At 63.8% G+C, this 114,987-nt stretch carries 97 protein-coding genes and 1 pseudogene (2 of these 98 only partly in view); 39 read left to right on the top strand and 59 right to left on the bottom strand.

Translation table 11 applies throughout. The annotated features are described in order from the left end of the window. The 6 genes from aroE to mpl all read right to left on the bottom strand — a co-directional run. Positions 1 to 667, bottom strand: the 5' portion of a protein-coding gene (gene aroE, locus IGS58_RS02630; protein ID WP_230522186.1) for a shikimate dehydrogenase. Its footprint begins 161 nt before the window's first position; only the first 667 of its 828 coding nucleotides appear in the window; its start codon is at positions 665 to 667; its stop codon lies off the left edge, out of view. 11 nt (positions 668 to 678) lie between these two features. Then, positions 679 to 1,536 (bottom strand): energy transducer TonB family protein, encoded by an 858-nt coding sequence (locus IGS58_RS02625; protein WP_034780245.1) that lies wholly within the window; start codon positions 1,534 to 1,536, stop codon positions 679 to 681. Positions 1,537 to 1,675: 139 nt separating this feature from the next. Next, on the bottom strand, positions 1,676 to 3,763 hold the full coding sequence (locus IGS58_RS02620) for a ribonuclease catalytic domain-containing protein (protein ID WP_230520601.1): 2,088 nt from the start codon (positions 3,761 to 3,763) through the stop codon (positions 1,676 to 1,678). Positions 3,764 to 3,765: 2 nt separating this feature from the next. Further along, the gene (locus IGS58_RS02615; RefSeq protein WP_070281552.1) at positions 3,766 to 4,380 is read right to left on the bottom strand and encodes a chorismate--pyruvate lyase family protein; all 615 of its coding nucleotides are present in this window, start codon (positions 4,378 to 4,380) and stop codon (positions 3,766 to 3,768) included. Next, positions 4,377 to 4,961, bottom strand: a complete 585-nt coding sequence (locus tag IGS58_RS02610; protein ID WP_099389029.1) for a YqiA/YcfP family alpha/beta fold hydrolase — start codon at positions 4,959 to 4,961, stop codon at positions 4,377 to 4,379. The genes IGS58_RS02615 and IGS58_RS02610 overlap by 4 nt, the downstream gene beginning before the upstream one ends. Then, complete coding sequence (mpl, locus tag IGS58_RS02605; protein WP_268989810.1) at positions 4,958 to 6,334, bottom strand: UDP-N-acetylmuramate:L-alanyl-gamma-D-glutamyl-meso-diaminopimelate ligase; 1,377 nt, start codon at positions 6,332 to 6,334, stop codon at positions 4,958 to 4,960. The genes IGS58_RS02610 and mpl overlap by 4 nt, the downstream gene beginning before the upstream one ends. Before the next feature lie 115 nt (positions 6,335 to 6,449). On the opposite strand from mpl, the gene IGS58_RS02600 reads away from it, so the two are divergent. The 8 genes from IGS58_RS02600 to IGS58_RS02565 all read left to right on the top strand — a co-directional run bounded on the left by IGS58_RS02600 (position 6,450) and on the right by IGS58_RS02565 (position 13,411). Then, positions 6,450 to 7,088, top strand: a complete 639-nt coding sequence (locus IGS58_RS02600) for a hypothetical protein (RefSeq protein WP_034780250.1) — start codon at positions 6,450 to 6,452, stop codon at positions 7,086 to 7,088. Positions 7,089 to 7,107: 19 nt separating this feature from the next. After that, positions 7,108 to 7,674, top strand: a complete 567-nt coding sequence (locus IGS58_RS02595; protein WP_034780251.1) for a TlpA family protein disulfide reductase — start codon at positions 7,108 to 7,110, stop codon at positions 7,672 to 7,674. A gap of 82 nt (positions 7,675 to 7,756) precedes the next feature. After that, positions 7,757 to 8,194, top strand: coding sequence for a type II 3-dehydroquinate dehydratase (aroQ, locus tag IGS58_RS02590; protein ID WP_034746628.1), 438 nt, complete (start codon positions 7,757 to 7,759; stop codon positions 8,192 to 8,194). Positions 8,195 to 8,285: 91 nt separating this feature from the next. Then, positions 8,286 to 8,747, top strand: coding sequence for an acetyl-CoA carboxylase biotin carboxyl carrier protein (gene accB / locus IGS58_RS02585; protein ID WP_034780252.1), 462 nt, complete (start codon positions 8,286 to 8,288; stop codon positions 8,745 to 8,747). Between the two features lie 101 nt (positions 8,748 to 8,848). Next, positions 8,849 to 10,264 (top strand): acetyl-CoA carboxylase biotin carboxylase subunit, encoded by a 1,416-nt coding sequence (accC, locus tag IGS58_RS02580; protein WP_034746622.1) that lies wholly within the window; start codon positions 8,849 to 8,851, stop codon positions 10,262 to 10,264. Then, the gene (prmA, locus tag IGS58_RS02575) at positions 10,261 to 11,205 is read left to right on the top strand and encodes a 50S ribosomal protein L11 methyltransferase (RefSeq protein ID WP_034780253.1); all 945 of its coding nucleotides are present in this window, start codon (positions 10,261 to 10,263) and stop codon (positions 11,203 to 11,205) included. Before accC ends, prmA begins: the two co-directional genes overlap by 4 nt. Before the next feature lie 8 nt (positions 11,206 to 11,213). Beyond that, complete coding sequence (locus IGS58_RS02570; RefSeq protein WP_230520599.1) at positions 11,214 to 12,461, top strand: DUF3426 domain-containing protein; 1,248 nt, start codon at positions 11,214 to 11,216, stop codon at positions 12,459 to 12,461. Positions 12,462 to 12,472: 11 nt separating this feature from the next. Continuing rightward, on the top strand, positions 12,473 to 13,411 hold the full coding sequence (locus IGS58_RS02565) for a carbohydrate kinase family protein (RefSeq protein WP_070255959.1): 939 nt from the start codon (positions 12,473 to 12,475) through the stop codon (positions 13,409 to 13,411). Positions 13,412 to 13,460: 49 nt separating this feature from the next. Here the strand turns inward: IGS58_RS02565 and IGS58_RS02560 are convergent, their stop codons facing one another. After that, positions 13,461 to 13,994, bottom strand: a complete 534-nt coding sequence (locus IGS58_RS02560) for a YggT family protein (protein WP_034780256.1) — start codon at positions 13,992 to 13,994, stop codon at positions 13,461 to 13,463. 253 nt (positions 13,995 to 14,247) lie between these two features. Between IGS58_RS02560 and IGS58_RS02555 the strand changes: the two genes are divergently transcribed. Continuing rightward, positions 14,248 to 15,243: a hypothetical protein gene (locus tag IGS58_RS02555; protein WP_230520598.1), complete on the top strand. Its 996-nt coding sequence runs from the start codon at positions 14,248 to 14,250 to the stop codon at positions 15,241 to 15,243. A gap of 900 nt (positions 15,244 to 16,143) precedes the next feature. Here the strand turns inward: IGS58_RS02555 and IGS58_RS02550 are convergent. After that, positions 16,144 to 17,064 carry a LysR family transcriptional regulator gene (locus IGS58_RS02550; protein WP_034780258.1) on the bottom strand — a complete coding sequence of 307 codons (921 nt, stop codon included), beginning with the start codon at positions 17,062 to 17,064 and terminating at the stop codon, positions 16,144 to 16,146. Between the two features lie 121 nt (positions 17,065 to 17,185). Here IGS58_RS02550 and IGS58_RS02545 point away from each other — a divergent pair, with 121 nt between their 5' ends. Then, positions 17,186 to 17,515 (top strand): nuclear transport factor 2 family protein, encoded by a 330-nt coding sequence (locus IGS58_RS02545; protein ID WP_230520597.1) that lies wholly within the window; start codon positions 17,186 to 17,188, stop codon positions 17,513 to 17,515. Further along, entirely contained in the window at positions 17,512 to 18,288 is a 777-nt protein-coding gene (locus tag IGS58_RS02540; RefSeq protein ID WP_176385589.1) for an SDR family oxidoreductase, read from the top strand. Before IGS58_RS02545 ends, IGS58_RS02540 begins: the two co-directional genes overlap by 4 nt. An 85-nt stretch (positions 18,289 to 18,373) precedes the next feature. Here IGS58_RS02540 and IGS58_RS02535 read toward each other — a convergent pair whose 3' ends face one another. The 15 genes from IGS58_RS02535 to IGS58_RS02465 form a co-directional block, all read right to left on the bottom strand. Further along, positions 18,374 to 19,525: a ribonucleotide-diphosphate reductase subunit beta gene (locus IGS58_RS02535; protein WP_034780261.1), complete on the bottom strand. Its 1,152-nt coding sequence runs from the start codon at positions 19,523 to 19,525 to the stop codon at positions 18,374 to 18,376. 118 nt (positions 19,526 to 19,643) lie between these two features. Next, the gene (locus tag IGS58_RS02530) at positions 19,644 to 22,607 is read right to left on the bottom strand and encodes a ribonucleoside-diphosphate reductase subunit alpha (RefSeq protein ID WP_230520596.1); all 2,964 of its coding nucleotides are present in this window, start codon (positions 22,605 to 22,607) and stop codon (positions 19,644 to 19,646) included. A gap of 391 nt (positions 22,608 to 22,998) precedes the next feature. After that, the gene (gene ampD / locus IGS58_RS02525; RefSeq protein ID WP_034780263.1) at positions 22,999 to 23,610 is read right to left on the bottom strand and encodes a 1,6-anhydro-N-acetylmuramyl-L-alanine amidase AmpD; all 612 of its coding nucleotides are present in this window, start codon (positions 23,608 to 23,610) and stop codon (positions 22,999 to 23,001) included. After that, positions 23,588 to 24,652, bottom strand: a complete 1,065-nt coding sequence (locus IGS58_RS02520; protein ID WP_230520595.1) for a sigma 54-interacting transcriptional regulator — start codon at positions 24,650 to 24,652, stop codon at positions 23,588 to 23,590. The genes ampD and IGS58_RS02520 overlap by 23 nt, the downstream gene beginning before the upstream one ends. 111 nt (positions 24,653 to 24,763) lie before the next feature. Further along, the gene (locus IGS58_RS02515) at positions 24,764 to 25,024 is read right to left on the bottom strand and encodes a PP0621 family protein (RefSeq protein ID WP_034780264.1); all 261 of its coding nucleotides are present in this window, start codon (positions 25,022 to 25,024) and stop codon (positions 24,764 to 24,766) included. Further along, positions 25,021 to 25,824: a cytochrome C assembly family protein gene (locus IGS58_RS02510; protein ID WP_034780265.1), complete on the bottom strand. Its 804-nt coding sequence runs from the start codon at positions 25,822 to 25,824 to the stop codon at positions 25,021 to 25,023. The genes IGS58_RS02515 and IGS58_RS02510 overlap by 4 nt, the downstream gene beginning before the upstream one ends. Positions 25,825 to 26,053: 229 nt before the next feature. Beyond that, positions 26,054 to 27,037 carry an ABC transporter substrate-binding protein gene (locus IGS58_RS02505; protein ID WP_099389040.1) on the bottom strand — a complete coding sequence of 328 codons (984 nt, stop codon included), beginning with the start codon at positions 27,035 to 27,037 and terminating at the stop codon, positions 26,054 to 26,056. A 148-nt stretch (positions 27,038 to 27,185) separates the two neighbouring features. After that, the gene (locus tag IGS58_RS02500; RefSeq protein WP_052139996.1) at positions 27,186 to 29,180 is read right to left on the bottom strand and encodes a MacB family efflux pump subunit; all 1,995 of its coding nucleotides are present in this window, start codon (positions 29,178 to 29,180) and stop codon (positions 27,186 to 27,188) included. Positions 29,181 to 29,185: 5 nt separating this feature from the next. Beyond that, positions 29,186 to 30,373 (bottom strand): efflux RND transporter periplasmic adaptor subunit, encoded by a 1,188-nt coding sequence (locus tag IGS58_RS02495; RefSeq protein WP_070255985.1) that lies wholly within the window; start codon positions 30,371 to 30,373, stop codon positions 29,186 to 29,188. A gap of 91 nt (positions 30,374 to 30,464) precedes the next feature. Next, positions 30,465 to 30,806 (bottom strand): DUF3325 domain-containing protein, encoded by a 342-nt coding sequence (locus tag IGS58_RS02490; RefSeq protein WP_034780266.1) that lies wholly within the window; start codon positions 30,804 to 30,806, stop codon positions 30,465 to 30,467. Continuing rightward, entirely contained in the window at positions 30,803 to 32,506 is a 1,704-nt protein-coding gene (locus tag IGS58_RS02485) for a PepSY-associated TM helix domain-containing protein (RefSeq protein WP_230520594.1), read from the bottom strand. The genes IGS58_RS02490 and IGS58_RS02485 overlap by 4 nt, the downstream gene beginning before the upstream one ends. After that, positions 32,503 to 32,784, bottom strand: coding sequence for a hypothetical protein (locus tag IGS58_RS02480; RefSeq protein ID WP_080753264.1), 282 nt, complete (start codon positions 32,782 to 32,784; stop codon positions 32,503 to 32,505). Before IGS58_RS02480 ends, IGS58_RS02485 begins: the two co-directional genes overlap by 4 nt. A gap of 116 nt (positions 32,785 to 32,900) precedes the next feature. Then, entirely contained in the window at positions 32,901 to 35,099 is a 2,199-nt protein-coding gene (locus tag IGS58_RS02475) for a TonB-dependent siderophore receptor (RefSeq protein WP_230520593.1), read from the bottom strand. A gap of 112 nt (positions 35,100 to 35,211) precedes the next feature. After that, the gene (locus tag IGS58_RS02470; RefSeq protein ID WP_442908350.1) at positions 35,212 to 36,204 is read right to left on the bottom strand and encodes a FecR domain-containing protein; all 993 of its coding nucleotides are present in this window, start codon (positions 36,202 to 36,204) and stop codon (positions 35,212 to 35,214) included. Further along, entirely contained in the window at positions 36,201 to 36,710 is a 510-nt protein-coding gene (locus IGS58_RS02465; protein WP_230520591.1) for a sigma-70 family RNA polymerase sigma factor, read from the bottom strand. Before IGS58_RS02465 ends, IGS58_RS02470 begins: the two co-directional genes overlap by 4 nt. 239 nt (positions 36,711 to 36,949) lie before the next feature. Here IGS58_RS02465 and ffh point away from each other — a divergent pair, with 239 nt between their 5' ends. Continuing rightward, on the top strand, positions 36,950 to 38,317 hold the full coding sequence (ffh, locus tag IGS58_RS02460; RefSeq protein ID WP_034780269.1) for a signal recognition particle protein: 1,368 nt from the start codon (positions 36,950 to 36,952) through the stop codon (positions 38,315 to 38,317). Positions 38,318 to 38,753: 436 nt separating this feature from the next. Continuing rightward, positions 38,754 to 39,149 carry an SWIB/MDM2 domain-containing protein gene (locus tag IGS58_RS02455; protein WP_071650146.1) on the top strand — a complete coding sequence of 132 codons (396 nt, stop codon included), beginning with the start codon at positions 38,754 to 38,756 and terminating at the stop codon, positions 39,147 to 39,149. A gap of 186 nt (positions 39,150 to 39,335) precedes the next feature. Here the strand turns inward: IGS58_RS02455 and IGS58_RS02450 are convergent, their stop codons facing one another. Continuing rightward, positions 39,336 to 39,962, bottom strand: a complete 627-nt coding sequence (locus tag IGS58_RS02450) for a lytic transglycosylase domain-containing protein (protein ID WP_070281573.1) — start codon at positions 39,960 to 39,962, stop codon at positions 39,336 to 39,338. Further along, positions 39,959 to 41,698 (bottom strand): proline--tRNA ligase, encoded by a 1,740-nt coding sequence (locus IGS58_RS02445; protein ID WP_070256003.1) that lies wholly within the window; start codon positions 41,696 to 41,698, stop codon positions 39,959 to 39,961. The genes IGS58_RS02450 and IGS58_RS02445 overlap by 4 nt, the downstream gene beginning before the upstream one ends. Positions 41,699 to 41,902: 204 nt before the next feature. Between IGS58_RS02445 and IGS58_RS02440 the strand changes: the two genes are divergently transcribed. Beyond that, on the top strand, positions 41,903 to 42,535 hold the full coding sequence (locus IGS58_RS02440) for an RNA pyrophosphohydrolase (RefSeq protein WP_034780273.1): 633 nt from the start codon (positions 41,903 to 41,905) through the stop codon (positions 42,533 to 42,535). Positions 42,536 to 42,637: 102 nt separating this feature from the next. Here the strand turns inward: IGS58_RS02440 and mqo are convergent, their stop codons facing one another. Next, complete coding sequence (mqo, locus tag IGS58_RS02435) at positions 42,638 to 44,236, bottom strand: malate dehydrogenase (quinone) (RefSeq protein ID WP_230520590.1); 1,599 nt, start codon at positions 44,234 to 44,236, stop codon at positions 42,638 to 42,640. Positions 44,237 to 44,368: 132 nt separating this feature from the next. Here mqo and IGS58_RS02430 point away from each other — a divergent pair, with 132 nt between their 5' ends. From IGS58_RS02430 to IGS58_RS02420, 3 genes are all read left to right on the top strand, one after another. Continuing rightward, positions 44,369 to 44,566, top strand: a complete 198-nt coding sequence (locus IGS58_RS02430; protein ID WP_139144129.1) for a hypothetical protein — start codon at positions 44,369 to 44,371, stop codon at positions 44,564 to 44,566. A gap of 139 nt (positions 44,567 to 44,705) precedes the next feature. Continuing rightward, entirely contained in the window at positions 44,706 to 45,173 is a 468-nt protein-coding gene (locus IGS58_RS02425) for a DUF1203 domain-containing protein (protein WP_034780275.1), read from the top strand. Between the two features lie 59 nt (positions 45,174 to 45,232). After that, positions 45,233 to 45,655, top strand: a complete 423-nt coding sequence (locus tag IGS58_RS02420) for a DUF1841 family protein (RefSeq protein WP_034780276.1) — start codon at positions 45,233 to 45,235, stop codon at positions 45,653 to 45,655. On the opposite strand, the gene IGS58_RS02415 is transcribed toward IGS58_RS02420, so the two are convergent. From IGS58_RS02415 to nirK, 3 genes are read right to left on the bottom strand one after another with little or no spacing between them, the layout of a single operon-like run. Next, complete coding sequence (locus tag IGS58_RS02415) at positions 45,652 to 47,931, bottom strand: nitric-oxide reductase large subunit (RefSeq protein WP_230520589.1); 2,280 nt, start codon at positions 47,929 to 47,931, stop codon at positions 45,652 to 45,654. The genes IGS58_RS02420 and IGS58_RS02415 overlap by 4 nt on opposite strands. 14 nt (positions 47,932 to 47,945) lie before the next feature. Then, positions 47,946 to 48,623 carry an iron-sulfur cluster repair protein YtfE gene (gene ytfE, locus IGS58_RS02410; RefSeq protein WP_230520588.1) on the bottom strand — a complete coding sequence of 226 codons (678 nt, stop codon included), beginning with the start codon at positions 48,621 to 48,623 and terminating at the stop codon, positions 47,946 to 47,948. Positions 48,624 to 48,649: 26 nt separating this feature from the next. After that, positions 48,650 to 50,134, bottom strand: coding sequence for a copper-containing nitrite reductase (gene nirK, locus IGS58_RS02405; protein WP_230520587.1), 1,485 nt, complete (start codon positions 50,132 to 50,134; stop codon positions 48,650 to 48,652). Between the two features lie 150 nt (positions 50,135 to 50,284). Between nirK and norR the strand changes: the two genes are divergently transcribed. Continuing rightward, positions 50,285 to 51,841 (top strand): nitric oxide reductase transcriptional regulator NorR, encoded by a 1,557-nt coding sequence (norR, locus tag IGS58_RS02400; RefSeq protein ID WP_092607750.1) that lies wholly within the window; start codon positions 50,285 to 50,287, stop codon positions 51,839 to 51,841. Positions 51,842 to 51,995: 154 nt separating this feature from the next. Here norR and IGS58_RS02395 read toward each other — a convergent pair whose 3' ends face one another. Then, on the bottom strand, positions 51,996 to 52,337 hold the full coding sequence (locus tag IGS58_RS02395) for a c-type cytochrome (RefSeq protein ID WP_034780283.1): 342 nt from the start codon (positions 52,335 to 52,337) through the stop codon (positions 51,996 to 51,998). Between the two features lie 11 nt (positions 52,338 to 52,348). Beyond that, positions 52,349 to 52,678, bottom strand: a complete 330-nt coding sequence (locus IGS58_RS02390; protein ID WP_034746524.1) for a c-type cytochrome — start codon at positions 52,676 to 52,678, stop codon at positions 52,349 to 52,351. Between the two features lie 234 nt (positions 52,679 to 52,912). Here IGS58_RS02390 and IGS58_RS02385 point away from each other — a divergent pair, with 234 nt between their 5' ends. The 8 genes and pseudogenes from IGS58_RS02385 to IGS58_RS02350 all read left to right on the top strand — a co-directional run bounded on the left by IGS58_RS02385 (position 52,913) and on the right by IGS58_RS02350 (position 62,509). Further along, complete coding sequence (locus IGS58_RS02385; protein WP_230520586.1) at positions 52,913 to 53,782, top strand: AAA family ATPase; 870 nt, start codon at positions 52,913 to 52,915, stop codon at positions 53,780 to 53,782. A 9-nt stretch (positions 53,783 to 53,791) separates the two neighbouring features. Further along, positions 53,792 to 54,442, top strand: coding sequence for a GNAT family N-acetyltransferase (locus IGS58_RS02380; RefSeq protein ID WP_034780285.1), 651 nt, complete (start codon positions 53,792 to 53,794; stop codon positions 54,440 to 54,442). Then, positions 54,436 to 55,605 (top strand): vWA domain-containing protein, encoded by a 1,170-nt coding sequence (locus IGS58_RS02375; protein WP_070256030.1) that lies wholly within the window; start codon positions 54,436 to 54,438, stop codon positions 55,603 to 55,605. The genes IGS58_RS02380 and IGS58_RS02375 overlap by 7 nt, the downstream gene beginning before the upstream one ends. 311 nt (positions 55,606 to 55,916) lie before the next feature. Further along, on the top strand, positions 55,917 to 57,104 hold the full coding sequence (locus IGS58_RS02370) for a cation:proton antiporter (RefSeq protein WP_034780723.1): 1,188 nt from the start codon (positions 55,917 to 55,919) through the stop codon (positions 57,102 to 57,104). After that, positions 57,105 to 58,235, top strand: coding sequence for a YbdK family carboxylate-amine ligase (locus IGS58_RS02365; RefSeq protein ID WP_070256033.1), 1,131 nt, complete (start codon positions 57,105 to 57,107; stop codon positions 58,233 to 58,235). It abuts the gene before it with no gap. A 390-nt stretch (positions 58,236 to 58,625) separates the two neighbouring features. Then, positions 58,626 to 59,108 (top strand): annotated as a pseudogene (locus IGS58_RS02360) (sigma-70 family RNA polymerase sigma factor); the annotation flags it as partial. A gap of 54 nt (positions 59,109 to 59,162) precedes the next feature. After that, positions 59,163 to 59,942, top strand: coding sequence for a FecR family protein (locus IGS58_RS02355; RefSeq protein WP_329958003.1), 780 nt, complete (start codon positions 59,163 to 59,165; stop codon positions 59,940 to 59,942). Positions 59,943 to 60,037: 95 nt separating this feature from the next. Beyond that, on the top strand, positions 60,038 to 62,509 hold the full coding sequence (locus tag IGS58_RS02350; protein WP_230520585.1) for a TonB-dependent siderophore receptor: 2,472 nt from the start codon (positions 60,038 to 60,040) through the stop codon (positions 62,507 to 62,509). Here the strand turns inward: IGS58_RS02350 and IGS58_RS02345 are convergent, their stop codons facing one another. Together IGS58_RS02345 and IGS58_RS02340 are read right to left on the bottom strand one after the other, a co-directional pair. Further along, positions 62,510 to 63,589: an alginate lyase family protein gene (locus tag IGS58_RS02345; protein WP_230520584.1), complete on the bottom strand. Its 1,080-nt coding sequence runs from the start codon at positions 63,587 to 63,589 to the stop codon at positions 62,510 to 62,512. It abuts the gene before it with no gap. Beyond that, positions 63,586 to 64,593 (bottom strand): gamma-glutamyl-gamma-aminobutyrate hydrolase family protein, encoded by a 1,008-nt coding sequence (locus IGS58_RS02340; RefSeq protein ID WP_034780288.1) that lies wholly within the window; start codon positions 64,591 to 64,593, stop codon positions 63,586 to 63,588. The genes IGS58_RS02345 and IGS58_RS02340 overlap by 4 nt, the downstream gene beginning before the upstream one ends. Before the next feature lie 212 nt (positions 64,594 to 64,805). Between IGS58_RS02340 and IGS58_RS02335 the strand changes: the two genes are divergently transcribed. From IGS58_RS02335 to IGS58_RS02325, 3 genes are read left to right on the top strand one after another with little or no spacing between them, the layout of a single operon-like run. Next, entirely contained in the window at positions 64,806 to 65,114 is a 309-nt protein-coding gene (locus IGS58_RS02335) for a hypothetical protein (protein WP_230520583.1), read from the top strand. After that, positions 65,111 to 66,148 carry a 4-hydroxy-tetrahydrodipicolinate synthase gene (dapA, locus tag IGS58_RS02330; protein WP_230520582.1) on the top strand — a complete coding sequence of 346 codons (1,038 nt, stop codon included), beginning with the start codon at positions 65,111 to 65,113 and terminating at the stop codon, positions 66,146 to 66,148. The genes IGS58_RS02335 and dapA overlap by 4 nt, the downstream gene beginning before the upstream one ends. Continuing rightward, positions 66,126 to 66,668 (top strand): division plane positioning ATPase MipZ, encoded by a 543-nt coding sequence (locus tag IGS58_RS02325; protein WP_230520581.1) that lies wholly within the window; start codon positions 66,126 to 66,128, stop codon positions 66,666 to 66,668. Before dapA ends, IGS58_RS02325 begins: the two co-directional genes overlap by 23 nt. A gap of 55 nt (positions 66,669 to 66,723) precedes the next feature. Here IGS58_RS02325 and IGS58_RS02320 read toward each other — a convergent pair whose 3' ends face one another. The 7 genes from IGS58_RS02320 to kdpF all read right to left on the bottom strand — a co-directional run bounded on the left by IGS58_RS02320 (position 66,724) and on the right by kdpF (position 75,786). Then, positions 66,724 to 67,473 carry a TorF family putative porin gene (locus IGS58_RS02320; protein ID WP_070256138.1) on the bottom strand — a complete coding sequence of 250 codons (750 nt, stop codon included), beginning with the start codon at positions 67,471 to 67,473 and terminating at the stop codon, positions 66,724 to 66,726. A 145-nt stretch (positions 67,474 to 67,618) separates the two neighbouring features. Beyond that, positions 67,619 to 68,317, bottom strand: coding sequence for a two-component system response regulator KdpE (gene kdpE, locus IGS58_RS02315; RefSeq protein ID WP_034746496.1), 699 nt, complete (start codon positions 68,315 to 68,317; stop codon positions 67,619 to 67,621). After that, positions 68,314 to 71,055: a DUF4118 domain-containing protein gene (locus IGS58_RS02310; RefSeq protein WP_230520580.1), complete on the bottom strand. Its 2,742-nt coding sequence runs from the start codon at positions 71,053 to 71,055 to the stop codon at positions 68,314 to 68,316. The genes kdpE and IGS58_RS02310 overlap by 4 nt, the downstream gene beginning before the upstream one ends. Before the next feature lie 162 nt (positions 71,056 to 71,217). Next, positions 71,218 to 71,793 (bottom strand): potassium-transporting ATPase subunit KdpC, encoded by a 576-nt coding sequence (gene kdpC / locus IGS58_RS02305; RefSeq protein ID WP_230520579.1) that lies wholly within the window; start codon positions 71,791 to 71,793, stop codon positions 71,218 to 71,220. Between the two features lie 10 nt (positions 71,794 to 71,803). Beyond that, entirely contained in the window at positions 71,804 to 73,882 is a 2,079-nt protein-coding gene (kdpB, locus tag IGS58_RS02300) for a potassium-transporting ATPase subunit KdpB (RefSeq protein ID WP_230520578.1), read from the bottom strand. A 9-nt stretch (positions 73,883 to 73,891) separates the two neighbouring features. Continuing rightward, a complete protein-coding gene (gene kdpA / locus IGS58_RS02295; RefSeq protein ID WP_230520577.1) occupies positions 73,892 to 75,697 on the bottom strand; it encodes a potassium-transporting ATPase subunit KdpA in 1,806 nt (601 codons plus the stop codon). Next, positions 75,697 to 75,786 carry a K(+)-transporting ATPase subunit F gene (gene kdpF / locus IGS58_RS02290; RefSeq protein ID WP_034746483.1) on the bottom strand — a complete coding sequence of 30 codons (90 nt, stop codon included), beginning with the start codon at positions 75,784 to 75,786 and terminating at the stop codon, positions 75,697 to 75,699. The genes kdpA and kdpF overlap by 1 nt, the downstream gene beginning before the upstream one ends. Positions 75,787 to 76,248: 462 nt before the next feature. On the opposite strand from kdpF, the gene IGS58_RS02285 reads away from it, so the two are divergent. The 5 genes from IGS58_RS02285 to IGS58_RS02265 all read left to right on the top strand — a co-directional run bounded on the left by IGS58_RS02285 (position 76,249) and on the right by IGS58_RS02265 (position 84,556). Beyond that, the gene (locus IGS58_RS02285) at positions 76,249 to 78,246 is read left to right on the top strand and encodes a DNA topoisomerase IV subunit B (protein ID WP_034780309.1); all 1,998 of its coding nucleotides are present in this window, start codon (positions 76,249 to 76,251) and stop codon (positions 78,244 to 78,246) included. After that, on the top strand, positions 78,246 to 79,955 hold the full coding sequence (locus IGS58_RS02280) for a molecular chaperone HscC (RefSeq protein WP_329957965.1): 1,710 nt from the start codon (positions 78,246 to 78,248) through the stop codon (positions 79,953 to 79,955). The genes IGS58_RS02285 and IGS58_RS02280 overlap by 1 nt, the downstream gene beginning before the upstream one ends. Before the next feature lie 12 nt (positions 79,956 to 79,967). Continuing rightward, complete coding sequence (locus tag IGS58_RS02275) at positions 79,968 to 81,764, top strand: J domain-containing protein (protein WP_230520576.1); 1,797 nt, start codon at positions 79,968 to 79,970, stop codon at positions 81,762 to 81,764. A 48-nt stretch (positions 81,765 to 81,812) separates the two neighbouring features. Further along, positions 81,813 to 84,167: a DNA topoisomerase IV subunit A gene (gene parC, locus IGS58_RS02270; protein ID WP_034780316.1), complete on the top strand. Its 2,355-nt coding sequence runs from the start codon at positions 81,813 to 81,815 to the stop codon at positions 84,165 to 84,167. 200 nt (positions 84,168 to 84,367) lie between these two features. Further along, positions 84,368 to 84,556, top strand: a complete 189-nt coding sequence (locus tag IGS58_RS02265) for a helix-turn-helix domain-containing protein (protein ID WP_034780317.1) — start codon at positions 84,368 to 84,370, stop codon at positions 84,554 to 84,556. Here IGS58_RS02265 and IGS58_RS02260 read toward each other — a convergent pair. The 13 genes from IGS58_RS02260 to IGS58_RS02200 all read right to left on the bottom strand — a co-directional run bounded on the left by IGS58_RS02260 (position 84,547) and on the right by IGS58_RS02200 (position 102,318). Beyond that, positions 84,547 to 84,900, bottom strand: coding sequence for a hypothetical protein (locus tag IGS58_RS02260; RefSeq protein WP_230520575.1), 354 nt, complete (start codon positions 84,898 to 84,900; stop codon positions 84,547 to 84,549). The two genes, IGS58_RS02265 and IGS58_RS02260, sit on opposite strands and share 10 nt — an antisense overlap. 26 nt (positions 84,901 to 84,926) lie before the next feature. Then, positions 84,927 to 87,248, bottom strand: coding sequence for a M43 family zinc metalloprotease (locus IGS58_RS02255; RefSeq protein ID WP_230520574.1), 2,322 nt, complete (start codon positions 87,246 to 87,248; stop codon positions 84,927 to 84,929). Positions 87,249 to 87,412: 164 nt separating this feature from the next. Next, positions 87,413 to 87,889 carry a hypothetical protein gene (locus tag IGS58_RS02250; RefSeq protein WP_034780321.1) on the bottom strand — a complete coding sequence of 159 codons (477 nt, stop codon included), beginning with the start codon at positions 87,887 to 87,889 and terminating at the stop codon, positions 87,413 to 87,415. A 215-nt stretch (positions 87,890 to 88,104) separates the two neighbouring features. Beyond that, positions 88,105 to 89,322, bottom strand: coding sequence for an acetate/propionate family kinase (locus IGS58_RS02245; protein WP_230520573.1), 1,218 nt, complete (start codon positions 89,320 to 89,322; stop codon positions 88,105 to 88,107). After that, positions 89,319 to 90,734, bottom strand: coding sequence for a bifunctional enoyl-CoA hydratase/phosphate acetyltransferase (locus IGS58_RS02240; protein ID WP_230520572.1), 1,416 nt, complete (start codon positions 90,732 to 90,734; stop codon positions 89,319 to 89,321). Before IGS58_RS02240 ends, IGS58_RS02245 begins: the two co-directional genes overlap by 4 nt. A 9-nt stretch (positions 90,735 to 90,743) precedes the next feature. Beyond that, positions 90,744 to 93,008, bottom strand: a complete 2,265-nt coding sequence (locus IGS58_RS02235) for a DUF3141 domain-containing protein (protein WP_230520571.1) — start codon at positions 93,006 to 93,008, stop codon at positions 90,744 to 90,746. Between the two features lie 47 nt (positions 93,009 to 93,055). After that, on the bottom strand, positions 93,056 to 94,180 hold the full coding sequence (locus IGS58_RS02230; RefSeq protein ID WP_230520570.1) for an ABC transporter permease: 1,125 nt from the start codon (positions 94,178 to 94,180) through the stop codon (positions 93,056 to 93,058). Position 94,181: 1 nt separating this feature from the next. Beyond that, positions 94,182 to 96,926, bottom strand: coding sequence for a ribosome-associated ATPase/putative transporter RbbA (rbbA, locus tag IGS58_RS02225; RefSeq protein WP_151097076.1), 2,745 nt, complete (start codon positions 96,924 to 96,926; stop codon positions 94,182 to 94,184). A 2-nt stretch (positions 96,927 to 96,928) separates the two neighbouring features. Next, a complete protein-coding gene (locus IGS58_RS02220) occupies positions 96,929 to 98,002 on the bottom strand; it encodes an HlyD family secretion protein (protein ID WP_230520569.1) in 1,074 nt (357 codons plus the stop codon). Between the two features lie 18 nt (positions 98,003 to 98,020). After that, positions 98,021 to 99,469, bottom strand: a complete 1,449-nt coding sequence (locus IGS58_RS02215) for an efflux transporter outer membrane subunit (protein ID WP_230520568.1) — start codon at positions 99,467 to 99,469, stop codon at positions 98,021 to 98,023. A gap of 10 nt (positions 99,470 to 99,479) precedes the next feature. Beyond that, positions 99,480 to 100,265, bottom strand: coding sequence for an enoyl-ACP reductase FabI (gene fabI / locus IGS58_RS02210; protein ID WP_170846361.1), 786 nt, complete (start codon positions 100,263 to 100,265; stop codon positions 99,480 to 99,482). After that, on the bottom strand, positions 100,262 to 100,447 hold the full coding sequence (locus tag IGS58_RS02205) for a hypothetical protein (RefSeq protein ID WP_139144132.1): 186 nt from the start codon (positions 100,445 to 100,447) through the stop codon (positions 100,262 to 100,264). Before IGS58_RS02205 ends, fabI begins: the two co-directional genes overlap by 4 nt. 428 nt (positions 100,448 to 100,875) lie before the next feature. Continuing rightward, on the bottom strand, positions 100,876 to 102,318 hold the full coding sequence (locus tag IGS58_RS02200; RefSeq protein WP_230520567.1) for an IgA Peptidase M64: 1,443 nt from the start codon (positions 102,316 to 102,318) through the stop codon (positions 100,876 to 100,878). A 209-nt stretch (positions 102,319 to 102,527) separates the two neighbouring features. Between IGS58_RS02200 and IGS58_RS02195 the strand changes: the two genes are divergently transcribed. Next, entirely contained in the window at positions 102,528 to 103,130 is a 603-nt protein-coding gene (locus IGS58_RS02195; RefSeq protein WP_230520566.1) for a TetR/AcrR family transcriptional regulator, read from the top strand. 8 nt (positions 103,131 to 103,138) lie between these two features. Beyond that, entirely contained in the window at positions 103,139 to 104,323 is a 1,185-nt protein-coding gene (locus IGS58_RS02190) for a DUF418 domain-containing protein (protein ID WP_230520565.1), read from the top strand. 8 nt (positions 104,324 to 104,331) lie between these two features. Here the strand turns inward: IGS58_RS02190 and IGS58_RS02185 are convergent, their stop codons facing one another. From IGS58_RS02185 to IGS58_RS02175, 3 genes are all read right to left on the bottom strand, one after another. Continuing rightward, positions 104,332 to 105,585, bottom strand: a complete 1,254-nt coding sequence (locus IGS58_RS02185) for a cyanophycinase (protein ID WP_034780338.1) — start codon at positions 105,583 to 105,585, stop codon at positions 104,332 to 104,334. A gap of 177 nt (positions 105,586 to 105,762) precedes the next feature. Next, a complete protein-coding gene (locus IGS58_RS02180) occupies positions 105,763 to 108,555 on the bottom strand; it encodes a TonB-dependent receptor (RefSeq protein ID WP_230520564.1) in 2,793 nt (930 codons plus the stop codon). 31 nt (positions 108,556 to 108,586) lie between these two features. After that, positions 108,587 to 109,588: a MurR/RpiR family transcriptional regulator gene (locus IGS58_RS02175; RefSeq protein WP_230520563.1), complete on the bottom strand. Its 1,002-nt coding sequence runs from the start codon at positions 109,586 to 109,588 to the stop codon at positions 108,587 to 108,589. Between the two features lie 201 nt (positions 109,589 to 109,789). Between IGS58_RS02175 and IGS58_RS02170 the strand changes: the two genes are divergently transcribed. Both IGS58_RS02170 and IGS58_RS02165 read left to right on the top strand, forming a co-directional pair. Beyond that, the gene (locus IGS58_RS02170; RefSeq protein ID WP_070256141.1) at positions 109,790 to 110,926 is read left to right on the top strand and encodes a succinylglutamate desuccinylase/aspartoacylase family protein; all 1,137 of its coding nucleotides are present in this window, start codon (positions 109,790 to 109,792) and stop codon (positions 110,924 to 110,926) included. Positions 110,927 to 110,943: 17 nt separating this feature from the next. Beyond that, positions 110,944 to 112,332 (top strand): YfcC family protein, encoded by a 1,389-nt coding sequence (locus tag IGS58_RS02165; RefSeq protein ID WP_083299835.1) that lies wholly within the window; start codon positions 110,944 to 110,946, stop codon positions 112,330 to 112,332. Between the two features lie 36 nt (positions 112,333 to 112,368). Here the strand turns inward: IGS58_RS02165 and IGS58_RS02160 are convergent, their stop codons facing one another. The 3 genes from IGS58_RS02160 to IGS58_RS02150 all read right to left on the bottom strand — a co-directional run bounded on the left by IGS58_RS02160 (position 112,369) and on the right by IGS58_RS02150 (position 114,522). After that, positions 112,369 to 113,574: an alpha/beta hydrolase family protein gene (locus IGS58_RS02160; protein WP_167468698.1), complete on the bottom strand. Its 1,206-nt coding sequence runs from the start codon at positions 113,572 to 113,574 to the stop codon at positions 112,369 to 112,371. A gap of 155 nt (positions 113,575 to 113,729) precedes the next feature. Continuing rightward, entirely contained in the window at positions 113,730 to 114,155 is a 426-nt protein-coding gene (locus IGS58_RS02155; protein WP_070256102.1) for a GNAT family N-acetyltransferase, read from the bottom strand. Positions 114,156 to 114,315: 160 nt separating this feature from the next. Continuing rightward, entirely contained in the window at positions 114,316 to 114,522 is a 207-nt protein-coding gene (locus IGS58_RS02150; protein WP_070256105.1) for a hypothetical protein, read from the bottom strand. A gap of 265 nt (positions 114,523 to 114,787) precedes the next feature. Here IGS58_RS02150 and argH point away from each other — a divergent pair, with 265 nt between their 5' ends. Then, positions 114,788 to 114,987, top strand: partial view of an argininosuccinate lyase gene (argH, locus tag IGS58_RS02145; RefSeq protein WP_099389069.1) — the beginning only. 1,198 nt of this gene lie beyond the right edge of the window; 200 of the gene's 1,398 nt are visible here — the first part of the coding sequence; its start codon is at positions 114,788 to 114,790; its stop codon lies beyond the right edge, outside the window.

Genomic DNA, 114,987 nt, shown 5'->3' with positions numbered 1-114,987 from the left:
CACCATACATCATGTCCAGCGCCAGCGTGTGATCGCCGAAGATTCCCGGCGGCACGGGCGGCAAGTCGCCCGCCAGGCTGGCCGAGGTGGCATTGATGACGATATCAAAGACGCCATCGGGCTGCGTGTAGCCGCCGGCGCGCAACTGAGCGGGTTGATCCAGCGCATCGGCAAACTGCATCAGCAGCGCCTCGGCCGTGGCCACGGTGCGGTTGGCAATGAAGATTTCCTGCGGCCCCTGTTCCAGCAAGGGCAGCACGACGCCGCGCGCCGCGCCGCCCGCGCCCAGCAGCAGGATGCGCTTGCCGGAGACACTCACGCCCGCGTTGCGCACGATGTCCGCCACCAGGCCCGCGCCATCGGTATTGTCGCCAAGAATGGTATCGCCATCGAAACGCAGGGTATTGACGGCGCCGGCCGCTTGCGCGCGCGGCGTCAGCTCCGTGGCCAGCGCGCACGCGTCCAGTTTGAAGGGCACCGTCACATTCGCGCCCTTGCCGCCCTCGGCGGCAAACGTACGGGCCGCCAGGGCAAAGCCATCGAGCGGCGCCAGGCGGCGATCGTAGACGATGGGTTCGCCCGTCTGCAGGGCAAACGCGGCGTGGATCAGGGGGGACTTGCTGTGGGCGATGGGATTGCCGAAGACACAATATTGATCGGGATTCATTTCTTGCTTGTTCAATTGCTGCCGCCAGTCAGGTTAGCTTCCATTTTTTCTTCGCGCGTAAATTTGAAGCGGGTAATGACGACCCACAGGTCATCCTTATCACTTGACAACATGTTTGGTGGAAAACGGCCATACGGCGCCGCGCGGCGCACGATGGCCAGGGCCGCCGCATCGAGCGCGGGGTTGCCCGAGCTTTTCTCTACGCGGGCGCCGCCTTCCTTCTGGTAAATCGTGCCATCCTGGAAGATGGGGATGTAGACAACCAGTTCGCCATACATCTTGCGGCCATTCTTTTGCGGGAAATTCAGGGTGCCGATTTCCTCGATGCGCTTTTGCAAGGTCTTGTAATACATGGCGTAGCCGACTTCCTGCGTGCTGGGCGTAATGAAAGTCTTGCGCGGACGCTTGTTCTGGTCTTCCACGGTCTGGCTGATCTCGGCCGCCATGCGCGCGATGGCCTTGCTGCTTTCCATCAAGTCCGAACCGGATGCGAGCGGATTGGGCTTGTCTTTTTCCGTGACGGGCGCGGCGCTGTAGGGCGTCGGCCTGGCCGCCTGCGTCAGCAGCTCCTGCTGCTTCTGCTCGAGTTCGGCAATGCGCCGGGCGCTGGCCTTGACGCTGTCGCCCTCTTCCACCTGGCGCATGTCGGGCAAGGGCGACTTGGCGCGGCCCTTGTCGGCTTGTCCGCCACCGTCGAGATTGGCTTGCGCCAGGGCATCGGCCTTCAGCGGCTTGTTCGCATGCTTGGCGTTGACCAGGATCACTTCCAGGCCGGGATCGGTAGCCACAGCCCGCTGCGGGGCCGGGGCGACAAAATGCATCGCCAGCAAGGCGCCGTGCGCCAGCAGCGATACCGCCACGGCAATCATCAGGAAACGATTCTCTCGGAAAGACTTCACGCGCAACCCAATTCGCAACAAACACACCATAACAAGATGGCTGAATTCTACGTCAAAGGGCGGTGCCGGCAACAGTTTTCAGCACCGCCTTGATGGCCTGACGACGGCCTTACTTGACCTCGGGTTCGCTGACCACGTCTTCGCAGGCCAGTTCCGCCACTTCCGCATCGGCGTCGCTGACCTGGTTCGCCGCTTCCGGCGATGCCTCCGGTGCCACGTCGCCCTCGTCGGTGCCTTCGTCGCCCGATTCTTCTTCGTAATCCAGTTCGGCATCGGCCGCCGCATCCGGTACGGCGGCGATTTCCAGCAGGCGCGCTTCGATACTCAGGTCGACCTCATCCCAGCGCAGCAAGTCCAGTTTTACCTGGGCGCCGCGCGCCACCGATGGCATGCCCGGCAGCTTGATGACCAGCGGAATGTCGACCAGACGCAGGATCTCGTCTTTCAGCACGACGGCCTCGACCTGGCGCGCGTTTTCCTGGTGCAACCAGCGCAAGCACCAATAGCGTTCCATGTTCGACTGGAAATCGCCATACGCGGCATACGCAGCGTCGAAGGCCGAAACGATGGCGAACAGATTCGCATCGCGCGGCTTGAACGGGGCCACCAGCGGCGCCGTCACGCCATGCTCGGCGCAGGCGATGATTTGCCACTGGTTCACCAGGTCCGTATAGCGGCGCAACGGCGAGGTGCTCCACGCGTATTGATCGACGCCCAGGCCCTGGTGCGGCGCCGCATGGGTGACCATGCGCACCTGCATCTTTGCCGCCCAGCTATTGCCACTGCCACCGCCCTGGCTGCGATAGATGCCGGGCACGCCATGGTCGTGCAGCATCTTGCCCCAAGTACTGTTGGCAAAAATCATCAGTTCCGCGACGATCTTGTCGAGCGGCGCGCCACGCTTGCGGCGCGCCACGGTGACGATGTCGTTTTCCACATAGAAATTGAAATCGACGCGGTTATTCTGTTCCGGCTTCAAGCCGAACGCTTCGCGTTTCTTCATGCGGCCCTGTTCCAGCTGCTGCGCCCATTGCCACAGCACGGCAAAATCGGCCTTGTGCGGGTATTCGCCTTCGCCGCTGGCCAGGGTTTCCTCGTTGACCAGGTCATCCAGCTGGTTATGGCGCAAATTGCTGGCAATCGGCACCAGCTCGGCGCGCGTCTGCGTGCTGACCACGGCCCAGTCCGCTTTCGGGTCCAGCGTGGCGTACAGTGAAAGGGCCGGGCACGTCGTGCCTTCCGCGAGGGTGAACGCGTTGACGATTTCGTCCGGCAGCATGGTGATCTTGTCGCCCGGCATGTAGACGGTCGACATGCGCTGGCGCGCCATCTTGTCGACCACGTCTTCCGGGCGGATGCCCAGGCCCGGCGCGGCGATGTGGATACCGACTTTCACGGTGCCATCGGGCAGCGGCTGCACGGAGAAGGCATCGTCGATCTCGGTCGTGGTCACGTCGTCGATCGAGAAGGCGGCCACATCGGCCAGCGGCAGCTTGGCCGTCACGGACGGCACGGGCACGCTCGGGAAGCCGGCGCCTTTCGGGAAATTCTCGAAGAGGAATTTCGACAGGTGCAAATCTTTCGGCGAAGCAATACCGCCGACAGCCAGCATCAAACGCGGCGGCGTCGTGTGCAATTCCGTGCACGCCGCTTCCAGCGCCTTGTATTCGATGGTGTTCTTGTCCGGCTTGAACAGCAGCTGCAGCACCATGGGCTGCATCGAGGCAGGCAAGCGGTTCTGTTTCAGCTCTTCCACATAGGCGGCTTGCACCAGCGCCTGCTGCTTTTTCTTTTCGATACCGGCCAATGCCGCCTTCAGCGACGCTTCCGGCGCCGCCTTGTAGCGGCCACGGCCTTTCTTGTAGAAATACACGGGCGCCGAATGCAGGGCCAGGATCAGGCCGGCCGCTTCCGGCGGCAACGGTGCGTGGCCGAAATACTCGGCGCCCAGCTCCGCAAAGCCGAACTCGTCTTCACCCGCCACTTCCCACAGGAAATCGAGGTCAATCTCGGCAGCAACGGCCTTGGCTTGCTCCAGCAGCTCGGCAGGGGACGGCTTTTCATACTGCAGCAGCACATCCTTGACCTTGACCTTGGTACGCTTGCCGCTGGCCATTTCGACCTGGTACGCTTCACCCGCTTGCGACAGGACCGTGCCGACCTTGAAATCGCCGGATTCTTCAAAAAATAGATTCATTGTTATGCTTTGTTTATTAATGTGTCGGTTGCAACGGTGCGAGTGACGGACGTCAACTCCAGCACCGCCGGCAAAAATACTTCTGTTACCAGCAGCAATCCCTGGTGACGCTGGTACAGGCAGCGGCGGGCAAAAAACAGCGCCTGCTCGCCGGCGCGCTGCCCTTCCAATGCCAGCGCCGCCTGCGCCCGCTGCACCAGCGGGTGGCCGGCGCGCAAGCGGGCAAATTCCAGTTCGCCGCGCCGCACCATGCGGTCGCCAAACAAGGTCGTGCCCAGCGAGCGCTCGCCCAGCGCGGAAAACAAGGGCCAGTCCGTGGCCGTCGCCTGCATGGGCACGACGGTATGGCCAAACACGGCCGGTTTGTTATCACAACGCAACAGCACTTCGCGTTCCCATACCCGTCCCGCGCGGTGCAAACCAATGATGGCGGCCTCGTCCGTCAAACAGCGCGATGTTTTCTGATGCAAACATTGCACGCGAAACGCCTGGCTATGCGCTTTCAGCTTGGCCGTCAGCGACCCGCCGCCCGTGAGCCAATGGCGCAAGGCCGGCGGCGCATTGACGGCGTTCACATGCGCATGCCATTGCGCCTGCCGCAGCGACCCCGGCCTCACTTGGCCGCGTCCGCGTCGATGCCGCAAAAGGCCAGCACGGGCGCCAGATATGCGGCAAATTCGCTGATGCCATGGTCGCTGCCATCGATGACGCACTGCTGCGCCCCCTGATAATGCGCCACCATGTCGCGGTAGTCGAGTACTTCATCGCCCGTGGCGGCAATCAGGAAATAGCGTTGCGGCTCAGTAATTTTCTCTACGGCAAAGGTTCGCAGCTCGTCGATGTATTCACGCTTGAACTCGAATGGCTTGTCCGAATGGAACTCGGTCGTCACGCCCACATGCTGTTCCAGGTCGATCAGGGGCACGATGGCAGGGTTCAGCAGCACGGCGCGGCAACCGAGCTGCTCCGCCAGCCAGGTGGCGTAATAGCCGCCCAGCGAGGAGCCGATGATCGTCAGGTCGGCCGGCGCCACATCCTTGACCAGCGACAGGGCCAGTTCGATGGCCAGCTTGGGCGAGGCCGGCAATTGCGGACACAGCCATTCGGCCTCGCGGCCCAGCGCCTGCATCTGCGCGGCCAGCAGGCGCGACTTCATCGACAGGGGCGACGAGCGAAATCCATGCAGGTACAGAATCATCGGCCCAGCGCCTCCAGCAACTTCTGGTGCACGCCGCCAAAGCCGCCGTTGCTCATGACCACGATCTGGTCGCCGGGACGGGCGCTGGCGGCCACGGCGGCCACCAGGGTATCGATGTCTTCGTAGGCGCTGGCAAGCTTGCCCAGCGGCGCCAACGCGTCGCCCAGGCTCCAGCCCAGCGCGGCATGGCTGCCGAAACCGAAGACCAGGTCGGCATCCTTGAGGCTGCCCGGCAGCGCATCTTTCATGGCGCCCAGCTTCATGGTGTTCGAACGCGGTTCCAGCACGGCCAGGATACGGCCGCTGCTGCCTATCTTCTGGCGCAGCCCGCCCACGGTGGTGGCAATGGCCGTCGGGTGGTGCGCGAAATCGTCGTACACGGTAATGCCGTTGACCACGCCGCGCACTTCCATGCGGCGCTTGACGCTCTCGAAGCTGGCCAGCGAAGCGCAGGCCTGGGCAATCGGCACGCCCACGTGGCGCGCGGCGGCGATGGCCGCCAGCGCATTGCTGCGGTTGTGCTTGCCCGTGAGCGCCCACGCCACATGGCCTTCCTGCCGGCCATTGAAATACACGTCGAAGCTGCCATCGGCCTGCTCTTGCAGTTGCCAGTTGGCATCTTGACCAAAACTTTCCTTTTCACTCCAGCAACCGCGCGCCAGCACCCGCTGCAGCGACGCTTCGTCGCCGTTGAACACGAGGCGGCCAATGCCGGGCACGGTGCGCACCAGGTGATGGAATTGCGTCTCGATCGCGTGCAGATCGGGGAAGATGTCGGCGTGATCATATTCCAGGTTATTCATGACGGCCGTCTTCGCGTGGTAATGCACGAACTTGCTGCGCTTGTCGAAGAAGGCCGTGTCGTATTCATCGGCTTCGATGACGAAGAAGTCCGAGTCGGCGCTCTTGCCGTCGATTTTGCCGCTGAGGCGGGCGGAAATGCCAAAGTTCATCGGCACCCCGCCGATCAGGAAGCCCGGCGCGTAGCCCGCGTCTTCGAGTATCCAGGCCAGCATGGCCGAAGTTGTCGTCTTGCCATGCGTGCCCGCCACAGCCAGCACCCACTTGTTGCGCAAGATATGTTCACCGATCCACTGCGGGCCGGACACATACGGCAGGCTGCGGTTGAGGATTTCTTCCACCAGCGGGTTGCCGCGCGAAACCACATTGCCAATCACATACAAATCCGGGTTCAGCTTGGTTTGTTCCGGATCAAAGCCCTGGATCAGTTCGATTCCCTGCGATTCCAGCTGGGTGCTCATCGGCGGATACACGTTGGCATCGCAACCAGTGACTTTATGGCCGGCTTCCTTGGCCAGGACAGCCAGGCCGCCCATGAAGGTACCGCAAATGCCGAGAATATGAATATGCATGTGATCAGTGCGAAAGGTGCACGCTTAAGTAAGTAAGACGGTGAGATAAAAAACAGCAAGTGCAGGATTTTACCTGACGCCATGACTTTTTCCGCTTCGGAGTATCATCTCGCTCATGACAAACGATGCATTTGACGATAGCGCGCAGTTGCGCCTGGAAATCGCTGCCGCTGCCGCGCGCCTCGTGGCGCAGGATGGCGCCGACTATGGCAGCGCCAAGCGCAAGGCGGCGCGGCAAGTCCTCGGTGACGCGCCGAACCTGCCCAATATACTGCCTGACAACGACATGATCGAAGAACAGGTGCGGCAATACAATGCCCTGTTCCTGGCCGACAGCCAGCCGGCGCGATTGTTCCAGCTGCGCACGATCGCGCTGCAGGTGATGGAAGCGTTACAACAATTTCATCCCCTGCTCAGCGGCCCCGTGCTCAATGGCACGGCCGGCCCCCACGACGAGATCTATTTGCAGCTGTTTGCCGAGAGCGCCAAGGAAATCCACATCTTCCTGCTCAATAAAAATGTCGTACTCGACATGTCGGAAAGCCCGCATTTCAAGGGAGCGCGTTATGATGCGGTCGAGACAGCCAGTTTCTTGTGGAAAAACGAAGGCGTGCACGCGGCCCTGTATGAGCTCGACGATATGCGCGGCGCGCTGAAAGCCAAGGCGGACGGCAAGGTGCTGCGCACCGATATCGCCGGGCTGCGCAGCCTGCTGGCCGCCAGCCTCGCCGATGGCGTGCCGGCTGCCGACTAACATTGATATAGATAAAGTTATGACAAAAAAGAATTGGATCGCCTGTGCCATCGTGGCATTGATGTTTGGCGGCATGGGCGCTTACGTCGGTTTGAGCAAGGAAAAAGCGAAAGAAGCGGAGAAAGAAGCGGGTCCGCTGACGACCGCCATCGCGCCAGGCGCGACGGGTCCCGTCAACGAACTGTATGCGCTGTCCCTGCCGGATGCGGCGGGCGCCACGCAAGCGTTGTCGCAGTGGAAAGGCAAGAATTTGCTGGTCAATTTCTGGGCACCGTGGTGCCCGCCGTGCGTGGAAGAAATGCCGGAGTTATCCGAAGTGCAAGGCCACTACGGGGCGAAAAACCTGCAGGTGATCGGTATCGGCATCGATTCGGCCAGCAATATTGCCACTTTTGCCAGCAAGGTCAAGATCGCCTATCCCGTGTATGTGTCCGGCATGAGCGGCACCGACCTGTCGCGCCATTTTGGCAATGCCACGGGCGGTTTGCCCTTTACGGTGCTGATCGGCGCCGATGGCGAAGTCAAAAAGACCTATCTGGGCCGCTTGAAATTTGATCAGTTGCGCGCCGATCTGGATAAATTGTAAATTCGGAGCGTGCTTTTTTCTCTTGCCAATGCGTATCTTTGGCGGCAAAATGCGGAACTTTCGCTAAAACGGTCTTCCATACATGGCAAAAAACCTCCTTCTGCTCAACGGTCCCAACCTGAATTTGCTGGGAACGCGCGAGCCTGAGGTCTACGGCGCCAGCACCTTGGCCGATATCGAGCAGGCAGCAATGGCGCAAGCCATGGCGGCCGGTGCCGACCTGGTTTGCTTTCAAAGCAACCATGAAGGCGCGCTGATCGACCGCATCCATGCCGCGCGAGCGGAAGGGATCGATGCCATCGTCATCAATCCGGGCGGCCTGACCCATACCAGCGTTGCTTTGCGCGATGCGCTGGCCGGGGTCGCCATCCCGTTCGTGGAAGTCCATATCTCGAATATTTATCAACGCGAAACGTTTCGACATCACTCATTTCTCAGCGCGATCGCGCAGGGGACGATCTGCGGCCTGGGTATCGATGGATATCGGTTTGCCATCGACTTTGCGCTTAAAAAACGTTAATCTACGCGATCTGCACGCATTTAGCGCGGCGATAGGTTCTTGGACATCACCGCATCACTCATAAAACAAACTACATTCCTAGGGGTTTTACATGGATCTACGAAAACTCAAGACCTTGATCGACCTGGTCGCCGAATCGGATATCGCAGAGCTGGAAGTTACCGAAGGCGAAAGCAAGGTTCGCATCGTCAAATCGTCGGCCATGCCGCAAAACCAGATGGTCATGATGCAGCCGCAAGGCATGCAAGCCCAATACCAGCCAGCCGCGCCAGCCGCAGCACCAGCGGCGGCTGCCGTCGTGGTCGCCGCCGAGCCAACGGGCTATGTGGTCAAGTCGCCGATGGTCGGTACCTTCTACCGTTCCTCCGCTCCTGGCAGCGCCGCCTATGTTGAAGTGGGCTCGACCGTCAAGGAAGGTGATACCCTGTGCATCATCGAAGCGATGAAGCTCCTGAATGAAATCGACTCCGATAAAGCCGGTGTCGTGACCCAGATCCTGGTCGAAAACGGCCAACCGGTCGAATTCGGTCAACCCTTGTTTGTGATCGGCTAAAACCCAGTCCACACGGCCGGCAACGGCCGTTTGCAGTTTTAGCCCCTCACACTTGTTGTTTCGCCGGCTCGCCGGCTCTCACAGACATACGCGAACCTACCATGTTTGAAAAAATCCTGATTGCCAACCGTGGTGAAATTGCCCTCCGTATTCAGCGCGCCTGCCGCGAAATGGGCATTAAAACGGTTGTAGTCCACTCCGAAGCCGACAAGGACGCGAAATACGTCAAGCTGGCCGACGAATCCGTTTGTATCGGCCCGGCACAGTCGTCCCTGAGCTACCTGAACATGCCCGCCATCATCAGCGCTGCTGAAGTGACGGATGCGCAAGCGATTCACCCAGGCTATGGCTTCCTGTCGGAAAATGCCGACTTTGCCGAACGCGTCGAGAAATCGGGCTTCGTCTTCATCGGCCCCCGCTCCGAATCGATCCGTTTGATGGGCGACAAAGTGTCGGCCAAGCAAACCATGATCAAGGCTGGCGTACCGTGCGTCCCCGGCTCGGAAGGCGCGTTGCCGGACGATCCGAAAGCGATCGTGCAAATTGCCCGCAAGATCGGCTACCCGGTCATCATCAAGGCTGCCGGTGGCGGTGGCGGACGCGGCATGCGCGTGGTGCACACGGAAGCGGCCCTGATCAACGCCGTGGCGATGACCAAGACGGAAGCCGGCACGGCCTTCGGCAACCCTGAAGTGTATATGGAGAAGTACCTGGAAAATCCGCGCCACGTGGAAATCCAGATCCTCGCCGACGAACACAAGAACGCCGTCTGGCTGGGCGAGCGCGACTGCTCCATGCAGCGCCGCCACCAGAAAGTGATCGAAGAAGCACCAGCGCCGGGCATCCCGCGCAAACTGATCGAGAAAATCGGCGACCGTTGCGCCGAAGCTTGCCGCAAGATCGGCTACCGCGGCGCCGGCACGTTTGAATTCCTGTACGAAAACGGCGAGTTCTATTTCATTGAAATGAATACCCGCGTGCAAGTGGAACATCCGGTTACCGAGATGATCACCGGCATCGACATCGTGCAAGAACAGATCCGCATCGCGGCCGGCGAAAAACTGCGTTTCCGCCAGCGCGACGTCCTGCTGTCGGGCCACGCCATCGAGTGCCGCATCAACGCCGAAGATCCCTTCAAGTTCACGCCATCGCCAGGCAAGATCGTGTCGTGGCATGCGCCGGGCGGCCCTGGCATCCGCGTCGACTCGCATGCCTACGCCGGCTACTACGTGCCGCCGCACTACGACTCGATGATCGGCAAAGTGATCGCTTACGGCGCCACGCGCGAACAGGCAATCCGCCGCATGCAGATCGCCCTGTCCGAAATGGTGGTCGAAGGCATCAACACGAACATCGCCCTGCACCGCGAACTGATGATCGACGCGCGCTTTATCGAAGGCGGCACCAACATTCACTATCTGGAACAGAAACTGGCCGACATGCCGGACCTGGGCAAGAACCTGAATGGCGGCAGCCCCAGCATCGCCAAGAAGTCCGAAATCAAGGCGGGCGCATGAGCTGGACGGAAATCGTCATCGAAATCGCCCGTGACAACGCCGAGGCCATGTCCGACGCGTTGATGGAAGCGGGCGCCCTGTCGGTCTCGGTGGAAGACGCCGATGAAGGCACGGATGCCGAGCAGCCGCTGTTTGGCGAGCCGGGCATGGAACCGAAGGAAGCGGCGTGGGAACGCAGCCGCGTGGTGGCGCTGACGGACGTCGACGCCGACCAGGCCGCCATCGTGGCCGCTGCGGCCCAGGCGGTCGGCATGGCGGAAGTTCCCGCCTTTGCCATGCGCCCCGTGGAAGAGCAGGACTGGGTGCGCCTGACCCAGTCGCAATTCGCTCCGATTCACATCGGCAAGAATATCTGGGTCGTGCCCAGCTGGCACGAGGCACCGGATCCTGACGGCCTGATCCTGGAACTGGATCCGGGCCTGGCCTTCGGTACGGGCAGCCACCCGACCACGCGTTTGTGCATGGAATGGCTGGAAGCCAATCCGGCCCCTGGCAAGACCGTGCTCGACTACGGTTGCGGTTCCGGCATCCTGGCCATGGTGGCCAAGAAACTCGGTGCGCAAACGGTGGCCGGCGTCGACATCGACCCGCAAGCGATCGAATCGGCGCGCGACAATGCCGAACGCAACCAGTGCGAGATCGAATATTTCTTGCCAGACACGTTTGCCACTTCGGCACACGCCACGGCTAAGTTTGACATCGTCGTCGCCAACATCCTGTCGAGCCCATTGAAGCTGATGGCGCCGATGCTGTCGGGCCGTGTCGCCGATGGCGGCGCGCTGATCCTGTCCGGCGTGCTGGCACGCCAGGCGGAAGAAGTGGCCGCTGCCTACGCACCATTCATCCAGCTGGGTGTGTGGGCCGAGCAAGATGGCTGGGTGGCTCTGCATGGCCGCCTGGGCAGCACGCAAGCACCTGCGCCCCGCGCGGAAGGTGCATAAGCACAGCAATGGCCCTCGCCACCAAATGCCCCCATTGCAACACGATATTTCGGGTCGCTGCTGACCAATTGAAGTTACGTGGGGGCATCGTGCGCTGTGGCACGTGCAGGGAAGTGTTTGACGGCAATGCCGCGCTGATCGATCCAGCCGCGGCATCGCCGTTTTTAACGTCCGGCCCCGGCACTGCCGCTCCCCTGCCAACCAGTTATCCGGCCGACAACAGCCTGCCGTCCGCCACGGACGACGAACCCATTTATTCCCTCGACTTCGACACCTCGTTCGACCCGTTCGGCATCCTGCCGGAAACGGCGCAGCTCAAGGACAACGAAGACGATGGCGAGCACATCGAGCTGGACCTCGACGTGGCACTGCCTGACGAGGCGCTGGCCGACACGCCTGCCGCCGCACCGCTCGACCTGCCTGAATCTGCTGCAACACCGGCAGAGCTGCCCGAACCACCATTGCCCCAGCCGATGGCGCCCTTCAAGCGCCGCCAGATCGATGACGCGCCCGCCTTCGCCACGTATTTGCGCGATAGCCGTCGCGAACCGAACCTGGAAACGGTGGCAGCCCCGGCCGCTCCGGCATTGCCTGCCGCTGAAAAAGTCAGTCTGGACAAGCCCGCGCGCCGGGAACCCACGCTGGCCGACCATTCCTTCACGCCATTGCCCGCCGCCGCCGTCGCGCCGGATGCCGCCGAAGAGCAGGAAGAACCCATCCTGCCGCCGGCCGACGACGAGCCGGCCTTTGTGACCTTGGGCCGGCGCCGCGAACAGAGCGGCAAGGCCATGCGCGTGGCCATGGCCATCGGCTCGGTTGTACTGCTGCTTTTACTATTCCTGCAAGTGATGACCACCTTCCGCAATCCGCTGGCGGCGCAATTTCCGCAGTGGAAGCCGACCCTGGTCGCGCTGTGCAAGCTCAGTGGCTGCCAGGTCGACTTGCCGGCGCAGATCGAGGCGCTGGCCATCGAGCAAGGCGAGTTGCAGACCTTGAAGGAACAGACCTTTTCCTACGTCTCGCTGCTGCGCAACCAGAGCCGCAGCGTGCAAGCCTGGCCCAGCATCGAACTGATACTCAACGACGCCAATGACAAGCCGGTCTTGCGCCGCGTGATCGCGCCGCGCGACTACCTGCCGGCCTCGATCGACGTAAGCACGGGGTTTGCGCCGCGCTCGGAACAAACCATCAAACTGTATTTCGCATTAGACCAGCTCACGGCGTCTGGCTACCATATCGCCATCTTTTATCCTTAACAGACACTATCATGACCAAAACATCGCTGATCTGCGGCTCGCTTGCCACCGACACCATCATGCAATTCCCCGGCCGCTTCGGCGAATCCCTGCTGGCCGACCAGTTGCACAAAGTAAACGTGTCCTTCCTCGTGCCAACCATGCGCACGGAGTTCGGCGGCTGCTCGGGCAACATCGCCTACAGCCTGAAAATGCTGGGCGGCGACCCGCGCATCGTCGGCGTCATGGGGCAAGATAGCGCCGCCTATCTGGAACGCCTGCAAAAGCTGGGCATTTCCACCGCCAACATCCTCATCAAGGCCGACAGCTACAACGCGCAGTGCTTCGTCACGGCCGATGCGGACAATAACCAGATCAATGCCTTCCACCCGGGCGCCATGTCGTTTGCGCATGAAAACCCGATCGCCAATGCGGGCCCGGCCAAGGTGGCCATCATTTCGCCGGATGGCGACCAGGGCATGCTCAAGCATGCCGCCGACCTGGCCGGGCTGGGCATCCCCTTCATGTTCGACCCGGGTCAACAGTTGCCACGCTTCAATGGCGAACAGTTGATCGATTTCATCAACAAAGCCACGTATGTATCGGCCAACGATTATGAGATGGAAATGTTGATGGAACGCACGGGATTGACCCTGCCGGACATCGCCAGCCGCCTGGAAGCGCTGATCGTCACGCGTGGCGAAAAAGGGTCGGAAATCTATACGGACGGCAAGCGCATCGACATTCCTGTCGTGACCGCCAAAGAAGTGCTGGACCCGACCGGCTGCGGCGACGCCTACCGTGCCGGCTTGCTGTTCGGTATCACCAACGACCTGGGCTGGGAAACCAGCGGCCGTCTGGCCAGCCTGCTGGGCGCCATCAAGATCGCCACCCAGGGCGCGCAAAACCACGTGTTTACGCCAGAAAGCATCGCCGACCAGTTCGAAGCGGCGTTCGGTTACCGCTATTAGTATGTAGTCCGGTCGGCTTGCGCCCAAGCGCCAGGCCGACCTTCTCGCATTACCTCACCACAATAATCATCCCCACCAGCACCTGCGCGATCTGCAGCAGGATCAAAGCCACCAGCAGCGACAGATCCAGGCTGCCGACCAGCGGCACGACCTTGCGTATCGGACGCAGCAGGGGCTCATTCAAGGCCCGTACAAACGGCGCCAGCGGCGCATGCGGGTTGACCCAGCTGAAGATGGCTTCGATGATCAGCAAGGCCATGAAACCGTAGAGTATCCATTGCAGGAAGCGTTGCAGCGACTTGAGCAGCACCACTTCGACAGGATAGCCGGAAATAAACAGCACCGAGCTGGCCAGCAGCACGATCAGGAAGGCGCCGATCAGGCTGGCCCAGTCATACCCGCCCACGCCCGGCACCACGCGGCGCAGGGGGCGCACCAGCCAGTCGGACAATTGAAACGTGAATTGCGCCACCGACGAAGGCGGCCGCACGCGCACCGCCTGCATCCAGAAGCGCAGCAGCAACACGCCGCCCAGCAAGGTGGCGATGGTATCAACGATCAATGTAAGGATAACGATCAGCACGACTAATTCTCCAAAAAAAAACCGCTGTGTGATTGAGTCACACAGCGGCGTGTTGCCTCATCCAGGCACCCGTATCGTTGGAATTACGATGGGCGGGTGCTGGTTGGGAATGGCCAGGCTGCAGCCGGAGCCAACACGGTTTTTGCTACAGGTGCGATAGGTGCCGATGGCTTGGCGACAGGAGCTGCCTTCTTCGGTGCGGCCTTTTTAGGCGCGGCCTTCTTGGCGGCTGGCTTGGCTGCCACGGCGGCTGGTGCCGCTGGGGCTGCTGCCGGCGCTGCTGCCGGCGCGGCTGCCACGACTGGCGCTGCGGCTGGCTTGGCGGCTGGCTTGGCGGCAGGTTTCGCTGCCGGCTTCGCTGCTACCTTGGCGGCTGGCTTGGCTGCAACTTTTGCTGCTGGCTTCGCTGCTACCTTGGCCGCTGGCTTCGCTGCAGGTTTTGCTGCAACCTTGGCCGCAGGTTTCGCTGCTGCTTTGGCTGCCGGCTTGGCTGCGACTTTCGCTGCTGGCTTGGCGGCAACTTTCGCTGCCGGCTTCGCTGCTACCTTGGCCGCTGGCTTGGCTGCAGCTTTTGCTGCTGGCTTCGCTGCTACCTTGGCCGCTGGCTTGGCTGCAGCTTTCGCTGCTGGCTTCGCTGCCGGTTTGGCTGCTGCTTTTGCCGCTGGCTTGGCTACCGCTTTTGCCGCTGGCTTCGCTGCAGCTTTTGCTGCTGGCTTGGCTGCTGCTTTGGCGGCCGGCTTCGCTGCTGCCTTGGCGACGACTTTTTTCGCTGCTGGCTTGGCTGCCGCTTTGGCGGCCGGTTTCGCTGCTGCCTTGGCTGCAGGTTTCGCTGCGGCTTTTTTCACTGCTGGCTTGGCTGCAGCTTTTGCTGCTGGCTTGGCGGCTGCCTTGGCGACGACTTTTTTCGCTGCTGGCTTGGCTGCTGCTTTGGCGGCCGGCTTCGCTGCTGCCTTGGCTGCTGGCTTCGCTGCAGCTTTTTTCACTGCTGGCTTGGCTGCTGCCTTGGCCGCTGGTTTTGCAGCGGCTTTTGCTGCTGGCTTGGCGGCCGGTTTGGCTGCGGCTTTTTTCGCTACAGGCTTGGCTGCTGCCTTGGCTGCAGGTTTCGCTGCCGGTTTTGCTGCTGCCTTGGCCGCTGGTTTCGCTGCGGCTTTCGCTACTGGCTTGGCAGCCACTTTTGCTGCAGGCTTGGCTGCGGCTTTGGCGGCTGGTTTTGCGGCTGGTTTCGCTGCGGCTTTGGCAGCTGGTTTAGCGGCAACCGTCTTTGCTGCGGCTGCCGGCTTCTTCGCGGCAGGAGCAGCCTTGGCGGCTGGTTTCTTTACTTCTGATTTCTTAGCGGCTGTTGCCATTTGTCTCTCCTTCATCTGAGATGAGAAATTTAAGCTACAAGATTTAAACCCGTCCGACCCACCACAGGGATAGGCCAGGCGAATTATTCATCGGCACAAACGGTCGTTTGCGCTAATGAATTCGGCACCAGCTGAACTGCTGCAACTCCTCACGTTTGCAGCACTTCAGCCATCGTCGGTGCCACCCTGCTTTATCTCGCAGCTGGTGGCAAAGTCTGAATTCGGTCATTCGTTTTCGATGCCGTGCGTTTTTTCGCTCCTCGCATCGCGCTCGCTACAACACCGATGCGTCAAATAAAAAACCGCCATGCCTGAAAAAATTCGGGCACGGCGGCAGACGAAAACGGTGTGGTTTTGTGCATATCCGTGTAAATCTGTATCCCTGTTTTGCGAGGTTTTTTCGCTACCGCGCTGGTTAAAAAACCCCGCATTCTAACGCTCGCATTTGCAATCTCATAAAGTACACGAAAACCTTGTCAATGCGCAACCGGCACGACACGTTTTCGCCCGCTTTTTTGCACGTTACGCGTGCTATCGCACAATCGCGTGCCAAATGCCGCCGCCAGCGTGTCCGGAAACGATATTTACTAGCTGTCTCGCGCGCATTGGCGCCGTCAAAAAAATGCGTCGCGGCGCGCGTCATGTGGCGAAAAAATGGCCGGACTTTTCTGTGCCGCCGCATGCGATGCACATGCGCCGCCGCGCCGCTGCGCGCCACGAAAAAGCGGCTAACAAAAAGCGGCATGCGATGCCGCAGCCTGTCTCCAGAACGATGGCGGCAAGCTGGATAAAAACAGGCCAGGCTAGCGCGCGTCACCGGAAGACGCGAGCCGGGAGAGGGCCAGCGCAGTATCGATGAAGGCGCGCAGTTTGGGCTGGCTCTGGGTACGGGCAGGAAAATACAGGAACAATCCACTCGTCGGCGGCACGTAGTTTTCAAGCACCCGCAGCAAGCTGCCGCTTGCCAGGTCACCTTCGATTTCCACATCCGGCATATACGCCAGGCCCAGACCCGAGCGGGCGAAATCGGCGATCAGCGTGGTGTCGTTGACGACCAGGGGCGCGCCGGTTTCCACCAGAAATTCCTCGCCATCGCGCACGAAGCGCCAGCGGTGCAAGGCGCCGGAAGTGTGGAAGCGGTAGGCCAGCGTGTCGTGGCGCACCAGGTCTTCCGGGATCAGCGGCTGCCCTTTCCGCTCGAAGTAGCCGGGCGCGCCAACCACGGACCAGCGCAAGTCCCCCGTCAGGCGCACCGCCACCATCTCCTGCTCCACGGACTGTCCCAGGCGGATGCCGGCGTCGTAACCGTGCGCCAGCAGATCGACCGCGCCATCGTCGAGCGACAGGTCGATGGTCACGTCAGGATAGCTGCTGCGAAAACGCGGTATCAATGCGCGCATGACCAGCGCGCCCAGCGCGCGCGGTACCGTCAGCCGCAGATGGCCGGCGGGCCGGTCGCGAAACATGGTCAGCGCGGCGAAGGCGTCATCGATCTGCCGGGTAGCGCCGGCCAGGCTGGCGTACAGGCCCGCGCCGGCTTCGGTGAAGGCGACATTGCGCGTATTGCGCTTGAAGAGCAGCACGCCATGCTGGCGCTCCATCACCTTGACCGCCTTGCTGACGGCCGTCACCGTCACGCCAAGCTGCAGTGCCGCGGCGCTGAAACTTTTGCGCTCGGCGACAGCGAGAAAGGTACGGATACCATCGAGAGAGTTATTTTTCATGCGTGCTCACGCAGTCAATAATGAACCTGAAGTTTAAAGCCTATCGCCGTTGCCATACTATTTCTCTGCAATTGAACGCCATATGATGCTCGCTCCCTACCTCTCCCCCAAAGGAAGCACCATGTCTCTCCTCATGCCGGCAATCGTCGGCGACTACTTTACCGCCGAAAACCATCACGATAGCGACGCCGTGGCGCAGTGCTTCGCAGCCGATGGCGTCGTGCATGACGACGGCCATGCGCACGCGGGCCATGCCGCCATCAAGGCCTGGAAGGAAGCTGGCAGCAAGCAGTACGGCGCCACCATCAGCCCCACCTCGGCCGACACCCCGGGCGCGCGCTGCGTGGTCACCAGCAGCGTCAGTGGCAATTTCCCCGGCAGCCCGCTGGAGCTGCGCTTTGCCTTCACGCTCGCCAGCAACCGCATCCAGACCCTGGAGATCAGCGCATGAATACCGATTTCAAGGACAAGCGCGTGCTGATCACGGGCGGCACCAAGGGCATGGGCGCGGCGACGCTGAAACTGATGCTCGAGCGCGGCGCGCGCGTGGCGACCACGGCGCGCGCCGCCAGCGGCAGCTTGCCGGCCGGCGTGCATTTCATCGCGGCCGACCTGCGTACCCGCGCGGGAACCGACACGCTGATCCGGGAAGCGCTGGCCAGCCTGGGCGGGGTCGATATCCTGATCAATAACGTGGGCGGTTCGACGGCCGCGGGCGGCGGCGCACTGGCCCTGGACGACGATGCCTGGCAAGACGCGCTCAATGGCAACCTGCTTGCCGCCGTGCGCCTCGACCGCGCCCTGCTGCCGGCGATGGTGGCACGCCAATACGGGGTGATCATCCACATCTCGTCGATCCAGCGCAGCCTGCCGCTGTACGAGTCGACGCTGGCGTATGCTGCCGCCAAAGCTGCGCTGAGCAACTACAGCAAGGGATTGTCGAAGGAATTCGGCCCGCAGGGCATCCGCATCAATACCGTCTCGCCAGGCTTCATCGAAACCACGGCGGCCCACGCGATGATACGGCGCTGGGCCGGCCACGCCGGCACCACCGAAGATGCGGCCCGCCAGAAGCTGATGCAGACGCTGGGCGGCATTCCCATCGGCCGCCCGGGCAAGCCGGAAGAAGTGGCCGAACTGGTTGCCTTTCTGGCCTCGGACCGCGCCGCGTCGATCCACGGCGCCGAGTATGTGATCGACGGCGGCACCATCCCGACCGTCTAAGCCCGCTGCAACAAGCGCTCCACATGGCAAAAGGCCCCGCATCCGCGAGGCCTTTGTGACATGACTGGTAACGCTATCGGCTGGTTTATTCCCAGTTCAGCGCGCCGCCGGTCTGGTATTCCGTCACGCGCGTCTCGAAGAAGTTGCGTTCCTTCTTCATGTCGATCATCTCGCTCATCCACGGGAATGGATTTTCCTCCTGGGCGAACAGCGGCTCGATGCCGATCTGCTGCGCGCGGCGATTGGCGATGAAGCGCAGATAGCCCTTGAACATCGGCGCATTCAGACCCAGCACGCCGCGCGGCATGGTGTCTTCCGCGTACGCGTATTCCAGTTCCACGGCCTTCATGAACAGGTCCTTGATCTCTTCGCGGAAGGCGGCCGTCCACAGCTGCGGGTTTTCCATCTTGATCGTGTTGATCAAGTCGATGCCAAAGTTGCAATGCATCGATTCATCGCGCAGGATGTACTGGTACTGCTCGGCAGCACCCATCATCTTGTTCTGGCGGCCCAGCGCCAGGATCTGCGTGAAGCCGACGTAGAAGAACAGGCCTTCCATCAGGCAGGCAAACACGATCAGGGACTTCAGCAGCTTCTGGTCGTTTTCCACCGTACCGGTGACAAACGCCGGGTCGGTCAGGGTGTTGATGAACGGGATCAGGAATTCATCCTTGTCGCGGATCGACTTGACTTCGTTGTAGGCGTTGAAGATCTCGCCTTCGTCCAGCCCCAGCGATTCGACGATGTACTGGTAGGCGTGCGTATGGATCGCTTCCTCGAACGCCTGGCGCAGCAGGTACTGGCGGCATTCCGGCGCCGTGATGTGGCGGTAGGTGCCCAGCACGATGTTGTTGGCGGCCAGCGAGTCGGCGGTAACAAAGAAGCCCAGGTTGCGCTTGACCAGGCGGCGCTCGTCGTCCGTCAGGCCGTTCGGGTTTTTCCACAGCTCGATATCGCGCTGCATGTTGACTTCCTGCGGCATCCAGTGGTTGGCGCAGCCGGCCAGGTATTTGTCCCACGCCCACTTGTACTTGAACGGCACCAGCTGGTTGACGTCCGTCTTGCCGTTGATGATGCGCTTGTCGTCGGCATTCACGCGGCGCGCCACTTGCTCGGCGTTCGCTTCGGACGGCTCGGCACCTGCCGGCAGGTTCAATTCGGTATTTCCCAGTGGCGCTTGCTGCGCCGGACGCGGCACAGCTGCCGACGTGGTTTCATCATCCCAAGACAACGACATATTCTTCTTCCTTTCCATGCCGGCGAGCCGGCGATCCGCAACAGGCCCGTTGTATCGGACAATGCGGACATTGACAACATTGAATCAGCCCGGCCGTGCCGGGCTGACAACTAAAATCTTACTGGCAGGCTTCGCATTCCTCAAAGCCATCGTCACCCGGACGCAGGTAGCAGGCTTCGCCATCGGCGTCGTCCGCTGCCGCTGCCACTACCGGCGCCACGGCCACTGCTGCTGCCGCCACGACGGCTGCCTGGGCGCTGGTTTGTGCACTTTGGGCGCTGGCCGACATGCCGCCGTCGACTGCCACGGCGTTCAGGGCGCCCGTCTTGGAGGTCGATTTCTCCATGTGGGTAGCGGCGATGGTACGCAGGTAATAAGTGGTTTTCAGGCCACGCAGCCATGCCAGCTTGTAGGTCTCGTCCAGTTTCTTGCCCGATGCGCCAGCCATGTAGATGTTCAGCGACTGGGCCTGGTCGATCCACTTCTGGCGACGCGAAGCCGCTTCCACCAGCCAGCTTGGCGACACTTCAAAGGCCGTGGCGTAGATATCGCGCAGGTCTTGCGGGATGCGGTCGATCTTCACCAGCGAGCCGTCGAAGTACTTCAGGTCGGAGATCATGACTTCATCCCACAGGTCGCGCGCCTTCAGGTCGCGCACCAGGTAGCCGTTGATTTCGGTGAATTCGCCCGACAGGTTCGATTTCACGTACAGGTTCTGGAACGTCGGCTCAATACAGGCCGAGACGCCGATGATGTTCGAAATCGTCGCCGTCGGGGCGATCGCCACGCAGTTCGAGTTGCGCATGCCGAACTTGGCGATGCGTTCGCGCACCGGAGTCCAGTCCATGGCCGACGAGGAATCGACTTCCAGGTAGCCGCCGCGCTCTTCTGCCAGCAGTTTCACCGAGTCTTGCGGCAGGATGCCACGGTCCCACAGCGAACCTGCATACGATTCATAGCGGCCGCGCTCTTCGGCCAGTTCCGTCGACGCCAGGTAGGCGTAGTAGCAGACGGCTTCCATCGAGGTGTCGGCAAACGACACGGCGGCGTCCGAGGCGAACGGCACGCGCATCATGTGCAGGCAGTCCTGGAAGCCCATCACGCCCATGCCGACCGGACGGTGGCGCATGTTCGAATTGCGCGCCTTGTCGACGGCGTAGTAATTGATGTCGATGACGTTGTCGAGCATGCGCATGGCGGTACGCACGGTCTTGGCCAGCTTGACGTGATCGAGCTTGCCTTCCTTCATGTGCGCCGGCATGTTCACGGAACCGAGGTTGCAGACGGCGATTTCATCGCTGCTGGTGTTCAGGGTGATTTCCGTGCACAGGTTCGAGCTGTGGACGACGCCGACGTGCGACTGCGGGCTGCGGATGTTGCAAGGGTCCTTGAACGTGATCCATGGGTGGCCCGTTTCAAACAGCATCGACAGCATCTTGCGCCACAGGTCCAGCGCGGCGATCTTCTTGAATACGCGGATTTCGCCGGCGGCGGCCTTGGCTTCGTAGCCCACGTAAGCCTGTTCGAAAGCCTTGCCGACCTTGTCGTGCAAGTCTGGCGTGTCCGACGGCGAGAACAGGGTCCATTCGCCTTTTTCCATGACGCGCTTCATGAACATGTCGGGAATCCAGTTCGCCGTGTTCATGTCGTGCGTGCGGCGGCGGTCGTCGCCCGTGTTCTTGCGCAGGTCGAGGAATTCCTCGATATCCATGTGCCAGGTTTCCAGGTAGGCGCAGACGGCGCCCTTGCGCTTGCCGCCCTGGTTGACTGCCACGGCCGTGTCATTCACCACTTTCAGGAACGGCACCACGCCTTGCGACTTGCCGTTGGTGCCCTTGATGTGGGCGCCCAGGGCGCGCACTGGCGTCCAGTCGTTACCCAGGCCGCCGGCAAACTTGGCCAGCAGCGCGTTGTCCTTGATGGCGTCGTAGATGCCTTCCAAGTCATCCGAGACGGTGCTCAGGTAGCACGACGACAGCTGCGAGCGCAGGGTGCCCGAGTTGAACAGGGTCGGCGTCGAGCTCATGAAGTCGAACGAGGACAGCAGGCTGTAGAACTCGATGGCGCGCGCTTCGCGGTCCGCCTCGTTCAGCGCCAGGCCCATGGCCACGCGCATGTAGAACGCCTGCGGCATTTCGATGCGCACGTCCTGGATGTGCAGGAAGTAGCGGTCATACAGGGTTTGCAGGCCGATGTAGCCGAATTGCAAGTCGCGGTCGGCCACGATGGCTTTCGCCAGGCGTTCCAGGTCGAAGCTGGCGAGTACCGGGTTCAGCAGCTCGGCGGCGATGCCCTTGGCGATGTATTGCGGGAAATACGTCAGGTATTCGGCGGCAGCGGCCGCTTGCGGCACTTCCTTGCCGAACACTTCCTTGCGCACCGTGTGCAGCAGGATGCGGGCCGTGACCTGGCTGTAGGCCGGGTCTTTTTCCATCAGCGCGCGCGCCGCCAGAATGGCCGACTTGTGCAGCTCTTCGACGGGCACGCCGTCGTACAAGTTTTTCACTGTTTCAGCCAGGATAGCGTCGGCATCGACGTGCTTTTCCAGGCCGGCGCAGGCGGCGTTGATCAGGTCGCGCACTTCCTGCATGTCCAGCAGGCGGCGCACGCCGTTGTCGGTGACGTTCAGCTGGGGCGCGGTGACTTGCGCGGAAGCGCCTTGCGCTTCCTTCTGCAGGCGGCGCTCTTCCATGTGCTTGGCGCGGTACAGCACGTAGGCACGCGCCACGTCGTGTTCGCCCGAACGCATCAGCGACAGTTCCACCTGGTCCTGCACGTCTTCGATATGGAAGGTGCCGCCGCCCGGATGGCGGCGCACCAGCGCGGCGACGACGCCGTCGGTCAGTTGTTCCACCAGTTCGCGAATGCGTGCCGAGGCTGCGCCCTGGCCGCCGTTAACGGCCAAAAACGCCTTGGTCATGGCGATGGCGATCTTCGAAGGCTCAAATGCCACCACCGCGCCGTTGCGGCGGATGATGCGATAGTCGCCCAATGCCGCGCCCGTGCTCGCCACACTGTTGGCCGCGCCTGGCGCTGGCGATACTGGCGTTGGATGGATGGAAATATCTTGTGGTGATTGCATTGAAGCTCCCGTTGTCAGCTAAAGTCAGCCTGCAGTTTTGCTGCCGCGTGTGTTGTTGAATAGAACGCCCGATGGTCAGGGTTTCTTCAGGTATTTGTTGCTAAATAGTAAATTCATAGTGCATAAAACAGGTCAGTATCCATCTCGCCACACCGCACTGCCCGGCTGGCGCGAAACACGATCAAGGGTGATAAACCGCCAGTTCCAGTGCTTTATCAGCAATCCGGATAGCTTTGACAATAATTCTGAAAACGTCTGTGATGGCACTAGATATAGTCTTTACATCCAACTTCTGCACTAATTGTAGTACCCATCGAAGGGTGATGCAATAGTTTTCCGGCATCCGCCAGCGTAATTTTTTGTCTTTTCTTATACGATTTCGGTTGACTTTTCAGGGCATGGATGGAAAGCCCAATCCCCGCGAAGTAAGCGCTAACGCAGGCTGCCCGCGCAAGGTTTCCAGCCAGCATACTTGGTAAAAATGCCAGTCAAAAAACGGTCCCGGATCCGTCTTCCTTCCCGGCGCGATATGCTCGTGGCCGCGCACCTGGGACAGCCCGTAGCGCGCCGCCAGCGCCACCGTCAGCGCCGCCAGGACATGGTATTGCCGCCGCTGGAAAGGCACATCGTCCGCGCCTTCCATTTCGATACCGATGGAATAGCCATTGCACTGCGGACGTCCCTCGAAGGTGGACGCGCCGGCATGCCAGGCACGTTTATCAGCAGAAACATATTGCAGCAACGCACCATCGCGCCGCACAAAAAAGTGCGCCGAGACTTGCAAGCCACGCAGGTCGGCGAAAGAAGGATCGGCATTATAATCTACCCGGCCCGTAAACAAGTCCGACACATGCGGTCCGCCAAAGTGGCCGCCCGGCAAGCTGATGTTATGGATCACCAGCAAATCGACTTGCGCGCCGTCCGGTCGCGCATCGTAGTATTGGGAGTCATAGCGCAGCGCGCCATCGCACCAGCCGTCTTCATCTATCGTCCATGCGCTCATCAAATAGGGCTTCCTGTATCGTCAATTTCTGCATGCGGTAACGCAACTGGCGCACGCTCAGGCCCAGTTGGCGCGCCGCCCGCGCGCGGTGGTAGCGCGCCTGCACCAGCGCCAGCATGATCATGTCGCGCTCGGCCTGGCGCAAATACATGTCCAGCGGCAAGACGGGGGGCACGCCATACGCCGCCATGCCGGGCAGGCACAGTTGCCGTTCCGGCAAGGCCGGCGGCGCCCGCGACGGCATGCTGCCCGCCGCCGACGGCAAGGCCAGCCCCTCGAGCGCGATCACGCCGCCGTCGGCAAAGGCCAGCGCCCGCTCCAGCACGTTTTCCAGTTCGCGCACATTGCCGGGAAACGCATACGCGGCCAGGGCCGCCAGCACGGGCGGCGCCAGACTCACTGCCCGGCGCGGCGACAGGCGCGCGAGGATCACCTCACATAATACCTGCAGATCGCCGCGCCGTTCGCGCAGCGGCGGCAGTGCCAGCTCGATCACATTCAGGCGGTAGAACAGGTCCTGGCGAAACGTCCCGGCCGCCACGCCGCGCCCCAGGCCATGCTGGCTGGCGCACAGAATGCGCACATCGACTGCCTCGTCAGTACTGCCGCCCAGCTTGCGCACGCGGCGCTCCTGCAGCACGCGCAACAGTTTCACCTGCATGGACAGCGGCAGGTCGTCGACTTCGTCGAGCAGCAAGCTGCCACCGTGGGCTGCCTGGAACAAGCCCTGGCGTTCGTGCAGCGCGCCCGTATAGGCGCCCGGGCGGCAGCCGAAGAATTCCGCTTCCATCAGCGCTTCGGGAATAGCGCCACAGTTGACGGCGATAAACGGGAAGCTGGCGCGCGCGCCCTGCGCATGGATGGCGCGCGCCGCCAGTTCCTTGCCCGTGCCCGATTCGCCGCGGATGGCCACCGGCGCGCCACAGCGGGCGATGCGGCCGATCTGCGCGCGCAGCGCCTGCATGGGCAGCGAATTGCCGCTCAGTTGCGGCGCCGGCGGCATGCCGGCGGCGGTGACGGTCTGCGGACTGGGACGGGACATGGGAGCGCGCCTTTCTGCAATGGCGGCGACGAACCGCCTGCTGCAGATGCTACGCCGGACGGATGCCGGAGGACGTTACGATACGGATGAGCAACGCGCGCCGGCACGCCCTTACAAGGTGGCGTGCGCGTGGCTGCAGTAATCGTGGCCCTTGGCCTGCACGTTTTCGGAGGCCGGGTAGTACACGCCGCAATGGGCGCAGCACAGCATCAGTTCGGCATCAGGCAATTCCTGCGGCCGGCCCGGCGGCGCAAACGGATTCGGCTGCTGTTGCTGCTGCGCGCGGGCCCGTTGCTGCATGCTCCGGATCTTGCTGCGGATAGCAAACAACACCAGGAATACCAGCGCCAGCCAGAATAAAACACGTGTCATGCGAATCCTCGGTGTAAAACCACTTCCAGTACAAAACGGCTGCCGACATAGGCCAGCAGCAAGGTGGCGAAACCGGCCAGGGTAAAACTCAGGGCCGTCTTGCCGCGCCAGCCGCGAAAGCGGCGGCCTGCCAGCAGCGCGGCAAACAACAGCCACGACAGCATGGTAAACACGGATTTGTGATCCCAGTTCAGGGCCTTGCCAAATAGTTGTTCGGAAAACACGATACCCGACAGCACGGTCAGGCTCAGCAGGATGAAGCCCAGGCCGATCATGCGGAACAGCAGTTTTTCCATCGTCAACAGGGCTGGCAACTGGTCCAGCGCCGTGCCGATGAAGCCGCGGCTTTCGCTGCGCGTATGCAAACGCGATTCCTGCAGCGCCATCAGCACGGCGTGGAAGGCGGCAATCGTCAAGGTGCTGTAGGCAAGCACGGCCACGGCAATGTGCCAGCCGAAGACGGCCGACTTGCCTTCCATGTTGACCTGGCTGCCAGGAAAGGCCCAGGCCAGGCCGATGGCGAGGACGGCGCTGGGCATGACCATGCGGCGCAGTCCGTCCAGGCTGAAATTGCGGTTCTCTATCCAGTAGGCGCCCACCGAGACCCACAGCGCGGCCGACAGCATGGCGGAAAAACCGAAGCGCAAGGTGCCCGGCGCCATCAGGTCGAACCACAAGGTGGCGGCGTGCGCCAGCCAGGCAACGCCGGTCAGGCCGGCAATGAGCCGGGCACGGGACGAGGGAAGCACCGCGCACGCCGCGTACAACAGCGCGGCGATGAAAAAGAAATAGATCTGCATAGTTTAAGTTTACACCATAGCCGACAAGCGCGATTCAGGCGACAGCCCGGTGACAGGCACGACGCCGCCATCCAATGCCGCAAGCCTGCCATGATATCGCGCCTGAGGCATGACGGGGTGGCGCACCCTCAAGATTTCGGCAATCTTTCACGCTACCTGTATATATTAGTATGCCGCAAAAAAATGATGGCCCGCTTAAGCGGGCCATCGGGCATTGCCAATATCCGGTTTACTTCACGTTCAGGCTCTTTTTCGCCTGCTCCAGCAAGTCGGTCTTGACCCAGTCCTTGGCCACGGGCGGTTTCGTCATGCGGCCCACGCCCGTTTTCACCATCACGTCCGTGGTGGTCTGAATATGCTCGGGCGAGATGTCATACGAATACGGCGAATTGCTGATCGCGTCGTCGAAGTCATCCTTCGTGATCTGGCCGCGGAACACCACTTCGCGCACATACTTTTCCGCCGTCGCCTTGTTGTCGATAAAGGTCTTGGTGGCTTCGACGAAGCAGCGCATGAATTTTTCCGCCACGGGACGGCGTTCCTTGTAGAACTTTTCCGTCATCACCATAGTCCGCACGGGTTCGCCGATCGGCGTGTCGTACGGTTTGATGACTTCGGTGCCGAAACCCTTGTTGATGGCCTGCGACGATTGCGGCTCGGACTGCATCATGGCGTCGATATTCTTGCCCATCAGCGCCTGGTTCAAGTCGGCGTAGGCCAGGAATACCAATTGCACATCCTTGCCCTTGGTTTCGGAATACGTCAGGCCAGCTTGCGACAGCTCGGCCAGCAGCAGCACTTCCTGGATGCCGCCGCGCGTCACGCCCACGCGCTTGCCCTTGAGTTCCTTGACGCTGGCAATCTTTTGCCCCGCCCCGCCCACCAGGCGCGCGCCGCCCTTGGCAAAACCGGCCACCACGTAGATGGGCGCGCCGCCGGCGCGGCCGGAAATGGCCGCTTCGGACGCCGTCGCCCCCACGTCCAGTTCGCCCGCGATAATCGCCTGCATCACGTCGAGGCCCTTGGCGAACACATGCTCCTCAACCTTGATGCCGCACTTGGGCGCGATTTCCTTGATGTACGACACGGCGCCGTAATGGGCGAATTTCAAATTACCCAGGCGCACGACTTCCTGCGCCTGGACGGCGCCCATGCCGAAGGCCAGCATGAGGGCGGCGGCAATACCGGTCTTCAAGGTTAATTTCTTACGCATCGGGTTCTCCTGTGGTGGTTGGTGTATGCCCGCAAGGGCACGCGAAACACTGCTTTTATTATCAAGAGATAGTACCGCGTGTTGGAGCCAGGGCAACATTTTTTTGCCGGCAGCCCCACGCTGCCGGCGTTATGACGACCGTCTGTTGCTACTGTCCCGCCAGCGCCACCACCGGGTCGAGTCCCGACGCCTTGCGCGCCGGCATGAAGCCAAACACCAGCCCCGTCACCACGGCGCAGGCAAACGCGCCGGCGATGGCGCTCAGGGAAAAGATCACCGGCACGTCCCATACCAGCAGCAGGCCGGCGACCGTCACGCCGACCACGATGCCGGCCACGCCGCCCACCACCGACACCAGCACGGCTTCGGTGAGGAACTGGCGCAGGATGTCGCGCCGGCGCGCGCCCGTCGCCATGCGGATGCCGATTTCGCGCGTGCGCTCGCGCACCGTCATCAGCATCACGTTCATGACGCCGATGCCGCCCACCACCAGGGAGACGGCGGCGATCAGGCTGAGCATCATGGTCATGTTGTCCTGCGTCTTCGCTTCGGCGGCGATCGACGCGGCCGCGTTGCTGATGCCGTAGTCGCGGATGCGGTGGCGCTCGAACATGGTGGCGTCGACTGCCGCCTCCACCTCCGTCACGCGCTTGACGTCGGCGACCGCCATCACCGTGTACGTCGGCTCGCGCTGGCCGAAGACGCGGATGCCGGCCGTGGAAAACGGCAGCAGCAGCACGTCGTCTTCATCCTTCTCGCCCGTCAGCGCCCCCTTCGCGCTCATCACGCCGATCACCTGGAAAGGCACGTTGCCGATCAGGATGCTCTGCCCCACGGGATTGGCCACGTCGGGCATCAGCTTTTCCGCCAGGTGGGCGCCCAGCACGGCCACGGTGGCCATCTCGCGCTCGTCTTCCTCGGTAAAGAAGCCGCCCTTGGCCACCGGCCAGGTCTGGATCTGCGGCAGGGCCGGCCCCGTGCCGCGCACATAGGTCTGCACGTCGAGGTTACCGTGGCGTATCACCTTGTTGCCCGTGACATTCGGCAGCACGTGGGTAATGCCCGGCACGTCTTTCAGCGCATCGAGGTCGGCCAGGGTGATGCTGCGCCCGGGGATGCGCGAGCTTTCGCCGCGCGACGCCATGTACAGCAGGTTCGAGCCGAATGCGCCCAGCTGCGCCATCACTTGCTGGCGCGTGCCCAGGCCGATGGCCAGCATGACGATCACGGAAGCGACGCCGATGACGATGCCCAGCAGAGTCAAGCCCGTGCGGAAGCGGTTGATCCACAACACGCGCCAGGCGGCGCGCGCCGCGTCGAGCAATTCCGTGCCCAGCGACGCGCCCGTGTCATGGGCGGCGCGCGACATGTCCAGCGGCGGCAGGGCCGTCGACGTGGCGGGAATGGCGACGGCGCCCGAGTCTTCGATGATTTCGCCATCGCTGATCTCGATCACGCGGCGCGCCTGTGCCGCCACCTTGCGGTCATGCGTAATCAGGATGATGGTGTGGCCCGCGTCGGCCAGTTCGCCCAGCAGGGCCATGACTTCGGCGCCGCTGCTGCTGTCGAGCGCCCCCGTCGGTTCATCGGCGAGGATGATGCGCCCGCCATTCATCAGGGCGCGCGCGATCGACACGCGCTGCTGCTGCCCGCCCGACAACTGGTTTGGCCGGTGATCGAGCCGCTCGCCCAGGCCCAGGCGCTTGAGCAGCGCTTCCGAGCGCGCATGGCGGGCCGCGGCCGGCATGCCCGCGTACAGGGCCGGTACTTCCACGTTTTCGCGCGCCGATTCGGTGGCGATCAGGTGATAGCCCTGGAAGACGAAGCCGAACGCTTCGCGCCGCAGCCACGCCAGTTCATCGGGATTCAGGCTGGCCACGTCCTGGCCGGCGAAGCGGTAGGTGCCGTCGCTGGGCCGGTCAAGACAGCCAAGCAAATGCATCAGGGTCGACTTGCCGGAACCGGACGCGCCCACAATGGCGACGAATTCGCCGGCGCCGATCGACAAGGTCAGGCCGCGCAGCACTTCCACGGCTGGCGCGCCGTCATGGCCGCCATAGCGCTTGCGGATGCCTTGCAGTTCAATCAACGGCGCCGCCTGCTCCGGCTGCCCGGGTTGCCCGAGCGACGCGGCCTCGCTCATGGCGCTCACAGCTGGAACCTGCTGCTGCCGCTGCCGGCCGGCTGCTCGCCCGTGACCAGCAATTCGCCTTCGCGCAAGCCTTGCAGCACTTCCGCGCTGAGGCGGTTGCGCACGCCCACGGTGACGGTGCGCGTATCGACCTTGCCGTCCGCATCCATCACGCGGGCCGTAAACTGCCCCGGCTTGGCGCCTTCTTGCGTCGAGGGTTTCAGGGCCGGCAAGGGCACGGCCAGCACATTGTTCGCCGCGGCCGTGACAAACACCACTTGCGCCGTCATCTGCGGCATCAATTCGCCATCGGCGTTATCCACGTCGAACAGCACGGTATATAAAATCACCTTGCTGGTCGACGGCGCCAGAGCCGTGCCGGCGGCAGAACCGCCTGGCACCGGCGGGGCCGGCAGCACTTGCCGCACCTTGCCGCTCCAGCGCCGCTGGTCGCCGCCCAGGGTGGTGAAGTACACGGGCATGTCCGGGCGCACGCGGCGCACGTCCGCTTCCGACACTTCCGTCCACACCGTCATGGCCGACAGATCGGCGATGCGCAGGATGTTCGGCGTCTGGTACGTGGCGTTCAGGGTTTGCCCTTCCTTCGCGTCCAGGCCCACCACCTTGCCGGCCATCGGCGCATAGATGCGCGTATAGCCAAGGCGCGCCTCGTCCGCCTTCAGGCTGGCCTGGGTCTGGTCGATCTGCGCCTTCAGGTGGTCGATCTTGGCGCCGGCCGAGGCCAGGGTGGCTTCGGCCGTTTCCAGGTCGGCCAAGGGCGTGGAGTCGAACTTGGCCATCTGCTTCTGGCGCACGTGCTGCTGGCCCGCCAGGCGGTGCTGCGCCTGCTGGTCGGCCAGCTGCGCACGCAATCCGGCCAGCGCGGCGCGGCCCGCATCGACGGTGGCTTGCTGCACGCTGGGGTCGATCTCGGCCAGCAGCTGGCCTTTTTCCACGGCGCTGCCGGGCTGCACGTGCAGGCGCGTGATCTGGCCCGACACCTGCGCGCCCACGTCGACATAGGTTTGCGGCTGCAGCGTGCCGATGGCCGTGACGCTGGCCTCGATATTGCCGCGCTTGACGGGCGCCGTGTCGAATACGGTGGCCGGGCCGCGCGTGGCCCACAGTGCGCCGGCGCCAAACAGCGCCAGCAAGACCACGCCGCCGAGGATGCGGGTGCGGCGGGAAGGCAGGCGGGCCGCCATCAGGAAGCCACTTTCAGTACATTCAAAACATCAATCGGTGTCGCCAGGCGTGAAAAGTGCATCGGTCTATCCTTGAAAATGGCAGTCAAAATTACTGCAGAAACGTCACAAGACCTGCCAGCGCGGCGACGGCTGCCAGCAGGGAACTACGAAACAGCAAGCGGGGGGCGTACGGCAGCAGCAGGGCCACCAGCAGCGCTCCCGCGCCGATGAAACCCAGCCAGGCGACCACGCCGACGGTGGCGCTCCAGCCAGCCACGCAAGGCCAGATGGCCAGCGCCAGCAGCAGCGCACCGGCCAGTTGCAGCGCGCGCCGCACGTTCGGCGCCGCGTCCCTGCCCCAGACCTGGCCGTGATGGCGGTCCATCGCCAGGGAGAGGCTGGCCATGCCCGCATACGACAGGCCCAGCGCACAGAGGATGGTATTGATCATGACTGTCCTTCCGTATTGACTTGCAGGCTGGCCGAGGGCGCAGCGCTTTCCCTGGCCGCGCCCTTCCTGGCCGGCTTTTCCTTGCGCTTGTGGACTTTCCACGCGCCCCTGGCGGCCAGCAGGCCGAAGGCCATGCTGCCCAGTTCCACGCCAGCGCTTTCCCAGTCGCCGCGCGCGATCTGCGCCACCAGGTTGTCGCCCGTGCTCAAGACATTCAGCACCGGCAGCAGCAGGCACAGGGCGGCCAGCAAGCCCAGTTGCTCAATCCAGGCGCGCTTTTCCCCGCGCAGGCAGGCGTGCACCAGCATCAGGAACCACACGCCGAAGAAGGCGCGCACTTCCCAGCCGGCGCGCTGCTCGATGCCGACGGGGATCAAACGGTTGGCCCACAGGAAGCCCACGCAGGCGATGGCCAGGCCGGCAATCGCCGCCACGTTCAGGCATTCGATGACGCGGTACACACGCTGCGTGTAGGCGCCGAACTCGCCGCCGGACTTCTGGCGACGCTTGACCATGAACAGGATGGCGCCCGTGCCCATCATGGCCGTGCCGGCCAGGCCGCAGAAGAAGTACAGCCAGCGCATCGGCGTGCCGCCAAAGCCCACCATGTGCAGGTTCGACATGACAGAGCGCGTCAGGCCCGCGCCGCCCGTGTCCGACTCGCCCGGCAGGCGCACGGCGACCTGCTCGCCCGTGGCCAGCGCGTAGCAGGCCCTGCCCGTGTTGGCGCTGATCCGTTCCAGCAAATCCGCGTCCTCGTTCCAGCCATACATGCACACGCGCATGGAGGCGTCATTCGGATTGTCCAGCACCACGGCGCGGATTTCCTGGCCGATAGCCTGTTCGGCGCGCAGCGCGAACGATTCCAGCGCGGGAATGGCCAGCGGCTGGCCTGTCTTCACGGGCTTGCCCGCATCGTTCCAGTCGGCCAGGAAGGCCTTCTTGGGATTGTCCATGCCGTATTGCGCCACCACGGGGGCCGGCACATAGTCATCGCTGAAGAATGCCAGGCCCGTGTAGGCGATCATGAACTGGAACGGCAAGGTCAGCACGGCCACCGCATTGTGTGCGTCGAGCCACGAACGCTGGCCCTTGGCCGGGCGGAAGGTGAAGAAATCCTTGAAGATGCGCTTGTGCGTGATGACGCCGCTCACCAGCGCCACCAGCATGATCATGGTGGTGATGGCGACGATCCACACGCCGATGCGTCCCGCGTGCAGCTCGTAGTGGAAATCGACGAAATGGTGGCCGCCGATGGTTTCCCGTTCCGTTGCCTCGCGCGCATGCTCGATGACGGCGCCCGTCAGCGGATCGAGGTCCGCCGAGCCATAGCCGCCGCTGGGCTGGAACCAGTAGGCGGACAGGCCGTGGCCGGGACGCTGCACGGGCCAGATTTCCCACATGTCCGCCTTCGGGTGCTCCTTCGCCATGAAATCGAGCGCCAGCTCCAGGCGGTGCGCGCGGTCCGGGACCTTCGGCAGCGGCGGATCGTTCGCATGCGCCGCCTCTTCCAGTGCGTGCTCGGGCGTCATCCAGTGGCCGATCGGGTCGTCGAAGACGGCCAGGGTGCCGGTCAGGAAAATGGCGAACAGGAGCCAGGAAATCCACAGGCCGCTCCACGTATGCAGCCAGGCCATGGCCTGGCGCAAGCCGCCCTGCTGCGGCGTCTTGACCACTTTGTCTACCTTGACGGCGTTCATGCGGCACCTCGCGACAGCAGCATGCCGATGCCGCCGCAGGCGATGGCAGGCAGCAGCATGCCCAGCCAGGCGCGGCGCAGGTCCTGCACGGCAAAGACCCAGATCACGGCGCAGGTATATACGACGAAGGCGCTCAGGGTGGCCGTCAGCACGGCTTCGGCGCGCGACAGCGGCAGCACGGCCGACAGCAGCACGGCCACGCCGGACGTAAGCGCATAGCCGCCAAAAATGGCGGCCAGCACGCGCGAGAACAACATCATGTTGGCCGATTTCATCATCGCGGCGCTCCCTGCGGCACACGCTGGCTCACGCCATTGCTGGCGTGGGCCGGATTCAACTGCACATTCATAAGCCATGCATCCTTCATCAAGATAGGTCATTCAAAAGTGATTATTTACAGTTTGTAGTTCAAGGTCAGCATCAGGTTGCGCGGCGTGCCCACCAGATTGCCGAAGACATCGGAATAGATGCTCTGGTAATAGTGCTTGTCGAGCGCATTGTTGACGTTCAGGCGCAGCTCGGCGCGGCTGTCGATCTGCCACGCCGCATTCAAGCCCAGGATCGCATAGCGGCCCTGGCGCAGATGGTAGGTGCCGTCCGTCGACTCGGTCGCGCCCTGCCCGTACACCGAGGCGCCGACGCGCCAGCCCTGCGCGGCGCCGGACAGGCGGTAGCTGGTGGCCAGCTTGAGCTGCTGGCGCGGATAGCGGCTGTTGAAATCCTTGCCGATATTGGCCGGATCGCTGTCGCGCGTAAATTGCGCCTTCACATACGTAAAACCGGCCGACAGCTGCCAGTCGGGCGTCAGCGCGCCCGCCACCTCCAGCTCCACGCCTTCGCTGCGCACTTCGCCCGACGCGCGCTGACAATAGCCCCAGGTGCTGCCGGGGCAGGGATTGGGGCCAGCCAGGTCGTCCACGCCGCGGTTTTGCTGGCGGATCTGGAACACGGCCGCGCTGGCATTGAGGGCGCCGCCAAAGTATTCGCCTTTCACGCCCGCTTCATAGTTGGTGCCGCTGATCGGCTTCAAGGGCTGCCCATTGGCGTCGGTGGAAGCCTGCGGCTGGAAGATTTCGGTCCAGCTGGCGTACACGGAATGCTGCTTGTCGAGGTCATACACGACACCGGCGTACGGCGTGAATTCGCGCGCCACCGAGTAGCCGGCATCGTCCTTGTACCAGCTTACGCGCCCGCCCAGCACCAGCGACAGCGGCTCGGCCAGGCGCATGCGCGTGCCCGCATACACGCCGCTTTGCTCGGTGATGCTGGCAGTGCGCCACTGCGCGTAATTGATGACGGGACGCGCCACGCTGCCCGTATCCCAGTTGAACGGGTCAAGCACCGGCGCCGCCGCGCCCCAGCTGTACGGCGCCCAGCCGCCATAGCTGTTTTTCGACGAACGGCGGTGGCTGGCGCCGACCGTCAGCTCGTGCTCGCGGCCGAACAGGCTATAGCTGCCCGTGGCATACGCGTCATAGCTGGTGTTGGCCAGTTCGGCGCGGTAGCTCTGCGAATTGAAGCGCAGGGTGTCGCCGCGGCGGCTGATGCCGGAAAACGTCGTGTCGATCTCGGGCGTCTTGCGCGTGGCCGCCAGCTTGGCCTTCCAGCCGTTGGCGAAGCGGTGTTCCAGTTCCGCGAAGATGGTCTTGTCCGTCTGGCGCCAGCCATCGAAGTCGGTGCCCAGATAAGTCGAGCGGGGCAAGTTCAAAAAAGTGCCGTCGGCGGCCGTTACCACGCCCGTGGTGACGCCGTCGTTATCCGTCTTGCGGTAGTGGGCGCCCAGGGTCAACGTGGTATCGGGGCGCAGGTCGGCCTCGATGATGCCGTACAGCTGGTGATTGCGGCCATGCAGCACGTCGACAAAATCCTTCTTGTCCTGCACCGTCGCGACGATGCGCCCGCGCAGGGTCTTCGCTTCGTTGAGCGCGTTGGCCGCATCGGCTTCCAGGCGGTAGTTGCTCCAGCTGCCGATGCTGGCCGAGAACGACGCTTGCGGCGTGGCCGTCGGGCGCTTGCGCACCAGGTTAATGGCGGCGCTGGGCGTGCCGCTGCCCGTCATCAAGCCCGTGGCGCCGCGCACCACTTCGATGCGGTCATAGATGGCCAGGTCGTCATTGTCTCCATTGAAGGTGCCGTTCGCGCCCAGACTGGTGGGCAAGCCGTCGAACAGGATGTTGTCGACTGGAAAGCCGCGTGCGCTGAAACTGCCGGAATCGCCCGTAAAGTTGCCCTTTTGCATGACCAAACCCGTGATCGACTGCACGGCGTCATCCAGGGTGGTGATGCCCAGGTCGTCGATCTGCTGGCGCGTCAGCACGCTGACGGACTGCGGCGTCTCGCGCAGCGACAGGTTCAGCTTGGTTGCCGTATTGCTCACGCCCGTCGTATACGAGCCACTGCCTTCCGTCGTCGCATCGCGCCCTGCCGTGACGGACACGCCAAGCATGGTTTGCTCGGTGGCGGGCGTGGCCGGCACCTGCTGCGCCAACGCGGAGGTACCGGCGGCCAGACACAAGGCCGTCACGGCCAGCGCCAGCGGGTGCCGCTGAGGACGATGCGATACGAAATTGACAAGATGCGAAACCTGTTGCATGAAAAATCCTGAAAAGTGGCGTCATGAGACGGTAAAAAACAGCCGCCCTACCCTGTAGGTGCCGCGAAAACGAAAAACGGGCAGTCCGGCTGCAAATATTTTTTGTGGGGTGCTACGGCGCCGGTTCGACCGTCACCCAATACCGCGTGCGGCTGCGCACCTGCACCGGCAGCGAGTTGGGCAGCATGTTCAAAATGCGCTGGGTGTCGGCCAGCGGGAACACGCCCGACAGGCGCAGCTGGGCCACTTGCGGCGCGCAGTCGATCACGCCGGGGCGGTAACGGGCCAGGTCGACCAGGAAATCGCCCAGGGTCACGTCGTCGACGATCAGCTGCCCGCGCGACCAGGCGTCCGCATATGCACCGATGGCGTGCGGCACGTCTGGCGCCTGACGGGAAAATGCCACGCCGTGCCCGGCCGCCAGCAGCAAGGGTGCGCCGATGCCGTCGCGGGGGCGGATTTCAACGGCGCTTTCAAACACGTCCACCGTACTGTAGTCATCCTGCTGGCGCACGGAAAAGCGCGTGCCCAGCGCGCGCACCAGGCCTTCGCGCGTGGCCACTTCCAGCGGCGCGTCGCTGCCGCTGCCGTGACCGCTGACGACGAGGATTTCGCCGGCCAGCAGCTCGATCAGGCGGCGGCTGGCGTCGAAACGCACATTCACGGCCGAATCCGTATTCAAGCTGAGCACGCTGCCATCGTCCAGCACTATCTCGCGCCTGTCGCCCGTGGCCGTGCGGTAGTCGGCACGCAGGACGCGCACGCCATCCCAGGCGCCCGTCTGCGCGGCCAGCATGCCGCCGCCGGCCGCCACGCCCAGCCACGCCAGCAACTGGCGCCGCTTGCCGTTGACGGCGTTCTGCTGCGTGCCCGCCAGCGCCTGCGCGGCCGCACCGCGGTGCAAGCCGCTGAACCGCTGCGACACCGCTTCGATATGCTGCCAGGCCAGTTCATGTTCAGGGTCGGCCTCGCGCCAGCACTGCCAGGCGGCGTGTTCCTGCTCGCTGGCCTCGTCCGACATCAATACGGTCAGCCACTCGGCCGCCTGCAGCTGCACGTCCTCGCCGATGGCCGCAGCGGCCGCGGGTTCTGCCACCGTGCTCATGCCGGCAGGGAGAAAAACACCTGGCGGTTGGCGCGCGTCAGGTATTGCTTGACCGAGCTGGCCGATACGTTCAGGCGCGCGGCGATCTCGGCGTAGCTGAGGCCTTCGAGCTGCGCCAGCAAGAACGCCGTGCGCACGGGACCCGGCAAGCCGTCGAGGGCCACATCGATCTGTTGCAAGGCTTCCAGCGCCAGCAGCCGTTCTTCCGGCGCGGGCGCCACCTCGGGCGGCAGGCAGGCCAGCGCCTCCAGATAGGCGTCTTCCAGCACCTGCCGGCGGTAGCGGTGCGCCACCAGACGCCGCGCGATGGTGGCGAGAAACGGCCGCGCCTCGCGGATCTGCGGCGCCGTGCCGTTGGTCAGCACGCTGATGAAGGTGTCTTGCGCCAGGTCCGCCGCCTCGCCCGCATTGCCCAGCTTATGCCGCAGCCAGCCCTGCAGCCAGCCATGATGGCTGCTGTAGAGCGCGTGCAGGTCTTGTTGCTGTGCAAAATCGGCGGCCGGCATGGCATCCCTTTCCGCTCAGGCGTGCGGCACCCGAGAATGTAAATAAGAATTATTCTCATTTTAACCGTGTTTTTGACTTTCATGCAATCGCGGCATTGCCAGAAATACCAACTAATTCAAAAGCAGGCCAACCGCCAGGCGATGCAGCGCAGGACCGCCTGCCAACCGCGATAAGGTAAAATGACGGCCATCGTCCGGCTTTCGCCGCCCACTCCCAAGCTTTTCATTGCAGGTTCATCATGCTAGATAATCTCACCCAACGGCTTGCCAAAGTCGTCAAGACCATGCGCGGCGAGGCGCGCCTGACCGAGGCGAACACCGCCGACATGCTGCGCGAAGTGCGCCTGGCGCTGCTCGAAGCCGACGTCGCCCTGCCCGCCGTGCGCGAATTCATCGCCAAAGTCAAAGAAAAAGCCATGGGCGAGGATGTCATTTCCTCGCTCACGCCAGGCCAGGCCCTGGTTGGCGTGGTGCAGCGCGAGCTGGCCGCCCTGATGGGCGCCGACCTGGGACCGGAAGCGTCGCAGATCAGCTTTGCGCAGCAGCCGCCCGCCATCATCCTGATGGCCGGTCTGCAGGGTGTGGGTAAAACCACCACCGTCGGCAAGCTGGCGAAATACCTGAAGGAAGAAAAGAAGAAGAAAGTGCTGACCGTCTCGGCCGACGTGTACCGTCCCGCCGCGATCGCCCAGCTGCAATCGGTCACCGCCCAGGTAGGCGCCGACTTCTTCCCGTCTTCCAGCACGGACAAGCCGGTCGATATCGCCCTGGCCGCGCTGGACTGGGCGAAAAAGCACTACCACGACGTGCTGATCATCGATACGGCGGGCCGCCTCGGTATCGACGAAGAGATGATGCGCGAAATCGCCGCCGTCCACGGCGCCGTGAAACCGATCGAAACCCTGTTTGTCGTCGACGCCATGCTGGGCCAGGACGCCATCAACACGGCGAAAGCGTTTAACGATGCGCTGCCGCTGACCGGTATCGTGCTGACCAAGCTTGATGGCGATGCGCGCGGCGGTGCGGCCCTGTCGGTGCGCCACATCACGGGCAAACCGATCAAGTTTGCCGGCGTCTCGGAAAAACTCGACGGCCTGGAAGCATTCGACCCGACCCGCATGGCCAACCGCATCCTGGGCATGGGCGACATCCTCGCCCTGGTGGAAGAGGCGCGCAAGGGCGTCGACAGCAAGGCGGCGGCCGACCTGGCGCAAAAGATCAAGGTCGGCGGCAAGTTCGACATGAACGACTTCAAGGCGCAGCTGGGCCAGATGAAGAAAATGGGCGGCATGGCCAACCTGATGGACAAGCTGCCAGCCCAGTTCCAGCAGGCGGCAGGCGGCAAGAACATGGATCAAGCCGACAAGCAGGTACGCCGCATGTGCGGCATCATCGACTCGATGACGCCGCAGGAACGCGCCAAGCCTGAACTGATCAAGGCCACGCGCAAGCGCCGCATCGCCGCCGGCGCCGGCGTGCAAGTGCAGGAAGTGAACCGCATGCTGACGCAATTCGAGCAAATGCAGACGATGATGAAGAAATTGTCGGGTGGCGGCATGATGAAGATGATGCGCTCCATGAAGGGCATGATGCCCGGCATGAGGTAGTGGAAGGCTTCAAGATCCGCTGCGCGAGGCGCTTTGCGGCCGGCGATGCTCAGCGCACTAGAGTGCGCTTGCGCTTCTCGACCACAAATCATCCCCGCTCGCTGTGATTTTGAAGGCCTTTTTTACGCCGCGTGAGATGTAGTTCAAGTCAAGAAACACCGTTATAAAATTATGCCGGATTGCATTTTCATGGCGTCCGGCATCATTTCCGCCCTCCCCGCAGTATCCCTCCCCGCATAGCCAGCAACCATGCCATTTACGGGCAAAAACGCCGTTCTGCGCCCCCAAGCGGTGCGCCCGGGCGACAGCATGGTCATTTCCCTGCTTTTTCCTCGTGAAAACGTGAAAAACACTTGCATACAAGGTAAATCCACACCAATATTAGCCGTGCGATTAATTGCGCAATTTCCCATGTGTTTGTTAAGGAGGCTCGAAGATGGCAACAGCCAAAAAAACCCCAGTAGCAGCGCCAGCCAAAGCAGCAGCAGCCAAGCCTGCAGCCGCCAAGAAAGCAGCACCCGCAGCCAAAGCAGCAGCTAAACCAGCAGCGGCGAAGAAAGCGGCAGCACCGGCAACACCACGCAAGCCAAACGCAGCATTCATGAAAGCAATGACGCCATCGAAAGATCTGGCCGCCGTTGTTGGCGCAGCACCACTGCCGCGCACGGAAGTGACCAAAAAGGTATGGGATTACATCAAAAAACTCGATCTGCAAGATCCGGCCAACCGCCGCATGATCAATGCGGACGACAAGCTGAAAGCAGTTTTCGGCGGCAAAGCCCAAGTCTCCATGTTTGAAATGACGAAACTGATCTCCGATCATTTGAAATAATCAGATACGCACAGGGCGTTCCGCGCCGTGTGAGTGCCCCGCCGCATCACTGCGAGCGGGGCATTTTTTTGGGGTCAGACCCTGTCGGGTCTGACCCCAGCCGTTGCGGTGGGTTTAAAAACGCATAAAACCCGGCACATACCGAGATCAGACGAGGACGGTCCCACAAGGTCAGACCTCAAACCATCACCCTGCCGGCTTGAACTCCCACTGCCGCCACGCGGCCCGCACGGCATTCGGATACTCGGGCCTTCCCCGGCTGCCGTTATAGCGTCCCAGCGCCAGGTACAAATCCCCTTTTTCCATATCCAGGTACATGCGCAGGATCGCGCAGCCGTAGCGCAGATTCGTCTGCATGTGGAACAGCTTGCTGCGGTCGCTGTCGCCGATGACGCCCGTCCAGAACGGCATCACCTGCATGTAGCCGCGCGCGCCGGCCAGCGAGACGGCATATTTGCGGTAAGCCGACTCGACCTGGATCAGGCCCAGCACCAGGGCCGGTTCCAGGCCCGCGCGGCGCGCTTCATACCAGACGGTTTCCAGGAATTCCGTGCGCAGCTGCGCATCCGGCAGCTTGCGCTGCAGGCGTTGCGACATCTGCGCCAGCCATTGCTGGTAGCGCTGCAAGTCGGCGGGAGTGGCAAATTTGGGTTGCGGCGGGCGTTCGTCGCGGATCGCGTGCGACAGGGCCAGGCGGACGGAGTCGGCCAGCGCCTCCTCCTTCTGGTTGCCGGCCTGCGCAAAGGGAGCGCAGGCCAGGCCAGCGGCCAGCGCGAGCGCGCCAGCCGTTTTACTTAGCGATAAGCGCTTCACTGCGCCATTTTGCCCTGGATGAAGGCGACGATCTCGTCCGGCGCCACGCCGGTGGCTTCCGCATCGCGGCGGCCCTGGTATTCCAGCTTGCCTTCTTTCAGGCCCCGTTCGCCGATGACGATGCGGTGCGGCACGCCAATCAGCTCCCAGTCAGCAAACATGGCGCCTGGACGCAGGCCGCGGTCGTCGACGATGACGTCCACGCCGGCGCCTTGCAGGGCCGCGTACAGCTTCTCCGTCTCTTCCTTGACCAGTTCGCTGCGGTCCATGCCCATCGGGCACAGCACGACTTCAAACGGTGCGATCGACGCTGGCCAGATGATGCCCTTGTCGTCGAAGTTCTGTTCGATGGCGGCGCCCAGGATGCGCGTCACGCCGATGCCGTAGCAACCCATCTGCAGCGGCGCAGGCTTGCCGTTTTCGTCAAGGAAGGTGGCTTTCATGCTTTCCGAGTACGCCGTGCCCAGCTGGAACACGTGACCCACTTCGATGCCGCGCTCGATGGCGAGCGTGCCCTGGCCGTCCGGCGACGCGTCGCCGGCGACGACATTGCGCAAATCGGCCACGATGGCTGGCTCGGCCACGTCACGGCCCCAGTTGGCGCCCGTGTAGTGGAAACCGGCGTCATTCGCGCCGCAGACGAAGTCGCTCATGTGGGCAACCGTGCGGTCCGCCACGACGGTGACGGGGGCGCGGGTGGCAATCGGGCCCAGGTAGCCGGGAATGGTGCCGTAGACTTCCAGGATTTCCGCTTCCGTCGAGAAACGGTGGCCGGCCAGGCCGGCAACCTTGCCCACCTTGATGTCGTTCAATTCATGGTCGCCGCGCAGCAGCAGCATGAAGTGCTGTTTCGTGACTTTTTCATCCTTGCCAACGGTTTCCACCGTCAGGGCGATGGTTTTCACGGTTTGCGCCAGGTCGATACCGAGCAGGGCCGCCACGGTTTCGCACTTGACGGTGTCCGGCGTGGCCGTTTTCGTCAACGCCTGGGCCGCGGCTGGGCGCTCGCCCGCTGGCGGCAGCGCTTCGGCCGCTTCCATGTTGGCGGCGTAGTCGGACGTCGGGCAGTACACGAGCGCGTCTTCACCCGTGTGGGCGATGACGTGGAATTCATGCGAACCGGAACCGCCGATGGCGCCGTTGTCGGCGGCCACGGCGCGGAATTGCAGGCCGAAACGCGTGAAGATGCGCGTGTAGGCGTCAAACATGACCTTGTACGACGCCTGCATGCCAGCCAGGTCGCGGTCGAACGAGTACGCGTCCTTCATGGTGAATTCACGGCCGCGCATCAGGCCGAAACGTGGGCGGCGCTCGTCGCGGAACTTGGTCTGGATGTGATAAAAGTTCAACGGCAACTGGCGGTAGGACTTGATTTCCGTGCGCACGACGTCGGTGATGACTTCTTCCGATGTCGGCTGGATCGCGTATTCGCGGCCGTGGCGGTCTTTCACGCGCATCAGTTCGTCGCCCATCTTGGTCCAGCGGCCCGTCTCTTGCCACAGTTCGGCAGGCTGCACGAGCGGCATCAGCAGTTCGATGCCGGCGGCTTTGTTCATCTCGTCACGGATGATGGCTTCCACCTTGCGGATCACGCGCAAGCCCATCGGCATGTAGGTATAGATGCCGGAACCGAGGCGTTTGATCATGCCTGCACGCATCATCAACTGGTGGCTGACGATTTCCGCGTCAGAAGGTGCATCTTTAAGTGTGGAAATAAAAAAACGGGAGGCGCGCATAACGGTGAATTCTTTTTAAAAAGAGAGGGTTATAATCAACCTAATTTTAAAGGATTAGCTGGCTGATGCGTCCATACTTTACACAAATGCGCTCAATTGGTGCGATTCCGGCGCTTTTCGCACCCCGAAAAGGTCACCGGCTTGCGAAGTTGTGGGTAATTATGTAAAAAAAGACGCACTGTCGCAGAAAGTTTGAGGTGCATTATGCTCGACCGTGAAGGGTTTCGGCCCAACGTCGGCATCATCCTGCTAAACGCCCAGAACGAGGTGTGGTGGGGCAAGCGGGTGCGCGAGCACTCATGGCAGTTTCCGCAAGGCGGTATCAAATATGGCGAAACACCGGAACAAGCCATGTTTCGCGAACTTGAAGAGGAAATCGGACTCAGACAGGAACACGTCAAAATTGTCGGCCGCACCCGCGACTGGCTGCGCTATGAGGTGCCAGACCACTTCATCAAGCGCGAGATTCGTGGCCATTACCGTGGCCAGAAGCAGATTTGGTTTCTGCTGAGAATGTGCGCGCGCGATAACGACGTCAATCTGCGCCTGACCGACCATCCCGAGTTCGACGCCTGGCGCTGGCATGAATACTGGGTCCCGCTCGATGTCGTCATTGAATTTAAACGCGATGTCTACCAGCGTGCCTTGCAGGAGCTGTCCCGCTTCCTGACCTGGCCCGTGCATGGCAACGCACAGCAAGCGCACCGCCACACGTCGCGCTATCTGCGCCAGCCCCATGCGCCACGGGCACAGGATGGTACGGCACTGGCCAAGCCTTGCGACGGCATTGCCGCCGAAGGGTGTACGCCGGAGCTGATTTTGCCAGGCAAGGAGTAGTCCGCCGCACCATGAACGCACTCTCCCACGCAAAAGGGGCAGCCTGAACAGGCTGCCCCTTTTTTCATGCCGGCAGGAAACTCCCCTGCCGGTCAGGCTGACTTAGTTTGCTGCCGGCGCTGGCGCAGCGACTGGAACGTCCAGGGTAATCGCTTTGAGACCCAGGATATTGCTGCTGTAGTGGCGGATCTTGTTGGCCAGGGCCGGATCATTGTTCAGCTTTTGACCGTACGACGGCACCATTTCCACCATCTTGGCTTGCCATTCCGGCGTAGCCAGGCGGCTCTTGAATGCCGTTTGCAGCACCTTGATCATGATCGGCGGCGCGGTCGAGGCGCCTGGCGATGCACCCAGCAGGGCAACGATGCTGCCATCGGCGGCGCCGACGACTTCCGTACCGAACTGCAGCAAGCCGCCTTTGACAGGGTCATCCTTGACGATCTGCACGCGCTGGCCCGCGTTTTGCAGGGTCCAGTCTTCCATCTTGGCGTTCGGCAAGTATTCGCGCAGGGTTTTCAAACGGTCTTCCGGCGTGTTCATGACCTGTTCGACCAGGTATTTCGTCAGCGGAATATTGTCATAGCCGGCTTGCAGCATGGGTTTCACATTGCTCGTGCCGATCGAGGCAGGCAAATCGATCCACGAACCGTTTTTCAGGAACTTGGTCGAGAAGGTGGCAAACGGGCCAAACAGCAGGGCTTTCTTGCCATCGATGATGCGCGTATCGAGATGCGGCACGGACATCGGCGGCGAACCGACGGATGCCTTGCCGTAGACCTTGGCCGCATGCGCCGCCACCAGTTCCGGATTCGTCGTCACGAGCCACTGGCCGCCGACCGGCACGCCGCCGTAGCCCTTGGCTTCAGGAATACCCGATTTTTCCAGCAGAGGCAGCGAACCGCCACCGGCGCCGATGAAGACGAACTTGGCGCGCATGGTCTTTTCCTTGCCGGCGTTCAAGTCTTTCACCGTCACGTTCCATACGCCATCGGCGCCGCGCTGGATGTCTTCCACCTGGTGGCGCAGGTGCAGGACCATGCCGTGGCTGTCCGTCAGGTATTTCACGAGGCCGCGCGTGAGATTGCCGAAATTGACGTCGGTACCGATTTCCATGCGTGTCGCGGCCACTTTCTGGCCCTTGTCCCGCCCTTGCATGACCAGCGGTGCCCACTGTTCGATCTGCGCCTGGTCTTCCGAGAACAGCATGCCCTTGAACAGGTTTTCCTTTTGCAGCGCGGCATAGCGCTTCTTCAAGAAGGCAATATTGTCGTCGCCCCAGACAAAGGCCATATGCGGCACGTTGTTGATGAAGGTTTGCGGCGCGCCCAGGTGCTTGTTGGCTACCTGATAAGCCCAGAATTGCTTGGAAATTTCGAATTGCTCGTTGATGGCAACGGCTTTCTTGGTCTCGATGCTGCCATCGGCCGCTTCCGGCGTGTAGTTCAGTTCAGCAAATGCCGAGTGGCCCGTGCCCGCGTTGTTCATCGCATCCGAGCTTTCGGCGGCCACGGAATCGAGGCGCTCGACCATTTCCATCGTCAGCGACGGATCGAGTTCCTTGAGCATGCTGCCCAGAGTGGCGCTCATGGTACCGGCGCCGATCAGCAGCACGTCGACCGGTTTTTCGGACGAGGCCGGAGGGGTCTTGTCACATGCCGCCAGGATCAGGCACGACATCAAAAGTAATAGCGATTTACGCATGGGTAACTCCGTTATGAATACTGAGGGTTGGTTCTTCCAGGCCACCCGGGCGGCAAGCGCAAGATCATCGGAAAATGGCTATCCCTCCAGCGCAAGAACGGCCGGATCAAGGGGTAACGATGGTGATGACGCATGCATGCCGCCGCCGCGCCGCAGCTTGCGGCAGCGATGGAGTGGCGATGGTGCGGACAAGGAAAACACGGCGCCGCTGCTGTTTTGGCCCTCGCGCGGGGCCAAACTCACAACACGGCGATTGTCTATAGCAAATATCAAGAACAGCGATTTTATCACCGTTATTTGCCCTTGCCGGGCCGCCAGGATCGTGGATAACACTTACTGTGGAGTATTAATTTGGCAGTAACCAGGCGTCAAAAAGCCAGTTGGCGCAGGAATGCACGGAGCAAGAAACGGATGGCGAGCCCCCATCCATCATGGTCTGATAACGCTTTGACCATACCGGAGCCTGACCATGTCTTTTCGTATCCGCGGCCTGTCGCCCGCCCCTTTCCTGGCCTGTTTCGGCCTGCCTGACGCCGAACTGGCCGCGCTGGGCATTATCCGCCATGTGGTCGACAGCCAACCCGGTTACCCGGACCGCATCGAACTGCGCGACGCGGCGATCGGCGACACGGTGCTGCTGCTGAACCATGTCTGCCAGGATGCGGACACGCCCTACCGCGCCTCGCACGCCATCTTTATCCGCGAGGGTGCCACGCAAGCCTATGACGCCGTCGACCAGGTGCCCGAATCGATGCGCATCCGGCTGCTGTCGCTGCGCGGCTATACGGAAGGTGGGATGATGGTCGATGCCGATGTGGTGGAAGGCACGGCCATTGAAACCGTGATCGCGCGGCTGTTTGAGAACCCGGCTGTCAGCTATATCCACGTGCACAATGCCAAACGTGGTTGTTATGCGGCCAGGATCGACCGGGCCTGAGAACTTATTACGGCTACGCGGTACAATGCGGGCTGCCCTTTAGCCATAGTCCTTCAGCCATGTTCAACCCTTCTTCCGACGATGTGCGCCGTTTCTTTTGTGAAACATTACGCAAGCATCGCGCCCATGAAATCCTCACGCCGATGGAAGCCATCGCGCTCGACTGGATCCTGGAACACCCCGAGTATGAGAACGAGCTCTCCGACGTTGAAGCGGCGCTGGCGCGCGATTACTCCGTCGAAGGCGGACAAGCCAATCCCTTCCTGCACCTGTCCATGCATCTGTCGATCACGGAGCAGGTGCAGGTGGACCAGCCGCGCGGCATCCGCCCGGCAGTCCAGCAGCTCACCCAGCGCCTCGATTCGGCCCATGCCGCCCAGCACGAAGTGATGGAATGCCTGGGCCAGATGATCTGGGCTTCGCAACGTTCGGGCTTGCCGCCGGACACGGACGCCTACATCGACTGCGTGCGCCGCCGCTAACCCGGCGACACCGCCTGCGGCTGCAGTACGGCCGCCTTCGGCGCCTTGCCCAGCAATCCCAGCACCACCTGCAGCGCCATGGCGATGGCGCCGACGATGAATACCACGTCGCCGAAGGTGCGTATCCAGCGCAGGTTCTGCAACAGCGGCTGCTGCATGAATTCCTCGCTGCGCGCATACCACAGGCCCTCCGTCACGCTGGCGTGGAACTGGATGATGCCAATCGGCAGCAGGCTGGTAAAGATCATCAGCACCAGGCCCGCGTTCAAGCCCCAGAACGCCGTCTTCATCAACGCAGGGCTGAAACGGTAGTCGGGCCGCAAATAGCGCAGCACCAGCAAGGTAAAGCCCAGCGCCAGGAAGCCATACACGCCGAACAGTGCCGCATGCGCATGCACGGGAGTCGTGTTCAGGCCCTGGATATAGTACAAGGCCACGGGCGGATTGATCATGAATCCCAGCACGCCCGCGCCCAGCATGTTCCAGAAGGCGACGGCGACAAAGCACATCATGGGCCAGCGCAGGTTTTCCATCCATGGCGCGCGTTCCTTCAGGCGCCAGTTTTCCCACGCTTCATGGCCCAGCACGATCAGCGGCACCACTTCCAGCGCGCTGAAGCTTGCGCCGATGGCCATCACGGGCGTGGTGGTGCCGGCAAAGTACAGGTGGTGGAAGGTGCCGGGAATCCCGCCCAGCATGAACAGCGAGGCCGACGCCAGGCTGGCCGTCGTGGCCATGCGCACCGACACCAGGCCCAGGGTCGAGAAGATGAAGGCCAGCGCCGTCGTGGCGAACACTTCGAAGAAGCCTTCCACCCACAGGTGCACCACCCACCAGCGCCAGTATTCCATCACCGACAGATGCGTGCGTTCGCCGTAGAACAGGCCGGCGCCATAGAACAGGCCGATGGCGCCGACGGACGCAGTCAGGAGCGCCAGCAGGTTCTTGTCGCCGCCCGGCTTGCGCAGGGCCGGCACCACGCCGCGCAGCATCAACACCAGCCACAGCAGGATGCCGACATATTTGCCGATTTGCCACAAACGTCCCAGGTCCACATATTCATAGCCTTGATGGCCGAGCCAGAAATTCCACTCGGGCGGCATCACTTGCGCAATGGCCAGGTAATTGCCGATGAAGGAACCGACCACCACGGCGACCAGGGCCCAGAACAGCACATCGACGCCCAGACGCTGCCACTTGGGGTCCTTGCCGCCATTGATCAGGGGCGCGAGGAACAGGCCCGCAGCCAGGAAGCCCGTGGCGATCCAGAACAGCGCGGCCTGGATGTGCCAGGTGCGCGTGAGCGCATACGGGAACCAGCGCGACACGTCGATGCCGTAGAACTGCTGCCCTTCCACCGTGTAGTGCGCCGTAAAGCCGCCGATGAAGACCTGGAAGGTGAACAGCGCCACCACCAGGAACAGATATTTTCCCAGTCCCCGCTGCGAAGGCGTCAGGGCGAACGTGGTGAGCGGATCGCGCGGACCGGCGGCCGGCAGCGCTTCGTCGTGGTCGCGCAAGAAGGCCCAGCCCCAGACGAGGAAGCCCACGCCGGCCAGCAGCACCACCACGCTGGCGACCGACCAGACGAGGTTTTCGCCGCTGGGCTGGTTGCCGATCAGCGGTTCATGCGGCCAGTTGTTCGTATAGGTCACTTTCTGGCCAGGACGTTCGGTGGCGGCGGCCCACGCCGTCCAGAAGAAGAACTGCGTCATCTGCGCGCGCCGCTCGGCGCTGGGCAGGGTGTTTTCCTTCATGGCGAAATGCTCGCGGCTTTTTTGCAGCGCCGGCGCGTCGGAGAACAGCTGATCGTAATAGTGCGCCGTGTTGGCGATGGCTTGCACGCGGCGCGGCGACAGGCGCAGCACTTGCGCATCATCGGTACGGTTGCCGCGGTATTCGATCTTGAGCGCTTCGCGCAGCGCCGCCTGCGCGGGGCCGTCAAGCGCCGCGTACGCCTTGCCATGCAGCTCTTGCGCGGCCAATTCCAGCCAGGCCGTCAGTTCGCGGTGCAGCCAGTCGGCCGTCCAGTCGGGCGCCTGGTAGGCGCCGTGGCCCCAGATGGAGCCCAGCTGCATGCCGCCGACGGATTGCCAGGCCGTCTGGCCATCGAGGATGCCCTCGCGGTCGAACAGTTGCCGGCCATCCTGCGCCAGCACTTGCGCGGGGATCGGCGGCGCCTGCCGGTAGACTTCCGTGCCGTAGTAGCCGAGCAGCGAAAAGGTCACGATCAGCACACCGATCAGGGTGAACCAGAGTTTTTTGTAGGGCCCCATGGGTCTTTCCTTTGTCAGTGCACCACGGCCGGCGCAAAGCGCTCGAACAGGATATTGTTTTCAGTGTGGATGTGCGTCATCAGGTCTGCACGGAAGGTGCGCAAGCCCGTGTACAGCGCGCGCCAGGTGGTGCAGGCGCCGGCCGGCGCGGTGATATCGTTCGTCATCACCTCCATGGCGCGCAAGGCCACGCCATGATCGTCGTGCTCCATGCGCATCACGTTGATGGGCGCGCCGGCCCGGGGCCCCTGGCCGCGCACGATCATCGGGAACAGCACGTCTTCTTCCTTGCGCATATGGCTTTCCAGCTCCTGCGCCATGGCCGACAGGTGTTCCGCCAGCCCGTGCGGACAGTCAGCGCGCTCGCCATGCACCTGCTCGACCTTGCGTGCCAGGCGTATCAGCTCGGGCAGCTGCTCGCGGTGCACGGCGTGGTAGCGCGCCAGGATGTGTTCCACCAGCTCGGTGGCCGAGGCTTCCTGCCAGTCACGCTCGCCGCTGGTATCTGCGCGCCCTGCCAGCAGCCGCAGTTCCTCGACGATGGGCGCCGTGTCCACGCCGGCCGCTTCGGCCGCTGCGCGCAGGGTCTTGTTGCCGCCGCAGCAGAAATCCAGGCGGTGCGCATCGAACAGGCGCGTGGCGCCAGGGATGCGGCGAGCCAGTTGGCCCAGTGATTGGTCGATCATTTCCATAACAGTTCCTTGATGATGAATAGGGTTTATTGGCGGGCGCCCGCGTGGTAGACGCCGGGCACGGGTTCGCCAGTCACTTCCAGCACGCCCACGGCGCCCTTGCCGGCGCGCGACAAGGCATGGTCGACCAGCAGATAGCTGCCCGGATGCTGTACCTTGAGTTCGACGATGGTCGCGCCGCCCGGTGCCACCAGGGTGGTTTGCACGTCGTGTTTCGGGCTGCTGATCGAGCCTTCGCTGTACACCTTGTCGAATATCTCGCCGATGATGTGGAACGATGAAATCTTGTTCGGGCCGCCGACGCCGAAATAGATGCGCACCGTCTCGCCGACTTTCGCCTGCAATTTGTGCGTCTTGCTCAAGGCGCCCACTTCGCCGTTGAAGACGTAGTAATCGGGCAGTTCATTGGCCATTTTTTCCAGGTTCGGTTCCTGGTGCACGGGCGCGCCGTGCGGACGGCCCGTGTACATCTCGCCCTGCATCACGTAATACTCGCGGTCGACTTTTGACAGGCCGCCTTCCGGTTCGACCAGGATCATGCCGTACATGCCGGCCGCGATATGCTGCGGCACCAGGGGCGTGGCGCAGTGATACACGTACAGGCCCGGATTGAGCGCCTTGAAGGTGACCGTTTTTTCCTGCCCCGGCGCCACCTGCGTGTGCTGTCCGCCGCCATGGCCGCCCGTCACAGCGTGCAGGTCGATCGAGTGGATCATCTTGCTGTCCTTGGCATTGAACAGGGTCAGTTCCACCGTGTCGCCCACCTTCGCGCGCAGCATGGGGCCGGGCACTTGCCGGTTGAAGGTCCAGTACGTAAAACTGGTGCCGTCATCGAGCTTGCCCGGCAGCTCCACCGTCTCCATGCGGTATTTCAGGGTTTGCGGCGCGCGCGCGCCGATGGCGGCCGGCACGGAGGCCGGATTGGCGGCCACGCTGACGGCCGATGGATCGGGACCGCGCATCGGCGACGGTGCGGGCGTGTACAGGGCCAGCGCGGCGGCCTGGCTCGATTCGCTGGCAGCGCTGCCGGCGCCAGCAGCCTTCGGTGCCCCGGCTTCAGCCAGCGAGGTGCCGCTCACTTCCAGCTTGCCTTCCATGCCGATCTGGCGGTGGCCGGGAATCGAGCAGTAATAGGTGAACGTGCCGGCGCGCGTGACCTTGAAGCGCACGGTGGCGCTGCCGCTATTGGCGCTGAACTTGGCCGAAGCCACGTTCAGCTCCGGGATCAGCAGGTCGTGCTCGGCACCTTCGCCGCTTTTCAGCACGAGTTCGACCGTGTCGCCCACCTTGGCCGCCAGCACAGGATTGACCTGGCCCTTGGCATCGATGAACACCATCTTGCCATCGACGATATTGGTTTGCAGTTCATAGCGCTTGAGCGTGGCGGCGGCGGGTTTGGCCGCAGTGGCGGCAGCGCTGGCCGGCAGGCTCGCCTGGGCTTGCACGGACAGGGGCATGGCCAGTACGCAGACGGCGGCGGCAATGGCGCGGAGAGAGGGAGTCGTTTTCATCAAGCTTTCCTTGGTCTTGTATGCCGGTTCGGCCCCCTTACCTAGGCAAACGACGTGCCAGGAAAAACTTGTTTTAAATCAACGATTTGAAAATTGCAGGGTCGGTATGACCCTTTTAAAGCATGGTCCGTTGTACCCTGCATGGTACTTATGACCACCACTGCCATCCACCTGCTGCTGCTCACCGACCTGGTCGCCGACCTGCCCGTGGCCGTGCGCCTGCAGCGCCTGGTCGGCAGCCTGCGCGCCCACTTCGGCTGCGAGGCCGTGGCCTTGCTCAAGCTCGATGGCGAGCATTTGCGCCCCGTGGCGATGGCCGGCCTGGCCAGCGACGCGCTGGGACGCCGCTTCGCCGTCGCCGACCATCCGCGCCTGGCCGCCATCCTGCAGCGGCGCGGCGTGCTGTGCTTCCATCACGACAGTTCCCTGCCCGATCCCTACGATGGCCTGATCGCCGAGCGGGCCGGCGAGCCGCTGCCCGTGCACGACTGCATGGGCATGGCGCTGGATCTGGAAGGCGAACGCTGGGGCGTGATCACGCTCGACGCGCTGCAGGTAGGCACTTTCGATACGCAGGCGCAGCGCGACCTGGGCGAGCTGGCCTGCGCCATCGAGGCGGCCGTCCGCGTCACGCGCCTGGAGGCGGAAATCCGTGCCCTGCGCCTGTCGGGCGGCGCCATGCTGGCCGATGCGCAAGCGCCGCGCGAGGAACACGATTTCGTCGGCCAGAGCAGCGCCATCACGCACTTGCTGCACGAATTGCAGGTGGTCGCCGATTCCGAACTGCCCGTGCTGCTGCTGGGTGAAACGGGCGTAGGCAAGGAACTGTGCGCGCACCGCCTGCACCGCCTGTCGCGCCGCGCCGGCAAGCCCCTGATCCATGTCAATTGCGCGGCCTTGCCCGAGTCCCTGGCCGAAAGCGAATTGTTCGGCCATGTACGCGGTGCGTTTTCCGGCGCCGTCAGCGACCGGCCCGGGCGTTTCGAGGCGGCCGAAGGGGGCACCCTGTTTCTCGATGAAGTGGGGGAATTGCCGCTGTCGATACAGGCCAAGCTGCTGCGCACCTTGCAAAATGGCGAAATCCAGCGCCTGGGCGCGGACCGGCCGCGCAGGGTCAACGTGCGCGTGATTGCCGCCACCAACCGCAGCCTGCGCGAGCATGTGCGCGACGGTTCGTTCCGCGCCGACCTGTACCACCGTTTATCCGTGTATCCCGTGCCGATTCCGCCGCTGCGCGAGCGGGGCAATGACGTGCTGCTGCTGGCCGGTGGTTTCCTGGAACTGAACCGCGCGCGCCTGGGCTTGCGCAGCCTGCGCCTGTCCGCCGCGGCGGAAAACGCCTTGTGCCATTACCGCTGGCCGGGCAATGTGCGCGAACTGGAACATGTGATCAGCCGGGCCGCGCTGAAAGCCGTGATCCGCGGCGCGGACCGCAAGGACATCGTGACCCTGGAAACGGATATGCTCGACCTCGATGCGCTGGAAGCGCCGGCCGGCGCGGACGCGCCGCCGCTGGCGCCAGCCGCGTGCGGCACGCCAGCGGCGCCGCTGCTATCCATGCATCAGATCGTGGAAGCGAGCCAGCGCCAGGCCATCCGGCAAGCACTGGTCCTGCATCAGGATAACTGGGCCGCTGCCGCGCGCCAGCTGGGGCTGGACGCCAGCAATTTACATAAGCTGGCGCGCCGGGTGGGCTTGAAAGCCTGACCAAACCTACTGCGCGTCGTGATTTGCGGCCTCCGATGCTCACTGCCTCGGCGGCCCCGTGCATTCGCACAGCTCCGCGTCTCGGCCACAACTCATCGCCGCTCGCTACGGTTTTGTCAGGTATCAGAACAACTAGTAGACCCTGCGATACCGCTCAGCGGTGAGTGACCAGGGTGCTCGGCAGGCTGTGGAAGTAGGCGGCCAGGTCCTTGATGTCCTGGTTGCTCAGCGGTTTTACCTGGCCCGTCATGATGGCGTTGTTGCGGCCATTGGGCTTGTCGCCCCGCTTATACGCCGTCAGGGCGTGTTCCAGGTAGTCCTTGTGCTGGCCCGCCAGTTTCGGATAGGACGGATCGATGGGCGAACCGTAATCCTTGCCGTGGCAGGTGGCGCAGCTGTATTTTTCGGCCAGGGCCTTGCCCGTGTTGATATTGCCGGCGGCGCTGGCGCCGAACGAGACGGTGGCGCAAACGAGGGCGGCGAGTAGTTTTTTCATCTGGCTGGTCCTCAGTTCGTCTTGGCTTGTTGCGCATAATACGCGGCGACATCAGCGATATCCTGGTCCGACAGGCTGCTGGCGATGCCCTTCATGCTGGGGTGCTTGCGGTCGCCCTTCTTGTAGGCTTGCAGCGCATTCTCGATATATTTTGCCGGCTGGCCGCCGATCATCGGCACCTGGAATACTTCAGGGAAGGTTGCCTTGTAACCGGGAATGCCGTGGCAGCCGATACACATTTCCACCTTGGCAGGGGCTGCCTTGGCGTTTCCTACAATGTCAGCCGCTGTGACGGCATTTGCTATGCCGGCAAGCACGAGAAGTGCAAATATTTTTTTCATAGTGGCAATGTGAACAAAGGTAATCGGAGAAACGCCAGAGCTGGTTTTTTATTGATTTTATGTATTGACAATTAAGGTTGACAATTAATCTGCTGCTTGCCGATTCTAGCCAAGATATTCTTGCAAGTCCACCTATAAAACCCGCATTGTAGGCAGGCAGGCACAGGCCGTCCGCGTGGCAGTGCGCCACAGTTCTGTTTATACTCACCATTTCCCTACTTTGGCAGACCGCTCATGCAAGCACAGCACACCCAGCAAGGCCAACGCTTCGAAGGTTCCGACAGCTATGTCGCCACCGCCGACCTGAAACTGGCCGTGAATGCGGCGCTGACCCTGCAACGCCCGCTGCTGATCAAGGGCGAACCGGGCACGGGCAAGACCATGCTGGCCGAGGAAGTGGCCGCCGCGCTGAACATGCCGCTGATGCAATGGCATATCAAATCGACCACCAAGGCGCAGCAGGGCCTGTACGAATACGACGCCGTCTCGCGCCTGCGCGATTCGCAGCTGGGCGACGAGCGCGTGCGCGACATCCAGAACTACATCGTCAAGGGCGTGCTGTGGCAGGCGTTCACGGCGCCCGAGCCGGTGGTGCTGCTGATCGATGAGATCGACAAGGCCGACATCGAATTCCCGAACGACCTGCTGCGCGAACTGGACCGCATGGAATTCTATGTGTATGAGACGCGCGAAATGGTCACGGCGCGCCACCGTCCGCTCGTCATCATCACCTCGAACAACGAGAAGGAATTGCCGGACGCCTTCCTGCGCCGCTGCTTCTTCCATTACATCAAATTCCCGGACAAGGACACGATGGAGCAGATCGTCGCCGTCCACTACCCGCACCTGAAACAGGAATTGCTGGCGCAGGCGCTGCAAACCTTCTATGAAGTGCGCGACGTGCCGGGCCTGAAGAAAAAACCGTCGACATCGGAATTCCTCGACTGGCTCAAGCTCCTGCTGGCCGAAGACATCCCCTTTGACGCGCTGCGCAGCAAGGACAACAAGACAGTCGTGCCGCCGCTGCACGGCGCGCTGCTGAAAAACGAGCAGGACGTGCACCTGTTCGAGCGCCTGATGTTCATGTCGCGCACCAACCGCTAAGGAGCGCCGGTGAACGATATCAGCCCGGACAAGGTCTTCGTCCCCCTGGAACTGCACGGCATCCGCCTCGAAGCGCTGGCGCCGCACCACGCGCCTGGCCTGCGCGCGGCGGCCACGGACGGCGAGCTGTGGAATCTGCGCGTCACCTCCGTGCCCGAGCCGGACCAGGTGGACCAGTACATTTTCAAAGGCATCGAGATGCGCCCTTCGCGCTTCGCCTTTGCCGTCATCGACGTGGCCAGCGGCGAGGTGCTCGGCACCACCAGCTACCACGACGTGGTGCCAGCCATCGGGCGCCTGGAAATCGGCTACACCTGGTATGCCAAGCGCTGCCAGCGCAGCCACGTCAACACCACCTGCAAATTGCTGCTGCTGGCGCACGCCTTCGACACGCTCGGCTGCGCGCTGGTGGGCCTGCGCACCGATAATTTCAACCATGCCTCGCAGGCGGCCATCGAGCGCCTGGGCGCGAAAAAGGACGGCGTACTGCGCCACCATGCGCTGCGCCGCGACGGCACCGTGCGCGATACCGTCATGTACAGCATCACGCGCGGCGAGTGGCCCGAGATTGCCGCCCATTTGCGCTACAAGCTGGCCCAGCGCCCCATCGCCGCACTGCCCCGCGCGGGAGCCGCCGGGGCAGAGGAAGCGCCATGCTGATCGACTTCTTCTTCACGCTCAAGGATGCGAAGATTCCCGTCTCGATCAAGGAATTCTTGACCCTGCTCGAAGCGCTGCAAAAGAACGTCATCGACGCTTCGATGGACGATTTTTACTATCTGGCGCGCCTGACCCTGGTCAAGGATGAAGCCCATTTCGACAAGTTCGACCGCGCCTTTGCCCAGTACTTCAAGGGCGTCAACGCGGCCTTCGACACGAACGCGGCGATTCCGCTCGACTGGCTGCTCAAACGCATGCAGCGCGAGCTGTCCGAGGAGCAGAAGGCGCAGCTGGAGAAATTCGGCTACGACAAGCTGATGGACCGCCTGAACGAGCTGCTGAAGGAACAGAAGGAGCGCCACGAAGGCGGCAGCAAATGGATCGGCACGGGCGGCACGTCGCCATTCGGCAATGGCGGCACGAACCCGGAAGGCATCCGCATCGGTGGCAAGGGCGGCAACCGCACGGCCGTGAAAGTGTGGGAAGCGCGCAGCTACAAGGATTACGACGGCGAGCGCGAACTGGGCACGCGCAACATCAAGGTGGCCTTGCGCCGCCTGCGCAAATTCGCGCGCGAAGGCGCGGAAGATGAACTGGCGCTCGACGCCACCATCGCCGCCACGGCCAATAACGCGGGCTATCTCGACATCAGGATGCGGCCCGAACGCAAGAACCGCATCAAGGTGCTGATGCTGCTCGATGTTGGCGGCAGCATGGACGACCATATCGAGCGCACCGAGGAACTGTTTTCGGCGGCGAAGACGGAATTCAAGAACATGGAGTTCTTTTACTTCCATAACTGCGTCTACGACTACCTGTGGAAGAACAACCGGCGCCGCAACGCCGAGCGTTTTCCCACCTGGGACGTGCTGCGCAAATACCCGCCGGACACCAAGCTGATTTTCGTCGGCGACGCCACCATGAGCCCCTATGAAATCCTGCAACCGGGCGGCAGCGTCGAATACAACAACGAGGAAGCGGGATCGACGTGGCTGGCCCGCTTTACCCAGGCGTTCCCGAAATTCATCTGGCTCAATCCCGAATCGGAGGGATTATGGCAGTACCGCCAGTCGATCGGCGTGATGCGGCAACTGATGAACAACCGCATGTTCCCCCTGTCGATCGACGGGCTGGAACGGGGCATGCGTCTGCTCAGTAAATAAAGGCACGCAACAAAAAGTCCATGGCGGCAGGGGGCTGCCATGCCGTACACTGCGACACGGCACTACCGTGCGGAGCATCTCCGCTGCGGGCGGGTACCATACGCTGATACCAGCCCTGCCCAACCTGCTGCATCCTGTGCGCGGCCGCCATGGCCGCGACACTGTTCGATTGCGCACATCGTGCGCGCCTTCTGCTCCGGTAGAATCGGCGCATCGCTCTGCGCAAACTATGCACCATCGCTGCACCACGACATTGCCGCGCCAGCCCCGTGCTGCCGGCCGGTGCCAGCGCCATTTTCAAAGGAATGAGCATGCAAAGTCTGATCTCGATCGCCGCCGACCTGTCCTGGCCGTTCGCCATTACCCTGGCCTGGGTGGTGGGCGAATTCGGCCACCGCTGGACTGGCCTGCCGCGCATCAGTTTTTACGGCGTGATCGGTTTCGTCCTCGCGCAGACGCAGGTGGGCATCCTGCCGCAGACGGACGCCGGCCCCATGCTAGTGCTGGCCGACGTGGCCTTCGGCCTGATCCTGTTCGAGGTGGGCTACCGCATCAACCTGCGCTGGCTGAAGAACAATCCCTGGATCGCCGTCACGGGGCTGGTGGAATCCCTGCTGACCTTTGCCGTCGTCTACTTCATCGGCATCGAATTCGGCAGCACTTCGATGACGGCGCTGCTGCTGGCGTCGCTGGCCATGTCCACCTCGCCGGCCACCATCATGCGCGTCATCAACGAGGAACGCAGCTCGGGCCAGGTCACGGAACGCATCGTCCACCTCACCGCCCTCAATTGCGTGCTGGCCGTCTTCACGTTCAACATCATCGTCGGCTTCTGGATGTTCCAGAGCTCCACCGACCTGATCGAGGCGAGCAGCAGCAGCGCCGCCGTGCTGGCCGCCTCCGTGGCCGCCGGCACCGTCTTCGGCATCGTCGTGCCGGCCATGCTGCGCCGCCTGGGCAACATGGCGCAGGATGCCACCGTGGCGTTCGCGCTGTCGGTGATGCTGCTCGTCGCCCTCACCTACACCACCAGCCTGTCGCCGCTCTTGGCCACCCTCACCTTCGGCCTGGTGGCGCGCCACCGCCGCGTCGCCTTCAGCCAGGCGCAGCGCAATTTCGGCGCGCTGGGCGAGCTGCTGACGGTGCTGCTGTTCGTGTATGCCGCCTCGACCCTGGAATGGGCCAGCGTGGCAGCCGGCGCGGGCCTGGCACTGGCCGTCGTCGGCGGCCGCCTGCTGACGAAGGTCGTCGGCGTGGCCGCGTTTTCGCATGTGAGCGGCATTTCCTGGCGCAAGGGCGTGCTGACGGGAGTGGCGCTGACGCCCGTCTCCGTCTTCATCATCCTGCTGCTGGAACACGCGCGCCAGCATGGCGTGAACTTCGGCGACGAATTGAACGCCCTGGCCGCCATCACCCTGGGCCTGGAACTGGTCGGCCCCGTGCTGGTGCAGCGCGTGCTGATGCTGGCCAAAGAAACCCACGAAATCAAGGAGCGCTAAATGCCGCTGGAACCCTTTGGCCAATCGGCCGCGCTGACCTTCGGCGTCGAACTCGAACTGCAACTGGTAAACCTGTCGGACTATGACTTGACGGCCGCCAGCCCCGACCTGCTGCATCTGCTGAATAAAAAACCGTTCCCCGGCAACGTCACGCCGGAAATCACCGAGAGCATGATCGAGATCAACTCGAGCGTGCACACGCATCATGGCCCCCTGCTGGAGCAGTTGCAGGAAATCCGCGACACCTTGATCACGGCCGGCGACAAGCTCAATATCGGCATCGCGGGCGGCGGCACGCACCCGTTCCAGCAGTGGTCGTCGCAAAAGATCTTTTCCAAGCCCCGTTTCCAGGAAATCTCGGAACTGTACGGCTACCTGGCCAAGCAGTTCACCATCTTCGGCCAGCATGTGCACATCGGCTGCGCCTCGGGCGACGACGCCATGTTCCTGCTGCATTCGCTGAACCGCTACATCCCCCACTTCATCGCCCTGTCGGCTTCCTCGCCCTACGTGCAGGGACGCGACACCCTGTTCGATTCGGCCCGCCTGAACTCCGTGTTCGCGTTTCCCATGAGCGGGCGCGCGCCGTTCACCCTCAGCTGGGACCAGTTCTCCAACGAGTATTTCGCCAAGATGGAGAACACGGGCATCATCAAGAGCATGAAGGATTTTTACTGGGATATCCGTCCCAAGCCGGAATTCGGCACCATCGAACTGCGCGTGTGCGACACGCCGCTGACGGTGGAGCGGGCCGCCGCGCTGGCCGCCTACCTGCAGGCCCTGTGCCGCTACCTGCTCGAACGCCGCGAAACGCCGCCGGTGGAAGACGACTACCTCGTGTATAACTACAACCGCTTCCAGGCTTGCCGCTTCGGCCTCGATGGCGCCATCACGCACCCGAAAACCTACGAAACGATGTCGCTGCGCGAAGACATCATGACCACCCTGCGCAAGATGGAACCGCACGCCGAGGCGCTGGGCAGCACGCCAGCCCTGAAACACCTGTCGGACGTGGCCAAGCAATGGAGCGACGCCCAATACCTGCGCAAGCAGCACAATGTGCAGGGCAGCGCCGAGGGCATGGTCGATTCGGCGATCCGCTGCTTCCGGGGCGAACCCATGAATTATTGAGGGCTGGCTCGTTCACCCCAACACCTGAACTGCCGGGGTCGGCCCCTCAGGGTCCGACCCCGGATCTTGCTTTTGGGGTGCAATCAGAAGCGTAGGTCGGATTAGCCCATAGGGCGTAATCCGACAATATTGTTAGCGCCAGTGCTGGCGTCGGATTACGCGCTTACGCGCTAATCCGGCCTACAGTCTTTTTGGCCGCCTCTCCCTTCCGTTCGCGACGGTTTTGCCGGTCATCGTGACTTTTACCCCAACAGCGCAAAGCCAAAAAACCACACCCGCCGCCCCCGTCATTTACAGCCCCTGCCCCCGCTTGTTACAATAAGTGAGAATGATTCTTATTATTGTTTAAAAACACCAGCCCAGCAGGGCCGGCCATGCAAGGGGAATGCGATGCCGCTGGCAGAGCCGCTACAACGCCAGGACATTGCGACACTGTATGCCGACCACCATGGCTGGCTGCAGGGCTGGCTGCGCAAGAAACTCGGCAGCACGGCGTGCGCGGCCGATATGGCGCATGACACCTTCGTGCGCCTGCTCGACCGCGAAGACGCCGTCGCCGCGCGCGAGCCGCGCGCCTTTCTCGCCACCGTCGCGCAGCGCGTGCTGTTCAACCATTACCGCCGTCAGAAACTTGAAGAGGCTTACCTCGACGTGCTGGCACAACTGCCGCCCCGGCATGCGCCATCGCCCGAGGAACGGTCGCTGCTGCTGGCCACCGTGTTTGAACTCGACCGCATGCTCGACGGCTTGCCGCCTCCCGTGAAACGGGCTTTTTTACTGCGCCAGCTCGACGAGCTGCCGCAGGAAGACATTGCGTGCCAGCTCGGCATCTCGCTGGCGACAGTAAAACGCCATCTGCAGCGGGCCGCCAGCGCCACGCAAGCGTGGCAGCAGCTGCAAACGCAGCATGAACACCTGCCGCCCGCCATGCAGGCGACCCTGCTGCGCGCCTGCGTGCAGGCGAATGCGCCGCGCCGCCATGCCGTCAAGACCCTGGCCCTGCTGCTGGCCTGCGGCACCTCGCTGTATGCATTCGAACGCCGCGGCCCGTGGCGCGGCTGGATGGCCGACTACCGCACGGCCGTCAACCAGCGCCGCGTCGTGACCCTCGATGACGGCACGCGGCTCACGCTCAACACCAGCAGCGCCGTCAATATCGTTTACAACGGCGAACAGCGCCGCATTCAACTGCTGGCCGGTGAAATCTTCATCGCCACCGGCAAGGATGCGGCACAGCGGCCGTTCTTCGTCGACACGCCGCATGGCAGCCTGCAGGCGCTGGGCACGCGTTTCACGGTGCGACTGCACGAGCAATATGCCAGCGCCGGCGTGCTCGAAGGCGCCGTCGCCGTGCTGGCCGACGACGGCGGCCAGCGCCTGGTGCTGCGTCCCGGGGAAGGCGCCCATTTCGACGGCACCGGCTTGCACCGCCAGGCGCTGGCGCCTTATGGCGGCGCCTGGCTGGACGGCATGCTGGTGGCGCGCGACATGCGCCTGGCCGATTTCCTCGCCGAGCTGTCGCGCTACAGCGACCATCCGCTGGCCTGCGCGCCCGCCGTCGCCAGCCTGCGCGTGTCCGGTTCCTACCCGCTGGCCGATGTCAGCGCCATCCTCGACGCCGTCAGCGCCAGCCTGCAGCTGCGGCGCAATACCGTCACGCGCTTCTGGGGCCATCAGGTGGTGCGCATCGAACTGGCGGCCCGCTGAAAAATATTTTCTGCAAAGTGAGCTGTTTCGCCGTGCTCGCGTGACTTGGAAGATAGGCAGTCTCCATCTTGCGCATCCACGAAAGGTTTTATTCCATGCACCACGCTTCGCGTTCCCTCCTTACCCGCACCGTCCTGGCCTGCGCCCTGTCGCAAATCGGCATGGCCCTGGCCCTGCCTTCATCGGCCCAGGCGCAAACCCGGCAAGTACGCGCCTACAGCATTCCGGCCGGCGCGCTGGGCGACGTGCTGACGCGCTTTGGCAGCGACAGCGCCATTTTATTGTCGTTCTCCAGCGAGGCCACGCAAGGCTTGCGCAGCGCCGGCCTGCAAGGCAGCTACAGCCTGCAGGAAGGTTTCAGCGTACTGCTGGCGGGCAGCGGCCTTCAAGCCGTGCCGCAATCGAACGGCGGCTACCTGCTGCAAAAGATCGCCGCCAGCGCCGGCGCCCCTTCGGCGGACAGCCGCGGCGTGGCCGTCATGAGCGGCGTCACGGTGGTGGCGGCCGCCGAGCGCAGCGCCGCCACCAGCGGCACGGGCAGCTATACGGGCGGCCCCGCCAGCGGCGCCACGGGACTGGCGTTGACGCAACGCGAAACGCCGCAGTCGCTGACCATCGTCACGCGCCAGCAGATGGATGACCAGAACAGCAACGCCGTCTCCGACGTCATGAAAAACGTCAATGGCGTGAGCGTGCAAAACTACGACAGCGACCGCTGGAGCTTCCAGGCGCGTGGCTTTGCCGTCACCAATTTCCAGTACGACGGCGTATCGGCCATCTATGACGGCGTCTACGACTGGGGCACGACGAACAGCGACATGGCCATCTATGACCGCATCGAGGTGCTGAAGGGCGCGACGGGCCTGATGAGCGGCTCGGGCGACCCGTCGGCCACCGTCAACATGGTGCGCAAGCGCCCCACCGCCAGCTTCGAAGGTTCGGCCACCCTGGGCGCGGGATCGTGGGACAACTACCGCGGCGAAGCCGATGTCTCCGGCCCGCTCAATGCCAGCCGCACGGTGCGCGGCCGCCTGGTGGGCGCCTACCAGAACAAGCATTCCTACCTGGAGCGCTACACGCAGCAGAAATCCGTCGCCTACGGCATCATCGAGGCGGACCTGACACCCGTCACCCTGCTGACCGCCGGCTTCACGCACCAGGATTACAAGCCGCGCGGCTCGACCTGGACAGGCTTCCCCGTCCTGCTTTCCGATGGCACCCGCACGGATTTCCCCACTTCGTGGAACCCTGCCACGGACTGGAGCCGCCGCGACATGCAGAACACCACGCTGTTCACGTCGCTGGAACATACGTTCGCCAACGAATGGAAAGTGAAATTGAGCGCCAACCAGCTGCGCAGCAAGCATGACAGCGTGCTCGGTTCGGCCAGCGGCGGCAATCCCGCGCCTGTCACGGGCGCAGGCACGTATTTCTTCATGGGCAAATACAAGGGCGACCGCCGCCAGACCACCGTCAACGTGGATGCCAGCGGTCCATTCACGGCCTTTGGCCGCCGGCATGAAGCGATGATCGGCTATTCCAGTTCGACGGCAAAGCAGGATGGTCCCGTCTACGAATCGGTCTACCCTCCCGTGGAAGGCAGCTATTTCGACTGGCGCGGCCAGTATGCGGAACCGGCATTCAAGCGCCTGGGCGACGACAACGACAGCACGCGCCAGAGCGGCTTGTATGGCGCCGTGCGCCTGCATCCCGTCGATGCGCTGTCCGTCATCGTCGGCGCGCGCGTCAGCAACTACAAGCAGGAACAGGACCGCACCTTCTTCGACGCCGGCACCGCGCGCATCACCTCGCGCATCGAGGAAAACAACGTCATCACGCCATATGCGGGTGTCGTGTATGACCTCGACAAGACCTATTCCGTGTTCGGCAGCTACACGAGCATCTTCGCGCCGCAGAGCAACCGCGACATCAACCGCAACTTCCTGTCGCCCGTGCGCGGCAAGGGCGTGGAAGCGGGTGTGAAGGCGGAGTACCTCGACGGCAAGGTCAATGCCAGCGCGTCCCTGTTCCAGATCCGTCAAAGCAACGTGGCCAGTTCCGTGGGCGAAGTCAACGGCGAAGAAGCGTATAAAGCCATCGACGGCGTCACCAGCCGCGGCGTGGAAATGGAAGTGACGGGCGAAGTGGCCAAGGATGTGAAGCTGAGCGCCGGCTACACCTACACCCACGTGCGCGACGCGGATGGCAAGGACGTGTTTTCCACCATGCTGCAAACGACGCAGCCTGCCCACCTGGTGCGCGTGCAAGGCACGTGGCGCCTGCCGGCCAGCCTGGACAAGCTGACCGTCGGTGGCGGCATCAACTGGCAAAGCAGCTACGAAGGCAATATCTGGAATCCCGCCATCGAGGACTATTCGCGCATCAAGCAGGGCGGCTACGCGCTGCTCAACCTGCTGGCCCGCTACGAGATCAGCAAGAACGTCACGGCCAGCCTCAACGTGAACAACCTGCTGGACAAGAAGTACCTGACGGGACTGGGCCTGTTCCAGACGGGCTTCTACGGCGAACCGCGCAATGTGATGTTCACCGTGCGCACGAAGTTTTAATCAGCTTCCGTACAGCGCCAGCGCCCAGGCTGGCGGGCGCAATTCCAGCGCCAGCGACAGGCAAGCGGGATCGAAGCGTGCCACCAGCAGGTACACATTGGCGGCGCCCTTCGGCTCCCAATTCCCCGTAAAGCCCTTTTCACCGGCGGCCACGCGCTTGCGGTCGAAGGGCACGGCGCTTTTCGCGAACTCTTCGTGCGTCTTTCTGCCCTGCGCATAGGGCGCCAGCCAGGCCAGCGCCTCGGCCAGGCGCCGCGCTTCCGGCGCGCCATACCAGTCGTCGCCATGCGCCTGCGCCATCAGGGCTGTCGTCAGCAGCGGCTCCAGGCTGTAGGTGGTGTAATGCAGGGCGTCGCGCTGCTCGAAGTCGAAGGGTACGCCGCCGGCGCCGATATTACGCGGCACGTGCGCCAGGAAGCGTTCCTTCGCGCGCGCGATCAGCAAGGCGTCGCCCGTGACATACGCGGCGGCCGTGCCGATCTTGATGCGGTGGCTGTGCCAGTTGTTGCGCGCCGTGGACGGGCCGCCCACCTTGATGGGATCACTCAAATACCCGTGCGCCAGGGTGCGGCAAAACGCCTGCACCTGCTCGCGCTCGACGCCGTTCAAGCGTTCCTGTACCAGGTCATAGCCCATCAGCAGGCTGGCCAGCTCCGTCTCGTCGACGGGGCTGAACGAGGGCTGATAGCTGCCGCTCCAGGCCAGCAGCAGCTGGCGCGCCGCCTCGAAATGCGCCATCTCGCCCGACAGCCGCCAGGCCAGCGCCTGCAAGCGCGCCTGGCGCCAGTCTTCCTGCGCCTGCTGGCTGGTCTCGCGTCCGCCCTCTCCCTTCAGCAAGCCGCCCGTGCGCACTTCTGCCATCAGGTGCACGGGCCGCGCCGCATCCTTGCGCGCCGCCTTGAGCACCTGTTCGGCAATGGCCGGCGCCACCCGCGCCTTGAGCGTGCGGGCGCGCGCGGCGGACGTCAGCGCAAACGCCAGCGGCCCGTCATGCGGGCGCGGCGCCGCGCGCAAGCCCGACAAGGGCAACGCCAACAGTGCGGCCAGCACAGTGCGCCGGCGGATCAGGTGCGTACTCAAAACCGCGTCTCCCGCGCCGCGCGCAAAAAGTTATCGAGGATGGGCGTGCAATCGAGCAGCTCGACGCCGCCCGCCGAATGGAATTCCGGGTGCCACTGCAAGCCCATGACGAAGCGCGCCCGCTGGTAGCGGATGGCTTCGACGATATTATCCCCTTGCGAATACGCTTCCACGGTGATGTCGCGCCCCAGGTCCTTGACCGACTGGTGGTGGATGGAATTGACGAGCGCCTCGCCCGCCTTCGGGAACATGCCCGCCAGCGACGAGCCTTTCGGGAAGACGATGCTGTGACGGTGACGGTCATACAGGTCGTTGACGTGCGAGGTGGCGCCTTCCACGTCCGAGGCGATGTCCTGGTACAGGGTGCCGCCAAAGCCCACGTTGATGAGTTGGCAGCCGCGGCAGATGCCCAGCACGGGTTTTCCCGCATCGACGAATTCGTGCAGCAGTTCCAGCTCGTAAAGGTCGCGCGCGCGGTCGCCGTTCCATTCGGGCCGCGTGGCTGCCTCGGAATACGTCTGAGGCGAGACGTCGGCGCCGCCCTGCAGCACCAGGCCGTCCAGGTGGCGCGCATAGTGGCGCAAGGTGATATTGCTCGGGTGTAGCTGGCCGCTGGTATTGACCGTCGGGATCATGAAGACCAGCACGTCGCGCGACATGACCCACTGGGCGATCGACTCTTCCAGGTATTGCAGGTTCTTGCTGCGCAGGCCAGTGGCGCCCGGCTCGGGGTGGAAAATGCGTGCCGAGATGCCGATGCGCAGGGTGCGCCGCATGAAATCGCGGCTGGCCTTGTCGCGCATGGAACGGTAGCGCGACGAAATCACCCGCCAGGCCAGCGCCAGCGGCGTATCGTTGTCCTTCAGGTAGCGGGGGGCCGCGTCGCGCGCACGGTGCTCATCATCGGGTGCCCGGCGACCCACCCGGTCAGGCCGCGACGGCGGTGATGCTGGCGCTGCGGGATCGGTGGAAGGAGGAAGCTGGGGATCTTTTTCGTCTGACATGGCGGGGCTGACTGAAAGCGGAGACGTTTTCAATATAAACCCCTGCCCCCGAAAGCACGATTCAATTTTGTAACAAAAGCATACGCACGGGGCATCCACGCAACACGCTCAACGCATACGGCCCGTTTACGCTGGCGGCCCCGCTTTTTAGAGAATCTTTACGCCCCCGCTGCTAATCTTGAACGTACCTCAACCACCGCTGCAAAGCCACCATGGAACCCCATTCACGCCTGCAAACGCATCAAGCGCATCAAGCACTGCCCCACCGCCATCCCCGCCTGCCCACCTTCCTCATGCATATCACGGTCGACAAAGCCTGCCTGGCCGAGCTGCGCCAGCTGGTCGTCCAGACCTGCGGCGGCATGCTGTCATTCATGCGCGTCGAGGCGGTCGACCATGCCGAGCGCATGAAAGTCTGGCTGTGCGTGACGGAACCGGCCTTGCGCCTGACCATGGATGCCGTCATGCGCCTGCTGCCGGCGGCGGAATTTGGCCGTATCAGCCAGGGGAAATCGCTATGAACCAGTATGCCTGCGACCACGCGATGTCTTCAATGCGCATCACCGCGCACTTCCAGGGCATCTGGGTGCCGATGGTCACGCCATTCCGTGATGGCGATGGCGACATCGACTTCGACGCGGCCCAGCAACTCGCGTGCGATCTGGCCGCCAGCGGCATCGACGGCCTGGTGGTGTGCGGCACCACGGGTGAAGCGGCCATGCTGAGCGCCGCAGAACAGACCATGCTGCTCGACAGCGTGCTCGAAGCCGTCGGCCCCCGCTTCCCCGTCGTGATGGGGATCGGCGGCAGCGATACGCGCGGTGTCGTCGCCACGGTGCAGCGCTACAACGACCATCCGCTGGCCGGCCTGCTCATCTCCGCACCCGCCTATGTGCGCCCTTCGCAGGATGGCATCGTGCGCCATTTCCAGGCCATCGCCGCCGCCACCGACCAGTCCATCGTGCTGTACAACGTGCCGGCCCGCACAGGCGTCAACATCGAACCGCAGACGGCGGCCCTGCTGGCGCGCGACTCGCACTTCGTCGCCATCAAGGAAGCGGGCGGCAAGCTGCAGCAGCTGGGCGAACTGCTGCTCGACACGCGCCTGGACGTCTTGTGCGGCGACGATGCGCTGCTGCTGGCCAGCCTGTCCATGGGCAGCCACGGCGCCATGTCGGCCACCGCTCAGGTCCGCCCCGACCTGTATGCGCAGCTGTACCACCTCGTCAAACAGGGCCGCCACGGCGCCGCCGGCGCGCTGTTCAAGACCATGTTGCCCGTCATCCGCCTGCTGTTTGCCGAACCGAATCCCGCTCCCGTCAAGGCGGCGCTGGCCATGCAGGGCAAGGTGCGCGACGCATTGCGCCTGCCGATGACGCCCATGTCTTCCGCCGGCCAGGCCGCCCTGGCCGCGGCACTCGATCCATTGATGCAGCTGCCGGCATGGACGGCCAGCGACAGGGAAGAGCCGCGCGAAGGCTGTCTGCTGCAGCTGGTCTCCCCTGCCAACATCATGCCAGCCGTACGCCAAGATGATCATCGCCATCACGGATGAACGCGGGGGGATGGAGAAATCCATCCTGGCCGGGCGGCTGGCCGCCTCGCGCGCGCTGGCCGGACGCAAGGTATTGCTGCTCGATGCCGATCCGCGCCAGGGCGCCATGGCGCAAGCCAGGAACATGCACGACGGCGCCATGCACGGCAGCCTGACGCGGCCGCGCCTGATGGCGCGCGCCATCAGCGCCAAGGGCTTGCAACCGGAGCTGGAACACCTGGTGCACTGCTACCACGACATCGTCATCGACAGCGAAGGCCGCGACTCCATGGGCAGCCGTTCGGCCCTGATCGCCGCGCGCGTGCTGGTGGTGCCGCTCGACGGTGTCGTCAACGCCGCCGCGCAATCAGGTTTGGCGCTGCGCATCGCGCACGCGCGCAGCGTCAATCCGGGCCTGCGCGTCCTGCTGGCAACGGACACGCAAGCGGCACCCGCCCACGCCCTGGCCACGCAGATTCCCGCCGCCCGCGTAGTCAGCCTGGGACAGCTGTACTGCGCCGTTTTCAACCTGCCGGCCTAGCCTGGCGCATCACGTAAAAAAAGGCGGCGCATGCGCCGCCTCTCCTCCCTGTCAATTAAAACGTCTTGCTGACGGTCAGCTGCAGCGCCGTCTTGCCCATGAATTTGCCATTCACGGGCGAAGCATAGGCGGACTTGCCCGCGTTCGTGCCGATCACGGCCAGCGCGCCCGTCACCACGCCGAAGTCGCGCGTGACGCCCACTTTCCAGTCCGTATAGCTAGCCGCGTCGTTGTTTTTGACCTTCTGATGGCCCGCATGCAGGTTGCCGGTCCAGCCGTTCGTCAGGTCGATGGTCGCGCCGATGTCCAGGTAGCCGCTGTTCTTGCTGTTGACGATGCCGAACAGGTTCGAGACGGCGTGCGAATATTTGACGTAGGCGGGACCATACGACAGCTGGCCGTAGACTTCCTGCGTGTCCGCGTCGGCCAGGCCGGCGATATGCTTCAAGCCGTTGTCCGCATACACGTACGCCAGCACACCCACGTCATAGCCAACGTCGCTGCTCAACTGGCCGCGCTTGCCCGCATACAGGTCCACTTCCACGTCGCCGCTGCCGCCCGCGTCCTTGGTCCACTTGATGGTGGAGGCCCAGGCGCCCGCGTACAGGCCCGTCGGGTTGTTGACATAGTCGGCGCCGCCCTGCAGCGCGGGTTTCAAACGCGTCTGCGAAATGCCGCGATAACGGTAGTCGGACACGCCGGCCACGTTGAAGCTGACTTCATTATCGGGCTTGGCCTCTTCCGCGTGGGCCAGGCTGCCCGTAAAGGCTGTGGCGACGGCAAGTGCAAGTAACATTTTATTCATGGTTTTTTCTTCTTCATTGGTGGTATGGGCCTTTGCCAACATGGCGCAGCTGGCCCGCCGCTGCAAAAATTCGCTGCAAAAATTTAAAGTAAAGCGTCCCCCTGGCGCACGCGGCGCCTGTTTTCCAACAGGGGATTGACAGGTATTAGAGCGGCAGCAGCAGCCGGTAGCCGACGGCCGTTTCCGTCAACAGGTACTGCGGCTGGGCCGGATCGGCTTCCAGCTTCTGGCGCAGATGCCCCATGTAGATGCGCAGGTAATGGCCGTTTTCGCTGTTCGACGGCCCCCACACTTCGCGCAGCAGCTGCGGATTGGTGACCACCCGGCCCGCGTTCTTCACGAGTACCGACAGCAAACGGAATTCCGTCGGCGTCATGTGCACCAGCTGCTTGTTGCGCGTCACCAGCCGGTCCTTCAGATCGACCCGCACGTCGCCGAACTGCACCACGCCATCGTCGCTGGCGGCGGGCTGGCGCTGACGGCGCAAGGTGGCGCGCACGCGGGCCAGCAGTTCGCCCACGCCGAACGGCTTGGTCAGATAATCGTCGGCACCCGCGTCCAGCGCGCGGATCTTGTCCTGCTCGTCGACTCGCGCCGACAGCACGATGATGGGCACGGCCGACCATTTGCGGATGTCGGCGATGAAATCGATGCCGTCGCCGTCGGGCAGCCCCAGGTCCAGCACGATCAGGTCGGGCCGGCGCGTGCCGGCATCGATCAGGCCCCGCTGCATGGTGGCGGATTCGAAAATCTGCCAGCCCTCGTCTTCCAGCGCGGCGCGCACGAAGCGGCGGATTTGCGGTTCATCCTCGACCAGCAAGGCGGTGGCGGAAGGTTCGTTCATGTTGGTTTTCCTGTTTCATGGTCGTTGGCGTCATCGAGCTCGGTCTCCGGCGGCGCCGGGGGCGTGCCCAGCGGCAGGCTGAAGACGATGGCGGCGCCCTGTCCCGGCGCGTGCGGCTGCGCGTGGATGGTGCCGCCGTGGGCTTCGACGATGGCGCGGCAAATGGCCAGCCCCAGCCCGACGCCCGGCTTGTTCGATTCGCGCTCGCCGCGCGTGAATTTTTCAAAGATGGCTTCTTCTCGGCCCGGCGGCAAACCCGGGCCATCATCAGACACCGCCACCTGCAGGAACTGGCCGTGCACCCCGGCCGCGACCGTGATGGTGCTGCCCGGCGGCGTGTACTTGGCCGCGTTTTCCAGCAGGTTGCACAGCACGCGCTCGACCAGCACGGCATCGTAGCGCACCAGCGGCAAGTCCGGCGCCAGCTGCGTCTGCACGGCATGCTGCTGCAATTGCGGGCCGCTGGCGCGCAGCGCGCTGCCCACCACTTCTTCCAGCGCCTGCCATTGCAGGTTCAGGCGCACCTGTCCGCTCTCGATGCGCGCCATGTCCAGCAAGTTCGCCACCAGGGCGCTCATGCGCACGGTTTCGGACTGCAGCGAGCGCGCCATGTCCAGCTGCGCGGGCGACAAGGCGGGCCGCGACAGGGCCAGTGATTCGGCCAGGCCAACCAGCGACGTCAATGGCGTGCGCAAGTCGTGCGACAGGGCCGCCAGCAGCGAATTGCGCAGCCGCTCGGACTCCATCTGCAGCAGCGCGCCCTGGGCCACGTCGATATAGTGCACGCGTTCGAGGGCGATGGCCGCCAGCGCGGCAAAGGTATCGAGGTGCTGGCGCTGTTCCGGCACCAGCAGCCAGCGCCCGCGCTGCGCGCCATCGAGCGGCAGCAGCGCCAGCACGCCCCGCGTGCGCATCGGCGCGATCAGCGGCAGGTAGAAAACGGGCGAAGCCGGCAAGGTATCGGTCCCCGTCCCTGCCGCCTGTGCATGGTCGAAGGCCCACTGCGCAATGCCGATATCGAGCGCCTCGCCGCCGTTCGGGGCCTGCAAGCCGCCCTCGTCATCGGGCAGCAGCAGGGTGGCGCGCGCGCGGAAAGCCCGTTCGATGGCGCTTTTCGTAATGTCGAAAATCTGCTCCGTCTGCAGCACGCCGGACAGCTCGCGCGAGAATTCATACAGGGCGCGGGCGCGCGCTTCGCGGTGCGAGGCCACGCGCGCCTGGAAGCGCAGGCCCGCCGTCAGGTGGCCCGTGATCAGGCCCACGGCCAGCATCACGCCAAAGGTGATCACATACTGGAAATCGCCCACGGCAAACGAGAAGCGCGGCGGCACGAAGACGAAATCGAAGCAGGCCACGCCCACCAGGCTGGCCAATGCCGCCGGCCCGCGCCCCAGGCGCACGGCCACCAGCACCACCGTCAGCAAGGACAGCATGGCGATATTGGCCAGGTCAAGATAGGGCTGCAGGGGGACGGAGGCGAGCGCCGTGGCCAGGCTGGCGCCGGCGGCCAATATGTAGCGCCAATGGCGCGATGGCCGGCGCGGCGCCTCCGCATCTTCGCCGGCCGCGCGCCGGGGCGCCGCATCGGCAGGCGGCAAGCCCACCTCGATCAAATCGATATCGGGCGCCAGGCTGGCCATGCGCGCGGCTGGCGGCGCGTGCCACAGGCGCGTCAGCGTGCCGGCGCGGCCACGGCCCACGATGACTTTCGAGATATTCGCGTTGCGCGCATACTCGACCACGGCGCCGGCGATGTCGGCGGACGGCACAATGGCCGTGCGCGCGCCCAGGTCCTGCGCCAGTTTAAGGGTTTTCAGGATGCGCTCGCGCTGGACCGCCGGCAGGCGCTGCAAACGCGGTGTTTCCACGTACAGCGCATGCCATTCCGCATTCAGCTGGCTGGCCAGGCGCGCCGTGCTGCGGATCACGTGCTCGCCGCCCGCGTGCGGTCCCACGCAGGCCAGCAGCGCGGCGCCCGTCTTCCACACGGGATTGATGGATTTCTCGACGCGGTAAGCCTGCACGTCGTCCTGCACCCGGTCCGCCGTGCGGCGCAATGCCAGTTCGCGCAAGGCGATCAGGTTACCCTTGCGGAAAAAATGCTGCGATGCCCGCTCGGCTTGCAGCGGCTGATACACCTTGCCCTGCTTCAGGCGGCGCAGCAGTTCATCGGCCGGGATATCGACCAGCACCACTTCATCGGCGCGGTCGAACACCGTGTCGGGCAAGGTCTCCGCCACGCGCACGCCCGTGATCCCGCCCACCACGTCGTTCAGGCTTTCCAGGTGCTGCACATTCACGGTCGACAGCACGTCGATGCCGGCCGCCAGCAATTCCTCGACATCCTGCCAGCGCTTCGGATGGCGCGAACCGGCCACGTTCGAATGGGCCAGTTCATCCATCAGTATCAGCGCCGGCGCGCGCCGCAGCGCTTCGTCCAGGTCGAACTCGAACAGGGTCTTGCCCCGGTACTCGATGGCCTTCAGGGGCAGCACGGGCAAGCCGTCAAGCTGGGCCGCCGTATCCTGACGCCCATGCGTCTCCACCACGCCCACCAGCAAGTCCTGGCCATCGGCCAGCAATTTGCGTGCGGCCGCCAGCATCGCATAGGTCTTGCCGACGCCGGCCGAGGCGCCAAAATAGATGCGCAACCGGCCGCGCGCGGCTTTCTTTTCCTGCGCCTGCACTTGCGCCAGCAGGGCATCAGGGTCGGGGCGTTGGCTGTCGTTGGGGAGCATGTTGTATTTTAATCTTCCTGGGCATTGTAGGTCGGATTAGCGCGCTAGCGCGTAATCCGACAACATCGTTGGCCTGGCCGGTGGTGATGTCGGCTTACGCTGCGCTAAGCCGACCTACGCCGACCTACGCCAACGTTTGCCGACCTACGCACCGTTGCCAGCTTACTTTGCCATGGCATCCAGCGCCAGATTCAGTTCCAGCACATTCACGCGCGGCTCGCCGAAAAAGCCGATATACGCGGTTTTCTGCACCTTGGCGATGGCGTTTTCCACCTGCGCCAGCGGCACGGCGCGCACGCGGGCCACGCGCGGCGCCTGGTACAGGGCTCCCGCCAGACTGATTTCCGGATCCAGGCCGCTGCTCGACGCCGTCACCAGGTCGACAGGGATCGGGTTGCGGTTGCCCGGATCGGCAGCCTGCAGGGCGGCGATGCGCGCCTTGACGGCGTCCACCAGGGCCGGATTGGTCGGCCCCTGGTTCGAACCGCCCGAACCGGCACCGTTGTTCGCCATCGGCGCGGTGGCCGATGGGCGGCCCCAGAAATACTTGGGCGAGGTGAAGGACTGGCCGATCAGGGTCGAGCCGACAGGGCGGCCAGCCCGCTCGACGATGCTGCCGTTGACTTCATCGTTGAAAGCCAGTTGCCCGATGCCGGCCGTGGCAAACGGATAGACGACGCCGCAGATCACGGTCAGCGCGGCAAACAGGACCAGGGCGGGACGTACGATAGTGTTCATGACGGTTCCTTTAGACTAAATTGAGTGCGGACAGCAGCATGTCGATCAGCTTGATGCCGATGAAGGGCAGGACGATGCCGCCCAGGCCGTAGATCAGCAGGTTGCGGCGCAACAGGCTGGCCGCGCCAATGGCCCGGTATTGCACGCCTTTCAGCGCCAGCGGAATCAGCACGACGATGATCAATGCATTGAAGATCACGGCCGACATGATGGCCGAGGCGGGACTGGCCAGGTGCATGATGTCCAGCGCTTTTAGCTGCGGATAGGTGCCCACGAAGGCGGCCGGGATGATGGCGAAGTACTTGGCGATGTCGTTCGAAATCGAGAACGTCGTCAGCGAACCGCGCGTCATCAGCATCTGCTTGCCGATTTCAACGATTTCCAGCAGCTTGGTGGGATTCGAATCCAGGTCCACCATATTGCCCGCTTCTTTTGCCGCCTGCGTGCCCGAGTTCATGGCCACGGCCACGTCGGCCTGGGCCAGCGCCGGCGCATCGTTGGTGCCGTCGCCCGTCATCGCCACCAGGCGGCCTTCGGCCTGGTAGCTGCGAATGAGTTTCAGCTTGTCTTCCGGCGTCGCTTCGGCGAGGAAATCGTCCACGCCCGCTTCGGCGGCAATCGCCGCTGCCGTCAGCTTGTTGTCGCCCGTGATCATGACAGTCTTGATGCCCATGCGGCGCAATTCCGCGAAGCGCTCCTTGATGCCGCCCTTGACGATATCCTTCAGCTCCACGGCGCCCATGACGCGGCCATCGTCAACCACCACCAGCGGCGTGCTGCCGCGGCGGGCGATGTCGTCGACGGCGCGCCCCACCTCGGCCGGATACGGCTGGCCCAGCGCTTCCACGTACTTCTTCATGGAGTCGGCCGCGCCCTTGCGCAGCTGGCGTACCTGCTGTTCGCCCGCGATATCCACGCCGCTCATGCGCGTCTGCGCCGTGAAGGGCACGAAGGTGGCGTGCAGGCTGGCCATCTCGCGTTCGCGGATATTGAACTTCTGCTTGGCCAGCACGACGATGCTGCGCCCTTCCGGCGTTTCATCGGCCAGGGAGGCCAGTTGCGCCGCATCGGCCAGCTGCTGCTCCGTCACGCCGGGCGCCGGCACGAAGCTGGACGCCTGGCGGTTGCCCAAGGTAATGGTGCCCGTTTTGTCGAGCAGCAGCACGTCCACGTCGCCGGCCGCTTCCACGGCGCGGCCCGACGTGGCGATCACATTGGCCTGCATCATGCGGCTCATGCCGGCCACGCCGATGGCGGACAACAGGCCGCCGATGGTGGTCGGAATCAGGCACACGAGCAGCGCGATCAGCACGGTGATGGTCACCGGCGCGCCACTGCCGGCCGCCGCCACGGAAAACAGCGAATACGGCAGCAGGGTCACGGTGACGATCAGGAACACGATCGACAGGGCGACGAGCAGGATCGTCAGGGCGATTTCATTTGGCGTCTTCTGGCGCTTGGCGCCTTCGACCATGGCGATCATGCGGTCGATGAAGGCTTCGCCCGGGTTGACGGAGACGCGCACCAGCAGCCAGTCCGACAGCACGCGGGTGCCGCCCGTCACGGCGGAAAAGTCACCGCCCGATTCGCGGATGACGGGCGCCGATTCGCCCGTGATGGCGCTCTCGTCGACGGAGGCCACGCCGGCCGTCACTTCGCCGTCTGCAGGAATGACGTCGCCCGCCTCCACCAGCACCGTCATGCCCTTGCGCAGGTCGGTGGCCGGCGTGGGCAGCCAGGAAGTGCCGTATTTCGGCGTCTGCATTTTCTTTGCCATCACCGTCTGCTTCAGGGCGCGCAAGGACGCGGCTTGCGCCTTGCTGCGGCCTTCGGCCAGCGCTTCAGCGAAGTTCGCGAACAGCACGGTAAACCACAGCCACACGGCGACGGCGACGATGAAGCCGAATGGCGCTTCGCCCTGGCCGTTCAGCGCCTGGATGGCCAGCAGCGTCGTGATGATGCTGCCTACGTAGACGACGAACATCACGGGGCTGCGCCACTGCGTGCGGGGGTCGAGTTTTTTGAACGCATCGACGACGGCGGGGCCGATCAGTGCGGAATCGAACAAGGTCAGGCTTGTGCGTGACATGGTAGCCTCTTATTTGATGAAAAGTTGCAGGTGTTCGACGATCGGGCCCAGAGCCAGCGCGGGAACGTAATTCAAAACGCCGACGAGCACGACAACGCCGATCAGCAGGTCGATGAACATGGGGCCGTGCGTGGGCATGGTGCCGGCATTGGCCGACAGGCGCTGCTTGGCCGCCAGCGAACCGGCCACCGCCAGCACGGGCACGATCACGCCGAAGCGGCCGAACCACATGGCAATCGCCAGCATCACGTTGTAGAACGGCGTGTTGGCGGACAGGCCGGCAAACGCGCTGCCGTTGTTGTTGGCCGCCGACGTGAAGGCGTACAGGATTTCGGAGAAACCGTGTGCGCCCGGATTGGCCACGCCGATCTTGCCCGGTTCGACCATCACGGCGATCGCCGTGCCCGTCAATACGAGGGCCGGTGTAATCAGGATGGCCAGCGACACCATCTTCATTTCATACGCCTGGATTTTCTTGCCCAGGTATTCCGGCGTGCGGCCTATCATCAGGCCGGCGATGAAGACGGCCAGGATGGCGAACATCAGCATGCCGTACAGGCCCGTGCCCACGCCGCCGAAAATCACTTCGCCAAACTGCATCAGCAACAGCGGCACCATGCCGCCCAGGGGCATGTAGGAATCGTGCATGGAATTGACGGCGCCGCACGATGCCGCCGTCGTCACCGCCGCGAACAGGGTCGAGGAGCTGATGCCGAAGCGCGTTTCCTTGCCTTCCATATTGCCGCCCGATTGCAGGCTGCTGGCCTGCTGGTCCACGCCCAGGGCTTGCAGGGCGGGATTGGCCTGCTGCTCGGCGCTCATCACGCCAGCCGTCATGACGACAAAAATCAGGGTCATGGCGGCCAGCACGGCCCAGCCCTGGCGCATGTCGCCCACCATGCGGCCGAACGTGAAGCACAGGCCGGCGGGGATGATGAAGATGGCCAGCATCTGCAGGAAGTTCGACAGCACGGTGGGGTTTTCATACGGATGCGAGGAATTGGCGTTGAAGAAGCCGCCGCCATTCGTGCCCAGCAGCTTGATCGACTCCTGCGACGCGACAGGGCCCATGGCGATCGTCTGCGTCGTCGCCAGTTGCGCTTCCATCACGGGCTTGCCGGCCGCATCCAGCACGGGCTGGCCGTCGGCCGTCACTTTCGGCGTTTCATACGCCACGTGGTCGAGCAGGGTCACTTCCTTGTAGGCGGAAAAATTCTGGATCATGCCTTCGCCCATGAAGACGACGGACAGGGCCAGGGACAACGGCAGCAGGATGTACAGGGTCGAGCGCACCAGGTCGACCCAGAAATTGCCGATCGACTTGCCCGAGCGCGAGGCGAAGCCGCGTACCAGCGCGAAGATCACGGCGATGCCGGTGGCCGCCGAAAAGAAGTTCTGGCAGGCCATGCCCAGCATCTGCGTCAGGTAGCTCATGGTCTGTTCGCCGCCATAACCCTGCCAGTTGGTATTGGCGACGAAGCTGACGGTGGTATTGAACGAGGAATCGGGGCTGACGGCGCCCAGTCCCTGGGGATTCAAGGGCAGGAAGCCCTGCAGGCGCTGCAGGCCGTAGACGAAGACGGCGCCCACGGTATTGAAGACGATCAGGGCGATGGCATAGCTTTTCCAGCCCATGGCCTTGTCGGCGGGAAGGCCGGACCAGCGGTACAGCAGGTTTTCCAGCTTTTGCAGCCAGCCCAGGCCGCGCACGGGGCCATCGCCGGCCACCCTGGCCATGTACAGGCCCAGCGGATAGCCGGCGGCCAGCAGCACGGCGAGGAAAGCCACCAATAACAGTATCGATTGCGTCGTCATCACAGCTCCTCCGCCTTCAGCAGCGCCACCAGCAAATACACGAGCAAGCCAGCCGAGACGACGGCGCCCAGCACATAAAACGCGTTCATTTGACGCTCCCTAATTTGTCGCAGGCGACGGCAAAGCCGGCCGCCACGACGAAAAACACGGCAATCAAGCCGAGATACACGAGATCCATTCCCACCCTCATTCAGGTTTGTTTTGATAGTGAGCAGATTAGCCAAAAGGGTCTAAAAAATTCGTAAAGACTGGGGAGGCAGCTGTAAACAAGATGTAAAAACGGCGGCTTTACCGCATAAAATCCAGCACAATTGGCGCAAAACCACGCGCGCGGCGCACTGTTGTTGCCTTGGAGTAGCGCTATTGCCCGCCGATCAAGATAGAATGCGCGAGCGTCCGCACAAGGACGCCAAGCCTGCCGCACTGCCCTCCCCCAGTGACGCTGGACGGGATATACTGTATATTCATACAGTTATCGCCGCCGCTGTCATTGCGCCCGCAGTGCCCTGGCCTGGCGTTCCAACCACTGTCTTTACTTAGCTTGAACACGTATGGCCACTAAAAAACCAGCATCCGACTACAGCGAATCATCCATCCGTGTCCTGAAAGGACTGGAACCCGTCAAGCAGCGCCCGGGGATGTACACCCGCACTGAAAATCCGCTGCACATCATTCAGGAAGTGATCGACAATGCCTCCGACGAGGCGCTGGGCGGTCATTGCACGCATATCGCCGTCACGCAAAACACGGATGGCAGCATTACCGTCGAAGACAATGGCCGCGGCATTCCCGTCGGCCTGCACCCGGAGGAAGGCGTGCCGACGGTGGAAATCGTGTTTACACGGCTGCACGCGGGCGGCAAGTTCGACAAGGGTTCGGGCGGCGCCTATGCGTTCTCGGGCGGCTTGCACGGCGTCGGCGTGTCCGTCACCAATGCGCTGTCGACGCGCCTGGAAATCACCGTCTGGCGCAAGGAAAGCGACGGCAACGGCTTGCACCATATGGTATTTGCGAATGGCGACGTGATCGAGCCCTTGAATTCCCGCCCCGCCCCGCGCGACGGCAAGAAGTCGGGCACGCGCGTCACGGCCTGGCCCGACGCAAAATATTTTGATTCGCCCAACATCTCGCAAACGGAGCTGCAACGCCTGCTGCGCTCGAAAGCCGTGCTGCTGCCGGGCGTCACCGTGACGCTCACCAACGCGAAGACGGGCGACACGCAGACCTGGCAGTACGCGGAAGGCTTGCGCGGCTACCTGACCGAAACGCTGGCGCAGGTATCGAATGGCGAAACCCTGATTCCCCTGTTCGAAGGCGCGCAGTATGCGGGCCCGGACTCTGAAGGCTTTGCCGAAGGCGAAGGCGCGGCCTGGGTGGTGGCGTGGACGGAAGAAGGCGCCATCGTGCGCGAGTCGTATGTCAACCTGATCCCAACCTCGAATGGCGGCACGCACGAATCGGGCTTGCGCGACGGCCTGTTCGGCGCCGTGAAGAACTTCGTCGAAATGCACTCGCTGTTGCCGAAAGGCGTGAAGCTGCTGCCCGAAGACGTGTTCGCGCGCGCTTCCTTCGTGCTGTCGGCCAAGGTGCTGGACCCGCAATTCCAGGGCCAGATCAAGGAACGCCTGAACTCGCGCGACGCCGTGCGGCTCGTCTCGACCTTCACCAAGCCGCCGCTGGAACTGTGGCTGAACCAGCACGTCGACTACGGCAAGAAGCTGGCCGATCTCGTGATCAAGCAGGCGCAGTCGCGCCAGCGCTCGCTGCAAAAAGTGGAAAAGAAAAAATCCTCGGGCGTCGCCGTCTTGCCGGGCAAGCTGACCGACTGCGAATCGTCGGACATCGCGCGCAATGAACTGTTCCTCGTCGAGGGCGACTCGGCGGGCGGTTCGGCCAAGATGGGGCGCGACAAGGAATTCCAGGCGATCCTGCCCCTGCGCGGCAAGGTCTTGAACTCGTGGGAAACGGACCGCGACCGCCTGTTCGCGAATAACGAGATCCACGACATTGCCGTCGCCATCGGCGTCGATCCGCACAGCGTGGGCGATACGCCCGACCTGTCCGGCCTGCGCTACGGCAAGATCTGCATCCTGTCCGACGCGGACGTGGACGGCTCGCACATCCAGGTGCTGCTGTTGACGCTCTTCTTCAAGCACTTCCCGGCCCTGATCAACAAGGGACACATCTGCATCGCCCGCCCGCCTTTGTACCGCGTGGATGCGCCGGCGCGCGGCAAGAAGCCGATGCAGAAAATCTATGCGCTCGACGATGGCGAGCTGCTGGCCATCGAGGACAAGCTGCGCAAGGAAGGCGTGAAACAGGGCGCCTGGTCGATCTCGCGCTTCAAGGGCCTGGGCGAGATGAACGCCGAGCAGTTGTGGGAAACGACGATGAACCCGGACACGCGCCGTTTGCTGCCAGTCACGCTCGGTGAAGTCGACCACATGGCCTCGGCTTCCCGCTTCAATATGTTGATGGGCAAAGGCGAAGCGGCCGGACGCCGCGCCTGGATCGAAGAACACGGCAATGAGGCGGAGGCGGATATCTGATGATCATCGGTATCGACTTGGGCACCACCAACAGCCTGGTCGCCATCTGGCGCGATGGCAAGGCTTCCATCATCCCGAATGCGCTCGGCGAACACCTGACGCCGTCGTGCGTCAGCATCGACGACGACGGCACCGTGCTGGTGGGCCGCGCCGCGCGCGAGCGCCTGCAGACGCACCCGCAGCTGACGGCGGCCGTCTTCAAGCGCTACATGGGCAGTGAAAAGAAGATCATCCTCGGCACGCAGCAATTCCGTCCGGAAGAGCTGTCGTCGATGGTGCTGCGCGCACTGAAGGAAGATGCCGAAGCCTTTTTGGGACACAAGGTCGAGGAAGCCATCATCACCGTGCCCGCGTATTTCAGCGATGCGCAGCGCAAGGCCACGCGCATCGCCGGCCAGCTGGCGGGTTTGCGCGTGGAACGCCTGCTGAACGAGCCGACGGCCGCCGCGCTGGCCTACGGCATCCGCGACAAGGAACAGGAAAGCAAATTCCTCGTCTTCGACCTGGGTGGCGGCACCTTCGACGTGTCGATCCTGGAGCTGTTCGAAGGCGTGATGGAAGTGCGCGCCTCGGCCGGCGACAATTTTCTGGGCGGCGAAGACTTCGTCACCGTGCTGGTCGACGCCTTTTCGGAAGGCAGCGGTTTGCGCGATGCGGCCGGCAGCCGCCTGTTCGACCCGCGCCAGCAGCAGCTGCTGCGCGATGAGGCAGAGCGCGTCAAGCGCCTGCTGTCGGACCAGCCATCCGTGCGCATGGCCACGCGCTACCAGGACAAGGAATACAGCTGGGAGATCAGCGAAGACAAACTGGCGCAATTGTGCGAGCCCCTGCTGGCCCGCCTGCGCCTGCCCGTGGAACGGGCGCTGCGCGACGCCACCATCCGCGCGGCGGAATTGAATGAAGTAGTGCTGGCCGGCGGCGCCACGCGCATGCCGCTGGTGCGCAAACTCGTCTCGCGCATGTTCGGCCGCTTCCCCGCCATCCACCTGGATCCGGACGAAGCCGTGGCGCTGGGCGCCGCCGTGCAAGCGGGGCTCAAGATGCGCGACGCGGCGCTCGACGAAGTGGTCATGACGGACGTGGCGCCGTACTCGCTGGGCATTTCCATTTCGCGCCAGGTCGGCGCGAACCAGTATGAAGGCGGGCACTACCTGCCCATCATCGAGCGCAATTCCGTGGTGCCCGTCTCGCGCACGGAAAACATCACCACCATCCACGACAACCAGAAGGAAATCAACGTGGCCATCTTCCAGGGCGAGTCGCGCCTGGTGGCCGACAACGTCTTCCTCGGCAAGATCAGCTTCCCGATACCCGCGAAAAAGGCGGGCGAAATCGGCATCGACGTGCGCTTCACCTACGACGTCAGCGGCGTGCTGGAAGCGGAAGTAACGGTGCTGGCCACGCAGGAACGCCACAAGATGATCATCAGCGACAACGCGGGCGTGATGACGCCGGAACAGATCGAGCAGCGCTTTGCGGAACTGGCCGACCTGAAGATCCACCCGCGCGAACAGATGGAAAACCGCACCCTGGTCACGCGCGCCGACCGGCTGTACGAACAGTCTCTGGGCGACGTGCGCCAGTACCTGGCGGCGCACACGGCCAACTTCCAGGCCGCGCTGGAAACGCAGGATCCGAACACCATCCGCAAGGCACGCCAGGCGCTCGACGAAGTGTTGCGCCAGGTCGAGAGCGAGAGCTTCCTGTAAATGGACGGCGGCATGGACAACGGACAGCGCAGCCTGTGGGCAATCCTGGGCACGGAGCCGACCGGCGACGAGCGCGCCCTCAAGCGCGCGTATGCGAAGCGTCTGAAGGTGACGCGTCCCGAAGACGATCCGGCCGCCTTCCAGGAACTGCGCGAAGCGTATGAATACGCGCTGCGCCATCCGCACCTGTTTGCCGAGGAATTGCCGGAACCGCCAACGGCGGAAGCGGAAGCGCCAGAAGCACCGCCGATGGAACCGGCCGACTTGTGGGGCGTCATCGATGAACCCGCGCAGGAGCCGCCTGCAGAACTGTGGGGCGTCATAGCCCAGGAGCAGACGCCGTCGCCAGAACAATGGGGCGTGGTCGCCATCGATCCGGCGCAGGAAGCGGACAACCTGTGGCAGGGCTGCCTGGCGCTGACGCGGCACGCGGATGCCGGCGAGGTGCTGGCCCGCATCCTGCAGGACGACGCCATGCTGAATCTCGACGTGCGCGAGGAATTCGATCTGTGCGCGCTGCGCTATTGCGCCAGCGCCGGCTATACGCTGCCGCTGCGCCAGGCCCTGTTCGAACAGCTGGGCTGGGACCACGATTTTTCCTACCTGGCGCGCAGCCATGCGGACCTGGTGCGCGGCGCCGTGCAGCGCTACCGGGCCGACCGCTCGTTTGCCCATTTCAGCGACAACCGCGACAGCTATCCCGGCCTGGACTGCATCATGTCGCAGCAGCCGCCATCGGCCTACGCGCGCCAGCTGTTCGATCAAAAATTCAACCTGCAGCTGCGCGAACTGCTGCACGCGATACGCTGGCAGCACGGCGAAATGCTGGCTTACAAGCTCGATACGGACCTGTTCGAGCAATGGGAACAGGCCGTCCATGCCAAGCGCTACTTCAAGCAGACGGCGCTGGCCTCGGGCGGCCTGGGTTTCGTGCTGCACTTCATGCTCGCTGGCGTGCTCGATGCGGCCGGCTTCAAGCTCGGCGACACGGCCGCCTATGCCAGCCTGCTGGGCTTCCAGGCGCTCGCCTTTGCCCTGCTGGCCATGCATGCCTTGCGCTGGCCGGCGCCCCTGTTCGCGCGGTTCGACACGCTGCAGGAAGCGCTGCAGGAACGCCTGCCCACGCTGTGGCAGCGGCCCGGCTTGCGGCAACTGGGCTGGATCGTGCCCTACCTCGTGCTGGCGCTGCTGCTGTTCCTGCCCGAACGCAGCGAGACCATGCGCCTCGTTACCGCGGCCGGCTTGTGCGCGTCGGCCCTGCTCGCGTACGCGATGAACCGCCAACTGCTGCATGGCATGCTGCTGCTCCTGTGCCTCGGCCTGTCGCTGTTCGCGGCCATGTTCATGAGCGGCAAAGGCCCTGCGGCGCTGGCCATCGGCGAGGCCATGCCATTGATATTCTGCCTGGCGGCGCTGGCCCTGCGCAGCGCCACCGGCCTGTATGGCGATTGCGGCTTCCCCGAGGCGCTCTTGCCCCGCCTGCGCGCGGCATGGCTGGTCGGCTGCGCGGGCTTGCTGCTGCAACTGTATTTGCAACTGCTACCGGCCGCCCTCGTCGGCGCCGCGCTGTATGCCTGGTCGTGCGCCGGCTTGCTGTTTTCGCCCACCGATTTCAAATGGAAGACGATCTGGCCGGTGGTGCTGGTGCCGTCGCTCGCCAGCTTCGTGATGGCCGGCCACACCCCGGCCATCCGCGCCATGCCGATGATGCACAACAGTGTCGAGCTGGCCCTGGCCGTGATCTATCTGACCTTGCGCTACATGTATCTGACGTATGGCAAGTCTTTTTCCAAACCCGGGCTGTCATAATCAGCCCCACGAATTCAACCGCAACCACTTAACACCGAAACAAGCGCCATGTCCACACAAACCAATTTATTTGACGATGCCCAGCCTGAGCCGATCGAGCCGGATGAACCGGTATTCGACGGCGAAGCGCTGACCCTGTCCACCTTTGCCGAGCGCGCCTATCTCGATTACGCCATCTCCGTCGTCAAGGGCCGCGCCCTGCCCGACGTGTGCGATGGCCAGAAGCCCGTGCAGCGCCGCATCCTGTATGCGATGAACGAGCTGGGACTCAATTCCACGGCGAAGCCCCGCAAATCGGCGGCCGTGGTCGGCGACGTGCTGGGTAAATTGCATCCGCACGGCGACCAGTCCGTGTACGACGCGCTGGTGCGCATGGCGCAGGATTTTTCCTTGCGCTATCCGCTGATCGATGGCCAGGGCAATTTCGGCTCGCGCGATGGCGATGGCGCCGCAGCCATGCGTTACACGGAAGCGCGCCTGACGCCGATCGCCAAGCTGCTGATGGATGAAATCGGCATGGGCACGGTGGACTTCCAGCCCAACTACGACGGTTCGACGGAAGAACCGAAGCTGCTGCCGGCGCGCCTGCCGATGGTGCTGCTCAACGGCGCCTCCGGCATCGCCGTGGGCCTGGCGACGGAAATCCCGTCGCACAACCTGGCGGAAGTGGCGAAAGCGGCTGTCGCCATGATCCGCGATCCGAAGATGACGCACGCCGAGCTGATGGCCATCATTCCCGGCCCCGACTTCCCCGGCGGCGGCCAGATCATCACCCCGCCATCGCAGATCCAGGACATGTACGCGAGCGGCCGTGGCAGCATGAAGGTGCGTGCGCGCTGGAAGATCGAGGAACTGGCGCGCGGCCAGTGGCAAGCCGTCGTGACGGAACTGCCGCCCGGCACCTCGTCGCAGAAGGTGCTGGAAGAAATCGAGGAACTGACGAATCCGAAGATCAAGCTGGGCAAGAAGGCGCTGTCGCCGGACCAGGTGGCCCTGAAGGCGCTGATCCTCAATTCGCTCGACACCATCCGCGACGAATCTGGCCGCGCCGCGCCCGTGCGCCTCGTGTTCGAGCCGAAATCGAAGAACCAGGACCAGACGGAATTCATGCTGATGCTGCTGGCGCACACCTCGCTGGAATCGTCGACCTCGATCAACCTGGTGATGATCGGCGGCGATGGCCGTCCGCGCCAGAAAGGCCTGGGCGACATCCTGCGCGAGTGGATCGACTTCCGCTTCGAGACCGTCACGCGCCGCACCGGCTACAAACTGGGCAAGGTCAAGGACCGCATCCATATCCTGGAAGGGCGCGAAGCGATCCTGCTCAATATCGACAAGGTGATCCAGATCATCCGCAATTCGGATGAACCGAAGGCGGCCCTGATCGAAGCGTTCAAGCTGTCCGAACGCCAGGCCGACGACATCCTGGAAATCCGCTTGCGCCAGCTGGCGCGCCTGGAGACGATCAAGATCCAGCAGGAACTGGCCGAGCTGCGCAAGGAAGAAAAGTCGCTGCAAGACCTGCTCGACAATCCGGGGTCGATGAAGCGCGCCATCATCCGCGAAATCGAAGCGGACGCCAAGCAGTTCGGCGATGCGCGCCGCACCCTGATCGAGGAAGCGCAGAAAGCCGTGGCGGAACAGAAGGTGGTCGATGAACCGGTCACCGTCATCATCTCGGAAAAAGGCTGGGTGCGCGCGCGTACCGGCATCGGCCACGATGCGGCGCAGTTCACGTTCAAGGCGGGAGACTCCCTGCATGGCGCCTTCGAGTGCCGCACGGTCGACACCCTGCTGGGCTTTGGCAACAACGGCAAGATTTACTCGGTTCCCGTCTCCGCACTGCCCAACGCGCGCGGCGATGGCGTGCCAATCACGACCTTGTGCGACCTGAGCGGCGGCACGCCGGGCAACGCCGTGCGCATCCTCCATTACTTCGCGGGCAATGGCGCCACCAATTTGCTGCTGGCGTCGAGCGCAGGCTACGGCTTCATCGCCAAGGCGGGCGACATGACGAGCCGCCTGAAAGGCGGCAAGGCCTTCATCACCCTGGACGATGGCGACGTGCCTTTGGCGCCGAAAGTCATCCCCGAGGCGGCCAGCGCCCTGGCCTGCCTGACGGAAGGCGCACGCCTGCTGGTGTTCGGCCTCGATGAAATGAAAACCCTGTCCAAGGGCGGCACCGGCGTCAAGCTGATCGACCTCGATGCGAAAGACAAGCTGCTTGCCGTGCAGCCTATCACCCAGCGCGGCGTGGTGGTCTCGGGCATCGGCAGGGCTTCGAAACCGCAGGATGCATCGCTGGGCGCCACGGCCCTGGCCGAACACTTCGGCAAGCGCGCCAAGAAAGGCAAGGCGCTGGCGGCCAAGCTGAAACCGGTCTCCATGGCGGCCATCGGCTGATCGGCACCCGGCCATACGAAAAGACAGGTTCGCCTGTCTTTTTTTTCGTCCAGCGCCGCGCAGCGGCACAGGAAAAAATAGTTTCACAGATAATTTGACAGATACGCCCCGCGCTCCCGTTATCCCTGCAGGCATGCCACCGGCACGCCGCCCAGCGACAGGAGAACAGCGATGACAAACAAGGTTTCAGGCAGGCTGCCATGCAGCGCCTGACCCCGGCCGAACGGCTGGTGGCGGCCATGGCGGCCGAAGGATTGCCGTATAAAAGCATCGCCAGGGAACTGGGCAAGTCACCGGCCACCGTGCGCAACCAGCTGCATGCGATTTACCAGAAACTGGGCGTGGGCAACCGCACGGCGCTCGCGCACAAGCTCCGGGGTCATCCTTGACGCCGCGACAGGCGCAGCATCTCAGGCGTCGCTTCGACAATGTCGATCACGTCCTGCGCCCCGCCAGCATCGCCCAGCGCATAGCGGCCCATGCCCACGGGTACCAGCCGGGTCACGGGGCCGGCGCGGGGACGGTCATCGGGGCCGGGCGCCATGGACGTCAATGTAGCCTCCCCTTGCGCCATGGCGCCGCCGGGCGCGCCGAATTCGAGCACCTTGCGCCCCTTGCGGCTGGGAGGAAAGGCAAACGTGGCCGTGGGCCGGTACACCTCGATACCGTCTGCATCCTCCTCGAAGGAATGCGTCCAGCTGCCGCTGGGCAGTGCCGTTGTCATGCCGTGCATGCCGCCTCCCGTGTCAACCATGGATGTCAGAAACACGATACCACGCCGCCCAGGCTTTCATAGCCGCTCACGGAAGGCGACCAGGCCGTGCCGTTCCACGCCTTGTGGAACAGGGCGCCATTCGTGCCCGTGACAAAGACGTCGAGGCGGTTCGGCGCCCAGGCCGTGGCGCGCGGACGCGAGGTGCATATGCCGCCCAGGTTTTCAAAGCCAGTCACGGATGGCGACCAGGCAGATCCATTCCACGCCTTGTGATACAGGGCGCTGTCCGTGCCGATGACGAACAGGTCAAGCCGGTTGGCCCCCCACGACACGGCTTCCACCTCGCCCACGCAGATGCCGCCCAGGCGCTCGAAGCCGTCGATGGACGGCCCCCATTTCGCGCCATCCCACCACTTGTGGTACAGGGCGCCATCGGTGCCCGTGACGAAGACGTCGAGGCGGTTCGGCCCCCACGCCACGGCCTTCGGCGACGAGGTGCAGATGCCGCCCAGGCGTTCATAGCCCGTCAGCGACGGTCCCCAGGCCGTGCCGTTCCACCACTTGTGGTACAGGGCCCGGTCCGTGCCGACGACGAAGACATCGAGGCGGTTCGGCCCCCACGCCACGGCTTCCGGCTGGCCCAGGCAAATGCCGCCCATGGCTTCGTAACCCGTCAAGGACGGCCCCCAGGCGGCTCCCTTCCACCACTTGTGATACAGGCCGCGGTCCGTGCCGACGACAAACACGTCGAGGCGGTTCGGTCCCCAGGCCACGGCGCGCGGGTCGCCCACGCACAAGCCGCCCATCGCTTCATAGCCGGTCAGCGACGGTCCCCAGGCCGTGCCATTCCACCACTTGTGGAACAAGCCGCTGTCGGTGCCCGTGACGAACACGTCGAGCCGGTTCGGTCCCCACGACACCACCTGCGGGGCACTGGTGCAAATGCCGCCCTGCCCTTCATAGCCGGTGACGGACGGCGCCCAGGCCGTGCCATTCCATGCCTTGTGGTAGAGCGCGCGGTCCGTGCCCAGCACGAACACGTCGAGGCGGGTCGCGCCCCAGGCCACGACGGGAGACGAGCTCTGGCGCGGCGTGGCGCCTGCGCCTGTGCCGCCCGTGCCGATGCTGGCGCGCGGGCCATCGAGACAGGCCTGCATGCGCGCCACCTGTCCCGCCGTGAACATGAACATGGCGGGATCGTCGACGTAATCCATATAGTTCATGAACATGTCGCCATTCGGCCCGTTGCTGCAGGACACCTGCGGAAACGAGGGCTGGCCCGTGTTCGGCCCGCCCTGGTTGGGCGTGTCGGCCACGTTGTCCGTGCCCGAACACCCGGTGCCGTCATCGCCCCAGATATGGTTCAGATTCAGCCAATGGCCGATTTCATGCGTGGCCGTGCGCCCCAGGTGGAACGGCGGCGCCGCCGTGCCGGTCGTGCCAAAGGCCGATTGCAGGATCACCACGCCGTCGGTGGCGGCCGGGCCGCCGGGAAACTGCGCGTAGCCCAGCAAGCCGCCGCCCAGCTGGCATACCCATATATTCAGGTAGCTGTCGGCCGGCCAGGCATCCATGCCGCCCGTCGCCTGCGACTTGACGGCATCGTCCGCGCCAAACGAGGCCGCCGTCGTCTGGCGCCGCTCGATGCCGCTGGTGGCCGCGCCATGCGGATCGGTCGTGGCCAGCGCAAACTCCACGCGCGCATCGGCCGTCAGGGGCAGGAATGGCGCCGGCGTGCTGTTGACATCCGGGTTGACGCGCCGGAAGTCACGATTGAGCACATCGATCTGGCTGGCGATCTGCGCATCCGAAATATTCTGCGCGGCCGTATTCCACACCACGTGCACCACCACCGGTATCTGCGTCACGCCGGAACGTCCGGCAATGCTGCCGTCGCCCTCGTAGAGCCCGGCCAGGTTTTCGATATCGGCGCGCACGTTCGCATACGATGGATCTTCGCTCAGCAGGCGGCGATGCACGTCCATCGTGGCGCAGGTGCGCTTCTGCGGTGTACCGCCGCCCTGTCCACCGTCGCTGCCCCCCATGCCACCGCCACCGCCACCATCGCCACCCATGCCACCGCCAGCCCCAAGCTGCATGCAGCTGGTGGCCGCCATGCCCTGCGGTGCCTGCTGCATGCCGCCACCCGGCATGGCGCCGGCATCCGCGGCGGCCGTACCCTGGGTAAGCGCAGCCTGGTCGGCATACGACATGCCCAGGCGCGGCCCAGCCATGGCGTCGCCGCCCGCCGCACCGTCGCCAGCCTGCATGTCGCCTTCGACCGGCATGGACTGCATGGCGGACACGGCAGGCGAGCCTTCAGCCGAACCGGTAGCCGGTGTTTTTTTCGTTTTAGCGGTGCTCATGATGTCTCCCTTCGTCTGTTTGCCAATTCACTATGGCACGGCGAAAAGAGGAGCATTTGTGCCAGATCAAGACTGGCAAGCGGTGCAAAAGAAAAGTGACAGACGAAAAAAAGACAGCCGAAGCTGTCTTTTGGGCTTGCAGGCCGTGGCCCGCAAACAGGGAATTACTTGGCGGCGGCGGCCTTGACTTCAGCGTCGGCCTTGGCCTTGGCTTCTTCCGTCTTGGTGGCGGCGATGGCTTTATCGGCGTTCGCTTCCACTTTTTCCTTGGCGACCTTGGCATCCGCTTTCACGGAGGTTTTGCCTGCTTTCGCATCGGCCTTGGCGGCAGCCTTGTCAGCCTTGGCTTGCGCCTTCATCTTGTCTTCCGGATCGGCATCGGCCACTTTGTCGTGGGCCTTGGCCTTGGTTTTATTCGCCTTGTGCTGGGCGTCGGCTTTCTTTTCGTCAGCCTTCATTTCAGCCTTGGCGACATTGGCGTCAGCCTTGGCATCGACTTTGGCTTCCTTGTTGGCAGCCTTGTTGATGTCATGCTGCGCAGACGCCTGGGCGCTGGCAACGGCTGGGGTGACTGGCGACGTTTGCGCGATGGCAGCGGTGGCAAACAGAGTAGCGATCAGGGCGGCGAGTAATTTGTTCATGATGAGACCTTTCAATATGGTTTAATTTTATTCTTACTAAAGGCGGGCAAAATGTTCAAAATTTGCCAGGCATCGCGCTGTTTCTTGATGTAGCGCAATGGCATGACTTCATAGTAAAGATAACTGGCAAACCACACAGTGCGTTAGCGCACTCAACGGAAAATATGTGCAATTCGGCAAATTTCCCATCGAGCGCGTCTGTACGCTTCAGGACCTCATGCGCGCACTGCCAGCGCCGCGTGGCGCGCCGCCACCCACTCCTCGTTGGCCGGCTCCACGCCCACCACGATGCGGCTGGCATCGGTGGAAATACGGCTGGCGTTGCGCGCATTGGCATCCGCATCGAGCACGGGGCCAATAAAGCCCAGCTCGGCACAGATGCGCTGGCGCAGCTCGGCGCTGTGTTCGCCGATACCTGCCGTAAACACCAGCATGTCCAGTCCGCCCAGCACGGCCGTCAGGGCGCCGATCTCGCGCACGATACGGCGGATATACAAGGCCAGCGCGGCGCGGATACGCTCGCCCGTGGCATCCTGCCGGTCCTGCTGCGCCAGCAAGACCGGCGGGTCGGCCGACACGCCGGACACGCCCAGCAAGCCCGACTCGTGGTACAGCACATGCGCCACTTTTTCCAGCGACAGCTTTTCGATCTCCATCAGGTAGATGACGGCGCCCGGATCGAGCGAACCGCAGCGCGTGCCCATCATCAAGCCGTCGAGCGCGGAAAAGCCCATGGTGGTGGCCACGCTGTGCAAATTATCCATGGCGCACAGGCTGGCGCCGCTGCCCAGGTGGGCCACGATGACCTTGCCGCGCGCGGCAGCGCCAAAACGCTGCTCCAGCACCAGCGACTGGTATTCATACGACAGGCCGTGGAAGCCGTAGCGGCGCAAGCCCCGTTCCCACGCATCGTACGGCAGTGCCAGCATCTGCTCGACCTGCGGCACCGTGTGGTGGAAGGCCGTGTCGAAGCACGCCACCTGGGCGATATCGGGCCGCGATTCGAGCAGCACCTCGATCGCCTCCAGCGCGAACGGCTGGTGCAGGGGCGCCAGCGGCACAAAACTTTTCAGGTCGGCCAGCACTTTGAAATCGATGCGCACGGGGGTGAAATACTTGCTGCCGCCATGCACCACGCGGTGCGCCACGGCGCGCAGCGGACGCCCGGCCAGCTGCGCCACCACTTGCGCGCGGATGTATTCGAGGGCCGCGTGATGCGGCTGCTCTGCATCGAGCTGCAAGGCGATTGCCGGCAGGCCCCCGGCGCGGTACGTGGCGTTTTCGCGGCCGATGCCTTCGACCTTGCCGCTCCATTGCGCCTGCTGCGGCAGCACGCCGCCCGCTTGCTCGAACAGGGCGAACTTGATGCTCGACGAGCCGCAATTGAGCACCAGGATCAGGGTGCCGTCGGCATGTTGGAGTACTTCACTCATGGCGGCGTGCTCCGGTAATGGTTGGCCAGCATCACGGCAATGGCGCACGAGGCGATGCGGCTGGCGCGCGAATCGGCGCGGCTGGTCAGGATGACGGGGACTTTCGCGCCCAGCACGATGCCGGCGCTGTCCGCGTCGCCCATGTATTCGAGCTGCTTAGCCAGCATGTTGCCGCTTTCCAGGTCGGGCACCAGCAGGATGTCGGCGCGGCCCGCCACCTCGGAGACGATGCCCTTGACGGTGGCGGCGGCGATCGACACGGCGTTGTCGAAGGCCAGCGGGCCGTCGAGGATCGCCCCCGTGATCTGGCCACGGTCGGCCATCTTGCACAGGGCGGCCGCGTCCAGAGTGGCCGGCATGTCCGCATTCACCGTTTCCACGGCGGCCAGGATGGCCACGCGCGGGCAGGCCACGCCGATCACGTGCGCCAGGTCGATGGCGTTGCGCACGATGTCGGCCTTCATGGCCAGGTTCGGCGCGATATTGATGGCCGCGTCCGTGATGATGAAGGGACGCGGATACGCAGGCGTCTGCATCAGGAAGCAGTGGCTGATGCGGCGCTTGGTGCGCAGGCCGGCGCTGGCCGACAGCACGGCCGACATCAGCTCATCCGTGTGCAGGCTGCCCTTCATCAGCGCCTCGACTTCCCCTTTCCCCGCCAGTTCGGCGCCGCGCGCGGCGGCGGCATGGCTATGTTCGACGTCTTCGATGGCGATGCCTTCCAGGCTCAGGCCCGCCTCCAGCGCCACCGCCTCCAGGCGCGCGCGCGGCGCCACCAGCACGGGCGTGATCAGGCCTGCCGCGTAGGCGTCAAGCGCGCCCGACAGGCTCAGTTCATCGCAGGGATGGATCACGGCCACCCTGATCGGACCCAGGGTGCGCGCGTGTTCCAGCAGGCGCCGCGTGCCGTCGCCGTTATGCAGGCGTACTTCGGGCAAGGTGGCGCGCGTCCTTTCGATCTGCTCGGCGGGCGCGATCACCTGCGCCTCGCCATCGAGCACCACGGCGCCGTGCTGGTTGACGCAGCGGCAAGCCAGCGTCACGTGGCGGCTGCGCGGCTCGCGCGCCGTGACGGTGACGCTGATGGCCAGGGTATCGCCCACGCGCACGGGCTGCAAAAAGCGCAGGGTCTGGCCCGTGTAGACGGTGCCGGCGCCGGGCAGTCGCGTGCCCAGCACGGCGGAAATGAGGGCCGCGCCCCACATGCCGTGGGCGATCACGCCCTGGTAGCGGGTGGCGGCGGCAAATTCGGTATCGAGGTGCTGCGGGTTGTCGTCGCCCGACATCACCGCGAACAGGGCGATATCGTCCATGCTCAGGGTGCGCGTGATGCTGGCTGTGTCGCCGATGGCGATCTGGTCGAAGGTGCGGTTACGCACGATATTCAAATCATCGTCTTGGGTAGTGGTCATCGTGGTCTTCTATACAGGGGTAATGTGTTTGGCCGGCTTGGCTTTTGGCCCGGCAGGGGATGCGCCCGCGTCCGACGGCAAGGCCTTCGCTTGCGCCTTGACCGCGCGGTCGAAGACGTCCAGCATCTGCTGCAGGCTCGCCTCCTCGTCCGGCGTCGGCGCTTCGGGCACTTGCAGCACTTGCTGCAGCCACTCGGCCAGCGCGCCGATGTCGTCCGGGTCGGCGCGCGACAGCAAGGCAGGCAAGGCCGCGATGGCCGCATCGAAATCATGCAGCATCAAGCGCGCCTGCTGGCGCACGATACCGCGAAATTCCTCCATGCCGACATCCTGCCGGTATTGCGGCTTGATCAATTTCAGGGCCAGGTTGACCCTGCGCTCGTCGGCGATCATGCGGAAGCGGTAGATGTAGAACAGCGCGCGCACGGCCGCTTCCACCAGGCCGCCCCGCTGCATGTCCTCGTCCATCTTGCGCGTTTCGCAGCGCACGTATTCGCAATGCTCGGGCGAAATGCCGGGATGGGGGCGCGGCGGCGCCGTATCGCCGATGGCTTGTCCCGTCAGCGCCTGCACCAGCGGCGAGCCGTACACCAGGTCGAAGGTGGTTTCCTGCAGCGTATCGCGCCAGTCGCGCCAGCTGTTCAAGCCGGCCGTGATGGCGCCGGAGATGGCTTCCTGCATGGCCAGCAGCGGGTTGTCGGACGATACCGGCTGGCGGTGGGCGCGCACTTTTTCCGCCTCCTTGGCCACCAGCCTGGCCAGCGGATTATGGTCCGTCCAGCGCTCGTACGACACACGCAGCGGATGCGCGAGCTGCAGGAAGCGCGCCGTCTGCGGCGTGACCATGGCGCGCACCCACGGCTGCGCAAACGTGCGATACAGGGCCAGGTTCACTTCGGACACGCGCGCGGCAGCGGCGAATTTGCGGTCGTTTTCCACGCTTGGCTGCACGATGGCGCGCACGTCGTCGATGCCGCGGTGTTCGACCTGCAGCACATAATCGCCGCTGGCCAGGTCCGCGTTCGGCGTGTCGGGCGTCTTGTCGACGATCCTCGCTTCGTAGATGCCGGCTGGCAGCAGGTTGATCAGGTCGATATTGCTGGCGAATTTCTGGTGTTCCTTGTGACCCACCTTGGCCGAGACGAAGATACCCAGGTGGCCGATGCTGTCATGCACGGCATACACGATGGTCTGGTCGTGCATCAGCACATCCTTGTCGTCGCGGTACAGGTCCGTGATCCAGCCCAGCGCCTGCGGCGGCGGCGTGATGTTGTCGCCGTTCGAGCAGAACACGACGATGGGCGAACGGATATTGCGCAAGTCCAGGCGCACGCCGTCGGAGGTAATCAATTCCGCCGTGGCCAGACGGTTGCCGATGAACAGATTATCGACGATGTACTGCATCTCGACGTCGTTGAGGAAGACATGGCCGCCCCAGTATTTTTCAAATTCCAGGTAGCGGGGCGCTTCCGTATCGATGTTCGCATACAGGTTGTACTGCTTGCTCCACAGGGTATTGGCCGGGTTGAGCTTTTCGAAATTCTGCACCAGGCTGGCGCCGTCGAAGCGGCCGTTGCCCAGGTCGCCCGCCAGCGCCGTGGCCCAGCTTCCGCCCATCAGCCCACCCGCGTAGCGCATCGGGTTGCGGCCATGCCAGCCGGCCCAGTAGGACACGGGTGCGCCGGCCACGATGATGGGGCCGAACAATTCCGGACGCATCGCCGCCGTCATGAGGATTTGCCAGCCCGCCTGGCAATTGCCGATGACGACGGGCTTGCCTTCGCTGAGCGGATGCAGGGCGATGACTTTTTCCAGGAAGGCCGCCTCGGCGTGCATCACGTCTTCCACCGTCTGTCCCGGCACGGGATCGGGCAGGAAGCCGATGAAGTAGCACGGGTGGCCGGCGCGCAGGGCCACGCCGATCTCGCTCTCGGCCTTGAAGCCGCCGATGCCGGGACCGTGGCCGGCGCGCGGATCGACGACGACGAATGGCCGCTTCGATGGATCGGGTTCCGGCGCATCGGGCGTCAAGATGCGCGCCAGGCCGTAGTTGACGGGCCGCGCCAGTTCCAGGCCCGACATCACCAGTTCGGCGGGGAAGTCCAGCACGTTCGGCACTTCCTCGGCCATGTGCTCCTGGTACTGGTTGCCGCGCCGGCGCATCACGTCCGCATACAGCACGATGCGCTGCCACGAGTCGCGCGCATAGTCGCCCAGCACGCCCAGCGACGGCAAGCCGCCGGTGGAGAAAAATGGTGCAGCTTCGATCTTCATGGCTATCCTTTTCATGCAAAAAACGCCGGACCATTCCGGCGCGGGGGCTACGCCATCTGGCTGATGGTCTTGCGAAAGCGCGCCAGCGCGAAGGTAAACAGGGCCGCTCCGATGGCCAGCAAGGCCAGGAACGGTTTCCACACCACGGCGATGCCGGCACCCCGGTACAGAATCGCCTGGCTCAACTCGACGAAATGCGTGGTCGGGGCGATCAGCATGATGTTCTGCACCAGTTCGGGCATGCTTTCACGCGGCGTGCTGCCGCCCGACAGCATCTGCAGCGGCAGCAGCACGAGGATCAGGAGCATGCCGAACTGCGGCATGCTGCGCGCCACGGTGGCGAGGAAGATGCCCATCGAGGTGGTGGCAAACAGGTGCAGCGCCGCGCCGCACAGGAACAGCGCGATGGAACCCTCGATGGGCACGTGCAGCATGCCGCGCACCACCAGGTTCAGCGACAGGGCGGCGGCCAGCAGCACCACCAGGCCCATCGACCAGACCTTGCCCAGCATGATCTCGGCCGGCGTCACGGGCATCACCAGCAAATGCTCGATGGTGCCGTGTTCGCGCTCGCGGATCAGGGCCGCGCCCGTGAGAATAATCGACAGCATCGTCACCTGGTTGATGAGCTCCATCAGCGAGCCAAACCAGGCCTGGCTCAGCGACGGATTGAAACGCGCACGCATCACCAGCTCCACGGGCGAGACGGTCGCGCCCCGATAGCGCTTGGCGAACTCGGACACCTCGCCGGCGACGATCTGCTGGATGTAGCCGCTGCCGCTGAAAGCCTGGCTCATGCGCGTGGCATCCACGTTCAGCTGCAATTCCGCCTGGCGCCCGCCCAGCACGTCCGCCTGCAGCTTGGGCGGTATCGTCAGCACGAAGGTGTACTGGCCCGCGTCCAGGCCCGCATCGACCTGGCTCTGGTTGATCATGGCTGGCGGCGTGAACTGCGGCGGGAAGAAGGCCGAGGCGATGCGCCCGGACAGGGGCGAGCCATCCTCGTCGACGATGGCGATCGACGCCATGTGCAGGGTTTCCGGCTTGGCCGTGGCGGCCACGTAGATCGCCAAGGTAAAGGTATAGAGGATCAGGATCAGCATCATCGGGTCGCGGATCAGGCTCCAGATTTCCTTCACGCCCAGGCGGTAGATATTTTCAAGATGCCGCATATCAGCTCTCCTGTTTCTTCAGCAGCGCCACCGTCACGCCGAGGATCACGGGAATGGCGACGATCAGGGGCCAGAACGAGGCGTGCAGATCGCCAAAGCCCAGCGCCTTGTTGAACACGCCCCTGCTGATATTGAGCATGTGCGTGGCCGGGTACATCAGGCCGATGGCCTTGCCCACGCCTTCCATCGACGAGACGGGATTGAGCAGGCCGGAAAACTGGATGGCCGGGATCATGGTGCCGATCATGGTCACGAACAGGGCCGCGATCTGGCTGCGCGTAAACGTCGAGGCGAACAGGCCGATGCCGGTGGCGCAGATATTGAAGATGAAGGTGGCGCCGATCAGGGTCGGCAAGCTGCCCTTGATCGGCACGCCAAAGGCGGTGACGGCCAGCAGCGCCATGAGGACGAAGTTGAACATGGCCAGCACGACGTACGGCACCTGCTTGCCGAGCAAGAATTCCAGGCGCGTCACGGGCGTCACGTACAGGTTGATGATGGAGCCCAGTTCCTTTTCGCGCACCACGGACAGCGCCGCCAGCATGGCCGGCAGCATCAGCAGCAGCAGGGGAATCACGGCCGGCACCATGGCCGGCAGGCTTTTCACGTCCGGGTTGTAGCGGTAGCGCGTCTGGATGGCGACGGGGTTGTTCATCGTGATGCCATAGCGGTGCAAGGCCTGGTCGGCCAGCCACAGCTGGTGCATGCCCTGCACGTAGCCCTGCACGGTTTCGGCGCGCATCGGCATGGCGCCGTCGATCCACGCGCCCACCTGTGCCGGCGCGCCGCGCTGCACGTCACGCGCGAAGCCGGGCGGGATCTCGATGGCCAGCGACAATTCTCCGCTGCGCATGCGCTTGTCGATATCGGCATAGTCGCGCAGAGGCGGACGTTCGACGAAGTAGCGCGAACCGGCCAGGTTGTTCGTGTAATTCTGGCTCAGGGTGGTCTGGTCGTGGTCAAGCACCGCATAACTGAGATCTTCGACATCCAGGCTGATGCCGAAGCCGATGACGAACAGCAGCAACACGGAGCCGCCCAGCGCCAGGGTCAGGCGCACGGGGTCGCGTCGCAGTTCCAGTGTCTCGCGCCACATGTAGCTGAGCATGCGGCTCAGGCTGAAACGGCTGCGCCGGTGTTCCTGCTGCGGTGCGGCCACTTCAGCCTTCTGCGCGGGCACCTCGCTTTCCTGCTCCGCCGGCGCCGTGCCGCCGCCCGCCTCTTCCAGGTAAGCGATGAAAGCCGCTTCCAGCGACGGCGCGCCCTTCTTGCGCACCAGTTCGGCCGGCGCATCGCTGACCAGCACTTTACCGGCATGCATCAGCGAGATGCGGTCGCAGCGCTCGGCCTCGTTCATGAAGTGGGTGGAAATGAAAATGGTGACGCGGTCGCGCCGCGCCAGCTCGATCATCAGGCGCCAGAAATTGTCGCGCGCAATCGGATCGACGCCGGACGTCGGTTCGTCGAGGATCAGCATTTCCGGCTTGTGCACCATGGCCACGGCCAGCGACAGGCGCTGGCGTATGCCCAGCGGCAGGCTGTCGGGCAAGTCGTCCATCACCGCGCGCAAGTCGAAGCGCTGCGCCATTTCGTCGATGCGCGCCCCTATCTCGCCGTCGGGCACGTGGAACAGGCGCGCATGCAGCACCAGGTTCTGGCGCACCGTCAGCTCGCTGTACAGAGAGAAGGCCTGCGACATGTAGCCGACCCTGCGGCGCGTGTCGATATCGCTGGAGTCGACCTCCTTGCCGAACAGCCAGGCCTTGCCTTCGGTGGCCGGCAGCAGGCCCGTGAGCATCTTCATGGTGGTCGACTTGCCGCAGCCGTTCGAGCCGAGAAAACCAAAGATCTCGCCGCGGCCGATGCGGAAATTCACATGGTCGACAGCCGTAAAATCGCCAAAGCGCATGGTCAGGTCTTGCGCCTCGATGGCCACGTCCTGCGCGCTGGCAGCGTCCAGAGGCGTGATGACCACGGGCTGGTGGCCCGCGCGCTTGGCTTCCGGCAGCAGTTTGATGAAGGCCGCTTCCAGGTTGCCGCTGTCCGTGCGCGCCAGCAGTTCGGCCGGCGTGCCCGTGTCGAGCACCTTGCCGTCGTCCATGGCGACGAGCCAATCGAAGCGCTGCGCCTCGTCCATGTAGGCGGTGGCCACCATCACGCTCATTTGCGGGCGCTGCACGCGGATGCCGGCGATCAAGTCCCAGAACTGGGCCCGCGCCAGCGGATCGACGCCGGTGGTCGGCTCATCGAGAATGAGCAGGTCGGGATCGTGGATCAGCGCACAGCACAGGCCCAGCTTCTGCTTCATGCCGCCCGACAGCTTGCCGGCCGGACGCGCCAGGAAGGGCTGCAAGCCCGTGCTGCGGGTCAGCTGGTCGATGCGGCGGCGGCGTTCGGCCGCGTCGTGGCCGAACAGGCGCGCGAAAAACTGCAGGTTTTCCTCGACCGACAGGGTCGGATACAGATTCTTGCCCAGGCCTTGCGGCATGTAGGCGATACGCGGGCAGACGTCATCGCGGTGGCGCGCATCGCGCATGTCGCCGCCCAGCGCCATGACGCTGCCTTCCTGTACCGCGCGCGCGCCGGCCACCAGCGACAGCAGGCTCGATTTGCCCACGCCATCGGGTCCGATCAGGCCCACCATGCAGCCGGCCGGCACATCGAGGTCGATGCCGTCGAGCGCCACCGTCTTGCCGTAATGCTGGCTGACGCCGCGGATACTGACGACGAAATTGTTCACGTCCATGGTCACTGCGGGACCTTCGCCGTCAGTTCAGCGGGCCATGCCTGCTTCGCATCGAGACGCACCCAGGCCACGCCGGGCAAGCCCACTTTCACCAGCGCCAGGTGCTTTTGCAGCAGCTCGCGGCTGATCTGCGCTTTCACGCGGAACATCAGTTTCTGGCGTTCGCTGGCCGTTTCCACCGTCTTCGGCGTGAACTGCGCGCTGGCGGCGACAAACGAGATCGTTGCCGGAATCACGTAATTGGGCGCCGCGTCGAGGATGATGCGCACTTCGCCGCCCATGGCCACCTTGCCGGCCGCCGTCTCGGGCAGGAAGAAGGTCATGTAGACGTCCGACAGGTCGACCAGGTTGAGCACCTTGCCGCCGCCCGCCAGCACTTCGCCCTGCTGCGCCACCAGGTATTGCACGCGGCCGTCGCGCGGCGCCGTCAGCTGGCCATCGGCCAGGTCGGAATCGATGCGCGCCGTGGTCGCCTCGGCCGCAACGACGGCGGAACGTGAACCGACCACCTGCGCCCGGGCCGCGTCGATGGCCGCCTGCGCCGCCGTCACCTGCGCCTTGGCCGCATTCAGGGCGGCGGCCACGCTGCGCACGCGGGCGCGGTCGTCGTCGAGTTCCTGCACCGAGGAAGCACCCTCTTTCGACAGGGTTTCGGAACGGGCCAGACGGCGCTTCGCCGCATCGAGTTCGCTTTCGCGCTGCGCCACGATGGCCAGCGCGGCGGCCTTGTCGCTCTCGCGCACGGCCACTTGCGCCTGCGCGCCGACCACGGCGTCGGACGCCTGCTGCTGGCGCGCGCGCGCCTCGTCGCGCTGGGCCGTCAGCGAATCGACCTGCATGGTGGCCAGCGGCTGGCCCGCCTTGACGAAGTCGCCCTCGCGCACGAGGATCTCCTTGACCCTTCCCGCCAGTTTGGTGGCGACGTCGATTTCCGTCGCTTCGATGCGGCCATTGCCGCTGACAAAGCCTTCGCCAGGGCCCGTGGGACGCATTTTTTGCCAGGCCACATAGCCCAGCACGAGAACGGCCACGACCAGCGCCGCGGGGATGAGTTTTTTCTTCAGTTGTGGAGTCATGGTATCGGGACGATCAAATTAGTGGGTGGAAGCGGCGGCGGAAGTGGCTGGCGCGCCACCGCCCAGCGCCGCATACAGGCTGACCTGGCTGGACAGCAGCGCGCGGCGCGTCTGCACCAGCTGCTGCTCGACCGTCAGCAAGTCGCGCTGTGCATCAAGCACTTCCAGGTAGGGCGCTGCGCCATTGTCGTAGCGCAGCTTGGCCAGGCGCGCCCGTTCGCTCTGCGCGGCCAAAGTCGTCTTGCCGATGTCGACCTGCAGCGCCAGCCAGCGCCGGTTCGACAGCGCGTCGGCCACTTCGCGGAAGGCGCCCTGCACGCTCTTTTCATAATTGGCCACGGCCACGTCGCGGCGCACCTCGGCCAGGTCCATATTGGCGCGGATACGGCCCGCGTCAAAGATCGGCAGCACCAGGCGCGGCGCGAAATTCCACGCGCCGCTGCCCGAATCGAACAAGCCGCTCAATTCCGCGCTGGCCGTGCCGTAAGCCGCCGTCAGCGAAATCGTCGGGAAGAAGGCGGCGCGCGCGGCGCCGATATTGGCTTGCGCGGCGCGCAGCTGGTGTTCGGCCGCGATCAGGTCGGGGCGCTGCGTGAGCAAAGCCGAGGGCAGGCCCGCATGCAGCGGCTGCAGCATGCTGGCGTCGTCGAAGCGGCGCACCTCGCCAGCCACCGGCGTCAGGTCGACGGGGCCGCCCACCAATTGGGCCAGCGCGTGCGCCTGCACGGCGCGCGCCTGTTCCAGCTGCGCCGACAGGGACAAGGCCTGGCTGAGCAAGGTTTCCACCTGCGTCAGGTCCAGCTTGGAAATCGCCCCCACCTCGAAGCGGCGCGTGAAGATGCGCAGCGATTCGGCGCGGCTGTCGACCGTGGCGCGCGCCAGTTCCACCCGTTCATCGAGTTCGCGCAAGCCCAGGTAGCCATTCGCCACCTGCGCCACCAGGGCCACGCCGACGGCGCGGCGCGCCTCGTCGCTGGCCAGCAGGGTTTGCAGCGCGCTGTCCTGCAGGCTGCGCACGCGGCCCCAGAAATCGAGTTCCCAGGCACTCACGTTCAAGCCCGCCTGGTACTGCGCGCTCGTCATGGGGCGGCCCGTCACGCTCAGGTCACCTGGCACGCGCGCGCGGCTGCCGGAGGCGCCCAGCGCAATGGTGGGAAATTGTTCGGCGCGCTGGATGCCATACGCGGCGCGCGCCTCTTCCACGCGCAGGGCGGCGATGCGGATGTCGCGGTTGCTGGCCAGCGCCTGCGCAATCAGCGCCTGCAGGCGCGGGTCGGCAAAGTAGGCTTGCCAGGCGACGTCGGGGGCGTGCGCGCCGGCCGGATCGGTTTCCGGATATTGCGCCGCCACCGGCAGCGGCGGTGGCGCGTACGGCGGCGCCATCGAGGCGCAGCCGGCCAAGGCCAGCATGGTGGCCAGCGCGGCCATCCTGGCGCGGTTGGGCAAAGTAGAAACAGCCATGGTCATCTTCTTCCAGTCAATTCAGAATGTTGTAGCCGCCATCGACGTACAAAGTGCCGCCCGTGATGGCGCGCGCGCCGTCGCCGGCGAGGAAGGCGCACAGCGCGCCCACGTCCTCGATGGTGGCCAGGCGGCGCATGGGCGAGCGTTCGATGGCGTCGGCCATCAGGCGGTCGAAATGGGCAATGCCGGAAGCGGCCCGCGTCTCCAGGGGGCCGGGCGAAATGGCGTTGACGCGGATGCCTTGCGGCCCCAGTTCGGCGGCCAGGTAGCGCACCGACGCTTCCAACGCCGCCTTCACGGGACCCATCAGGCCATAGTCGGCGATGACTTCTTCGGCGCCCAAATAGCTCATGGTCATCAGGCTGCCGCCGTCCGGCATCAGCGGTTCGGCCAGTTTCGCCATGCGCATGAAGGAGTGGCAGGAGACATCCATGGCCTGCGCAAAGCCGTCGGCGGAACTGTCCGTCACGCGGCCATGCAAGTCCTGCTTCGGCGCGTAGGCGATGGAGTGGACGACGAAATCGAGCCGCCCCCACTGCCGTTCGATCTGCGCGAACAGCGCTTCGAGCTGGCCCGGCACGGCCACGTCGAGCGGCGCCATGATGGCCGCCTGCACTTGCTGCGCCAGCGGCTCCACGTGCGGCCTGGCCTTGTCATTGAGCCAGGTGACGGCCAGTTCGGCGCCGGCCGCGCGCAGGGCGCTGGCGCAACCCCAGGCGATGCTTTGCCCATTGGCAATGCCCACCACCAGGCCCCGCTTGCCCTGCAAAGGCAAGTGCTGCGGCAAGGCGGCCATCATGCCTGGACTGGACGCAGGGCGGGCCACGGCGTGGCCGCATGCACGCAGCGCACCGCGCCGGCACGCATGGCGGCGGCGCACATGGCCAGGGTGACGCCACCGGCGCGCGCATACGGCAAGGCTATCGGAGTGTGGGGGTGTAAGGTACTGCACGCGTCAGGCGCGGGGGTCTGCATCTTCATGAATCGGCTTCCGTCACTGAAATTCGAGGCCGGCACCAGTGCATTCTCGGGGAACTGGTACAGGGCGAAAATTACTCTACAGCATTTAGATACGTGATTCGCGATGAGTCCGGTCCACATGCTTATCGTTTTGAGCTAGGTCAACTATAAGTGCGATTGCGGCAATGCAACATTGATGTAAATCAAATTTTACCGCAATATTATCTAAATGAAATATTTTTCAGGCAAGCGTGCGAGCGTATGTATTTGATAATACTACCGGGCTGACGGGAAGAAAAGGAGGCATGCGGGCGCAGATGCATATCGCCTGAAAAACAAGCAAATCTGGGCAGTGGCGGAAGGCAGGCGGCAGGACGAGGCAGAAAGGGGGCCATGCTATTGCGTTGCAACATGGCCCACCATGCATTACTGGAATGGCAGGAACAACATTATTTCCCCGATGCCGGTGCGGGACGCGAATACAGGTCGATGATGGTGCTGATGCCATCCTGGCATACGGAGCAGAACGTCTCGCTGCGGTCGAACATGATGCACTGCATCTCTGGCCGGTAGTAGCCGGACGACTCGTAGTTCGCGCCCTCGAAAGCGCCCACCGCATGGCGCTGCGGCGCTTTCGAGAACAACTGCTGCGTGTACGCCAGGTCGGCCTTGAACAGGTCGCTCATCTCGCTTTCAGGACGGTTGGCCGCGCGCAGGGCCGCGCGCTGCTTCTGGTATTCGCGCGCATGGCTGTCGTACGCTTCCTTCGGCCAGGGCGTCGGCAGCGGCGTGCCCGCCTTGACGTGGTTCTTCCATTTCAGCCTGGCCGGATCGCGCAGCGCGGTGGCGTTCGGCTCCCACGGCTCCTGGCGCTCGCCGTTCGACTGGTAGGCCACGGGCGAGGTGTAGTACTCGTCGGCCAGGCCGGCGAAATGGTGGCCGAATTCATGCACGAACAGGTAATTGGCCCAGTCGTTGTTCGCTGCCGCCGTGCTGAACTGGCCAAAGATGCCGCCGCCGCCGTAGGTATCGTTATTCACGAGGATTTCGATGAATTCATACGGCGCATATTGCGCCAGGTCGCGCAGCGCGCGGTTGTCCGTCGTCAGCACATAGCGCTCGCTGCCGAAGATGTCGTAGCGCGTGCCCAGCGGCGAGGCGTGATGCACGCCCGTCGATGGACGCGACACGCCCGATTCCTGCGTCGGCGCGGCCATGGCCCACACATTGAAGTCATTGGCCCGCTCGCGAAATGGCGAGACGGTAAACAGGTGCTCGGCCAATTTGCGCGCCGCCGCTTCGAACTTGCCCATTTCGGCGGCCGTATAGCCATCGCCCATGATCAGCAGGTCAACCTTGCCGGACGACGGGCCACTGATGCGGATCGGGATAGGCTTGACGGGCGCCGGCGGCTGCTTGCGGATCACGTCCTGCGCCGCCGGGTCGACATCGGTGCTCCACACGATGGAAAACAGGCCGCGCTCGTCGCGCTTGAGGATGCGCACGCGCACGGGGTGCTCGGGCTGCGGGAAGCGCACGGATTCCTGGAAGGCGCGCGTGGTGGTTTTCGCTTCATCGGTGCTGGCCCATTCGCCGAAGATGGTGGAAAAACCGCGCGAGTACAGCACCTTGCCCGACTTGATGTCAACCACTTCCAGCAGGTTGTTGCCGCGGTTGCTGTCATCGATGGGACGCGCCAGGTTGCCCGGCCATGGCAGGGGCTCGACCAGCACGCGCTCGACCGCATAATGCTCGCCTAGCGCATTGCCGCTGTGCTGGTAATCGAGGCGCATGGTGGCCGGCAGCGGCGCGTTGTCCGCCTGCGCGGCAGGGACGATGCCGGCGGCCAGCGCCAGCGCGCAGAGGAAGGATCGAATCGGGGTCTGCTGCATGTTATTCCTAAAACGGTAGAAAAACAGGTGAAGGGATCGGTTTTCCAAACAATCGGCGGGCCTGCCGGCAGGCGCGGGAAAAACCGCTGCGGCACATTGTAGCGACAGGACGGGAGCGTGCAAAGCGCCCATTTCAGCCGATGCGCTTGACCAGGCGATGCAATCGCCTTATATTAGATCGACTAGTCGATTTATAAAAGGACAGAACCATGCGCACCATCGATCCCGGCAAACACGCGGCCCGCCGCGACGCCATTCTCGCCGCCGCGCGCAGCTGCTTTGCGCGCAAGGGCTTTCACCAGACCAGCACCGCCGCCATCTGCGCGCAAGCGGGCATGAGCCCCGGCAACCTGTTTCATTACTTCCCCACCAAGCAAGCCATCATCGCCGCCATCGTCGACCAGGAAGGCAGCGAGACGGCCGCGTATTTCGCCGGCGTGCAGGGCAGCGCCGATGCCTACGGCGCCCTGCTCGATTTCATGGACCTGGTGCTGGCGCTGGCGGCCGATGGCGACTTTGCGGGGCTGGCGCTGGACATTTCCGCCGAGGCGATGCGCGACACGGATATCGCGGCCAGGGTGGCGCGCAACGACGCTACCCTGCGCCGCGGCCTGCAAACCTTGCTGGAAGAAGCGGCCGCAGCGGGCCTGGTCGACGCCGCGCTGGACGCCGCGCAGACGGCCAGCTGGATCGCCGCGCTGATCGACGGCATCTTCAACCGGGTCGCCGTCGATCCCCAATACGCCCCGCTGGCGCAGCGGGCCAGCCTGCACCTGTTATTGGCGCGCTTCCTGCGCCCTACCCTGGCATGAGCGGCGCCATGAAAACCCCGTCCGCGCGCATCGCCGACGTCGACGCCCTGCGCGGCTGCGCCCTGTTCGGTATCCTGGTCGTCAATATCGGCGCCTTCGCCACGCCCTGGTTCGGCCTGGGCTTGACCGATCCCGCCTTTCACGGCGGCGTGGACCGCGCCACGCACTTCCTCGTCGCCCTGCTGTTCGAGACCAAGTTCTACCTGCTGTTTTCCTTCCTGTTCGGCTACAGCTTCACCTTGCAGATGCAGGCGGCGGTGCGTGCCGACGCGCCGTTCGTGCCGCGCATGCTGCGCCGGCAAGCGGGCCTGTGGCTGATCGGCGCCCTGCATGCCGTATTCCTGTTTCATGGCGACATACTCACCACCTACGCCGTGCTGGGCATCGTGCTGCTGGCGCTGCACCGCTGCGGCGAACGCCGGGCACTCACTCTGGCCGGCATCCTCGTCACCGTCTGCGTGGCATTCTGGGCCGGCATGGCGTGGCTGCAAAGCCTGCAACCGGCGGGCGACGTCGCGGACAACGCCGTGGCGATGGCACAAAAGGCGGCAAGCGCGCTGGCCGCCTACCACGCCACGCCGGCCGCCGTCGTCAAGCAGCACCTGCGCGAACTGCGTGAAATCTGGATCGTCCTGCTGCTGGTGCAGGCACCGTGCGCGCTGGCCATGTTCCTGTGCGGCCTGGCCGCCGGCAAGCGCGAGATGCTGCTGCATGCCAGCGATTATCTGCCGCTGCGCCGCCGCCTGCTGTGGGCCGGCGCACTGGCGGGACTGCCCGGCGCCGCCTTCTATGCGTGGACCTCCGTGTATGCGCAAAGCCAGGCATGGCAGGTGGCGGGACTGGCCGTGGGCCTGGCAAGCGCGCCGCTGCTGGCCGGCGCTTATGTGGCGCTGGCGCTGGCCCTGTTCGAGCGCCTGCGCGACGGCACGCTGTTTTCCCTGCTGGCCGACACGGGCCGCATGGCCCTGTCGAACTACCTGCTGCAGTCGGCCATCTGCGCCATGCTGTTCCTCGCGTATGGCGCACGGCTGATGGGCAGCATCTCGCCGCTCGGTGCCCTGGCGCTGGCGCTCATCATCTTTTGCGTACAGCTGCCATTGAGCCGCTGGTGGCTGCGCGGCCACGCGTATGGCCCCGTCGAGTGGCTGCTCAGGGCCTTGACGATCGCCGCGTGGCCGCGCTGGCGGCGGTAGTGCGGCGCCTACTTGTAGCGGTACAGTGGCTGGCGCAACTGGATGGGGCGGATATCGAGGCGCAGCTTCAGCACCGAATACGCTTCCGCCTCGGTCGAGCTGTAGCCGACGCTGTTGACGGTTTTACTGAAGCGGAATTCAAAGCCCAGGTCCGGATACGGATCGCGCGGGTTGCCGAAGGCGATGCCGATGGCTTCCTGCTGCGCGTTGTCGATCAGGTTGCCCATCAGGTCCAGCACGGCGTTATTGCCGAGGATATCGTTGGTGAACACGGGTTCGCGCATGTCGGGCTGGTTCGGATCGAGCTTGTTGTCGGCCTTGTCCGGCGACGGCGTAAACACGCGCGTGACGAGGTTGAATTTGTCGCCCCGGTCCAGGTAGCTGATGGCCGCATTGCTGATATTGAAATTTTTCACGCCGCGGTCGCTGATGGCGCCCGACAGGTCGATCAGCAGGGCGCCGCTGTAGCCGATGACTTCCACGTCGCGCATGGCGTCGACCACCATGGCGCTGTTTTCATCGATGCCCAGGCCCAGGTGATAGCCTTTTTTCAGCATCACGGGAATCATGCGGGCGAAACGGCCGCGCACCAGCAAATGCTGGTCCACGAAGACATCGCTGCCGATGAAGCCCAGGCCAGGCGCGATCTCGCGGCCATCCGTCACGCCCATCTTGAGCATGTCGAGCACGGGTTTGGCGTCGTAGAACATGGTGGTGCTCATGATGGCGGCGCCGGCGCTGGAACCGGCGATCACGCCGCCGTTGCGGTAGACCGACCAGATGGCTTCCAGCGCGGCAGTGCGGCTGCCGTCCGGGCGCAGCAAGGCTTGCGTGATGCGTCCCTGGTCGCCGCCGGCAAAATAAATGCCGCTGGCCGACTTGATCTGCGTGACGATGGCCGGGTCTTCGGCCGCCTTGCGGTAATCCCTGTTCGGCAGCTTGACGGCCAGCGGCACGAAAAAGGCATCGGCGCCATATTGGTTCAACTTTTTGATGATGCTTTCGCCCGATTTTTCCGGGTTCATCGCGGCCGAGGCCAGCACGGCGATGCGCGCGCCTGGCCCGCCAGACAACTTGACGATGCGCTGCCAGACTTCGGCATTGTCGGCGCGCAGGCCGCCGCCGATGATGACGAGCGTTCCCTGCGGCGCGCTGCCGATGGCACTGCCGCCCGGCGCCGCCACGGCATGGACGCTGCACAATGCCAGCGCGAACAGCAGCGCGGCGCGGAAGGTGTGATACAGGCTTGCGGATGATTTCATGGTGCCTTTCAAATACAAGAAAAGTGGCGCACGCTTGTTGATGCAGGCACGCGCCCTTGCTGCCAATACTGCTGCTTGCAATACTGCTGCTTGCAACCCAGCGCCATCGCACTACGATGCTACCCGCCGTAGATGACGGCGTTGTTGCGGTATCTCCACGCTTCTATGTAAAACTGCTTACTTGAAGCTGTAATTGGCGCTCGCATAGAAGCGCCGTCCCCGCGGATCCGTGTAGGTCGGGTCATAGCCGGACAGGAAAAAGTAGGCCTGGTTCGAATATGGCGGGCTGGTATTGAACAGATTCTGTATGCCTGCGCGCAGCTTGAACTGCTTGCTGACGGCATACGCGCCCGACATGTCCCACAGCGTGTAGGCCTTCACCCGATTCGGCTTGACGACGCTGCCGTTATCCGTGTTGATGGCCGAGTTCTGGTCATCGTAGCCGCTCGAATACGTGTTCGACAGGCTGGCCGAATACGGGCCATTGTCCCAGTCGAGCGTGATCGTATGGCGCCAGCGCTGCACCACGCCTTCCGTGACGAATTTATTGAGGTTGCTGATAAAGACGTCGCCGGGACTGGTCTGGATTTTCGAATCGAGCACGTAGGTGCCGCTCAGGTGGGCGCCGAAACGTCCCCACGCCGTTTGCACGCCATGCAGGTCGGCCGTGATGTCGAGACCCGCCGCCTTTTGCGCGCCGCGGTTTTCCTTGCGCAGCTCGATGTAGTCGATTTCATTGTCTTCGTCGCGGTGCACCAGGTCGCCATACTTGGCCAGGTTGCCCAGGATGATATCGTCGCCGATTTCGCTGATCAGGTCCGTGCGCTTGATATTCCAGTAGTCGGCACTGAAGGTCCAGTGCCGGCTCGGCTCGAGCACCAGACCGGCCGTGAACTGGCGGCTGCGCTCCGGTTTCAGCTTGTCGTTGCTGTAGCGGCGCGTATCCCAATTATCGGCGCAGACGGAGTAATCATTGTTCTCGCTCGCGCAATACACGGGATCCGGCAGCGTCGCCGTACTGCTGTAGGCCGTGGGCCGGTGCAGATCGGACATGGATGGCGCGCGGAAGCCCCTGCCGGCCGAAGCGCGCAGCAGCACCTGCTTGCTGGGCATGTAGGTCAGCCCGATCTTCGGACTGAGGGCGCCGCCCACCTGCTGGTAATGGTCATAGCGCCCCGACAACTGCGCCTGCCACTGTTTGGTAAACGGCAGCAGCAATTCGCTGTAGATGGCTTGCACCTTGCGGCTGTCGCTGGTGGCCACGCCGCCTTCAGGCGCCGCGTCGTTATTGATGTTGTCGCTCATCAGCAACGCCGAAGGACGGAACTCGGTGCGCTCGCGGCGCACTTCGCCGCCCACGGCCAGCGCCATGTCGCCGCCACCCAGGGCCATCAGCGCGCGCGATGCCTTGAAGTCGAGCGCATCCATGGTGCCGCGCGCATGCCGTACTTCGTCATTGACCTGGATGCTGTCGAGCAGCGCCTTGCCCTTCGCGCCCGATGGGCCAAACGGGTTGATGTCGCCGGAGGCGATGCCTTCCAACAGCTTGTCGTACAGGACATAACCATGCGTGTCGCGGTCCTTCACGACGTTGACGCTGTGATTGAAGCCCACGTCGTAATCCCAGCCGGCGAGCGTGCCGCTGGCGCCCACCACGAAGCGCTGGCTCTCGCTGGTCAACTGGCTGGTGCGCATGCCCGCCTCGTTCAGCCGCATGCGCAGCTCCAGTTCGCGCGCAGTCGGATTGCCGTCTTCGTCGACGATGCTATCGAGGCCGGTATTGGCCAGCTGCGGCACCTTGCTGTAATCGAGATAGCCGATCACGCGCGCCGACGAGCCCACGTAATAGCTGCGCGAACGGCTCAGCGCCACTTCCGCGTACAGCTGGTGCTCGTTATTCAGTTTCAGTACGCCGCGCGTGAGCAGGTTCTGCTTGTCCGTCTTCGGATACAGCTCCGTGTCGCCCATGTAATCGTAGGTACAGGCATCGACGCCGCCCGTTCCCGCTGGCAGGTACAGATTGGCCGGCGGCGAACAGTTCGGGATCGACGGATTGATCTGCCGGCCGCTGATCGGCTGGCCATTGAGCAGGAAGCCCTGTTCCTGCAAATAGTCGCGCTGCTCCCCCGACAGGCGGATATTCGCCGGGCTGGTAAAACTCGACAGCAAATGCCCGAGGCGCTGCGGAACCTGCAGGTTCGGAATGAACTTGCGTTGCGAGGACCTGAGGCGGTCGGTTTTTTGCAGGTCGACCACGGCGAAGATATTGTAGCCATCCGTGCCCAGGTCGCCCGTGCCGGCCGTGATGCTGGCCGTGCGCTTGCCCGCGCCGCCTTCATCGGTGCGGCTGCCGTAGGCGTTCAGCTCCACGCCCTGGTAATCCTTGCGCGTAATGAAATTGATCACGCCGCCGATGGCGTCCGTGCCGTACAGGGCCGAGGCGCCGTCGAGCAGCACTTCCACGCGCTGCAGGGCGGCAGCGGGAATATTATTCAGATCCACGCCCGCATCGTCGCCGGGCGAGGCAAAGTTGGCCATGCGCCGGCCATTCAGCAGCACCAGGGTCGATGACGTGCCCACGCCGCGCAGGTTGGCGCTGTTGAAGCCGCGCTGGTCGCCGCCGATATTGATGCTGGCGCCGTCCGTCAGGCCGCCCACGTTGGCCGACACGCGCGCCATCAGCTCGGCCGCCGTCGTCACGCCCGCCTTTTCGATCTCGGCGCGCGTGATGATCTGCACCGGCAGCGCCGTCTCCGATTCCAGCCGCTTGATGGCCGACCCCGTGATTTCCACGCGCTGCATTTTTTTCGGTGCGGCGTCGCCGTCCTGCACCTGCTCCTGTGCCTGCGCGCCGCCGGCCAGCATGCCCAGCGCCGCCGACACGCTCACGGCGCCCAGCGCCAGTCGCACGCCTTGCGCCAGCACCGACTCGCGTGGCAAGGAGCCGCCGTCTTGTCTTTTCATGTGCATTGCCACTCTCCCCAATGATGATGCCTGATTTTTATAATGACTTTGCGACTGCCTTGCGTTGCTTTGACGCTGTTTTCCGGGGTCCCTGCACGCCATGCTCGCCGCCGTACAGATAGGCGGCGATGACGTCGCTCAGACGGGCCGCTTTTTCAACGTTCTTCTTGTTCGACACCATCAGCGCCACGGCCAGCGCTTCGATCATGGCCAGCGCCGTGCTGGCGCTGCTGGGCAGAACGGGGTGTGTGCTTTGCGCATACAGCGCGTGATCGGCCAGTTCGGCCAGGGGGGAGGCGGGCGAATCGGTAAGCGCCACGATGCAGGCGCCGCGGTCGCGCGCGAAGCTGGCCAGGCCGATGCAGTCGAGCGTGTAGCGGGGGAACGAGATCACCACCAGCACGTCGTGCGCGGTCAGGTTGACCAGGTGGCCGGCCGCCACTTCCGAGCCGCCGATGCCCACCACCTCCACCACATGCGGGCAAAATGGCTGCAGATGCTGCACCAGCATGCCTGCCAGGTTGGCCGACAGGCCAAAACCCATCACATACACCACCCTGGCGCGCGTCAGGCGGCGCACCACGGCCTGCATGGCGTGCGGCGACAGGGCATCGGACGTGGCGGCGATATTCGCGGCCGCATATTCCAGGCTTTCCGTGATGGGCGACGTGGTGCGCGCGCGGCGCTCTATCGTGCGGCGCAATTTGTCGACTGGCTGCAACAACGATTGCAGGGTTTCGGCCATGGCGCCGCGCATGGCCGAATAATTCTTCTGGCCGATATCGCGCGCGAAGCGGCTGATGGTGGCCGTCGATACCTGGCAGCTGTCAGCCAGTTCCTCGATGCCCAGCGCCGTCACCCGCATCTGGTTGCGCAGCAGGTAGTCGGCGATCTGCCGCTGCGAAGCCGAGCCGCCGGCCAGCACGTGCATCAGTGCCTGCCCCAGCGGAGACTGCGCGAACGCGGCATCGGGCGACGCCAGCGTGCCAACCCGTGGCGTGTGGGGACTGCTGCGTGCAGGATTGGCGGATGCTCTCATATCACTGGCGGCCTGTATTCTGGGGCACTGCGGATCACTGGCGGAAGGCGAAATCGGGTCGCTGGAACTTACTGTACTCATATCAAAAAGAAAACTCAACAAATATTTGTAAAAGGATTTTCATTGATTTACTTCGTGAAAATATTGCTACATAATCGACCGAAATCCATCAACCGCGCCCCGTTTTGGGGCGAATTCACCATGCAAGTACAACAGCACCCCATCTCCACCGCGCACGCCAGCGTAGCGTGCCAATTGAGCAGCTTTCACTTCGGCACCGCGGCAGCCACCAGCCGCAGCGGCAAGAAGGTCTACATCCAGGCGGCGCTGCATGCGGATGAAGTGCCGGGCATGCTGGTGTCGCAATTTTTGCGCCGCGAACTGCTGGCGCTGGAGGCGGCGGGCAAGGTGCATGGCGAAATCATCCTGGTGCCGGCCGCCAATCCGATCGGCCTGGCGCAAGCCATCCATGGCGCGCCGTTCGGCCGCTTCGACCTGACCACCGGCATCAACTTCAACCGCGCCTACCGCCACGTGGCCGATGAATTGAAAACCACGCTCGATGGCCAGCTGGGACAGGATGCGCAAGCCAACGTGGCGCTGATACGCGAGCATGCGCGCGCGGCAGTCGCCGCCTGGCGGCCGGGCACGGATGCGGAGACTTTGAAGAAAACCCTGCTGGGCATGGCCATCGACGCCGACATCGTGCTCGACCTGCATTGCGATAACGAGGCGGCCCTGCACATTTATACGGGCACGCCGCTGGCGGCGCAGATCGCGCCCCTGTCCGCGCTCTTGGGCGCGCGCGCCGTGCTGCTGGAACTGGCGGCTGGCGAAGAGCCGTTCGACGAAGCGTGCAGCCGGTTGTGGTGGGATCTCGGCGCGCACTTCGGCGGACGCTATCCGATTCCCGCCGCCTGCCTGTCGACCACGGTCGAGTTGCGCGGCGAGGTGGAAGTGAGCTACGCCCTGGCCGAACGCGACGCCGCCGCCCTGCTGCGCTTTCTCGCCATCGAGGGCGTGCTGGAGATAGCCGGCGCCGGCGACGATCTGCCCGCGCCGCAATGCGAACCGACGCCGCTGGCCGGCGTGGAACCGATCCTTGCGCCGCATCACGGCGTACTGGTGTATCTGCGCGAAATGGGCGACGTGCTGGCCGCCGGCGACGCCGTGGCCGACCTGATCGACCCCGTCAGCGGCGAGACGACAACCTTGCGCTGCACCGTGGCCGGCGTCTTTTTTGCGCGCAGCGCCCACCGCCACGTCCTGCGGGGCATGAACGTCGGCAAGGTCGCCGGCGCCGTCGCCTTCCGCGGCGGCAGCCTGCTGAGCCAATAAATGTCACAAAAAGCGCCATGAGAAAATTCAAGCTCCCCAATACCTTCGTCCTGCTGTGCGGCATCCTGGCCATGATCGCCCTGGCGACATGGCTGGTGCCGGGCGGGAAATTCGATACCCAGCTGGTGAACGGCAAGCAGCTGATCATCCCCGGAACGTTTCATTATGTCGACAACAAGCCGCAGGGACTCGCCGCGCTGATGATGGCGCCCATCAAGGGCTTCGTCGACGCCAGCCTGATCATCGGCTTCGTGCTGATCGTCGGCGGCGCCTTCGCCGTGCTGCAAAAAACGGAAGCCTTCGATTCGCTGATCAAGGCCATCGCCAAGGCGCATACCAGTTCGCGCTTCGTGCGCGCCGCCATCATCCCCGTCTTCTTCACGATGTTCTCGCTGGGCGGCGCCACCTTCGGCATGAACGAGGAAGCGATTCCCTTCATCCTGATCTTCGTGCCGCTGGCCCTGGCCCTGGGCTATGACACCATCACGGGGGTGTCGATTCCCTTCATCGGCTCGCAAGTGGGATTTTCCGCCGCCTTCCTGAACCCGTTCAACGTCGGCATCGCGCAGGGCATCGCCGGGGTGCCGATCTTTTCCGGCATCGGCTACCGCCTGATCGTGTGGGCCATCGCCACGGCGGTCAGCATCGTGTTCTTGATGTGGTACGCGGCGCGCATCAAGCGCCATCCGGAAAAAAGCCCGACCTACCTGCTCGATATCGAAAAGCGCAGCGAGCACACATTGGACCTGAACAGCTTTGCCGGCATGACGCGCACGCACCGCGCGGTGCTGTGGATTTTCATGGCAACCTTGCTGACGATGGTCGTCGGCGTCGTCAAGTACGACTGGTTCATCGATGAAATCGCCGCCCTGTTCCTGGTGATGGCCATCGTCGTCGGCCTGGTCGGCCGGCTCGACATGGACAGTCTGGTGGCGTCGTTCGTGCAGGGCGCGCGCGACATGGTCAGCGTGGCGCTGGTCATCGCGCTGGCGCGCGGCACCATGATCCTGGCGCGCGACGCGCAGATCATCGACACCATGCTGCACGCATTGACGCCCCTGGTGGCGTCGTCGAGTCCCGTCTTCGCCGCGCAAAAGATGTTCTTCATGCAGTCGGTGATCAACTTCTTCATCCACTCGGGCAGCGGCCAGGCGGCTCTCACCATGCCGATCATGGCGCCTCTGGCCGACCTGGTGGGCGTGACGCGCCAGACGGCCATCCTGGCCTTCCAGTTCGGCGAATTCACCACGCCGATGATCCCCACGTCCGGCATCACTGTCGGCGTGCTGGCGCTGGCGCGCGTGCCCTGGATTACGTGGGCCAAGTGGATGATTCCGCTGCAGCTGATTTACCTGGTGCTGGCGCTGCTGTTGCTGATTCCGCCCTGCCTGATGCACTGGCAGTAAAAAAGGCCACGGCGATGCGCAATCGCCGTGGCTTTCTTATTTTCTATACGCCTGTCCGTAGGCGCCATGGACGCCGCCCTTTGCCCAGTCGGCCATCAAGTCGTAAAACCCGGGCGTGATGATGGTGGGCTTGCGCGTTCCATCCGGCGCCTGAGCGTAGCTGCGCATGCCGTGATCGGCCTGCGGAAAAAGGTAGACGGAGATGGCCTGGCCCTGGCTGCGCAATGCCGTCAGACGCTCCACGGTGACGGCTGGCGGCGCCTGGCGGTCGTCCTCTGCCAGGGCCCATAACTGCGGCGCCGTCACTTGACTTACAACCTGCACGGGATCGAGCGACCAGTCGATATCGAGCTTGTCGAACCGCGGTATGCCATTTTTGCGCAGTTCATCAGCCGGCATGCCCAGCAACACCCCCGTGTAGCCTCCCTTGATGAGGGAAAACCACGGTTCCTTGCCAAACTGCTGCTGGAATGCCGACAGGTCGCCCAGTCCATCCCTGTAGCCGGATTTGACGATTCTGGCCGTGATATCCGTCGCCGTCCTGGCCTTGGCGATGACGTCGCCGCCATAGCCTTTGTCCCGCAATTCCATGGCGACCTGCGCCGCATCCTGCTCCGTGATATCGGCCACCAGGCCGTAGCCGATGCCGAGAAATTGCGCCTTGGCGCGCGCCAGCGCCAGCGGGGCGATCCAGCCGCCCTGGCTCACGCCCATCAGGCCGAAGCGGCCGTAGCGCCCTTGCGCCAACCGTTTTGCTTCGCGCGACGCGGCCACCAGGTCATCGGCCAGGCGCGGAAAATTCTGCGTATATTCGCCTTCGGACAGCCCCGTGCCGCGCTTGTCATACACGAAAACGGACACGCCCCGTCCAACCATCTGATAGGGATCGCGCGCGCGGTCGATCCAGCCGCTGCCTTCGGAACCATGGGCATACACGACCAGCGGCGTGTCCTTGCCTGCGCCCGGCGCTTCCATCAAACGGCCCGCGAGCATGACGCCATGCGATTCAAAGCGCGTATTCGATTCGGCCAATGCCACTTTCGGCCAGCGCCCCTTGCCGCTGACAAGCACCGCGTCCTCTCCGCAGACAACCAGTGCCCCGGCATCCTGCGTGTTGCCAACGGTCCCGTCGCTGAAGGTATAGCTGTACCCTTTTCCCCCTTTGGTGACGGCGACAAAGCCCGTCTGGTCCTGGCGAAAAATGCCCGTCTCGCAAGGCGCCGGGCTGAATGCATCCGGCATGGGCGCAGCAGTCGCCGAGAACGATACGGCAAGCAGAGGCCAGAAAAAATTTGAGGTCATGGGATCAGGGTCCGATAGGGGGCTGTCGCGTTGTTGATCAAGAAAACGGAAATATCAGGGCAGGACCGGGGCCGCGCGCAAACGGCTCCAGCTGCTCAACGCCGATAAATATCGGGAAGATACCGCTCCATCAGCGTCTCCGGCCTGAGCGGCGCCGTAAAGCCGTGACGCGCATACAAGCCATGCGCCGTGCTGGTGGCCAGCATGAAACGGCGCAAACCCTGCAAGTCGGGATGCGCCATCACGGCCTCCATCAGGCGCTTGCTGTAGCCGCGGCCGCGGCACTCTTCCAGCACATACACGTCGACCAGATAGGCAAACGTGGCGTAGTCGCTGACCACGCGGGCGAACGCCACTTGACGGCCGTCCAGCGTGCCGCCGAAGCATAGCGAATGGTCAATAGCGCGCTGTACGGTGGCCTGCGCGATGCCGATGGCCCATGTCGATTGCGTACTGAGAAAATGGTGAATGGCCGGAACGTCAAGTTCCGCCTTGTCGCTACTGATCTTCAAGTGTGGCATCACGCTGTCCGCCTGTCGTGGGAAAAGCCGATCATCGGCGATTTGCGCGCTGCTGTCACCTGAGCAGGAAAGAATCGGGCTGCCGCCCCTTCTGACTGCTGATGACGGGGGTACTCTGCCTGCTGCTGCCGTAGCTGCGACTGGCACGCTGCCGCCATGCTTACAGGGCGGCTTTCTCTTCGGCGTTCAGACGCTTGGCGCTGACATACACAGTATGCATGGTGGCTTGATCGGCGCTGGCGACGAAGGTCACGGAAGCGGCCGGCGCGGCGCGGAACTTCGGCACGGCGGCGGTGGCCAGGCTGGTAGCAGCGGCGATGGCGATGATGGCGACGAAGATGGCTTCCATGTTTTTAGCGATGTTCATGATGGTGTCCTTTGGGTGGCTGGTTGTCTGCTGCGATGATTGAACTGTAGACCGATCCCCCCTGAACTGCCATCGGATTGCGACCAAACGCACGATTCGCGGGACAGAATACAAAAAGCTCGGATGAAACGCACAACGTGCCCGCGTCGTGGCATTTGAGGCTTGCGAGCCCCATTCCTGGCCATTTCAGCGCCCTGCAAGGTCCTAAAAGCCCTACCGCCGGCCAACCTTGTTTATAATCGCCGTACACTAAAGGACTTCTTTCATGACTGATCAATTCTCCAAAAAGGGCGAAGCCTGGTCGGCCCGGTTTTCCGAACCGGTCTCGGACCTCGTCAAGCGCTACACAGCTTCTGTATTTTTTGATAAGCGCCTGGCGCTGTTCGACATCGAAGGCTCGCTGGCCCATGCGGAAATGCTGCATGCGCAAGCCATCATCAGCCCGGCCGATTACGCGGAAATCCA

Origin of the sequence: Janthinobacterium sp. EB271-G4-7A (genome assembly GCF_020858075.1) — a bacterium.
Classification (GTDB): Bacteria; Pseudomonadota; Gammaproteobacteria; order Burkholderiales; family Burkholderiaceae_D; genus Janthinobacterium; species Janthinobacterium lividum.
Note: the sequence above shows the minus strand (reverse complement) of the source record. Positions and strands in the feature narration are given on the sequence as shown.

What these genes read in the sequence shown, in the direction of transcription:
- IGS58_RS02625 (WP_034780245.1), bottom strand. Translation starts at nt 1,536, where the DNA reads ATGATTGCCGTGGCGGTATCGCTGCTGGCGCACGGCGCCTTGCTGGCG.
- IGS58_RS02620 (WP_230520601.1), bottom strand. Translation starts at nt 3,763, where the DNA reads ATGAATCTATTTTTTGAAGAATCCGGCGATTTCAAGGTCGGCACGGTC.
- IGS58_RS02610 (WP_099389029.1), bottom strand. Translation starts at nt 4,961, where the DNA reads ATGATTCTGTACCTGCATGGATTTCGCTCGTCGCCCCTGTCGATGAAG.
- mpl (WP_268989810.1), bottom strand. Translation starts at nt 6,334, where the DNA reads ATGCATATTCATATTCTCGGCATTTGCGGTACCTTCATGGGCGGCCTG.
- IGS58_RS02600 (WP_034780250.1), top strand. Translation starts at nt 6,450, where the DNA reads ATGACAAACGATGCATTTGACGATAGCGCGCAGTTGCGCCTGGAAATC.
- IGS58_RS02595 (WP_034780251.1), top strand. Translation starts at nt 7,108, where the DNA reads ATGACAAAAAAGAATTGGATCGCCTGTGCCATCGTGGCATTGATGTTT.
- aroQ (WP_034746628.1), top strand. Translation starts at nt 7,757, where the DNA reads ATGGCAAAAAACCTCCTTCTGCTCAACGGTCCCAACCTGAATTTGCTG.
- accB (WP_034780252.1), top strand. Translation starts at nt 8,286, where the DNA reads ATGGATCTACGAAAACTCAAGACCTTGATCGACCTGGTCGCCGAATCG.
- accC (WP_034746622.1), top strand. Translation starts at nt 8,849, where the DNA reads ATGTTTGAAAAAATCCTGATTGCCAACCGTGGTGAAATTGCCCTCCGT.
- prmA (WP_034780253.1), top strand. Translation starts at nt 10,261, where the DNA reads ATGAGCTGGACGGAAATCGTCATCGAAATCGCCCGTGACAACGCCGAG.
- IGS58_RS02570 (WP_230520599.1), top strand. Translation starts at nt 11,214, where the DNA reads ATGGCCCTCGCCACCAAATGCCCCCATTGCAACACGATATTTCGGGTC.
- IGS58_RS02565 (WP_070255959.1), top strand. Translation starts at nt 12,473, where the DNA reads ATGACCAAAACATCGCTGATCTGCGGCTCGCTTGCCACCGACACCATC.
- IGS58_RS02550 (WP_034780258.1), bottom strand. Translation starts at nt 17,064, where the DNA reads ATGAAAAATAACTCTCTCGATGGTATCCGTACCTTTCTCGCTGTCGCC.
- IGS58_RS02545 (WP_230520597.1), top strand. Translation starts at nt 17,186, where the DNA reads ATGTCTCTCCTCATGCCGGCAATCGTCGGCGACTACTTTACCGCCGAA.
- IGS58_RS02540 (WP_176385589.1), top strand. Translation starts at nt 17,512, where the DNA reads ATGAATACCGATTTCAAGGACAAGCGCGTGCTGATCACGGGCGGCACC.
- IGS58_RS02535 (WP_034780261.1), bottom strand. Translation starts at nt 19,525, where the DNA reads ATGTCGTTGTCTTGGGATGATGAAACCACGTCGGCAGCTGTGCCGCGT.
- IGS58_RS02530 (WP_230520596.1), bottom strand. Translation starts at nt 22,607, where the DNA reads ATGCAATCACCACAAGATATTTCCATCCATCCAACGCCAGTATCGCCA.
- ampD (WP_034780263.1), bottom strand. Translation starts at nt 23,610, where the DNA reads ATGAGCGCATGGACGATAGATGAAGACGGCTGGTGCGATGGCGCGCTG.
- IGS58_RS02520 (WP_230520595.1), bottom strand. Translation starts at nt 24,652, where the DNA reads ATGTCCCGTCCCAGTCCGCAGACCGTCACCGCCGCCGGCATGCCGCCG.
- IGS58_RS02515 (WP_034780264.1), bottom strand. Translation starts at nt 25,024, where the DNA reads ATGACACGTGTTTTATTCTGGCTGGCGCTGGTATTCCTGGTGTTGTTT.
- IGS58_RS02510 (WP_034780265.1), bottom strand. Translation starts at nt 25,824, where the DNA reads ATGCAGATCTATTTCTTTTTCATCGCCGCGCTGTTGTACGCGGCGTGC.
- IGS58_RS02505 (WP_099389040.1), bottom strand. Translation starts at nt 27,037, where the DNA reads ATGCGTAAGAAATTAACCTTGAAGACCGGTATTGCCGCCGCCCTCATG.
- IGS58_RS02500 (WP_052139996.1), bottom strand. Translation starts at nt 29,180, where the DNA reads ATGAGCGAGGCCGCGTCGCTCGGGCAACCCGGGCAGCCGGAGCAGGCG.
- IGS58_RS02495 (WP_070255985.1), bottom strand. Translation starts at nt 30,373, where the DNA reads ATGGCGGCCCGCCTGCCTTCCCGCCGCACCCGCATCCTCGGCGGCGTG.
- IGS58_RS02490 (WP_034780266.1), bottom strand. Translation starts at nt 30,806, where the DNA reads ATGATCAATACCATCCTCTGTGCGCTGGGCCTGTCGTATGCGGGCATG.
- IGS58_RS02485 (WP_230520594.1), bottom strand. Translation starts at nt 32,506, where the DNA reads ATGAACGCCGTCAAGGTAGACAAAGTGGTCAAGACGCCGCAGCAGGGC.
- IGS58_RS02480 (WP_080753264.1), bottom strand. Translation starts at nt 32,784, where the DNA reads ATGATGAAATCGGCCAACATGATGTTGTTCTCGCGCGTGCTGGCCGCC.
- IGS58_RS02475 (WP_230520593.1), bottom strand. Translation starts at nt 35,099, where the DNA reads ATGCAACAGGTTTCGCATCTTGTCAATTTCGTATCGCATCGTCCTCAG.
- IGS58_RS02470 (WP_442908350.1), bottom strand. Translation starts at nt 36,204, where the DNA reads ATGAGCACGGTGGCAGAACCCGCGGCCGCTGCGGCCATCGGCGAGGAC.
- IGS58_RS02465 (WP_230520591.1), bottom strand. Translation starts at nt 36,710, where the DNA reads ATGCCGGCCGCCGATTTTGCACAGCAACAAGACCTGCACGCGCTCTAC.
- ffh (WP_034780269.1), top strand. Translation starts at nt 36,950, where the DNA reads ATGCTAGATAATCTCACCCAACGGCTTGCCAAAGTCGTCAAGACCATG.
- IGS58_RS02455 (WP_071650146.1), top strand. Translation starts at nt 38,754, where the DNA reads ATGGCAACAGCCAAAAAAACCCCAGTAGCAGCGCCAGCCAAAGCAGCA.
- IGS58_RS02445 (WP_070256003.1), bottom strand. Translation starts at nt 41,698, where the DNA reads ATGCGCGCCTCCCGTTTTTTTATTTCCACACTTAAAGATGCACCTTCT.
- IGS58_RS02440 (WP_034780273.1), top strand. Translation starts at nt 41,903, where the DNA reads ATGCTCGACCGTGAAGGGTTTCGGCCCAACGTCGGCATCATCCTGCTA.
- mqo (WP_230520590.1), bottom strand. Translation starts at nt 44,236, where the DNA reads ATGCGTAAATCGCTATTACTTTTGATGTCGTGCCTGATCCTGGCGGCA.
- IGS58_RS02430 (WP_139144129.1), top strand. Translation starts at nt 44,369, where the DNA reads ATGCATGCCGCCGCCGCGCCGCAGCTTGCGGCAGCGATGGAGTGGCGA.
- IGS58_RS02425 (WP_034780275.1), top strand. Translation starts at nt 44,706, where the DNA reads ATGTCTTTTCGTATCCGCGGCCTGTCGCCCGCCCCTTTCCTGGCCTGT.
- IGS58_RS02420 (WP_034780276.1), top strand. Translation starts at nt 45,233, where the DNA reads ATGTTCAACCCTTCTTCCGACGATGTGCGCCGTTTCTTTTGTGAAACA.
- IGS58_RS02415 (WP_230520589.1), bottom strand. Translation starts at nt 47,931, where the DNA reads ATGGGGCCCTACAAAAAACTCTGGTTCACCCTGATCGGTGTGCTGATC.
- ytfE (WP_230520588.1), bottom strand. Translation starts at nt 48,623, where the DNA reads ATGGAAATGATCGACCAATCACTGGGCCAACTGGCTCGCCGCATCCCT.
- nirK (WP_230520587.1), bottom strand. Translation starts at nt 50,134, where the DNA reads ATGAAAACGACTCCCTCTCTCCGCGCCATTGCCGCCGCCGTCTGCGTA.
- norR (WP_092607750.1), top strand. Translation starts at nt 50,285, where the DNA reads ATGACCACCACTGCCATCCACCTGCTGCTGCTCACCGACCTGGTCGCC.
- IGS58_RS02395 (WP_034780283.1), bottom strand. Translation starts at nt 52,337, where the DNA reads ATGAAAAAACTACTCGCCGCCCTCGTTTGCGCCACCGTCTCGTTCGGC.
- IGS58_RS02390 (WP_034746524.1), bottom strand. Translation starts at nt 52,678, where the DNA reads ATGAAAAAAATATTTGCACTTCTCGTGCTTGCCGGCATAGCAAATGCC.
- IGS58_RS02385 (WP_230520586.1), top strand. Translation starts at nt 52,913, where the DNA reads ATGCAAGCACAGCACACCCAGCAAGGCCAACGCTTCGAAGGTTCCGAC.
- IGS58_RS02375 (WP_070256030.1), top strand. Translation starts at nt 54,436, where the DNA reads ATGCTGATCGACTTCTTCTTCACGCTCAAGGATGCGAAGATTCCCGTC.
- IGS58_RS02370 (WP_034780723.1), top strand. Translation starts at nt 55,917, where the DNA reads ATGCAAAGTCTGATCTCGATCGCCGCCGACCTGTCCTGGCCGTTCGCC.
- IGS58_RS02365 (WP_070256033.1), top strand. Translation starts at nt 57,105, where the DNA reads ATGCCGCTGGAACCCTTTGGCCAATCGGCCGCGCTGACCTTCGGCGTC.
- IGS58_RS02355 (WP_329958003.1), top strand. Translation starts at nt 59,163, where the DNA reads ATGCAGGCGACCCTGCTGCGCGCCTGCGTGCAGGCGAATGCGCCGCGC.
- IGS58_RS02350 (WP_230520585.1), top strand. Translation starts at nt 60,038, where the DNA reads ATGCACCACGCTTCGCGTTCCCTCCTTACCCGCACCGTCCTGGCCTGC.
- IGS58_RS02340 (WP_034780288.1), bottom strand. Translation starts at nt 64,593, where the DNA reads ATGTCAGACGAAAAAGATCCCCAGCTTCCTCCTTCCACCGATCCCGCA.
- IGS58_RS02335 (WP_230520583.1), top strand. Translation starts at nt 64,806, where the DNA reads ATGGAACCCCATTCACGCCTGCAAACGCATCAAGCGCATCAAGCACTG.
- dapA (WP_230520582.1), top strand. Translation starts at nt 65,111, where the DNA reads ATGAACCAGTATGCCTGCGACCACGCGATGTCTTCAATGCGCATCACC.
- IGS58_RS02325 (WP_230520581.1), top strand. Translation starts at nt 66,126, where the DNA reads ATGATCATCGCCATCACGGATGAACGCGGGGGGATGGAGAAATCCATC.
- IGS58_RS02320 (WP_070256138.1), bottom strand. Translation starts at nt 67,473, where the DNA reads ATGAATAAAATGTTACTTGCACTTGCCGTCGCCACAGCCTTTACGGGC.
- kdpE (WP_034746496.1), bottom strand. Translation starts at nt 68,317, where the DNA reads ATGAACGAACCTTCCGCCACCGCCTTGCTGGTCGAGGATGAACCGCAA.
- IGS58_RS02310 (WP_230520580.1), bottom strand. Translation starts at nt 71,055, where the DNA reads ATGCTCCCCAACGACAGCCAACGCCCCGACCCTGATGCCCTGCTGGCG.
- kdpC (WP_230520579.1), bottom strand. Translation starts at nt 71,793, where the DNA reads ATGAACACTATCGTACGTCCCGCCCTGGTCCTGTTTGCCGCGCTGACC.
- kdpB (WP_230520578.1), bottom strand. Translation starts at nt 73,882, where the DNA reads ATGTCACGCACAAGCCTGACCTTGTTCGATTCCGCACTGATCGGCCCC.
- kdpA (WP_230520577.1), bottom strand. Translation starts at nt 75,697, where the DNA reads ATGACGACGCAATCGATACTGTTATTGGTGGCTTTCCTCGCCGTGCTG.
- kdpF (WP_034746483.1), bottom strand. Translation starts at nt 75,786, where the DNA reads ATGAACGCGTTTTATGTGCTGGGCGCCGTCGTCTCGGCTGGCTTGCTC.
- IGS58_RS02285 (WP_034780309.1), top strand. Translation starts at nt 76,249, where the DNA reads ATGGCCACTAAAAAACCAGCATCCGACTACAGCGAATCATCCATCCGT.
- IGS58_RS02280 (WP_329957965.1), top strand. Translation starts at nt 78,246, where the DNA reads ATGATCATCGGTATCGACTTGGGCACCACCAACAGCCTGGTCGCCATC.
- IGS58_RS02275 (WP_230520576.1), top strand. Translation starts at nt 79,968, where the DNA reads ATGGACAACGGACAGCGCAGCCTGTGGGCAATCCTGGGCACGGAGCCG.
- parC (WP_034780316.1), top strand. Translation starts at nt 81,813, where the DNA reads ATGTCCACACAAACCAATTTATTTGACGATGCCCAGCCTGAGCCGATC.
- IGS58_RS02265 (WP_034780317.1), top strand. Translation starts at nt 84,368, where the DNA reads ATGCAGCGCCTGACCCCGGCCGAACGGCTGGTGGCGGCCATGGCGGCC.
- IGS58_RS02260 (WP_230520575.1), bottom strand. Translation starts at nt 84,900, where the DNA reads ATGCACGGCATGACAACGGCACTGCCCAGCGGCAGCTGGACGCATTCC.
- IGS58_RS02255 (WP_230520574.1), bottom strand. Translation starts at nt 87,248, where the DNA reads ATGAGCACCGCTAAAACGAAAAAAACACCGGCTACCGGTTCGGCTGAA.
- IGS58_RS02250 (WP_034780321.1), bottom strand. Translation starts at nt 87,889, where the DNA reads ATGAACAAATTACTCGCCGCCCTGATCGCTACTCTGTTTGCCACCGCT.
- IGS58_RS02245 (WP_230520573.1), bottom strand. Translation starts at nt 89,322, where the DNA reads ATGAGTGAAGTACTCCAACATGCCGACGGCACCCTGATCCTGGTGCTC.
- IGS58_RS02240 (WP_230520572.1), bottom strand. Translation starts at nt 90,734, where the DNA reads ATGACCACTACCCAAGACGATGATTTGAATATCGTGCGTAACCGCACC.
- IGS58_RS02235 (WP_230520571.1), bottom strand. Translation starts at nt 93,008, where the DNA reads ATGAAGATCGAAGCTGCACCATTTTTCTCCACCGGCGGCTTGCCGTCG.
- IGS58_RS02230 (WP_230520570.1), bottom strand. Translation starts at nt 94,180, where the DNA reads ATGCGGCATCTTGAAAATATCTACCGCCTGGGCGTGAAGGAAATCTGG.
- rbbA (WP_151097076.1), bottom strand. Translation starts at nt 96,926, where the DNA reads ATGGACGTGAACAATTTCGTCGTCAGTATCCGCGGCGTCAGCCAGCAT.
- IGS58_RS02220 (WP_230520569.1), bottom strand. Translation starts at nt 98,002, where the DNA reads ATGACTCCACAACTGAAGAAAAAACTCATCCCCGCGGCGCTGGTCGTG.
- IGS58_RS02215 (WP_230520568.1), bottom strand. Translation starts at nt 99,469, where the DNA reads ATGACCATGGCTGTTTCTACTTTGCCCAACCGCGCCAGGATGGCCGCG.
- fabI (WP_170846361.1), bottom strand. Translation starts at nt 100,265, where the DNA reads ATGATGGCCGCCTTGCCGCAGCACTTGCCTTTGCAGGGCAAGCGGGGC.
- IGS58_RS02205 (WP_139144132.1), bottom strand. Translation starts at nt 100,447, where the DNA reads ATGAAGATGCAGACCCCCGCGCCTGACGCGTGCAGTACCTTACACCCC.
- IGS58_RS02200 (WP_230520567.1), bottom strand. Translation starts at nt 102,318, where the DNA reads ATGCAGCAGACCCCGATTCGATCCTTCCTCTGCGCGCTGGCGCTGGCC.
- IGS58_RS02195 (WP_230520566.1), top strand. Translation starts at nt 102,528, where the DNA reads ATGCGCACCATCGATCCCGGCAAACACGCGGCCCGCCGCGACGCCATT.
- IGS58_RS02190 (WP_230520565.1), top strand. Translation starts at nt 103,139, where the DNA reads ATGAAAACCCCGTCCGCGCGCATCGCCGACGTCGACGCCCTGCGCGGC.
- IGS58_RS02185 (WP_034780338.1), bottom strand. Translation starts at nt 105,585, where the DNA reads ATGAAATCATCCGCAAGCCTGTATCACACCTTCCGCGCCGCGCTGCTG.
- IGS58_RS02180 (WP_230520564.1), bottom strand. Translation starts at nt 108,555, where the DNA reads ATGCACATGAAAAGACAAGACGGCGGCTCCTTGCCACGCGAGTCGGTG.
- IGS58_RS02175 (WP_230520563.1), bottom strand. Translation starts at nt 109,588, where the DNA reads ATGAGAGCATCCGCCAATCCTGCACGCAGCAGTCCCCACACGCCACGG.
- IGS58_RS02170 (WP_070256141.1), top strand. Translation starts at nt 109,790, where the DNA reads ATGCAAGTACAACAGCACCCCATCTCCACCGCGCACGCCAGCGTAGCG.
- IGS58_RS02165 (WP_083299835.1), top strand. Translation starts at nt 110,944, where the DNA reads ATGAGAAAATTCAAGCTCCCCAATACCTTCGTCCTGCTGTGCGGCATC.
- IGS58_RS02160 (WP_167468698.1), bottom strand. Translation starts at nt 113,574, where the DNA reads ATGCCGGATGCATTCAGCCCGGCGCCTTGCGAGACGGGCATTTTTCGC.
- IGS58_RS02155 (WP_070256102.1), bottom strand. Translation starts at nt 114,155, where the DNA reads ATGCCACACTTGAAGATCAGTAGCGACAAGGCGGAACTTGACGTTCCG.
- IGS58_RS02150 (WP_070256105.1), bottom strand. Translation starts at nt 114,522, where the DNA reads ATGAACATCGCTAAAAACATGGAAGCCATCTTCGTCGCCATCATCGCC.